The organism is Bradyrhizobium sp. BR 1432, assembly GCF_051547705.1.
GTDB classification, from domain to species: Bacteria; Pseudomonadota; Alphaproteobacteria; order Rhizobiales; family Xanthobacteraceae; genus Bradyrhizobium; species Bradyrhizobium zhanjiangense.
The window spans coordinates 2,247,478-2,362,112 of the sequence record NZ_JBPUGF010000003.1; the positions used below are offsets into that span (position 1 = coordinate 2,247,478).

Here is a 114,635-nt window from a genome sequence, read left to right on the forward strand (position 1 = left end):
CCAATCCGATGGCGCAAAATAGTCCCTCTTGTCGTCTCTGCGGCGCAGGTCGGGTCCAAAGTGAAACACGGCTTCACCGTCGCTCCAGGTCGGCGCGCCGAGCGTATTCCCAGTCGCAAAGTAGATGTCATGCTCGGAGACGCTCAGACCGCCCGGCGCCCAGATCCCGCCCCCTCGCCCACGCGTTGCGAAGCTGACATGCTTGCCGGGCTCGCGCAGGGAAAGTCCGACCACCCAGCCGTGATAGTTCCCGCAATCACCAAAATGGCCACTGAAGGCGACATAGACAGTGTCGTCGAGAAGCGTGAGCGCCGCGCGCTGGTTGTGGACGCTCGGGTCGAAATGTCGTCCTGCCTTTTGCAGAAGGTCGGCCACATCGATCGGCCAGCCGGGGAGAACGCTGCCATCCTTTGTCGAAAGCGCGAACACCTCGTGGCGCGGGCCGTTTCCTCGCTCCACGGCAGCATCGAAATAGATGGCTTGGGTTGCAGGGTCGATCACCGGCGTCCCGGTAATACCAAGCGGATCGATATTTCCGCACGGCAGCGACGAACGGCGCACTGGACGCCCGACCACGCGCCTCCACAATTCCTTACCGGTCGTCGCGTCGAGGGCCTGGACGACGTCGTCCTCGGTGGCCACGAATAGCATCCCGGCGTTCGCGCCAGGAGGACGCCAGTACAGCGGCTGAGCGTACATCGAGCCCGCGACACGGGCGTTGAACGTGCGATCCAGCTGAACCGATCTGGCTTTATCCCAGGATAGCGCGGGAACGACGTACTGGCCGCTTCGGCTGTTGTCGCCATGATAGGTCAGAACGGAGCCGTCTTGAGCAAGGGCGGATAGCGGCGATAGCGCAAGTGCAAATAGTCCCACCCTCCAGGCAGGACGGGCTGTCCTCGAAAAAGCGCGTCGGATGTTCATGTCCGCCTAACAGCCCCGCGCTGCTCCGGTTCCATCATCGTGGGGCAGATGAGCTGAGGCGTTTCGCTCTCGCGCTCATCGAGCGTCGGTTTCACTCGCTCTTCGCGAGGACGTCGACGACCTCGTACAAATGAGGATCGATGTCGTCGGTGAGACTTCCGAATTGACTCCAGGCTTTGCGAAATTCAGGTGATTGGTGCGCGGCCTGTAGGAGATCACGGCTTTCCCATTGAATGTAATTCACGATACGACGCCCATCGAGGCTGCGATGCAGGCTGACGGAAATGAACCCCGGCTGACGCTGCATGAAGCGAGCTCGCTCCCTCATGAGCGATAGGGCTTCGGCCTGCTTCTCCGGTTCGGCTTCGATGATGGTAATTTGCGTGACCGGCTGCTGGCCGATCTGGATCTGTGGCATGGCGATCTCCTTTCACGGTATTATCGATCGATCTCCCCAAACACGATGTCCAGCGACCCGATGATCGCCGAGACGTCGGCGAGCAAGTGGCCGCGGCAGAGTAGGTCCATCGCCTGCAGATGCGCGAACGATGGAGCGCGGATCTTGCACCTGTAGGGTTGGTTGGTCCCATCGGAAACCAGATACACGCCGAACTCGCCCTTGGGGGCTTCCACTGCCGCATAGATCTCCCCGGCAGGCACGTGAAAGCCTTCTGTGTAAAGCTTGAAATGATGGATCAGGGCTTCCATCGAGCGCTTCATCTCGCCGCGGCGCGGAGGAAAGATCTTGTTGTCCTGCACTGCGACCGGACCTTGCCCGTCAGGAGCCCGGAGTTTGGCGATGCACTGTCTCATGATGCGCACCGACTGGCGCATTTCTTCCATGCGGACCAGATAGCGGTCATAGCAGTCACCGTTCTTGCCAATCGGAATGTCGAAATCCATCTCCGGATAGCATTCATAGGGCTGCGCCTTGCGAAGGTCCCAGGCGGCGCCGGAGCCACGCACCATGACGCCCGAGAATCCCCACTCCCAGGCTTGCTTCAACGTCACCCTGCCGATGTCGACGTTGCGCTGCTTGAAGATGCGAAGTCCCGTCAGCAACCGATCCAGATCGTCCACCACGCGCAGGAACGGATCGCAAAAGGCTTCGATGTCATCGATCAGCTTCGGTGGCAGGTCCTGATGCACGCCACCGACACGGAAGTAATTGGCGTGCATGCGCGCACCGGATGCGCGTTCGTAGAATACCATCAGCTTCTCACGCTCTTCGAACCCCCACAGCGGTGGGGTGAGCGCCCCGACGTCCATCGCCTGGGTCGTGATGTTGAGCAGATGCGAGAGCAGCCGTCCGATTTCACAGAACAGCACGCGAATCAGTTGGCCGCGGCGCGGCACTTCCAGGCCAAGTAGCCGCTCCGCTGCGAGGCAGAACGCATGCTCCTGGTTCATCGGCGCGACATAGTCGAGCCGGTCGAAATACCCGATCGATTGCTGATAGGTCTTGTTTTCGATCAGTTTTTCGGTTCCGCGATGGAGCAGGCCGATGTGAGGATCGACGCGACGAACCACCTCGCCATCAAGCTCCAGCACCAGGCGCAGCACGCCGTGGGCCGCAGGATGCTGCGGCCCAAAATTGATGGTGAAATTGCGGAGGCCTTCTTCCTCCATGGCGAACTCACGGCTGCGGCAGCGGGTCCGCGCCCGGCGTAGCAGCAACGCGGCCCAAGCCTTGGTCGTTCCTAAAGCTTCCGCAGCCTCCTCGGGCCCCGTTGCGAGGAACTACACGGCCGCATCGCGTCCCGGCCCGAACCTAGGAACACGTGCGTTTGCATTCCGTTGAGCAGGGTGCAGGGCAGAAGGGTTGAGCACGATAGGCTGCGACATGGTTTCTGTGCGACGGAGGCGCGGCGACCCGGAGGCGGAGGTTTCGGAGGAGATCGTCGAAAAAGGCGACATCTATTTTGCCTACCGACCCCGGATCGAGGAAGATAAGGTCGAAGACCTCGGCGACATCCAGCGCTTCTACATGGTGATGAAGCCGGAACGACAGGCCCGGCTTCGTGTGGCGGTGCTCGGGCGCAAGCGGCTGCCCGAGGCGCGTGATCATGAACGCATCTGGGGGTTCATCGAAGCGATCAAGTCCGGTCCCGCCGTCGAGAACGAATTCCGTGAGCATCATTATGCGACCAGGACGCGCGGTGAACGCACGCTGCCGCCGGTCCGGCCCGCCGGCGAAGGCGTCTATGCGCTAATCAAGCGCGGTCGCAATCTCCATTTGAGCTATGAACTCGAACTGCCACGGCGGCCCGGCGAAGTCCAGGAGGAGCTGAATATCGAGCGCCAGGCGGCGTACATTCTGTCTATCAAGAACCCCGAGGCCGGGTCTCCGCCCGGCGCGGGACTGTCAGAGCGGGAAGAGGCGCATTACCCCAAACCGGTCGAGCGGCAATTCCGCGGCCGGCGCTTCGCATCGGAAGACCCGCATCTGCTCGACTATGAAGGCGCCGAATTCATCCTGATCGGCGCGCGCGTCGATCCCGAGCGCGCCTATGGGGTCGATATCGAGACCGAACACGAGACGGCCCGCAATGCCGACATTTTCCGCCAGCTCAAGATGTCGCCGCGCGAGCATCCCATCGGTCCGCTGATCAAGGGCGAATGGCAATAAAGGCAGTGCGTGAAAGGCAGTGCATGGTCGGCTTTCCAGGCACTTGAACCAAGGAGACCGCATATGAACCGGACGATCGAACTCTTGGCGCAAGGCCAGAGCTGCTGGATGGATGATCTCACCCGGCGAATGATCAATAGCGGCGATCTGGCACGGCGGGTTGGCGAGGAAGGCTTGCGTGGTATCACGTCGAATCCGGCCATCTTCGAGAAGGCGGTCGCGGAAGGCGCGGATTACGACGATGACATCGTTCGCGCAGCCGCGGCGGGCCGATCCCCAGCCGGCATCTACGAAGAACTCATTACCAGCGACGTACGCAACGCCTGTGATATCCTGCGCCCGGTGTATGAGGAGACCGCGGGCGTCGACGGCTTCGTAAGCCTCGAAGTATCGCCCCACCTCGCGCACGATACAGAGGCCTCGATCGAGGAGGCGCGGAGGCTGTGGACACTGGTCGACCGGCCCAACCTGTTCATCAAGATTCCCGGCACTCCGGCAGGGGTTCCGGCCGTCGAACAGCTGCTGTTCGAAGGCATCAACGTCAACATCACGCTGCTGTTCTCGATCGCGCGCTACGAGGCGGTGGCCGAGGCCTACCTGCGAGCGCTTGAACGGCGGCTGGACGCAGGCCAGCCGATCGAACGCATCGCTTCGGTCGCAAGTTTTTTCCTCAGTCGCATCGATGTGCTCGTCGATCGACTGCTGCGGCAGCGCATCGTGCCCGACCGCCTGCCTCCCGATCCTGATCCACGCAGCCTTCTGGGCAAGGTCGCGATCGCGAACGCCAAGCTCGCCTATCAGGCATTTAGCCATATCCGGGCGAGTAACCGCTGGATGGCGCTCGCCGAGAAAGGCGCGCGGGTACAGCGGATGCTATGGGCGAGCACCAGCACCAAGAACCCGGACTATCCGGATCTCATGTATGTCGAGCCGTTGATCGGTCCAATGACCATCAACACGATGACGCGCAAGACCATCGCGGGGTTCCGCGAGCACGGCACTGTGCAGGCCACGGTCACGCACGATGTGCAGCGCGCGCGGCGCGTCATGGAAGATCTGGGCCGGCTTGGGGTGTCGTTCGATCTGGTCACGGCCCAGCTCGAGAACGACGCGGTCCAGAAGTTCATCGATCCGTTCGAACTCGCTGCTCAAGCTGTTCGCCACCAAGGGTGAGCGCGCTGTGGCCTTCCGTGATGCGGACGATCTGCGCGCAGAGGCCCGCCGGCTGCGGCGACTGGTGATCCGCATGACGACGGAAGCGGGCTCGGGTCATCCCACCTCTTGCATGTCGTGCGCCGATATCGTGGCAGCGCTGTTCTTCCGCGAGATGCGCTGGGATCCGCTCGATGCGGCCGCGCGCAATGTCGATACGTTCGTTCTGTCGAAGGGCCATGCGGCGCCAATCCTGTGGGCGGCCTTGCACGAAGCCGGCGCCATCAGCGAGGATCCGCTGTCACTGCGGCGGATCGATAGCACGCTGGAAGGCCATCCGACTCCGCTCAATCCATGGGTCAGGGTCGCGACCGGATCGCTCGGACAGGGGCTTGCGGCGGCCAATGGGCTCGCAGCGGCGAACCGCCTGGACCGCATCGATGCCCGCGTGTTCTGCCTGCTTGGCGACGGCGAATGCTCGGAAGGCTCCGTGTGGGAGGCCGCGCAGTTTGCTTCGCTCAATGGTCTTGCGAACGTGACTGCGATCGTTGACATCAATGGTCTCGGCCAGAGCGAGGCGGCGCCCTATCACCACGATACCGCGGTGTTCGCGCGTCGGTTCGCGAGCTTCGGCTGGCGCACCATCGAGATCGATGGTCACGATATGACAGCGATCCTTGCGGCATTTCGGACCGCGCATGACGGTGGCCCGACCGCCATCCTCGCGCGTACCATCAAGGGCAAAGGGGTCTCGTTCCTGGAAGGAGCGGACGGATGGCACGGCAAACCGCTCGACCGCAAGCAGATGGCGCAGGCACTCGACGAACTGGGCGATGAGACGCAGGCGCCGCCCGTCGTCGAGCCACGTCGCGTCGGCCAGATGGCGCGCCCGCAGCGCGTGGCCGCGACACACGCCCCTCCCGCCTATCGGCTGGGCGATAAGGTCGCCACCCGCGAGGCGTTCGGGCACGCGCTGGAGAAGCTCGCTGGCGAGGAGCCCGCGCTGGTAGCGCTTGACGGCGACGTGAAGAACTCCACCGGAACAGAGCCGTTCGCGGCCCGATACCCGGAACGGTTCTTCGAGAGTTTCATCGCCGAGCAGAACATGGTCGGCGTCGCCCTCGGACTCGCGGCGGCGGGCAAGATCCCATGTGCAGCGACGTTCGCCTGCTTCCTCACGCGTGCTTATGATTTCATCCGCATGGCGCAGTATTCGCGGCCCGCCCATCTCGTCCTGTGCGGCAGCCATTGCGGCGTGTCGATCGGCGAGGACGGCCCGTCACAGATGGGCCTTGAGGATCTCGCCATGTTCCGCGCCCTGATCGAAAGTACGGTCTTGTATCCGGCAGATGCGGTGAGCGCCGAGCAGCTGACCGCGATGGCGGCGCGTACCAATGGCATCGTCTACATCCGGACGACACGGCCCAAGACGCCGGTGATCTACTCCAATGCGGAGGAGTTTCCGATCGGCGGCAGCAAGGTGCTGCGCTCGTCGCTGCAAGATCGGCTCACTGTCGTTGCGGCTGGTATTACGGTGCATGAGGCGTTGGCCGCTTCCGACATGCTCGATGCACGTGGGATTTCGATCCGTGTGATTGATGCCTACTCGGTGAAGCCTATCGATGTCGTCACGCTATCGGCAGCCGCTCGCGATACCGGGGGGCTGATTGTCGTCGAGGACCACGCGATCGATGGCGGGCTGGGCGATGCCGTGTCGACCGCGGTCGGCTCGACGGCGCCGGTGCATCGGCTGGGGGTTGCGCGACTGCCGCGCTCCGGCACGAAAGACGAATTGCTCGACAGGTACGGCATCTCGCGCCGGTCGATTGAAGAGAAGGTCCTGCAGTTGGCTGCCTGAAACAAAAATAGACCCCGCCATCCAATGATTGGAATGACGGGGCTCGAGCTTTCACTTTTTAAAGGATTCCACCTTTCAAAAGTTACTTGCTCTGACTGGATAACTGCCACACGGCGCAGTCGTTCCCGGAAATTTTCGTCCGCGGCCTGTGTTAATGCAGCTCAGTTCCCCGGCATCCAAATAAGAAGTTCCCGGAGCACCGTGCTGAACCTGCCCCTTGAATCACGCCCCGCTCCAGGTCGGTGCTGGAGCGAAAAGAGGGAGTGGGCGACGGCCAAGCGTCCGTTACTTCAACGGCCTATCTGGCCGCCGTTTCCGGCGATGCGCGGATACTCTAAAATCAGGTGCCTACCATCGGTGAGAGGCTCAGGCGGTGGCGGAACTCTGGTTGTGCTGCTGGCTCGGCCGCGCGATTCCATGCAGCGCCTTGGCAGTCCCTGCCGACTGGCGCACCAAATCGCTAAGCGACACGATCCCGACCAGGCGCTTGTTCCGGTCTACCACGGGCAATCGTCGTACCTGGATCTCACTCATGTTCGTACAGACGTGAGATATGTCCTCGTCTTCGAAGCAGTATTTCACCTCTTGGGTCATCGCGTCACGGACCTTGCTGTTCGGCCCTTTGCCGTCCGCGATGCAGCGCACCGCAATGTCGCGGTCTGTGATCATGCCCACGAGGCGGTCACCTTCACCCACGGGCAATACGCCACAATCGCACTCTTTCATCAGCTTTGCTGCATTCTGTATCGTGTCGTTAGGATTTACGACTTTCGCGTCGCGCGTCATCACATCGCTGATCTTCTTCATGATCAACTCCTATGCCAGTCTGCCCCGACAGATTTCGATGATGCGGGGGCTTCTTCGATTGATATGTCAACACAACGGAGGCGACGATCGCGCGTTCCAAAAACGATACTGGTTCTGATCCGTGCAGAGACGAGAGCGTCACGGCCTGTTTCAGCCTGGCCCCACCGCCATGCCCTTCTCGGCGAGTTCCTTCTTCGCATGCTCGTTCTTGCCGAGGTGTGTCAGGCACATCCCGCGCAGCACGTTCGGAGCCTTGGTGAACTGGACGTTGTCATAACCCACGATCTCAACGCGGTTGCCCCACGGATCGCGAAAATCGAGGAAGGGTCCATCGATCACGGCGACACCGGCGGCATCCAGTGCCTTGCGCGCCGCTTCCTTGTCGTCGACCACGAGCCCGAAATGGCGGCCGTCGTCCGCTGCTTGCCGGCGGCCTTTCTGCAGCGCTATGAACTGGTCGCCCAGATCGATGAAGGCCATGGTGTCGGTCTTGCCACGTAGCTCGAAGCTGAACAGACGGCCGTAGAATGCCAGTGCTTCTTCGATCTCTCCGACTTCCAAAGCTATGTGGTTGAAGCCAATGGCGCGCGGCCTTGCGAACTCAGTCATTGGATTCTCCTCTTTTGCCTACCTATCGATCAGGTGGGTAGACTCAGCCCAGGCCGCAATCGGGTACGAGGGCCCAGCCACGAACTCCACAAGGTCCGATGCGGATCTCGAGTGATCACAACGTTCGGCCGAATCCATGCCACAGCGCGTTGCTCCTCATTACGTTGCCTTGGGAACAGCGCTGACACGGCTGCATTTTAGTCAGGGAAGAGATGGATTCCTTGCGATGGCGGCGCCCGGCTGACTGACATTCTGTTAGCCATCGGGCCTCATCCCACCAATCTCCATCTCCCGTCCCCCGCCCTTTTCAGCACGGGATCGTTCACCCGCACGTGCTCGGCGAGGAAATCGATGAACGCGCGGACGCGCGCCGGAAGCGGCGCGGTGTGGCCGACATAGACGGCGTGGATGTCTTCGCGGTCGCCGGGATTGTAGCTTTGCAGCACCGGCGCGAGGCGGCCCGATTCGATGTCGGGGCCGATGTGGAAGAGGGCGAGGCGCGCGAGCCCGACGCCGCCGAGCGCAAGGCGGCGCGCGGCTTCGCCGTCGCTGGCGCGCGCGACGGGCGGCGGCACCGCTTCCTCGGTGTGGTCGCCGCGCTTGAATGGCCAGCCGCGGTACTGCGCGGAAAGGTCCAGCCGATGCCGCGGTGATCGGCGAGATCGGCCGGCGTCTTCGGCGTGCCGCAGCGTGCGAGATAGTCCGGCGCGCCGACCACGACCATGCGGCTGGTGCCGAGTTTCCGTGCGACGAGACGCGACGCACGCAATGGACCGACACGGATCGCGACGTCGGCGCGTTCCTGCATCAGGTCGATCAGCGTGTCCGTGAGCACGAGATCGAGCGTGACGTCGGGATGCGCTTCCAGGAAGCGCGGGATCAGCGGCATCACATGCAGCATGCCGAACGGAATGTTGCTGTTTACCGTGAGGCGACCGCGCGGGGCCGCACCGGAGGCCGCCTCGCGTTCGGCTTCCTCCATCTCTGCGAGGATCCGCACGGCCCGCTGGTAGAACGCCTGGCCTTCTTCGGTCAGGGTCAGCTTGCGCGTGGTGCGGTTGACCAGGCGCGAGCCGAGCCGTGCCTCGAGCCGCGAGATCAACTTGCTCACGCCCGACGGCGTCAGGCGCAGTTTTTGCGCGGCCTGGGTGAAGCCGCCTAAGTCGACGACGCGGACGAAAACCTCCATCTCAGCGGAGCGGTTGGTGTCGAAGCGGGCCATGTTGAATTCACGTCACAAATGATTGGATTGCGGACATTCTAATGGTTTTGCTGCGGTGCGGCTATCTGCGTGGCTCGTCTCATCCATCGGAGCCACGCATGCCTCCCGCCGTCCTTGCGCTCACCGCTGGTGCCTTCGGCATCGGCACCACCGAATTCATCATCATGGGCCTGTTGCTCCAGGTCGCCGCCGAGATGCATGTCTCGGTGCCGGTCGCGGGCCTGCTGATCTCCGGCTATGCGCTCGGCGTGTTCGTCGGCGCGCCGGTGCTGACGCTCGCCACACGGCGCATGCCGCGGAAGTCCGTGCTGCTGGCGCTGATGGCGATCTTCACACTGGGCAATGCCGCTTGCGCACTGGCGCCGAACTACGAGCTGCTGATGGCCGCGCGCGTGCTGACATCGCTCGCCCACGGTACCTTCTTCGGCGTGGGGTCGGTGGTGGCGACGAGCCTCGTCGCCGAGGACAAGCGGGCCTCGGCGATTGCCACCATGTTCATCGGCCTCACGGTCGCGACACTGCTGGGTGTGCCCTTCGGCGCCTGGTTCGGCCTGATGCTCGGCTGGCGCGCGGCATTCTGGGCCGTGACGGTCATCGGCGTGATCGCCTTTGCTGTGGTCGCCGCGCTCGTGCCCGGCCATGTCGGGAACGGCGACAAGCCGGTCTCGCTTGCCGAGGAAATATCGGTGCTCGGCCGCCCGCAGGTGCTGCTCGGCCTTGCCATGACCGTGTTCGGCTTTGCCGGCCTGTTCGTCGTCTTCACCTATATCCAGCCGATCCTGACGCGCTTCACCGGCTTTTCGGAGACCGCGGTCTCGCCGATCCTGCTGGTATTCGGCGTCGGGCTCGCGATCGGCAACGTCGCCGGCGGCAAGCTCGCCGACCGTGGCCTCGCCGGCGCGCTGACCGGAACGCTCGCCGCGTTCGCCATGGTGCTTCTTGGTCTTGCCGCCGTACTGTCGGTCAAGATCCCGGCGGTCGTGCTGATCCTGCTGCTGGGCATCGCCGCCTTTGCGACCGTCGCCCCGCTCCAGCTTCGCGTGCTGGAAGCGGCTGGCCCCAATGGCCGCACGCTCGCCTCCAGCCTCAACATCGCCGCGTTCAATCTTGGCAACGCCCTCGGTGCCTGGGCCGGCGGTGTCACCATCGATCGCGGGCTCGGCCTTTCGGCGCTCCCTCTGGTCGCAGCCGGCATCACCGCCGTCGGTCTCGTGCTGGCGCTGTGGAGCCTCCGGCTGGACCGCGCGCAAGCCGCCGTTGCGGCTTGTCCGGCGGAATAGCGCAGCGGCGCGTTCGTGGACGATTCGCCGCGCCGCGCCATCGCGCCATGCAGAAAACGCACCTGTACACGTCCCTTCGCCATCCGTAACGTCTGCGGCGCAATTTCAGGAGATGCGACGTGGCGAAGACGACGACCAGGAAAAAAGCTGCTTCGAAGAAACCGGCAAAGACCGCCAGCAAGAAAAGCACAAGCCGCAAGGGCGTCGTTGCGAAGAAGGCAAAGAAAGCCACGCGGCTCAAGCCAGCCTCATCGCGCCGTCCCAAGGGGCCGGCCTGGCAATGGTCGGCGGTCGAGACTGCGGCTGCCATCCGCTCCGGTGCAATCTCCGCCGTCGAGACCGTCGAAGCGCATCTCGAACGGATGCACGCCATCAATCCGAGGCTGAACGCCGTCGTCGTCGATCTCTCGGAAGAGGCGTTGAAGGCTGCGCATGCAGCCGACAGGCAGCGCGCGAAGGGCGGCGAGCTCGGCCTCCTGCATGGCGTGCCCATAACCATCAAGGAGAATGTCGACTACGAAGGCCGGCCAAATTTCAACGGCGTTCCCGCCAACGAGGACCTCATCGCGCCGTCGGATTCCCCCGTGGTGCGCAACTTGAAAAAGGCCGGTGCGATCGTCATCGGACTCACCAATACGCCGGAATTCTCCTTCCGCGGCTTCACCGACAATCCTCTGCACGGGCTGACACTGAACCCCTGGGATCCGAACATCACCTGCGGTGGCTCTTCCGGCGGCGCAGGCTCGGCGGTCGCCGTCGGCATCGGCACCATCGCCCATGGCAACGATATCGGCGGCTCGTTGCGTTGGCCCGCGCACTGCAATGGCATTGCCACCATCAAGCCGACGCAGGGACGCATCCCCGCTTTTAACGGAAGCGCCACCGCCGAGCGGCCGATGCTGGCCCATCTGATGTCGGCGCAGGGGCCGCTCGCCCGTCACGTCGCCGACGTTCGCCTCGCACTGGAGGTGATGAGCCAACGCGATCCGCGCGATCCCTGGTGGGTGCCGGCGCCGCTGGCCGGACCGAAGCCGAAGGGGCCGATCAAGGTCGCGCTGGCAAAGATCCCCGATGACATGGACGTCGATCCGCAGGTCACCGCGGCGCTGCGCCAAGCCGCGGATCATCTCGAGCGTTCCGGCTATCGCGTCAGCGAGGTCGAGGTGCCCGACATCAACGGCGTCTGGCAGACCTGGTGCGACATCATCACCAACGAGACCGTGGTGATGCAGGAAGCCAGCATGCTGAAGGTCACCTCCGAGGATTTTCACAAGGCCTGGGGCGGCATGAAGACGAAGGCAAATGTGCTCGATCTCAAAGCCTGGATGCAGGCGACGGCCGCGCGCAACGGCCACATCCGCGCCTGGCAATTGTTCTTCGAGGAGTATCCGGTCGTGCTGGCGCCGACCACGGTGAAGCCGACGCCGGGCCCGCGCGAGGACACGGTCAGTCCCGAGCGCGTGCGCGAGATCTTCTGGGGCGAGATCCGCTTCATTTCCGCGATCAACGTGCTGGGCCTGCCCGGCGCGGTGGTGCCGGTGGCCCTCCATGATGGCAAGCCGATCGGCGTGCAGCTCATTGCCGGGCGATATCGCGAGGATCTTGCGCTCGATGCCGCGGCCGCGATCGAGAAACGCGCCGGCGTGCTCGCCCACAGGCTGTGGGAGCAGATGGCTTAGGTGTAGCCTGGCTATCGCCGCGTTGACTTGCCTTCTCCCCAAAGGGGGAGAAGGCAAAAGTAACGCCGCTGTCGCAGCAAACCTCGTCAATTCGTTAATCCGGTTTAACCCGAATTCTGGCCACCTCGCCAACAAGCGTTAGGGTTACTTCCTCGATCTCTAGGCGAATTATTGTCCGCTTTACCACCCGCCTCTAACAGGAGGACGGCGGACAACGCACATGCCGTGAGGCCGATAAGTGCGGCCCGCCCCACGCGGAGGTGGCACGATGCGCAACGAGACGATCGCTATTCACGCCGGCTACGAACCGGAAGCCTCCACGCACGCCGTCGCCGTGCCGATCTACCAGACCGCGGCCTACGCCTTCGACAGCGCCGATCATGGCGCGGCGCTCTTCAATCTCGAGGCCGAGGGCTTTCGTTACAGCCGCATCGCCAATCCGACCAGCGCGGTGTTGGAGAAGCGCATTGCGCAGCTCGAAGGCGGCGTCGGCGCGCTCGCGGTTGCGACCGGCCAGGCGGCGCTGCATTTCGCCTTTGTCAATGTCGCCGATCACGGCGGCAACATCGTTTCCGTGCCGCAGCTCTACGGCACCACGCACACGCTGCTCTCGCACATCCTGCCGCGGCAGGGCATCACCGGCCGCTTCGCCGAGAGCGACAAGCTGGATGCGATCGAGAAGCTGATCGACGAGAATACCCGCGCCGTGTTCGCCGAGACCATCGGCAATCCCGCCGGCAATGTCTGCGACATCGAGGCGCTGGCGAAAATCGCGCACGCCCATGGCGTGCCGCTGATCGTCGACAACACGGTCGCGACCCCCATTCTGCTCAAGCCGTTCGACTACGGCGCCGACATCGCCGTGCACTCGCTGACCAAGTTCCTGGGCGGCCACGGCACCACGCTCGGCGGCGCCATCGTCGATTCCGGAAACTTCCCGTGGGCGAAATACGCCGACCGCTTTCCGGCTTACAACAAGCCGGACGCGTCCTATCATGGCCTCGTCTATGCCGAGCGCTTCGGCAGGACCGCCTATATCGAGCGCGCGCGCAGCGTCTATCAGCGCACCATGGGCTCGGTGCTCTCGCCGTTCAACGCCTTCCTGCTGCTCCAGGGCATCGAGACCGTGGCGCTGCGCATGGAGCGTCACGTCGAGAACGCCCGCAAGGTCGCCGAATTCCTGCGTAATGATCCGCGCGTGGCCTGGGTCAATTACACGGGCTTCCCGGACAGCCCCTATTATCCGCTGGTGCAGAAATATCTGAACGGGAATGCCTCCTCGCTGTTCACCTTCGGCATCAAGGGCGGCATGGAAGCCGGCAAGACCTTCTACGATGCGCTGAAGCTGATCACGCGCCTCGTCAATATCGGCGATGCCAAGTCGCTCGCCTGCCATCCGGCCTCGACCACGCACCGGCAGATGTCGGCAGAGCAGCAGCGCACCGCCGGCGTGCTGCCGGAAACGATCCGCCTGTCGATCGGCATCGAGCATTCCGCCGATATCATCGAGGACATCGACCAGGCGCTGGAAAAGGCCTGTCCGTCGTCGCGTCTCCAGGCCGCGGAGTAGGCGGGCGGCGTCGATGACGATCTTGATCGACAGGGATCAACTCATGTCGAGCCCGGCACTGGTGCCGGCCGGGGGTGATCTCGCGCTTGATCGGAGCGGCGCCGAGCTGACCATCGGGCTGATCAACAACATGCCGGACCCGGCGCTGAAGGCGACCGAGCGACAGTTCATGAAGCTGCTCCAGGCCGCCGCGGGCCCGCGCCGCATCCGCTTCCACTGCTTTTCGCTGCCTTCCGTGAAGCGCTCGCCGGAAGCCAAATGGCATGTCGAGAGCGAATATTCCGATCTTACGGATCTCAAGCGCCAGAGATTCGAACGGGCTGATCGTGACCGGCGCCGAGCCGGTCGCGCCCGAGCTCGACCAGGAGCCGTACTGGCGCGACCTGACCGACCTCGTCGACTGGGCCAAGGTCAACACGCGCTCGAACGATCTGGTCGTGCCTCGCCGCGCATGCGGCGGTGCTGCATCTCGACCGTATCGAACGCCGGCGGCTGCCGGCCAAATGTCACGGCATCTTCGACTGCGAAACTGTGACGCATGATCCCCTGACGCGCGGTGCGCCTACGCCGCTCAAGGTCTCGCATTCGCGCCTGAACGAAATCGCCGAGGGCGACCTCGTTCAGGCCGGATACCAGGTGCTGACACGTTCGGAGGAGGCTGGCGTCGATGTCTTCGTCCGCCAATATGCCAGCCGCTTCGTGTTCTTCCAGGGCCACCCGGAATATGATGCCCTATCGCTCCAGCGCGAATATCTGCGCGACATCGGCCGCTATCTCGCGCGTGAGCGCGAGACTATCCGAACCTGCCCGTGAGTTATTTTGACGCAGCGACGGAAGAGAAGCTTGCTCGCTTCGAGAAGCAGGCGCGGCACCAGCGCCATCCGGCGCTCACCAACGAATTGCCTGCGCTGAATTTGCGCGCCGATATCGCCGCCGGCCGCGCGGCGGCGGCATTGTTCCGGAACTGGCTGCAATATCTCGGCGCGGATGCCGACGCGCCGGTCTCGGCGCGCTAGCCAAAATATATTGGTTTCGCGTTAGCATTACTTGAGCGTTAGGCTTGCCTCAACCAGCGCACGAATGTTTCAGTAGAGAAATACGAAATCGCAGGGAACGCAGCGTGTGGTCGGAACTCCAGGGACGCGTGAGCAATCGGCTGGCCCGGCATTTCCGCGCCGCGCCGCACCGGTTGCCTGCGCGCGCGCCGATGGTGAGCTTCACCTTCGACGATGCCCCCGATAGCGCCGCAGGCGAAGGTGCCGAGCTCCTGGAGCAGCATGACGGCCGCGGCACGTTCTACCTCTCCGGCAGCCTGATCGATCAGCCGTCGGACCATTGGCATGGGCTGTCGAATGACGCGATCGTGCGGCTTCACCGGACCGGTCACGAGATTGCCTGCCACACGTTCTCACATCAGTGCGCGGTCGATCTCGACGCGGCCGCCATGGCCCGCGAGATCGAGCGAAACCGCAACTATTTCCGCAGCATCAATTCCTCGATCGTGCTGCAGAACTTCGCCTATCCGTATGGCCTCGCCTCGGTCTGGCGCAAGCCGCAGCTTACAAGGGCCTATCGCTCGGCGCGCGGCATCCTTCCCGGCGTTAACAGCGACGTCATCGACCTCCAGTTCCTGCGCGCGTCGCCTTTGATCGATTGCGAGATCGATCTGGCTGGCATCGATCGCTATTTCGATGAGGCGATCGAAAGCGGCGGCTGGCTGATCTTCTACGGCCACGACGTCGCCAACGCGCCGAGCCCCTTTGGCTGCACGCCGCAATTGATGCGCCATGCGCTGAAGGCGGCCCGGAAACGCAACATGCCGATCGTAACGGTCGCGGAAGCTTTGCGACGGATCGGGGTGTAGCTGCCCTCTTCCTTCTCCCCTTGCGGGAGAAGGTGGCGCGAAGCGTCGGATGAGGGGTTGTCTCAGCATAGTAGGCTCTATCGAGTTCGCGGATAGAACCCCTCACCCGCCGAGCCTCGCTCGGCACCCTCTCCCGCAAGGGGAGAGGGAAGACTGCCTTTGCCCCGCAAACGGCCTTGCCACGCCCGCGCGGTCATGCGACTGGCCTTGTAACGAATCTCACGGCCTTGTTCCCGACACGCCCATGTCCTCCCCTTCCACCGCTCCACTGCCAGCGCCGGCCAACGGCCGCGATGCGTTGTCGGTGCTGCATTCGGTGTTCGGACTGCCGGGGTTCCGCGGCGCGCAGGGCGAGATCATCCGGCACGTGACGGATGGCGGCAATTGTCTGGTGCTGATGCCGACGGGCGGCGGCAAGTCGCTCTGCTATCAGCTCCCCTCACTGCTGCGCGAGGGCTGCGGCATCGTGGTCTCGCCGCTGATCGCGCTGATGCGCGACCAGGTCGCCGGCCTGATCGAAGCCGGTGTCAACGCGGCCGCGCTGAACTCGTCGCTGAATCCGCAGGAGGCCTCGGAGGTGGAGCGCCGCCTGATCGCAGGCGATCTCGACCTGCTCTATGTTGCGCCGGAACGGCTGGTGACGCCGCGCTGCCTGTCGATGCTGGCGCAGGCGAAGGTGGCGCTGTTCGCGATCGACGAAGCCCATTGCGTCTCGCAATGGGGCCACGATTTCCGGCCCGAATATGTTGGTCTGTCCATCATCGCCGAGCGCTTTCCCGACGTCCCGCGCATCGCGCTGACCGCGACCGCCGACGATCTGACGCGCAAGGAGATCGTCGAGCGGCTTGAGTTGACGGGCGCCCCGCAATTCGTCTCCAGCTTCGACCGGCCCAACATCCGCTACGAGATCGTCGACAAGCGCAATGCGGTGTCGCAGCTGAAGGAATTCATCCGCGAGCGCCACATGGGCGATGCCGGCGTGGTCTATTGCCTGTCCCGCAACCGCGTCGAGGAGGTCGCCGCCGCGCTTCAAGACGCCGGCATTGCTGCGCTGCCCTATCATGCCGGCCTCGATAGCAGCGTGCGTTCGCGGAACCAGGACCGCTTCCTCAACGAGGACGGCATCGTCATCGTCGCGACCATCGCGTTCGGCATGGGCATCGACAAGCCCGACGTGCGCTTCGTCGCCCATCTCGATCTGCCGAAGAGCATCGAGGCCTATTATCAGGAGACGGGACGCGCCGGCCGCGACGGCAAGCCGTCGGCCGCCTGGATGGCCTATGGCCTCTCGGACATCGTGCAGCAGCGCCGCATGATCGACGAATCCAACGCGTCCGACGATTTCAAGCGGGTCTCGATCGGCAAGCTCAACGCGCTGGTCGGCCTCGCCGAAACGCCGCATTGCCGGCGCGGTCGGCTGCTCGCCTATTTCGGCGAGATCGTGATGGGCGAGAGTTGCGGCAATTGCGACAACTGCCTGACGCCGCCAAAGATGCGCGACGGCAAGGTGCTGGCGCAGAAGCTGCTGTCCTGCGTCTACCGCACCGGCCAGCGCTTCGGCGCGATGCACCTGATCGACGTGCTGGTCGGACGCCTGACCGAGAAGGTGACGCAGTTCGGCCACGACAAACTTTCGGTGTTCGGCATCGGCCGCGAGCTCAACGAAAAGCAGTGGCGCACGGTGCTGCGGCAATTGGTGGCAATGGGGCATTTGCAGAGCGACAGCGAAGCATTCGGCGCGCTGAAGCTGACGGATTCTTCGCGCGGCGTGCTGCGCGGCGAAACGGAGGTGTGGCTGCGCGAGGAAGCGCCCGGCACCCGCATCCGTTCGAGCCGGGCCAAATCGCGCCGCGGCGACCTCGCGCCCGCGGCGAGCGCGCCGCAAGGCGATGTCGATCCCGAATTGCGCGCACGGTTGCGCTCCTGGCGTTCCGACGTCGCCCGCGAGCGCGGCGTGCCCGCCTATGTCGTGCTGCACGATGCCACCATCGACGGCATCGTCCGGGCCTGGCCGACGACGCTGGACGAACTCCGCAACGTGCCCGGCATCGGCGACAAGAAGCTCGAGCATTACGGCGACGAGCTGCTGCAGATCATCAGGACGAGGTAGGGCGCGCGCCCTATCCCCGATCGTCATCCCGGACAAGCGCGTCTAAAGCGCGCGCAGATCCGGGATCCATACCGCGTGATTTGTCGATTGCCTTCGGTAGCAGTACCGAACTTCGAGTGTTCGCCAAACGAGGCGCGGTGGTTATGGGTCCCGGCCTTCGCCGGGACGACAGCTGTGTATGAGGCGGGAGCTGAGTGCCTCACCCATTCCGGAACGCGTACGCATACCCGTTCAGCGCAGGCGCGCCGCCGAGATGGGCGTAGAGGATCTTCGCGCCCTTCTCGAAATAGCCTTTCTTCGCAAGATCGATCAGGCCCTGCATCGACTTGCCCTCGTAGACGGGGTCGGTGATCATGCCTTCGAGGCGCGCGGTGAGGCGGATCGCTTCCTTGGTCTCTTCCGACGGCACGCCATAGGCGGGATAGGCGTAGTCCTCGATCAGCACGACGTCATCAGTGACGAGTTCCTTGCCGAGCTCGACGAGCTTTGCCGTGTTCTGCGCGATCTCGAGCACCTGGGCCTTCGTCTGGCTAGGGGTGAACGATGCATCGATGCCGATCACCTTGCGGGCGCGGCCGTCGGCGGCGAAGCCGACCAGCATGCCGGCATGGGTCGAGCCGGTGACGGTGCAGACGACGATGTAGTCGAACTTGAAGCCGAGCTCTTTCTCCTGCCTGCGGACTTCCTCGGCGAAGCCGACATAGCCGAGGCCGCCGAATTTGTGCACGGAGGCGCCGGCGGGAATCGCGTAAGGCTTGCCGCCCGCCGCCTTCACTTCCTCGATCGCCTGCTCCCAGCTCTTGCGGATGCCGATGTCGAAGCCGTCATCGACCAGGCGCACGTCGGCGCCCATGATGCGCGAGAGCATGATGTTGCCGACGCGGTCATAGACCGCGTCCTCGTGCGGCACCCAGGCTTCCTGCACCAGACGGCACTTCATGCTGAGCTTGGCGGCGACCGCCGCGATCATGCGGGTGTGGTTGGACTGCACGCCGCCGATCGACACCAGCGTGTCGGCGTTGGACGCGATCGCGTCCGGAATGATGTATTCGAGCTTGCGCAGCTTGTTGCCGCCATAGGCAAGGCCGGAATTGCAGTCCTCGCGCTTGGCATAGACCTCGACCTGGCCGCCGAGATGTTTTGACAGCCGCTCCAGCTTCTCGATCGGTGTCGGGCCGAAGGTGAGCGGGTAGCGCGCGAATTTTTCCAGCATCATGGGTCATCCCGATTGGCGTTGAGCTGGCCGCAGCAACTAGCACTTGCGGCAGGAAATGTGCTCTCAAATGCGACGGCAATGTTGCGACATAGCTTGCGTAGTTGACGCTTAGAGCATCTAATCATTCCAGAATTCCGATTGGAAATGAAAGTTTCTTCCATGTCCGCCCGGCTCGACCGTATCGACCTTAAGATCTTGCGATTGCTGCAGAATAACGGCCGGCTCAGCAACGCCGAGCTGGCCGAAACCGTCGCGATCAGCCCCGCCACCTGCCATCGCCGCACCCAGCGCCTGTTCGAGGACGGCTTCATTGCGACTGTGCGCGCCATGGTGGCGCCGAAGAAGGTGGCGAAGGGCACACTGGTAATGGTCGGCGTTGTGCTCGACCGCTCGACCCCGGAGAGTTTTGCCACTTTCGAGCAGGCGATCGCTAAATTGAAGTTCGTGCTCGACTGCCACCTCGTCGCCGGCGATTTCGACTATTTCCTCAAGATCCGCGTCGGTGACATGGAGGATTTCAACCGCATCCACGGCGAGCAGCTCATCGCGCTGCCCGGCGTGCGCCAGACCCGCACCTTCTTCGTGATGAAGGAAGTCGTCGACAACGCGCCGCTCGAATTCTGAGCGGGCCCGTCACGGCAACTTCACTTGCCTTGCTCGTGCCTGCAGGCGAGCCTCGCATCTACTCAACGAGGAGATCCCCGCCGTGCGCCTTCCCATTCTCGATCCCAAGGATCTGACCGACGAACAGAAGCCGCTCTATGACGACATGCGAGCCGGCATCAAGGACCACTTCAAGGGTTTTGTGAACATGCGCGAGGACGGCGCGCTGCTCGGCCCCTGGAATCCCTGGATCCGCGAGCCGCGCTTCGGCAAGCCGGTGTGGGAGCTGGTCAAGGCGATCGCGTCGAACCCGCTGCTGCCGGCGCCGGTGCGCGAGGTCGCCATCCTCGTCACCGGCTCGCATTTCCGCTCCGGCTACGAGCTCTATGCCCATGTGCTGGTCGCCGAGCGGCGCGGACTGTCCGACGAGAAGCTCGCGACCATCGTCGCCGGACAGCGGCCGGTCGATCTCACCAGGCAGGAGGCCGTCGCCTATGACGTGGCGTCAGCGCTGGTCGGCGGCGGCGTTCTGCCGGAATTGACTTGGCGCGCCGCCGTGAAGGAGTTTGGCGAGCACGGCGCGGCCGAACTCTCCTACCTCGTCGGCGTTTACTGCATGGTCTCGGTCACGCTCAACACGTTCGACGTGCCGGTGCCGGACTAGCTTGCCACATTTGCGCTTCTGGACCGGGCGGAAGTGGAGCGCTACCTTGTCGCACGCATTCGCCGCTCACGATCGCAAGCGCAAAAGAAACAGGACAGGGCAACAGGAAATGACAGCCATGAAAACGTCACGCCGCATCTTGCTCACTGGACTGGCGGGGCTCGTCGTCGCCCCGACCGCAGCGGTAGCCACCGCGCCGCAGCTTGCCACGGACGACGCCACCGTTGCCGAAGAGCGCTTTGCGCGCATGATTGCAGCAGCTCATGCGCCTGACCTTGCTTGTGCGCGCCAGGCCGAGCGCTATGCGGACGCGCATTGGCCTGAATACGTGACCGCGGCGCGCGCGGTGATCGGCGCCAGGGTGTGACGCTGCTTTCTTCGTCCACAACGGGATGAGGGGAAAGACCTCACCTCGCGACCGCGCGCCTGACCTGCTCGCCGATCTGCGATAGCACGAGCTGCGCCTGCGGCAGGATCGCGCCCATGGCGTGGAAATTGTGGACCATGCCGTCGTGGCAGACATGCTCGACGACGACGCCCGCGGCGAGCAGCTTGCGGGCATAGGCATTGCCTTCGTCGCGCATCGGATCGAACTCGGCGGTGTGGATGATCGCCGTCGGCAGGCCTGTGAGCCGCGTCGCGCGCAGGGGCGAGACGCGGGGATCGGCGGCATCCAGGCCGCCCGGCAGATAGTCGGCGAGATCGGCTTCGATGGTGGCGCGATCGATCAAATGACCCTCGGCGAATTCCTCGCGCGAAGGCGAGGTCTCTTCGAAATCCAGCACCGGGCAGATCAGGCATTGCGCGACGATGGAGGGGCCTGCGTTCTGAACCGCCTCCTGGCACACGATCGCAGCCAGCGTGGCGCCGGCAAAGTCGCCGCCGACCACCAGCCGTTCGGCATCGATGCCGAGTGTTGGTGCTTCGCGCGCGACCCATTCGGTAGCGGCGATCGCATCGTCGACGGCGGCGGGAAATTTGTGCTCGGGCGCGAGCCGGTAGTCGACCGAGACAAGGCGGCAGCCGGTCGCATGCGCCAGCGCCGCCGCGATGCGGTCATGCGTGGCAATGCTGCCGGCGACGAGGCCGCCGCCGTGAAAGAACACGAAGCCCGGCGCGCGTTCACCGGCGCTTGCGGGCGCATAGAGGCGATAGGGCAGCTCGCCGCCAGGGCCGGGCAGCGTGCCGTCGGACGTCGTCACATCCGGTGCTTCTGCGCGCGCGAACTGCATCAGCTTGGCCAGCGACTGCCGCCGTGCCTCCACGCTCGGCCGGCTTCGTGCCTGCGGCGCGGCGGCAGCCATCATGGTCAACAAGCGCTTTGCGAGTGGATCGAGCGGCATGCGATTTTCCTTCTCCCCTTGTGGGAGAAGGTGGCGCGAAGCGCCGGATGAGGGGTCCGTATCCGCATAGAACCTCTATCGAGTTCGCGGACGAGACCCCTCACCCGGCTTCGCGTGCCGCGAAGCCACCCTCTCCCACAAGGGGACAGGGTAACTTACCCAATCTCCGCAGCAAATCGTTTAGAAATTGGGACAATAGTGCCCGGATATTTCCAAGGGGAGGCCGGTCATGGCCGAGATCAAGAAGCCGATCGAATATTCGCCGAGCTGGACCTTCTTCGAGGGCAAATGGCACGACGGCAACGTGCCGATCATGGGGCCGCGCACCCATGCGGCCTGGCTCGGCTCGATCGTGTTCGACGGCGCGCGCGCGTTCGAGGGTGTGGCGCCCGATCTCGACCGCCACGTCGCCCGCGCCAATCAATCGGCGGTCAATTTTGGCCTCAAGCCGGTGGTCGATACCGACACCTGGCTCACGCTCGCGCGCGAGGGCATTGCGCGCTTTGCGGCCAATGCCGAACTCTACATCCGTCCGATGTATTGGGCGCAGAACGGCTCGGGCGGCGGCGTGCTGTTCGACCCCGAGACCACCAATTGGTGCCTGTGCATCTACGAGGCGCCGATGCCAAAACCCGTCGGCAACGCCATCACGCTGTCGCCGTTCCGCAGGCCCACCGCCGAATGCGCCCCGGTCGAGGCCAAGGCCGCCTGCCTCTATCCGAACAATTCGCGCGCGTTGGCGGAAGCCGCCTCGCGCGGCTTTCAGAACGCGTTGATGCTCGACATGCTCGGCAACGTCGCCGAGTTCGGCAATTCCAACGTGTTCATGGCCAAGGACGGCGTGGTCTACACGCCGGTGCCCAACGGCACGTTCCTCAACGGCATCACGCGCCAGCGCGTCATCAGCCTGCTTCGCGGCGACGGCATCACCGTGGTCGAGAAGACGCTGCGCTATGCCGATTTCCTCGCCGCCGACGAGATCTTTTCATCCGGCAATTTCGCCAAGGTCGCGCCCGTGATCCGAATCGACGAGCGCGAGTTGAAGCCGGGTCCGTTCTACGCCCGGGCGCGAAAACTCTATTGGGATTTTGCGCATGCGGTGAAGCTGGCGGCTTGAGCTGCGAGCTCCGTCATTGCGAGCGCTTTCGCGCCACTCACTCCGCTGTCATCGCCCGGCTTGACCGGGCGATCCAGTATTCCAGAGACGGAAGTGATTGATCGAGAGGCCGCGGCGTACTGGATGCCCCGGTCAAGCCGGGGCATGACAGCGACCTTTAGTTGCGCTTTTGAAACCGGCTGAACTGAAACGCCTGCGTCGAATCCCACGGCGTGTGATGCGTCTCGCGGCGCGCTTCGATTAGCTCGAACTCCGCCCCCAACTCCGCCAAAAGGCTCGCGCTGTCATGGCGCTGCACCGGCAAACCGCTGCATTTCTCCGGGCCGTTGGGCGCGAACGTCGCGATGATGACGTGACCGCCGGGCGCAAGTGCTGACCGCAGGCGCTCGACATAGGCGGCTCTGTCGCGGGGATCGGTCAGGAAGTGAAACGCCGCGCGATCGTGCCATAGACCGTATGTCTTTGCCGGGCGCCAAGTCGTGGCGTCGGCAACGATCCAGTCGACCGTTGACGCGGCTGCGCCGAGTCGCTTCTTCGCTACGTCAAGCGCGTTGGCAGAGAGATCCAGCACGGCGATATCGCGATGTCCGTCCTGCAACAGAGCATCGACGAGCCGCGATGCGCCGCCGCCAATGTCGATGATGGCGGCCTCGGGGTCTAGGTTGGCTGCTCTGATCATCGCGAGCGAGGTCGTCGGGCTGCTCTGAAACCAGCTCACCTCGGCCTCGCCCTTGGTGGCGTAGACGTTGTCCCAATGCGCGCTTCGGTCGGACATGGCGGCATGCCTCTCCAGCGTCGTCCTGGCGAAAGTCCAGGACCCGTTATCACCACTCGATGTTGTGGTCGCAATTTGCGGCCTCAGCCCGCATCAACAACCACCGCCTCGGAGTATGGGTCCTGGCCTTCGCCAGGACGACATTGGGAAGCAGTCGGTCAAGGCGTCCGATCGTCCGCCCGTGGCACGGCGGGTTGGCGCCAATGAGAGGACCTACTCGTCCTTCTTCGACATCCGCTCGAGGCGTTCCTGCATTTCCTTCATCTGCTGGCGCAGATCGTCGATGTTGCTGTCCTTCGGCGCCTCGGCATTTGCATCGGGCTCCGGCTCCGCGCCGGCCGCCGGGCGAGGCGCGGCGAAGGGCTTGAACATCGAGAAGGTCTGCTGGAATAGCTCCATGTTGCGGCGGACCTGCTCCTCGAGCGGAGCAAAGGGTGTGCCGGACAGCGTGTTGGCGATCTGCTTACGGAACTTCTCCTGCTCCTGGGTCAGGGTCGCGATCGACTGTTCCAGATATTTCGGCACCACCATCTGCATGCTGTCGCCGTAGAAGCGGATGAGCTGGCGCAGGAAGGTGGTCGGCAGCAGGTTCTGGCCGGCCTTGTTCTCCTGCTCGAAGATGATCTGGGCGAGCACGGAGCGGGTGATGTCGTCGCCGGTCTTGGCGTCGTAGACCAGGAAATCTTCGCCGTCCTTGACCATGGCGGCGAGGTCCTCGAGCGTCACATAAGTGCTCGTTCCGGTATTATAGAGCCGGCGGTTCGCGTATTTCTTGATGGTGGTGGGTTGGTCTGATTTCGCCATGGGCTCTCACTTGCAAGCGCGGAGAACAGGAACCCGACGGGCAATGCCGCAGGGCGGGAAGAGTACGCAACGCAACAAAATAAGCATTTTCAAAGGGGTCACGCTACCGTTTTGTGCGCCACGGTTAATCGGGCAGCAAAAACGTGCTTGCGAAAGCGCCAAGAACACTATTTTGAATGCGCTGCGGCATGAATTCGGTCTCCGGCCGATTGACATGCCGCAACGACGTTAACAGGATGCCGTCCGAGACTGGCGAGCCGTTTTCCCAGCCCCGCCTGCCCCCAATCAACCTCAGGAGATGCCCATGTCAGACGATGTCGTCATCGTCAGCGCCGCCCGCACCCCGGTCGGAAGCTTCAACGGAGCGTTCGCGACCCTTCCCGCCCATGATCTCGGCGCCATCGCCATCAAGGCGGCGCTGGAGCGCGGTGGCATCGAGCCCGGCCGCGTCTCGGAAGTCATCATGGGTCAGATTCTGACCGCCGCTCAGGGCCAGAACCCAGCCCGCCAAGCCTCGATCGGTGCCGGCATTCCGGTGGAGAGCCCGGCCTGGGGCGTCAACCAGCTCTGCGGCTCCGGCCTGCGCACCGTCGCGCTCGGCTACCAGGCGCTGCTCAACGGCGATTCCGAGATCGTGGTCGCCGGCGGACAGGAGTCCATGAGCATGGCCCCGCATGCCCAGCACCTGCGCGGCGGCGTCAAGATGGGCGGCCTCGAATTGGTCGACACCATGATCAAGGACGGCCTGTGGGATGCCTTCAACGGCTATCACATGGGCAACACCGCCGAGAACGTCGCGCGCCAGTGGCAGATCACCCGCGCCCAGCAGGACGAGTTCGCGGTCGCCTCGCAGCAGAAGGCCGAGGCCGCGCAGAAGGCCGGCAGGTTCAACGACGAGATCGTTCCCGTCACCATCAAGACCCGCAAGGGCGACGTCGTCGTCAGCGCCGACGAATATCCGCGCCATGGCGCGACGCTCGACGGGATGGCCAAGCTCAAGCCGGCCTTCGAGAAGGACGGCACGGTCACCGCGGGTTCGGCTTCCGGCATCAATGACGGCGCTGCCGCCGTAGTGCTCATGACCGCGAAGCAGGCCGCCAAGGAAGGCAAGAAGCCGCTTGCGCGCATCGTGTCCTGGGCGCAGGCCGGCGTCGATCCGAAGATCATGGGCTCGGGCCCGATCCCGGCTTCGCGCGCCGCGCTGAAGAAGGCCGGCTGGAGTGTCGGCGATCTCGACCTGATCGAGGCCAACGAAGCTTTCGCGGCGCAGGCCTGCGCCGTCAACAAGGACCTCGGCTGGGACACCTCCAAGGTCAACGTCAATGGCGGCGCGATTGCGATCGGCCATCCGATCGGTGCATCCGGCGCGCGCGTGCTGGTGACGCTGCTGCATGAAATGCAGAAGCGCGATTCGAAGAAGGGTCTCGCCACGCTGTGCATCGGCGGCGGCATGGGCATCGCGATGTGTCTGGCACGTGACTGAGGAAGCCTGACACGTAACTTACGCGTCATTTGCGCGTGCGCTGCACACATCAGTGAGTGCGTTGCACGCGACTAAAAAGGCGGCGGTTGCAAATCAAATATTCTTCGCAACTGCGCACGCCTCGACTAAAGAGAAACGCCCGGCTCAATGCCGGGCGTTTTGTTCTTGATGTCCGTCAAACGTCCCGCATAATCCGCAGTTAAAAAACGATCGCGTCAGAAACGTCCGAAGAGTCCAAGGGAAGGAATACGATATGGCACGTGTTGCATTGGTCACGGGTGGTACGCGGGGCATCGGTGCTGCGATCAGCAAGGCGCTGAAGGCGGCCGGCTACAAGGTTGCGGCGAGCTATGCCGGCAATGATGCTGCAGCGGAGAAGTTCAAGGCCGAGACCGGCATCGCGGTCTACAAATGGGACGTCAGCAGTTTCGATGCCTGCGCCGAGGGCGTGAAGAAGGTCGAGGCCGAGGTCGGCCCGATCGACGTGCTCGTCAACAACGCCGGCATCACCAAGGACGGCGCCTTCCACAAGATGAGCCTCGAGCAATGGAACGCCGTGATCGGCACCAATCTCGGCTCGCTGTTCAACATGTCGCGCCAGGTGATCGAAGGCATGCGCGGGCGCAAGTTCGGCCGCATCATCAACATCTCCTCGATCAACGGACAGAAGGGCCAGTTCGGCCAGGTGAACTATTCTGCGGCGAAAGCCGGCGAGATCGGCTTCACCAAGGCCTTGGCGCTGGAGAACGCCAAGGGCGGCGTCACCGTGAACGCGATTTGCCCCGGCTACATCAACACCGAGATGGTGCAGGCGGTGCCGAAGGACGTGCTGGAAAAGGCGATCCTGCCGCTGATCCCGATCGGCCGTCTCGGCGAGCCCGAGGAGATCGCACGCGCCGTCGTGTTCCTCGCCGCCGATGAGGCCGGCGCCATCACCGGCTCGACGCTGACCGTCAACGGCGGCCAGTACATGGTGTGATGCGTCGGCATCACGCGGACTGATATTGGCAACATCGCCATGCCCGGGCTTGTCCCGGGCATTTGTCCATGCACTGTCATTTCCGGGGCGCCGCGACAGCGGCGAACCCGGAATCTCGAGATTCCGGGTCCGGCGCGACGCGCCATCCCGGAATGACGAGGCCTTTCACAATGATTCCCCGCACCGCGACGCTGATCGGATTGACCGCGATCCTGATGTGGTCGCTGCTCTCAGTGATGACGGTGGCGACCGGAAAGATCCCGGCATTCCAGCTCGCCGCGATGACATTCGCGATCGGCGGTCTCGTCGGCCTGCTCACCTGGATCGGCCGCCGCGAGGCGGCGAACAGCCTGCGCCAGCCGCTCGTCGTCTGGGTCGTCGGCGTTGGCGGCTTGTTCGGCTATCACGCGCTCTATTTCCTCGCGCTGCGCTTCGCGCCGCCGGCTGAAGCCGGCCTCTTGAACTATCTCTGGCCGCTGCTGATCGTGCTGTTCTCGTCCTTCCTGCCGGGCGAGCGGCTGTTCCTGCATCACATCATCGGCGCCGTGCTCGGTCTCGTCGGCACCGTGCTGCTGTTTGCCGGCAATAGCAGCGGCTTTGCGTCGGGAGCGGTGCCGGGACTGGTCGCGGCTTTCATCGCCGCTTTCGTTTGGGCGAGTTATTCGGTGCTGTCGCGACGATTGAAGACGGTGCCGACCGATGCGGTCGCCGGATTCTGCCTCGCGACCGCGGCGCTCGCCGCGCTGATGCATGCCGCGCTCGAGACCACCGTCTGGCCGGAGACCACGCTGCAATGGCTTTCCGTGGTCGCGCTCGGCATCGGTCCCGTCGGTGCTGCCTTCTACGCCTGGGACATCGGCATGAAGCGCGGTGACATCCGCGTGCTCGGCGCCGCCTCCTACGCGACGCCGCTGCTCTCCACCGGCTTCCTCATCGCTGCGGGCTTTGCAAAGGCCAGCGCCAACATCGCCGTCGCCGCAATCCTGATCGCCGGCGGCGGCCTGATCGCGGCGAAGGACATGGTGCTGCGGAAGCGCTGATTGTCATTCCGGGGCGCGCGAAGCGCGAACCCGGTATCCATTTATCCGCGTCATTGGTGCCGAGATGGATTCTCTGATGCGCAACTGCGCATCATAGTTCGCCGGTTGCGCGGCGCCCCGGAATGACTGTGTGGAGCTACGGCTCCCAGCCCTGTGGCGCGAGCTCGAAGGTCGCGAACTCGAACGCGGGCGCGACGGTGCAGCCGACCAGGGTCCACTCGCCCGTCGTCTCCGCCATCTGCCAGGCATTTGCCGGCACGATCGCCTGCGGCCGCTGGCCGCTGACGAGGTCCGTGCCGAGCTGCACCTCGTGCTGGGAGCAGCCGCCGTCATGCGCGATGCGCAGCGTCAGCGGGCTGCCGGCGTAATAGTGCCAAGTCTCGACCGCATCGATGCGATGCCAATGCGAGCGCTCGCCGCGCGCGAGCAGGAAGTAGATCGAGGTTGAGCGCGAGCGTCCTTGCGCGTCGGTCGCCTGGTCGCGAAACGTCTCGCGGTAGTGCCCGCCTTCAGGATGCGGTCGGAGCTCGAGGCGGGCGATGATCTCGGCTGCGGTCGGCATCGGTCCCCGTCAGGACTTGTTCTTCAAGATTTGTTCTTGCGCTCGCGCAGCTCGCCGAACACCGCGGCGGCATCCGCGCCCTTCATGTGCAGCCTGGCGGCGACCGAGGGCTCGTCGGCGCGCAGGAACACGTTTGCACGCTTCTCGTCGCCGAGCAGTACGGGAATGGTCGGTTTGTTCTCGGCCCGCAGCTTGGCGACCTCCGCCGCGCGGGCCTGGAGCGCCGCATTGTCAGGGTCGACGGTCAGCGCGAATTTGACGTTGGATGCCGTGTATTCGTGGCCGCAATAGAGCTTGAAGTCGTCGGGCAGGGCCCGCAGCTTCAACAGCGAATCCCACATCATCGGATAGGTGCCTTCGAACACGCGGCCGCAGCCGATCGAGAACAGCGTGTCGGCGGCGAATACGGTCTTCTCATTGTCGAACACGTAGGAGACGTGGTCGAGCGTGTGGCCGGGCGTCTCCACGACGCGCGCCAGCAGGTTGCCGATCTTCACCACGTCGGCATTGGCGACGCGCAAATCGACGTTGGCAATCTTCGTGGTCTTGTCATGCGGCGCGACGACGCGGCAATTGAATTTCTGCTTGAGTTCGGCGACCCCGCCGACATGATCGCCGTGATGATGGGTGATCAGGATGTCGGTGAGTTGCCAGCCCTCGCGCTCCAACGCCTTGAGGATGGGACCTGCCTCCGGGGCATCGATCGACGCCGTCGCCTTGGTTTCCACATCGTGGATCAGATAACCGAAATTGTCGTTTAAACAGGTGAAAGTACGAATTTCGGCGGCCATGACATCTCCATCGGGCTCAGCCCCGCCAGACAAATATGGCGTTAACGTTGCGCAGGCAATGCAATATTCCGCGCGCGGCGGCGGCCTTACGCATGTTACATTGCCGTCATGACCATCGACGTCGTCGACCTCCGCGAGTTCTATTCCCGCCGCCTCGGGATCGTGGCGCGGCAAATGATCAATCGCGGCATCAGGCAGCGCTGGCCGGGCGCCGAGGGTCAGCGCGTGCTCGGCATCGGCTACCCCACGCCCTATCTCGGACTGTTCCGCGAGGATGCCGAGCGCTGCATCGCGTTCATGCCGGCGGCCCAGGGCGTCCTGAAATGGCCGACCGGGCGGCCCGCGCTGGCCTCGCTGGTCGACGAGTTCTCGCTGCCGCTTCCTGACGCCGCGGTCGACCGCATTCTGCTGGTCCACGCGCTGGAGATGTCGGACGATCCGGCTGCGCTGCTGCGCGAAGTATGGCGCGTGCTGGCGCCGTCCGGTCGCGTCATCGCGGTGATCCCGAATCGGCGTGGGGTATGGACGCGCACCGACAGCACGCCGTTCGGCCATGGCCGGCCCTATTCGCGCTCGCAGATCACCGAGCTGCTGCGCCAGACCTGGTTCACGCCGACGGCCTGGGCGAGGCGCTGTTCATGCCGCCTTACGCCGGCGGCTGGGTATTGAAATCGGCGCAGATGTGGGAGCGCGCCGGTGCGGCGCTGTCACTGCCCTTTGCGGGCGTGCACATCGTCGAAGCCACCAAGCAGGTCTACCGCGCCATCCCCGCCAAGCGCGAGCGGGCACGGCTGATTTCCCTCGTTGGCGAAGCCCGTGCTGGTGCCGTCCTCGACGACGGTGACACGGAGCTGAGCCATCGGCGTTGCCGCGAAGACGGAGCGCTCCCTCTCCCGCTTGCGGGAGAGGGGTGGGGAGAGGGTGCCTCCGCAGAGAGATTTGCCAAGAGGAGAGAGCCCTCACCCGGCGCTTCGCGCCGACCTCTCCCGCAAGCGGGAGAGGTGCAACTCAGCCAACGCGCATCGCCAAAAACAAATCGTCCCGGCGTGGCCGGGACGATGCAGTTCACGAAATCGGAAGAAGCTTACTCGCCGGTCGCGAGATCGTCGCTGGACGCGACCGGGGCGGCTTCGCGCTCGGGGCGCGGGCCATGCGGCCGGCGGCGCCGCCGCGGATAGCGCTCGCCACCGCCGCCACCACCCTCGAAGCCGCCCTGGCCGCCATTCGCGCCGACATTCACTTGCGGCTGCGCGCCGGTGATGAAGGAGGGCAGGCGATCGACGCTGCCGGCATCGGAGATGACGGGCTGCGGCTGATTCTGCGGCTGCGGCTGATATTGCGGTTGCGGACGATGCTCGCGTTCGCGGTGCTCGCGCGGCTGCTGCTGATCGCGCTGATAGGGCTGCTGGTTGTCGCGCGGCTGATGATCGCGCTGATGGTGATCACGCTGGCCATCGCGGTCGCGCATGAAAGGCTGCTGCGGCGGCTGCGGGACGAAGCCCGGCTCCTGGCCGAAGGCCGAGAAATTCTCGCCATCGTCCTCGCTGTCGTCGCTGCTGGCGATGGGCTCGTCACCGCGCGGCTGCCGCTGGTTCTGGCGGAACTGCTCCTGGGCGGCCGCAATCAGGCGGAAATAATGCTCGGCATGCTGGTAGTAGTTCTCGGCCGCAACGGGATCGCCGGAGGAGCGCGCATCGCGCGCCAGCTGAAGATATTTTTCAGCGATGTGCGAAGCCGTGCCGCGGATCTTGATGTCGGGCCCGTTGGACTCGAAGACCCGGGTCATCGGGTTCTGGCCGCGCCGGTTGTTGTTGTTATTGTTGTTGCGGTTGCGCATCCGCTGCTTGTTCTGACCGTTTCTCATGTCCTGCCTTTAATTCCAGCCCTAAAGGTTGCACGCATTACTGATTGCTCGGAGTGACCTGGTGACAGCGGTTCACGATTCTCGCACGCACCGCGTGCAAGAGCAGCCTGAACCCTGCCGATGTTCGTCGACCGTCGCGTTCAACAAAGACGCGTTCCCCACCCGCCAGCATTCATTGCCAGCGAACCCATTCATATCGCCTGCCGAAACAGGCCCAGCTTTCTTGCGTAAGTCTTCAAGCGCAATAGGCTTTCGTTCACGTTGCGGTCGGAGAGCAGCGCAGCTCCACTGGCCATCGCGCTCAACAGGACCTGCGGCTTGGAACCTATAATAAGTAAAGCTCTCGCCCGAGAGCCCGGCTTTCGCCCGTAGGTCTACGGGGCCGGCACCGATGTGTTGACCGAAACGTAGTCGTTCCCACGCGATATTCCAAGAGGTTTTTACAGGCCAATCCGGCTTTTATGGGGGCATTTTTCGGGCCGAAACGGCCCGCGGAATGCCCGCCAGATCGGCCTTGGGTGGCCTGTCCGGCACTAACGCGGCAGCCGCCATCAAGGTTTCAATATTTCGGGCCTGGCCCTGTCCGGCCTCGACGATCAGCGCGCCCCCGGGGGCGAGGCGTTCGCTCGCCTGCGGGATCAGGGCGCGATAGGCGTCGTATCCGTCATTGCCACCGTCGAGTGCCAGATGCGGATCGTGCTCGCGCACCTCGATGCTCAATTTCGGGATTTCGGCCGAGGGAATATAGGGCGGGTTCGACACGATGAGATCGAACGGGCCCGAGAGCGCCGCCGCATAGGAGCAGGCGACGAAGGCGGCGCGGTCGGCGAGGCCGAGAGCCCTGGCATTGTCCCTGGCCGTGACGAGCGCGGTCAGGCTGAGGTCGGTGCCGACGCCGAAGGCATCAGGAATTTCGTGCAGCAGCGCAAGCAGGATCGCGCCGGATCCGGTGCCGACGTCGGCGATGCGGGGTGGATGAGATGCCTTCTGCTCGCGAAGGATTTCGAGTGCGAGCTCGACCACGGTCTCGGTATCGGGACGCGGGACCAGGGTCGCTTCGGACAGGCGAAATGGCAGCCCCCAGAATTCGCGTGTGCCGAGAATGCGCGCCACCGGCTCGCCGGCGATGCGACGCTGTAGGTGCTGTGCGAGCCGCGACGCCTCGGCTTCCGTGAGGGGGCGGGCGGCCTGCGCGATCAGGCCAGTGAGGTCGAGGCCGAGTGCCGCGCCAAGCAGGATGCGGGCATCGAGCTCGGCTTCGTCGAGCTGGGCCGATCTCAATTGCGTGGCCAGCGTGCGCCGCACGCTCTCGATCGATCGTCCGGTGAAGGGATTGCTCACGCGTCAGGCCGCCGCGCCCTGCGCGGCGAGCTGCGCGGCCTGGTGCTCTGTGGTCAGCGCGTCGATCAGCTCGCCGAGTGCTTCCCCTGCGATCACCTGCGGCAGCTTGTAGAGCGTCAGATTGATGCGATGGTCGGTCACGCGCCCTTGCGGGAAGTTATAGGTGCGGATGCGCTCGCTGCGGTCGCCGGAGCCGACCTTCTCCTTGCGCTCGGCCGAACGCGCGGCATCGACGCGCTGGCGCTCGGCATCGTAGATGCGCGAGCGCAGGATGTTCATGGCGGAGGCGCGGTTCTTGTGCTGCGAGCGGCTGTCCTGCATCATCACCACGATCCCGGTCGGGATGTGGGTGATGCGGATCGCCGATTCGGTCTTGTTGACGTGCTGGCCGCCGGCGCCCTGCGCGCGCATGGTCTCGATGCGCAGATCCTCGTTCTTGATGTCGACGTCGACATCCTCGACCTCCGGCAGCACCGCGACCGTCGCCGCGGAGGTGTGGATGCGCCCTTGCGTCTCCGTATCGGGCACGCGCTGTACCCGGTGCACGCCGGATTCGAACTTCAGCTTGGAGAACGCGCCGCGGCCCTGCACCTCGGCGATGATCTCCTTGTAGCCGCCGACGGTGCCTTCGCTGGCCGAGATCACCTCGACCTTCCAGCCCTGAAGGCCGGCGAAGCGCTCGTACATCCGGAACAGATCGCCGGCAAACAGCGAAGCTTCGTCGCCGCCGGTGCCGGCGCGGATTTCCAGCACCACGTTGCGGTCGTCCATGGCGTCCTTGGGCAGCAGCGCGACGCGGATCTTCTGGACCAGCTCCTCGATCCTGGCCGTTAGCTCGTCGCGCTCGGCTTCCGCCATGCCGCGCATCTCGGCATCGGTCGCGGGATCGGCGATCAGGGCTTCGGTATCGGCGAGCTCCCTGACCGCGGAACGATAGGTCTTCACCGCCTCGATCAGCGGCGTGATCTCGGCGAGCTCGCGCGTGATCTGCACATAACGGTCGGAGGCGAGTTGGCCCAGCGATTCGGCCTCGAGTGAGGCGTGATGCGCGAGCAGGACGTCCAGTTTGGCTTCGGGGAGTGACGACATCGGTACAGTCTCAAATGGGCGGACGGAGGCGAGGAGAGCGGAAGCGGCGCCAGGCTCGCTACAACGCCAGGCCTTCGGCCTCGGCAAATTCCGTCAGCTTCTGCCGGATCGCGACGCTGCCCGCAGGCGCGTCCAGCAACGGGCCAAGCATCGCCTCGGCCTTTTTTGCGTCGAGGTCGAGCACCATCGCCTTGACCGGGCCGAGGGCGGTGGCCGAGAGCGACAGCGAGCGATAGCCCAGTGCGATCAGCGCCAGCGCGCCGATCGGCTTGGAGGCCATTTCGCCGCAGAGCGACAGCGACTTCTTCGCCGCATGGGACTTGCGTGCAATGTCGCGCAGCGCGCGCAGGATCGGCGCCGACATCGTGTCGAAGCGCTCGGAGACTTTTGCGTTGCCGCGGTCGACCGCGAATAGGAACTGGAACAGATCGTTGGAGCCGACCGAGATGAAGTCGACCTTCTTCAGCAGCTCGTCGAGCTGGTAGAGCAGGGCCGGCACCTCGACCATGGTGCCGATGTCGATTCTTTCAGGCAGCGTGTGGCCGTGCTGGCGCAAATATGTGAGCTCGCGCTCGACCAGCGCCTTGGCCGAATCGAATTCGGCGACCTCCGAGATCATCGGGAACATGATGCGCAGTGCGCGGCCGCCGCCGGCACGCAACAGCGCGCGGATCTGGCCGCGCAACAGGCCGGGACGATCGAGCCCGAGCCGGATCGCGCGCCAGCCGAGCGCGGGATTCTCCTCGATCACCGCCTCCATGTAGGGCAGCGCCTTGTCGCCGCCGATGTCGAGGGTGCGGAAGGTGACGGGCTTGCTGCCGGCCGCATCCAGCACGGTGCGATAGAGCGCGAGCTGGTCGCTGGTGCGCGGCAGGCTCTGGCCGACCATGAATTGCAATTCGGTGCGGAACAGGCCGATGCCGGCGCTGCCGGTGTCGTCGATATGCGGCAGGTCGATGGCCAACCCAGCGTTGATCATCAGTTCGACCTTCTGGCCGTCCTTGGTAACGCAAGGCCGATCGCGCAGCGCCAGATACTGCGCCTGGCGGCGGGCGCGGAAGCGCACGCGCTCGGCGAAGGCGGCCTCGATTTCCTGCGAGGGGCGCACATAGATCGAGCCCGACGTGCCGTCGACGATGATGGCGTCACCGGGATCGGCGATGCCAGGCGCGTTCGGGACTTCGCCGACCGCAGGGATTCCGAGCGCGCGCGCCACGATCGAAACGTGGGAATTTGCGGTGCCTTCCTCCAGCACGATGCCGCGCAGGCGCTTGCGGTCGTAGTCGAGCAGCGCCGCCGGGCCCATCGCACGGGCGATGACAATGGCGTTGTCGGGCAATTGCTCGCGTGAAGGCGCGTGGTCCTGGCCGACCAGCTGCCGCATCAGGCGGTAGCCGAGATCTTCCAGGTCGTGCAGGCGGTCGCGTAGATACGGATCGGTCGAGCGCAGCATGCGCGCGCGGGTGTCGGACTGCACGCGCTCGACGGCGGCTTCCGCGGTGAGGCCGGTGGCGACCGCTTCGTGCAGCTTGTGCGACCAGCCCTGGTCGTTGGCGAACATGCGGTAGGCTTCCAGCACGTCGCGGTGCTCGCCGCCGTCGGCGACGTCGCCGCGCTCCAGCATGCGGTCGAGATCGGCGCGCAGCTTGGCGAGCGCGGTGTCGAGCCGCTTGATTTCCTTCGGCAGGTCCTCGGCGATGTAGTCCTTGATGACCACGCGCGGCTCGTGCAGCACGACATGGCCGAGCGCGATGCCTTCCGACAGGATGGCGCCGACCTTCTGCGCGGAATGACGCGCGGCAGGCTCCTGGCCGGGCTGGGCAAGCGCGGACAGCTCGCCGGAGGCAATCAGCTCCGCCAGCACCATGGCGGTGGTCTGGAGCGCCTCGAGCTCCTCCTCGACATAGTTCCGCTTGGCGCGGTTCTGCACCACCAGCACGCCGAGCGTGTTGCCGGCCCGCAGGATCGGCACGCCGAGGAAGGAGTGGTAGATTTCTTCGCCGGTCTCGGGGCGGAACGAGAAGGCCGGGTGGCTCTGCGCATCGCTTAAGTTGAGCGGCGTCGCCTCGCTGGCGACGAGGCCGACCAGGCCCTCATGGGCGCTGAGCACGGTGTGGTGCACCGCCTCGCGGTTGAGACCCTCGGTGGCGTAGAGTTCCAGCGTGTTGTCGATGCGCAGCACATAAACCGAGCACACCTCGGCCACCATGTTGGCGGCAATCAGCACCACGATCTTGTCCAGCCGCTCCTGGGCTGAGACCTGCTCCGCCATGGTTTCGCGGAGCCGTCTCAACAAGACGCGGGGACCTCCCGACGCGCTCCGCATGTACCGTCAATCTCCTCCGTCTGCCGGGCCCCGAAGGGCCGTCGGTGGCTCGCCCGGAAATCCAGAAAAACAACAAGCTTGCTCGTCCGGCGCCGGCCCTGGTGGTTGCCAGAGCCGAATCGGCATCGCCTCAACTGGGGCACAGTATCTGGCAGCCCACCCTGTCCGCCTATAGCGAATTGGGGCTTGTTTTGCCAAGCAAAACGCCTGCCAAACGCGAATGTGTGGACACCTTCGCGTTTGCTGCGACCGCTAACAGAAAATTCGTCTAAGTCTGATCGAGGCCGTAGAGCGTGTGTAGGGTGCGCACTGCAAGCTCGGTATAGGCGGTGTCGATCAAAACCGAGAATTTGATCTCGGAGGTTGTAATGGCCCGGATGTTGATATTCCGTCCGGCGAGGGCCGAGAACGCCTGGGCGGCGACGCCGGCATGGCTGCGCATGCCACTGCCGATCACCGAAATCTTGGCGACGTCGGTGGCGGTATCGAGCCGGGCATAGCCGATCTTGGCCTTGGCGGCGGTAATCGTGTCCTTGGCGCGGGTGTAGTCGGCGGCCGGCACCGTGAAGGTGAGGTCGGTGGTCTTGCCGTCCTCCGAGACGTTCTGCACGATCATGTCGACGTTGATGTTGGCATCCGCCAGCGGGCCGAAGATCGAGGCCGCCACGCCCGGCTTGTCCTCGACCTGGCGCACCGAAATCTGGGCCTCGTCCTTGGAGAAGGCGATACCAGTGACGACGTGGCTTTCCATGATCTCCTCCTCGCTGCAGATCAGCGTGCCGGGCGGCTGGTTGGCATGCGGGTCGATATCCTCGGGCTTGTCGAAGCTCGAGCGGACGAAGATCGGCATGTTGTGGACCATGCCGAGTTCCACCGAGCGGACCTGGAGCACTTTGGCGCCCTGGGAGGCCAGTTCCAGCATGTCTTCGAACGCGATCTTATCAAGCCTCTTGGCCTTCGGCACGATTCGCGGATCGGTGGTGTAGACACCGTCGACATCGGTGTAGATATCGCAGCGGTCCGCCTTGACGGCGGCGGCGATCGCCACGGCCGAGGTGTCGGAGCCGCCACGGCCGAGCGTGGTGATGCGACCGGTCTCGGGGTTGATGCCCTGGAAGCCAGCGATGACCGCGACCTCCTTGCGTTCCCTAAAGCGCTTGATGATCTCGCTGCCGTCGATGTCCTCGATCCGGGCCGAGGCATGGGCGTCGCTGGTCTTGATCGGGATCTGCCAGCCCTGCCATGAGCGGGCCTGGATGCCCATGCCCTGCAGCACGATGGCAAGCAGGCCGGACGTCACCTGTTCGCCGGAGGCAACGACGGCGTCGTACTCGCGCGCATCGTGCAGGGGCGAGGCCTCGGTGCACCACGCCACCAGCTCGTTGGTCTTGCCGGACATCGCCGAGACGACCACGGCCACTTCATGGCCGGCGTCGACCTCACGCTTCACGTGGCGCGCGACGTTGCGGATACGTTCGATGTTGGCGACGGACGTGCCGCCGAATTTCATCACGAGGCGGCTCATGACGACGCGTGCATTCCCTCATAAGGATCAGTATGGTGACCGCACCGGACGGGTGCCTCGCGGATACCGACCGCGCGTATACAGAGCGGCGGGGCCGGGGGCAAGCGGGTTCCTGCGGGGGCAGGGTGCGGGGGTAGTGGGTTAACCGAGGCCATGGCGCGTTATATCGACGAGATCCTGCAACCGGGCGAGCGGGTGCTGTATTCGACCAATGCGCACTGGATCTTCTATTTTCCGGCCATCGTGGCCTGGATCGTAACGTTGGCCCTGCTGATCCTGTCGCGGCAGGCAACCGCCGACGGGCTCGTTTTGCTTTGCCTTACAGCCGCGGGTCTCGTGGCTCTGGCGGCCCTGTATTGGACCATCAAGGGCTGGTTCCATCGCTTCACCACCGAAACCGACGTCACCAACCTCCGGGTCGTGCACAAGACCGGGTTCATCAAGCGCCGCACCTTCGAGATGGCGCTGGACAAGGTCGAGAGCGTCGACGTCGACCAGACCATTCTTGGACGGATTCTCAACTACGGCGACGTGACGATTCGCGGCGTCGGCGAGGGAATCGAGACGATCAAGACCATCGCCTCGCCGCTCGCCTTCCGTAGTTCGATCACCACGCGGTAGGACCGCGCGTAACCATGAGCATGCAGCAAAATACTTCCGCAACCATCCCGCCGGGTTCGACCGTCGACGCCGCCGAGATCGCGAAATTCTCAAAACTCTCGGCGGAGTGGTGGGACCCCAGGGGCAAGATGGCGCCGCTGCACCGGATCAATCCGCTGCGGCTTGGCTACATCCGTGACGCCGCCTGCCGCAAGTTCGAGCGCAATGTGCGCAGCCTCAACTGCCTCGGCGGCCTGCGCGTGCTCGATATCGGCTGCGGCGCCGGCCTGCTGTGCGAGCCGCTGTCGCGCTTGGGGGCGCAGGTCATCGGCATCGATCCTTCGGCGAGCAACATCGCCGCCGCGAAGCTGCACGCCGACAAGAGCCATCTCGCGATCGACTACCGCTGCACCATCGTGGAAGAGATCGATCCGCGTGAGCGCTTCGACATCGTGCTGGCGATGGAAGTGATTGAGCACGTCACCGACGTCGGCGTCTTCCTGAAGCGCTGCGCGGCGATGCTGAAGCCGAACGGTCTGATGGTGGTCTCGACGCTGAACCGGAACTGGAAGAGCTTCGCGCTCGCCATCGTCGGCGCCGAATACGTCCTGCGCTGGTTGCCGCGCGGCACCCACGAGTGGAACAAGTTCGTCACTCCCGATGAGCTCACAAAATACCTGCTCGACAACCGCCTCGTCATCACCGAGCAGACCGGCGTCGTCTACAGCCCCTTCGCCGACAAATGGACCCTCTCCTCCGACATGGACGTGAACTACATGGTCGTGGCGGAAGGGATGGTGTGAGGCCGCGCGTAAGCGGCTCGCTGCATCCACAACTCCAATGTCGTCCCGGCGAAGGCCGGGACCCATAACCCCAGGGAAGAGTTGCGGCGCGAGGCCGGTAACCACGAGTCTTCGCCAAATCCAATCCTGTGGCTATGGGTCCCGGCCTTCGCCCTAGGGCATGCACATATCTGGTGCGGCGGATTGACTCGGATCGGCCTGGGAGGATTCCAGAATCAGAGTTCTGTGTGATTCGTATTGCGGCACTCCATGATTTGGACGGGGTGCCGCGATGTTGTCACGGATTGACTGGACGCTGGGCCGGTTCGGGGATCGTCGTCTCGATAAAGGGGGGCGGCGTTCGTCGAACGCATGGTTGTGGGCAAAACTGTCTGCCTTCGGCAGCTCTCCAGGGGGAACCGCGCGCTGGAAGTGCGGTTCAACCGCTTTCTTGGCCATGACAAGGTGACGGTGGAGCGGATCATCGAAAGCTGGAGCGAAAGCACGGTCGCTGCGGTAGAGGGCCGCCACGTGCTGGCCATCCAGGACACCAGCGAGATCCACTTCAACACCACACCGCAACGCCGGCGCGGGCTCGGAGAAATCGGCAAAGGCAATAACCACGGCGTGCTGGCTGCATCCGCTGCTGGCTGTGGATGCCGATGACGGCAACTGTCTTGGACTTTTGAGCGGGCAGATATGGACGCGCACAGGTCGCCGCACGACCTCGCACGACGATCGGGAGTTATCGGACAAGGAATTGCAGCGCTGGATATCCACTGCCATGGCGGCCAAGCCGCTCCTCACCAAGGCCACAGCGGTGACGGTGCTGGGTGACCGCGAGAGCGATATTTTTGCCCTTTATGCCAGCTCGGCCGAGCAACACTTCCACGTCATCGCGCGCAGCATGCATGATCGCAAGCTTGCCGACCGCAGCGGCTTGTATGAGGTCAGCGATGCCATGGCCGCGGTGGATCGGCGTGCGATCCAATTGCCTGCGCGCGCCGCGCGGCCCGCCCGCCTGGCTCACCTCGAACTTCGCTTTGGCGCAATCGAGCTCGCCCGCCCACAGAGTAAGTTCCTGCGCCATCTGCCGGAAAGCTTGCCATTGGCGGTGGTCGATGTGCGCGAGATCAATGCCGAAACCGGGGTAGAGCCGCTGCACTGGCGGCTTCTCACCTCTCACGAGGTTACCGGCATCGAGGACGCCTGGCGCATCGTCCAATGGTACAAGCAACGCTGGATCATCGAGCAGTTCTTCCGCATCCTGAAGACACAAGGCTTCAAGCTCGAAGACAGCCAGATCGGAACCGCCGATCGCCTTCTCAAGCTGGTCGCGATTGCCGCTAAGGCGGCCGTCATCACAATCCAACTTCTGCAGGCCCGCAATGGCAGTCGCCAACCCATTCTCGCTGCCTTCGACAACGGCCAAATTAACGTGCTCACCGCCCTCAACCGTCAACTCGAAGCCGGGAGCAAGCGATTAAAGAACCCACATCCGCCCGATAGCCTCGCTTGGGCCGCCTGGATCATTGGTCGCCTCGGCGGCTGGGACGGCTACCCATCGTCCAAGCCGCCGGGCCCGATCACCTTCAAGAACGGCCTCGAATACTTCCACGCCGTCGCAGCAGGATGGAGCCTCAGAGATATGTGCATGCCCTAGGGCCTTCGCCGGGACGACAGCGAGTTTGTCGCGAGAGCATCGCTCCTATGACGCGCGCATGATTGACCTGTTGCCGCGTCCCCGGCAGTTTGCACCAACACTCCCGTAGCCCCCCATCCCCCCATGTTCACCATAGCCAGCCTCTGGATTCCCTTCACGATCATTGCCGCGCTCGGGCAAGTCGCGCGCAATGCGATGCAGCGGTCGCTGACGAAGCCGCTGGGGACCTGGGGCGCGACCAACATCCGCTTCCTGTTCGGCTTCCCGTTCTCGCTGCTGTTTCTCGCGGTGGTGCTGGTCGCCACCGGCGATCATGTCGGCATGCCGCCGATCGTGTTCTGGCCGTGGCTCTTGCTCGGCGCACTCAGCCAGATCGTCGCCACCGGGCTGATGCTGCTCGCCATGAATGACCGCTCCTTCGTGGTGACGACGGCCTACCTCAAGACCGAAGCGATCCAGACCGCGATCTTCGGCTTCGTGTTCCTCGGCGATCACCTGACCTGGCTGAAGGTGCTGGCGATCGTGATCGCGACCGTCGGCGTTGTCATCACTGCGCTGCGGCCCGGCGGCGAGAAGAGCTTTGCGGAATTGAAGCCGACCATCACGGGGCTCGTCGCCGCGGCGGCCTTCGCGCTCTCCGCGGTCGGCTTTCGCGGCGCCATCATCACGGTTCCGGGCGTGTCGTTCGTGACAGCCTCGTCGTTCACGCTGGTGCTCGGCCTGTTCGTGCAGACGCTGGTGCTGACGATCTATCTGCTCTGGCGCGCGCCAGACGTGTTGCGGGGAATCCTCGGATTGTGGCGGCCGTCGATGCTCGCGGGCTTCACGGGCGCCTTCGCCTCGCAATTCTGGTTCCTGGCGTTCGCGCTCACGGCCGCCGCCAATGTCCGCACGCTCGCTTTGATCGAGGTGCTGTTCGCGCAAGCCGTGGCTTATTACTCGTTCAAGCAGCCGATCGCGCCGCGCGAGCTTGCAGGCATCGCGTTGATCGTGGTCGGCGTGGCTGTGCTGGTAGGGGTTTAGTTCCGGTCTTCCGGCAGCACCGGCAGCGGTGACACCTCGATGCCTTCGTCGATCAGCGACTTGGCTTCGTCGGGCGAGGCCTCGCCATAGATCGGACGGTGCTCCTTGTCGCCGTAGTGCATGGCGCGGGCTTCGTTGGCGAAGCGCTCGCCGACATTGTCGGCATTCTTGACGATGTGGTCGCGCAGCTCCTTGAGCTTCGTGCGCAGCTCTTTCTCCTGCGCCATCAGCAGCGAGGTCGGTCCTGACGGCGCAGCCTCGGGCGCAGGCGTGGCGCTCGCCGTGGCCTCCGCTGGCGGCGTAGCGCGGCCGCGCCCCTTCTTGCCGACAATGCGCGGGGCCATGATCGCCTTGTCGACCTTGGCCGAGCCGCAGATCGGGCAGGTCACGAGCTTGCGCTTCACCTGTGAATCGTACGCGGACGAACTCTGAAACCAGCTTTCGAAAGCGTGGTTCCGGTCGCAGTGCAGTGCGTAGCGGATCATGCCGATCCCCGTACGAGATGCAGATGGTCCGGCCCGGCTTTGGCATCGGCGACGCCGAAGCGGCGGCCGTGCTGGAGCGAGGGAATCGCCCGGCGCGCCGTCTCGACCTTGGCCGGGTCGATCTTGGCCATGATGACGCCGGGCTCGACGCCGCCCTCGGCGAGGATCTCGCCCCAGGGGTCGATGATCAGGGAGTGGCCGTAGGTCTCGCGCTTGTTCTCGTGCAGGCCGGCCTGCGCCGCGGCGAAGATGAAGCAGCCGGTCTCGATCGCGCGCGAACGCAGCAGCACGTGCCAATGCGCTTCCCCGGTCTTGCGGGTGAAGGCCGAGGGCACGGTGATGAAGGACGCGCCGCTCTCGGCGAGCGCGCGGTAGAGCGCGGGGAAACGGACATCGTAGCAGATCGTCAGACCGACGCGGCCCCAGGGCAGGTCGGAGATCACGGCGGTCTCGCCCGGCTGGTAATTGGCGGATTCGCGATAGCTCTCGCCGTCCGGCAGCTCGATGTCGAACATGTGGATCTTGTCGTAGCTCGCGAGCACGTTGCCCTCGGGCCCGATCAGGAAGGAGCGATTGACCGCCTTCTCAGGCGAGAATCGGAGCGCGAGCGAGCCGACATGAATATGGATTCCGAGTTCCGCTGCGAGGGCCCGATATGCCTTCAGAGAGGTGTCGTCTTCTTCGCTCTGAAGATGCTCGAACAATGCCTTGCGGTTCAGCTGCATCATGTTGCTGACTTCGGGCGTCTGCACGTAGTCCGCGCCGTCCGCAGCCGCCTGCCGGATCAGCTTGGTAGCCTGCTCAAGGCTCGGCCCGGGCATTAGGCCGGTGCGCATCTGCACCATGGCGGCGGTGAAGGTCCGATCCTCGCTCATGAGACGGCCTTGATACTGTCGAGCATGCCGTCGAGCTTGCCTTCGCGGTCGAGCGCGTAGAGCTCGTCGCAGCCTCCGACATGGGTTCCACCGATCCAGATCTGCGGGAATGTCGAGCCTTCGCCGGCGCGGCCGTACATGTCCTGGCGCCAGGACGGGTTCTTGGCAATGTCGAACTCGGTGAAGGTCGCCTTCTTGCGGCTCAACAGCGACTTGGCGGCGGAACAATAGCCGCAGCCCGGCCTCGTGTAGATCTCGATGGCAGCAGTCATCTCGTCTGGCGCTCTCATGTCATGAATTCGTTGAATTATATGGGACTTTACCGGGTCTCCACAACCCGGGCAAAGACCAGCACGTCGACCTGGGCGGCCTTGGCGCGCAGCAGAGCCCGCGCGCAGGCGTCCAACGTGGCGCCCGATGTCAAGACATCGTCGACCAGGACGATGCGGCGGCCCTGAATCTCGGGCTGACGGTCGGGGGATACCTGGAACGCGCCCTGCACATTGGTGGCGCGCTGGGCCCGCGACAGGCCGATCTGTTGCTCGGTGGCGCGCACCCGCCGCAATACCTCGCCCCGGACCTCGACGCCGCTCTGCCGCGCGATGATCCGCGCCAGCGCCCCGGACTGGTTGTAGCGGCGCCGCCAGGCCCGCCGCCAATGCAGGGGAACGGGGATCAGCATGTCTGCGCCAGAGAGCAGCTCGCCGCCGGCGCGCGCCATCCAGCGGCCCATGGCGGGCGCCAAATCGGTGCGGTCCTGGTATTTCAGCGCATGCACCAGCGTGCGCGCGACGTCGTCATAACGCACCGCCGCTCGCGCGCGCTGGTAGGCCGGCGGGCTCGCGATCGCCTCCATCGACAGCATGTCGGGACCGGGGTCATACACAAAGGGAATGCCGAGCCGCGGGCAATAAGGTCGTTCAATGAACGACAGCCGCGCCCAGCAGGAAGCGCAAACGCCCTCGCCGTCGACCGGCTCATGGCAGGACACACACTGCGTCGGCAGTGCGATGTCGAGGGCAAGCCGCGCCGCGCGCGACAGCGCCTGGCGGCCAGCCGTCCAGGCAGCACGCAGAGGGGCGGCGATGGATCGGGCGGGGGCGGGTTCGGCGGCCATGAGGGAAGGCTAGCGTTCCGTGCTTATCCGCTCAAGCAGCACTCTCATGCCCCGGACGCAGCGGAGCGTCACTGCGTGCCGCACCGCGTCCGGGACACCAGAGGGGAGATTGCCAGAACGACTTGGATCGGCGTAACCAGCGGCATGGCTCAAGCTCCGCAATCCCCTCCCGCCCTGTTCGATCGCGCTTTGTTGCACGCGCGGCAGGGTCGCGCGCAGGCGCAAGGTCCGGTGGCCTTCCTGCTCGATCGTGTCGCCGAGGACATGTCCGACCGGCTGGCCGCGGTGATGCGGGAATTCCAGGCACCGGCCGATCTTTGGACGCCCGGTGAAGGGCTCGCAGGACTGCGCACGAGGCTACCGGCCATCGAGCACATCGCGCTCGATGCCGCGGGTTCGGAGAAGCTTCCCTTTGCACCCGAAAGTCTCGACCTCATCGTCTCGGCTTTGGCGCTGCAATTCGTCAACGACTTGCCGGGTGTGCTCGCGCAGGTGCGCCGCGCCTTGAAGCCGGACGGGTTGCTGCTCGCCGCCATGATCGGCGGCGACAGCCTGACCGAGCTGCGTCAGGCGTTTGCGGCCGCCGAAGCCGAATGCGAAGGCGGCGTGTCGCCGCGCGTCGCGCCGTTCGCGGACTTGCGCGATATCGGCGCGCTGTTGCAGCGGGCGGGCTTTGCGCTGCCGGTCACCGACGTCGACCGGGTCGTGGTGCGTTATGCCAATGCGTTTGCGCTGATGCAGGATCTCCGCCGCATGGGTGCGGCCAATGTGCTGATCGAGCGGCGGCGCGTGCCGAGCCGTCGCGCGACGCTGCTGCGGATGGCCGAGATCTATGCCGAGCGCTTCGCCGATGCCGACGGCCGCATCCGTGCGACGTTCGATATCATCTGGCTCTCCGGCTGGGCCCCGCATGCGAGCCAGCAGCAGCCGCTCAAGCCGGGGTCGGCGAAAGCGAGCCTGGCCGAGGCGGTGAAGAAGGCGGGGAAAGAGTGACGTGTGTCCCGGACGCAGCGCAGCGTCCGGGACACTGCTCACATCAACAAATCAATCAAATGCGGGATCAGCGGGATGTCCGCGGGCGGCATCGGGTAGTCGCGCAGTTTGTTGGCGCGGACCCAGGCGAGGTTTTGGCCTTCGCGCGCCGTGACCTGCCCCTCCCAGCGCCGGCAGATGTAGAGCGGCATCAACAGGTGGAAGGTCTCGTAGCCGTAGCTCGCAAAGGTCAGCGGGGCCAGGCACGGCTCGGCGACCGTGATGCCGAGCTCCTCGTGGAGCTCGCGAATCAGGCTCTGCTCGGGCCGCTCGCCCAGCTCGAGCTTGCCGCCCGGGAATTCCCAGAGGCCGGCCAGCGCCTTGCCCTCGGGGCGTTGCGCGATCAGGACGCGCTTGTCGGCGTCGATCAGCGCGCAGGCCACCACCAATGTGAGCTTGAGATCGGCCATGCTGCCTTACGACCTGTAATCCCCGTTGATCGCGACATATTCCTTGGTGAGGTCGCAGGTCATGACGCGGTCGCGGCCCTTGCCGAGGCCGAGCGCGACCTTGATCGCGATCTCCGGCGCCTTCATCGCCTCCGACACCTGGGCTTCGTCATAGGACGGATCGCGCGCGCCGCTCTTGGCGACGCGGATACCGTTGAAGGAGATCGAGAGCTTGTCACGATCGGCCGGCTCGCCGGCCTTGCCGACCGCCATCACCACGCGGCCCCAATTGGCGTCCTCGCCGGCGATCGCGGTCTTGACCAGCGGCGAGTTGGCGATCGACATCGCGATCTTGCGCGCCGAAGCCTTGGTCTTGGCGCCCTCGACGGTGATCTCGACCAGCTTGCGCGCGCCTTCGCCGTCGCGGGCCACCTGCTCGGACAAATTGGCGAGCACCTGGTTGAATGCCTTGACGAAGGCCTTCAGGCGCGGGTCGCTGGCGCGGCTGATCTTTGGCGCACCATGCGCGGCGGCGGCGCCCGTTGCGAAGGCGAGCAGCGTGTCCGAGGTCGAGGTATCGCCATCGATCGTCACGGCGTTGAAGGTGTCCTCGACGCCGCTCTTGAGCAGGGCTTGCAGCGCGGCGGGCGCGATCGGCGCGTCGGTGAAGATGAAGGACAGCATGGTCGCCATATCGGGCGCAATCATGCCGGCGCCCTTGGCCATGCCGTTGATGGTGACCTTGGCCTTGCCGAGCTTCACGGTCGCGGTCGCGACCTTCGGGAAGGTGTCGGTGGTCATGATTGCCTTGGCCGCGGCGAGATAATCGCCGGGCTCAGCGGTCTCAGCGAGACGGCCCAGCACGCCGTCGAACTTGGTCGCGTCCAGCGGCTCGCCGATCACGCCGGTCGAGGCGAGGAAGATCTCACTCTCGCTGCACCCAACAGCCTTGGCCGCGATCTTCGCGGTCAGTGCCGTGGATGCGCGGCCGGTCTTGCCGGTGAAGGCGTTGGCGTTGCCGGAATTGACGACGAGGGCGCGGGCCTTGCCGCCCTTCAATTTGGCGCGGCACCATTCGACCGGCGCGGACGGGCATTTCGACTTGGTGAAGACGCCGGCCACGGCCGTGCCCTTGTCCATCACCGCCAGCAGCACGTCGGTGCGGTTCTTGTAGCGGATGCCGGCCTCGGCGGTCGCAAGACGGACGCCCGCGATCACGGGCATATCGGGAACGTGTTTCGGGGCGAGGGGAGAGACGGAGGAGGACATCGCGGGCTTCCGATAACGGGGCGGGAGGCGCTTCCTATCATCTCACTCGGCGGATTGGGAGAGGCGCGCCGCATACACAGTGTCGTCCTGGCGAAGGCCAGGACCCATACGCCGCAGCAAGTATCGGTTTGCGCGATGGCGATTGCCTTCGTGAACAATTGATGACGGTGGTAATGGGTCCTGGCTTTCGCCAGGACGACCGTTGTATTTGCCGCGCCTGTCCACACCAAAAACGCAAATGGCCGGGACATGCCCGGCCATCGCGACGTCGAAAATGTCTTCGGCTTACTTCTTCGCAGGCGGCGCCATCTTGCTGTCGGACGGCTTGGCCGCATCGGCCGGCTTGGCGTCCTTTGCCGCATCCGCCGGCTGGTCCAGCCGCTCGACCTTGGCTTCGGCGCGGAGCTTGGCGACATACTCGGCCTGGGCCTTGCGGGTGACGTAGTTCTCGATCTGGGCCTTGACCTGCTCGAAGTCCGGCGCCTTGCGGTTACGCTTTTCCTCGACCTTGATGACGTGCCAGCCGAACTGCGACTTCACGGGGTCGGAGATCTTGCCCGGCTCGAGCGCGAAGGCGACGGCTGAGAATTCCGGCACCATCTGCTCCTTGGTGAAGAAGCCGAGGTCGCCGCCATCGGCGGAGCCCGGATCCTTGGACTTCTTCTTGGCGAGATCGGCGAAATCGGCGCCCTTGTCGAGCTCGGCCTTCACCGCCTTGGCCTCGTCCTCGGTCTCGACCAGGATGTGGCGGGCGCGCACCTCCTGCTCGCCGGTGATCTGCTTGGAGGCCTCCTCATAGACCTTCTTCATGGCGTCGGGGGTGGTGGCGGCCTTGCCCTCGCCCGCGAGCAGGCTGTCCATCAGGAGGCGGTTGCGGGCGAACGCCAGGCGCTTCTTGAACTCCTCGCTGTCGGCGACCTTCTTGTCCTCGGCAGCCTTGCTGACGATCTTCATGTCGATCAGGAACGACAGGACGTTCTCGTCCTTGGTCGCCGGGTCCATCTGGGCGAGGCTCGGTCCGAGTTCTTCCTCGGCCATGGCGACGTCGCTCTTCTTGATTTCCGCGCCATTGACCTTCGCCAGCACCGGATCGTCGGCGGCGCGGAGCGGCCCGGCGAACGCCAGGGACAGCGCCAGAGCGAGGCAGCCGGCCAGAGCGGACGCATGGCGGAAACGCTGGCCGGTGGTTACCGGGAACGAGGTGGTCATGGAAAATCCTTATGTTGAAGCAGGGGGCTGCTCGAGCGGGGCGGACACTCGCCCAATCAGGGGGGCTTGGCAACGCGAAAAGTCTGTCAAAATGATGAATTAGCCGCAATGCGGCCGCCGTTGACAAGGCTAGGGGCCGGCCATATCTCTGGCCCGGTCGCGTCCATGGCGATGGCGTTTATTTTGCTGCGTTTTTGGCCGTTGAACCCAGACTTGCTCAATTCCCACCCATATGGCGGACGACCCCCGCAGTCCGGGCTGAAGGCGCCATCGGCGTCACGGTGAGTTGAATAGGCAGGCGGGTGACAACTTCTTGGCTGCAACGCGGTTAAATCGCGAACACAGGAACTAGGCATGATCGGCGCGCTCGCCCGCAAGTTTTTCGGCTCCGCCAACGACCGGCGGGTGAAGGGATATCAGTCCCGCGTCAACGCGATCAACGCGCTGGAGCCCGAAGTCTCGAAACTCTCCGACGAGGCGCTCAAGGCCCGCACCGCCGAGTTCAAGAAGCAGATCGCCGAAGGCAAGACCCTCGACGACCTCCTGGTGCCCGCCTTCGCCACGGTGCGCGAGGCGGCCAAGCGCACGCTCGGCCAACGCCATTTCGACGTCCAGCTGATCGGCGGCATGGTGCTGCACGAGGGCGACATCGCCGAGATGAAGACCGGCGAAGGCAAAACGCTGGTCGCAACGCTCGCGGTCTACCTCAACGCGCTCGCCGGCAAGGGCGTCCACGTCGTCACCGTCAACGACTATCTCGCCCGCCGCGACTCCGGCTGGATGGGTCAGATCTACGGCTTCCTCGGCATGACCACCGGCGTGATCGTGCACGGCCTCGACGATGCCGAGCGCAAGGCGGCCTATGCCTGCGACATCACCTACGGCACCAACAACGAATACGGCTTCGATTATTTGCGTGACAACATGAAGTACCGGCTCGAGGACATGGTCCAGCGGCCGCACTTCTTCGCCATCGTCGACGAAGTCGACTCCATCCTGATCGACGAAGCGCGCACGCCGCTGATCATCTCCGGTCCGCTCGACGACCGCTCCGACTTCTACAACACCATCGACAGCTTCCTGCCCAAGCTCGACAAGACCGATTACGAGGTCGACGAGAAGCAGCGCACGGTGACGCTGACCGAAGCCGGCATGGAGAAGATCGAGACCCTGCTGCGCGATGCCGGCCAGCTCAAGGGCGAGTCGCTCTACGACGTCGAGAACGTCTCCGTCGTGCACCACATCAACCAGGCGCTGCGCGCCCACACGCTGTTCACGCGCGACAAGGACTACATCGTCCGCGACAACGAGGTCGTCATCATCGACGAGTTCACCGGCCGCATGATGCCGGGCCGCCGCTATTCGGAAGGCCTGCACCAGGCCCTGGAGGCCAAGGAGCACGTCCAGGTCCAGCCCGAGAACCAGACGCTGGCCTCGATCACCTTCCAGAACTACTTCCGCATGTACGAGAAGCTTGCGGGCATGACCGGCACGGCCGCGACCGAAGCGGACGAATTGTTCGACATCTACAAGCTCGAGGTCGTGGAGATTCCGACCAACCTGCCGATCGCGCGTCTCGACGAGGACGACGAGGTCTACCGCACCCAGCAGGAAAAATACGGCGCGATCCTCGCCGAGATCGAGCGTGCCAATTCGCGGCTCCAGCCGGTGCTGGTCGGTACGGCGTCGATCGAAAAGTCGGAAGTGCTCGCCGAATTCCTCAAGAAGAACGGCTACAAGCAGATCGACTTCGGCAAGGACAATGCGCTCGACAAGCTCTATGCCGCGGCCCGCGCCGGCAAGCCGGCAAAGCTGTTCGCGGTGCTGAACGCGCGCTTCCACGAGCAGGAAGCCTATATCGTCGCCGAAGCCGGCGTGCCCGGCGCAATCACGATCGCGACCAACATGGCCGGCCGCGGCACCGACATCAAGCTCGGCGGCTCGCTGGAGATGCGCATCCAGCAGGAGACCACCGGCATCGAGGACGAGGCCGAGAAGGCCAAGAAGATCGAGCAGATCAAGGCCGACATCGCGCATTTCCGCGACATCGTGCTGAAGGCCGAGGAGACCGTCGAGATCGAGCCGGCGAAGGGGAGCAAGCCCGCCAAGACCGTGAACAAGCCCGGCGGCCTCTACATCATCGGCTCCGAGCGGCATGAATCCCGCCGCATTGACAATCAGCTGCGCGGCCGTTCCGGCCGTCAGGGCGACCCCGGCCGGTCGAAGTTCTTCCTATCGCTCGAAGACGACCTGATGCGCATCTTCGGCTCGGACCGTCTCGACAGCATGCTCCAGCGTCTCGGCCTGCAAGAGGGCGAGGCAATCATCCATCCCTGGATCAACAAGGCGCTCGAGAAGGCGCAGCAGAAGGTCGAGGCGCGCAACTTCGACATCCGCAAGAACCTCCTCAAGTTCGACAACGTCCAGAACGACCAGCGCAAGGTGATCTTCGATCAGCGCGTCGAGTTGATGAGGGACGAGAGCGTCGCCGAGACCATCGCCGACATGCGCCACGCCTTCATCGACGATCTCGTCGCCAAGCACGTGCCCGAGCACGCCTATGCCGAGCAGTGGGACGTCGCCGGGCTGAAGGATGAATTGAAGCGTGTGCTCGATCTCGACCTGCCGGTCGACGAATGGGCTAAGGAAGAGGGCATCGCCGACGAGGAGCTGCTGACCCGCATCGAGACCAAAGCCGACGAGCACATGGCGGCCAAGGTCGCGCAATGGGGTCCCGACGTGATGCGTTACGTCGAGAAGACCATTCTCTTGCAGACGCTCGATCATCTCTGGCGCGAGCATCTGATCATGCTGGATCATCTGCGCCAGGTCATCGGCCTGCGCGGTTACGGCCAGCGCGATCCGTTGCAGGAGTACAAGACCGAGGCCTTCAACCTCTTCCAGGAGATGAGCGCGCATCTGCGCGAGGCCGTGACGGCGCAGCTGATGCGGGTCGAGATCGTCCCGCCAGAGCAGGAAGCTCCCATCCTGCCGGCGATGGAGGCGCACAAGTTCGACCCGAACACCGGCGAAGACGAGATGGCGCTCGCCAGCGTCACGCTCGGCGCCCAGGCCACCGACGCCGCCCTTCGCGATCCCAAGAACCCGGCCAGCTGGGGCAAGGTCGGCCGCAACGAGGACTGCCCGTGCGGCTCGGGCAAGAAGTTCAAGCACTGCCACGGCAAGTATGCGTAAGGCTTGAATGTATTTGTGAGGCGCGACGTCAGCGCCTCACTCCCCGCCGTCGTCGCCCGGTTTGACCGGGCGACCCAGTACGCCGCAGCCCCTCGGCTCAATCACAGCTTTCTCTGGAATACTGGATCGCCCGATTAAATCGGGCGATGACAGTTGAGTGCGTCGCGCTCAGCTCTCACCCCACCGTCGTCCTGGCGAAAGCCAGGACCCATTACCACAGGGGGAAGTCGCGGCGCGACGCCGGCAACCGCGAGTCTTCGCCAAACCAAATGCGGTGGTAATGGGTCCTGGATCAGCGCTCGGCTCTGCTCGCTTGTCCAGGACGACGTGCTTTGAGAAGCCGAACTTACTCACCCCTCAATTCGAGCTGTCGATCAAGCTCTCCAAGAGCCGCTTTAATTCGCTGGTCGACTTGTCGCCGTAGCTCTCCAGGATGTGCTCCTCCTGGTCCACCGCGAGCGAGTTGAGCTTCTTGCTCAGCACCTTGCCGCGGTCGGAGATGAACATCAGCACCTTGCGGCGGTCGTTGGGGTCCTGCACGCGGTAGACCAACGTGTCCGAGACCATGCGGTCGATCATCTTGGTCAATGTCGGATGGTTGAGCAGCACGGCATCAGCAAGCTCGCCCATCGAATGGCCGTTGCCATCCGACAGCACTTTCAAGATGCGCCATTGCTCGACCGGCACGCCCTCCTTGCTCAACCGCAGTTCGAGCTGCCGGTTGATTTCGCGGTTGGCTTGCGCGAGCAGGTAGGCGAGGTGTTCGGTGATCGGGGAGTTTTCTTTCGACGGTTTTGCCACGGCTAAGACTTCGTCTTGACCCAAATGAGTGAATGTCTTGCAATCAATGCTGCATCTATATGCACTTCAATTGTTGAATATTCAATATTTTCAAAATAGGATCATTGCCCAACAAAAGGGCGGAAGCCGCGGCCGCCTGCTCAATGTGCTTTCAGGTCTGGTCCCAGACAAGAGTTGGCGTGCGCGCGACGGTAAACTTCCCGGCTCACGGCGGCCCGGCGTTGCCGCCGTCCTTGCTGTTCAGGAATCTGTCGTCGTCATCGGCGGCTGATGGTGTCTTGTCGCCCAGGGATCAAGCCTTCTTCCGGCGGCGCGGCGCGAACAAGCTGCGGGTCGGCGGCTTCATCTGCTGCACCGGCTCGCCCGGGGTCTGGGGCCCCTGTGCGACCAACAGTGCCAAGCTCGCCGTCGCCGAGATCAACAAGCGCGGCGGCATCCTCGGGCGCGAAATCGAGCTTTCCATTTACGACGCCGGCGGGCCGCTTGACGAGGTGCTGAACCGCGCCGAGCAGGCGATCGCATTCGACGAGGTCGATCTCATCGTCGGGCTGCACACCAGTGCGATCCGTGTCGGCTTGCGCGACGTCACCACGCGTCATCGCATCCCCTACATCTACACGCCGGTCTACGAGGGTGGCGAGCGCACGCCGGGCGTGATGGCGATCGGCGAGACGCCGCGCTGGCAGAGCCGGCCCTCGATCCACTGGCTCGCTGACGTCAAGAAGGCGTCGCGCTGGTACCTGATCGGCAGCGACTATGTCTGGCCCTGGCAATCGCATCGCGCCGTGAAGAACTACATCAAGGAGACCGGCGGGCAGGTCGTCGGTGAGGAGTTCGTCCCCCTCGGCGAAGATAATCACGAGCCGCATCTGGCGCGCATCCGCGCCACGAAGCCCGATGTCGTGCTGATCTCGCTGATCGGCACCGACAGCATCACCTTTAACCGTGCCTTCGGCGAATGCGGGCTTGCCGCGACGACGCTGCGGCTCGCGGGCGCGATGGACGAGACGGTGCTGCTCGGCATCGGCGCCGACAACAGCGAGAACATGTTCTGCGCCTCTGGCTATTTCCCCGGCATCGGCTCGCGGGCCAACGACGACTTCCAGAGCCGCTATCGCACGATGTTCGGACCGAACGCTCCGCCGATTGGCTCGCTTGGCCAGTCCACTTACGAAGGCCTGCGTTTCCTCGAAGCCGTCGCGAACAAGGCAGGTTCGCTGTCCATGGCTCCCATGCTCGCGGCGGGGCGCAACGTCGTTTATGGCGGCGCGCGTGGCCCGGTCACCGTTCGCAACGGTCACGCCCGCATGCAGATGTATCTCGCCGAGGCTGACGGTCTCGACTTCAAGCTGATCAAGCCGGTCTGAGCGAGATTGTCCATTGGCCGACGCGGATCTTCGAAATAATACTTGAAAAGGAAAATATTTCCGTCTGTAATATCGAGGTGAAGCCGGTCGGCTCCGCGCTGTGCAGGCGCGGTGCCCAAGCGGCTTCCGTCCACGCCAGGGATCAAGAAGCCTTTGAGGAGAGCGCCGTGACAGTTGTCCTTCCCACGCCAGCCCAACTTCGCAGCGTCGCCGAGCAGTGCGGCCTTTCGCTGACCGACGACGACGTCGCCTCGTTCCGCGGCCTGATGCAGGGCTCGATCGAGGCCTACAATCTCGTGGCCACGATGCCAGACGAGGTGCCGGAGGTGAAATATCCCCGCACGCCGGGCTATCGGCCCTCAGCCGAAGAGAACCCCCGCAATGCCTGGTATCGCAAGTCGACCGTGAAGGGCGCCGCCAGCGGCAAGCTCAAGGGCAAGACAGTCGCGCTGAAAGACAACATCATGCTGGCCGGCGTGCCCATGACCAACGGCTCGTCGACGCTGGAAGGCTATGTGCCCGATTTCGACGCCACCATCGTCACGCGCATGCTCGATGCCGGCGCCGAGATCGTCGGTAAAACCCATTGCGAGCATTTCTGCCTGTCCGGCGGCAGCCACACCGGCTCCTACGGGCCGGTGCACAATCCGCACAAGATGGGTTACTCGGCCGGCGGCTCGTCGTCAGGCTCGGGCGTCGTGGTCGCGCTCGGCGAGGTCGACATGGCGATCGGCGGCGATCAGGGCGGCTCGATCCGCATGCCGTCATCGTTCTGCGGCATCTACGGAATGAAGCCGACCTGGGGCCTCGTGCCCTATACCGGGATCATGCCGATCGAGATCTACGTCGATCATACCGGCCCGATGACTGCGACGGTCGCCGACAATGCGCTGCTGCTCGAAGTGCTCGCCGGCGACGACGGCTACGATCCCCGCATCAAGGCGCCGAAGGTCGAGGAATACACCAAAGCGCTCGGCCAGGGCGTCAAGGGCATGAAGATCGGCATCGTCAAGGAAGGCTTTGAGCAGCCGGGTGCAGAGGCCGCGGTAAATGAGAGCGTGCGCGAGGCGGCGAAACGCTTCGGGGATCTCGGAGCCAGCATCGAAACGGTGTCGATCCCGATGCACCTCCTGGGCGGCGCGATCTGGACCCCGATCGGCACCGAAGGCCTGACCCAGACCATGATGTTCGGCGACGGCTACGGCCTCAGCCGCGGCGATCTCTATTCGACCTCGCTGATGGACTTTCATCGCGGCTGGCGCCGGCAGGCCGATTCGCTGTCCGAGACCACGAAATTGTTCATGATGCTCGGCACCTACATCAACAACAATTTCGGCCCACGCTTCTACGGCAAGGCGCTCAACATCTCGCGACGGCTGACCGCGGCCTACGACAAAGCGTTCGGGGATTACGATCTGCTGCTGATGCCGACCACGCCGATGAAGGCGACGCCGCTGCCGGCCCCCAATGCCAGCCGCGAGGATTACGTTGCCCGCGCGCTCGAGATGATCTCCAACACCGCGCCATTCGACATCACCCATCATCCCGCGATGTCGCTGCCCTGCGGCATGGTCGACGGCCTGCCGGTCGGCCTGATGCTGGTCGGCCGCATGTTCGAGGAAGCCACGATCTACCGTGCCGCCCATGCCTTCGAGCAGATCGGCGACTGGAAGAAGATGTGAGCGAGGCTTCGATGCAGGCGAACGGAGCGCCAGAGCGTTTTCGAGCGAAGTGGATACCGGTTCGCGTCAAGAAAACGCGTCAAAACAAGAATCCAGAGCCCCGTTCCGATTCCATCGGAGCGGGAAAGGCTCCGGCGCATGGCTAACGCGTTCGTCGCGGCGTTCGAGATCCTGAGCTTCGGCGCGATCATCGTCCTGATCGTGCTGGGGCTCGGGATCATCGCCAGCATGATGGGTATCTTCAACTTCGCGCAGGGCGAGTTTGTCCTGCTCGGGGCCTACATCACCTATCTCGCCTACGCCAAGGGATTGCCGATCTGGGCCGGCATGGCTGCCGCGCCCTTCGTGGTCGGCGCGCTCGGCTTCGTGCTGGAGGCGCTGATCATCCGCCGCTTCTACGCCGCGCCCATCGTCGCCATGCTCGGCACCTATGCGCTCGGCCTCATCATCCGCGAATCCGTGCGCGGTCTGATCGGCGGCTTCTATCTCACCGTGCCCGAACCTATCGGCGGCTCCATCGACATCGGCGCCATGCACATCTCGGCCTGGCGCTTCACCATCATCGTCATCACGCTCTTGGTGATGGGTGGCTGCTATCTGCTGCTGTCGCGCACGAGTTTTGGCTTGCGCGTGAGGGCGACGCTGGAGAATCCGTCGCTGGCGCGCGCGTCGGGCATCTCCACGCCACTGATCTACGGCGCCACGTTTGCGTTTGGCGCAGCGCTGGCCGGCCTTGCCGGTGCGCTGATCGTGCCGGTGTTCAGCCTGTTTGCCGACCTCGGCCTGCGCTTCCTGATCCAGGGTTTTGTCGCGGTCATGGTCGGCGGCGTCGGCTCCTTCATCGGACCGGTCGCAGGCGCCGGCGTCATCGGCACGCTCAGCGCGGCGCTGCCCTGGGTGATGGCGCCCGTCGTCGCCGACGTGCTCGTCTTCGTGCTCGCCATTGTCTTCATCAAATTCCGCCCGCAGGGCCTCATCGCTGGAAAAGGGGTTTAGTCACATGCTCGATCGTACTCAGCTTTCACGACGCCGCTTCCTCTCCAATTTCGCCTTTGCGTCCGGTGCGGTCGCGACCGGCGTCGGCAGCTGGGTGATCCCGGCGCCCTGGGCCAATGCGGCCGAAGCCCCGATCAAGGTCGGCATCGCCACCGACCTCACCGGCCCGATCGCCTATGCCGGCAATGCCGACGCCAACGTCGCCAAGATGGTGATCAAGGAGATCAACGCCGACGGCGGCCTGCTCGGCCGGCCGCTCGAGCTCTACATCGAGGACACCGCCTCGAACGAATCCGTCGCGGTCGGCAACGTGCGAAAACTGATCCAGCGCGACAAGGTCGACATGGTGCTCGGCGGTATCACCTCCTCGATGCGCAACGCGATCAAGGATCCGATCGTGGCGCGCGGCAAGACGCTCTACATCTATCCGCAGCTTTACGAGGGCAAGGAGTGCACGCCCTACCTGTTCTGCACCGGCCCGACGCCGGCGCAGCAATGCGACGAGTTCATCCCCTGGCTGATCAAGAACGGCGGCAAGAAGTTCGCGCTGCCGAGCGCCAACTATGTCTGGCCGCACACGCTCAACATCTATGCCCGCAAGGTGATCGAGGCCAATGGCGGCGAGGTCGTGTTCGAGGAATATTACCCGCTCGACCAGATCGACTTCTCTGCAACCGTGAACCGCATCATCTCCAACAAGGTCGACGTCGTCTTCAACACCGTCATTCCGCCGGGCGTCGGCCCGTTCTTCAAGCAGCTTTATGAAGCCGGCTTCCTCAAGAACGGCGGGCGCCTCGCCTGCGTCTACTATGACGAGAACACGCTCAACATCAATCAGGCCGCCGAGATCGAGGGCCTCGCCAGCTGTCTCGACTATTTCAAGGTGCTGACCAAGGAGAACCCGTTCGACGCAAAGATCCAGGCGGCCTATGAGAAGGATTTCCCGGGCAACTTCCTGTTCGCCGCCGGCAGCGCCGCCACCGGCACTTATCGCGGCCTCAAGCTGTGGGAAGCCGCGGTCAAGGAGGCCGGCAAGATCGACCGCGAGTCGGTAGCCGCCGCGCTCGACCACGCCAAGATCGCCGAAGGTCCCGGCGGACCTGCCGAGATGGTGCCAGGCAAGCGGCACTGCAAGATGAAGATGTACACCGCGGTCGCCAAGGGCGGGAACTATGAGATCGTCGCCCGCAGCAGCGGGCTCGTCGATCCCAAGGAATGCTGAATCTTCACCTCTCCCGTAGGGAGAGGTCGGATCGCATCGCGAGATGCGATCCGGGTGAGGGGATCTGGTCTCACTGGGCGCCGCGGCCCCTCACCCGGATTGCTCTGGACGATGCTTCGCATCGCCAGGCGCAATCCGACCTCTCCCCGCTGGGGAGAGGTGGATCGGCCACCATGGAGGGCTTTAACTCGGAATGCTGAAATCGATGGGTGTAGCTAAGCGGGCGGTCCACGCCGCGGTCGGGGACGAGATGGACGTTTCGGTGGCCGAAGGCGTGCCAGCCGAGCGATCGTCGGCGCGAAAAGTCCTGCCGATCGTGGAAGGGGTCGTGCTCGTCGCGGCGCTGCTCGCGCCGCTGGTGCTGCAGGATTACCTCACGGTGTTCGCAACGCGCGTGATCATTCTCGCGCTGTTCGCGCTGTCGTTCGACCTCGTCTGGGGCTATGCCGGAATCATGAGCTTCGGCCAGGCCCTGTTCTTTGGCTCGGCCGGCTACGGCGTCGCGCTGCTCGCGCGCGACCTCGACATCACCAACATCCTTCTGGTGCTGCCGGCGGGTACGCTGATCGGCCTCACTTTTGCGCTGCTGCTCGGCGGCTTCCTGCCGCTGGGACGGCATCCCTCCAGCGTGATCTTCGTCTCGCTGGGTACGTCGACCGGCTCCTATGCCGCTGCATCCGCCTGGCGCGCGGCTGGTACTATCTCGGCGGTCAGAACGGCATCCCCTCGATCGCGCCGATGTCGCTTGGTTCATACGAATTCTCGGAAGGGCCGGCGTTCTACTATCTCGTGCTCGGCATCCTCGTCGTGGTCTACCTGCTCTGCCGCTTCCTGGTGCGCTCGCAATTCGGCCTTGCGCTGGCGGGCCTGCGCGAGAACGAGCAGCGCATCGCCTTCTTCGGCTACAAGGCGCAGCATCTGAAAGCGATCATCTTCACCATCGGCGGCGCCATCGCCGGGCTTGCCGGCAGCCTCTATGCCTTCCACGAAGGTTTCGTCTGGCCCAACATGGTCGGCGTCGTGGTCTCGACGCAGGTGGTGCTCTATGTGCTGTTCGGCGGCTCCGGCACGCTGATCGGCGCCGTCATCGGCACCGTCATCGTCGAGGGTGTCAGCTTCTGGCTGTCGGACAATTATCGCGACGTCTGGCCGATCATTCTCGGCCTCTTGCTGTTGCTCGTGATTCTGTTCCGGCCGCTCGGTCTCATCAGCTTCGTGCTGGGTGAGCGCGAGCGGGTCGGCAGCTTCGGTGCGAAGCCTAAGGAGAAGCGCAATGCCGCTCCTTGAAGCCGCCGGCATCAGGAAAGTCTTCGGCAAGCTCACCGCGCTCGACGGCGCGGCGCTCACCGTCGGCGAGAACGAGTTTCACGGGCTGATCGGTCCGAACGGCTCCGGCAAGAGCACGCTGATGAAGTGCATCGCCGGGGCCGAAGTGCCGACGCAGGGCAAGGTGAGCTTCGTCAACACCGACATCACCGCGTTCACGCCGACCGAGCGCGCGCGCGCCGGCATGAGCCTGAAATTCCAGATCACGTCCGTGCTGCCGTCGCTGACGCTGTACGACAACATCCTGCTCGCGCTGCAGGCGCAGTGCTCGCTGTTCGACCTGGTGCTCTCGCGCACGCGCAGGCTGCTGCACGACCAGGTCATGACCATGCTGAGGCAGTTTCGCCTCGCCGACCGCGCCTTCGACGCGGCCGCCGCGCTGTCGCACGGCCAGCAGCAATGGCTGGAGATCGCGATGGCGCTGGCGGGCAAGCCCAAACTTCTCTTGCTCGACGAGCCGACCGGCGGCATGAGCCTGGAGGAGCGCCGCGTCACCGGCGAACTGCTCCAGCCGATCAAGCAGCATTGCTCGCTCGTCATCGTCGAGCACGACCTCGATTTCATCCGCGACATCTGCGATCGCCTCACCGTGCTCGACCAGGGCAAGGTGCTGGCGTCAGGCACGGTGTCCGAGATCCAGGCCAACACATCTGTCCAGGAGATTTATCTGCGCCGTGCCTGAATTTTTGGACATCAAGCATCTCGACGCCGGCTATGGCCGCAGCCAAGTGCTGTTCGACGTCAGCCTCGGCATTCCCTGGCGTGGCGGCGTCGCCGTGCTCGGCCGCAACGGCGCCGGCAAGACCACGCTGATGAAGACCATCGTCGGCGAACTGCCGGCCTGGAAGGGCGAGGTCGCCTTCGACGGCCGCGACATCAGCCTCCGCGCCACCCAGGAGCGCGTGCGCGCCGGCATCGGCTACGTCCCGCAGGAGCATTCGGTGTTCGCGCGCCTGTCGGTACGCGACAATCTCGCGGTCGGCTCGCTCGTGAGCAAGGATGCGTCCGCCGTCGATCGCGTCCTGACCATCTTCCCGAAGCTCGGCCAGCGCCTCGACCAGCCCGCCGGCACGCTGTCCGGCGGTGAGCGCAAGATGCTCGCCATCGGCCGCGCCATGCTGGGCGATCCAAAATTGTTGCTGCTGGACGAGCCGACCGAAGGCGTCTGGATCGGCGTGATCGAGGAGATCACCGAGCGCCTGATCGAGCTCGCGAAGACCATCGCCGTCATCATCGTCGAGCAGCACCTCGACCTCGCGCTCCGCGTCGCCGATTACGCCTACGTGCTCGATCGCGGCAGGGTCGCGTTGCAAGGCGAGGCAGGCGAGGTGCGGAGCAATCCGGAGCTGATGCGGTATCTGGCGCCGTAGGACATGCGCGTGAAGCGCGCCGCTCTCACACCGACCTCAGCTGTCATACTCCGCGAAAGCGGGGCATCCAGTACGCCGCGGCTTCTCGATCGAGAACGGCTGTCTCCGGAATACTGGATTCCCCGCCTTCGCGCAGGGCTGTCCGGGAATTCTATGCATAACAGAAGCTGATCTGGTCGGGGAGCTTCTGTCGCGGGCAGCGGATGGGTTCACCTTGGGAGGTCGGTCGATGTCGGCGATTGGTTTTCGTGCGAACAGCGACGCGGCGACAAGACCTGCGAAGCGGATAGCCGGCATGATTAGACGACTTTCGCGTGCGGCGATCCGCGGCAGCAGATAGGCGATCATGGCGGCGAGGATTTGCAGACGGACCGCGTTCTCGGAGCGGCCGAGAAATTTGCGAAGCTTGAGGTGCTGCTTGATCCAGCGGAACAACAGCTCGATCTGCCAGCGTGTTTTGTAAAGCGCAGCGATTTCGATGGCCGAACGCTTCAGATCGTTGGTGATGAGGGTCAGTTTTGTACCGTCATCGCGTTTGAGGCGTATGCGGCGCATCGGAACAGCAAGTTTGGAGCTGCTGAGGAGCTTTACCTCAGCATCGTCGATGATTTTAAAGCCCTTCCCCTTTTGTTTCCGCAGCTTCCGCCAGCGTGTAGCTCTGAAGCGCAGATTCTTCTTCTGGCGGGTGACGAAGCAGGCGCCCGCGTCGTGAAGCCGTGTCCACCAGGCATAACTGCAATAGGCCTTGTCGAACACATAGGTGGCGCCGGCCTCGATCGGGAATTGCTGGGCTGGTGTGACGTCATTGACCGTCGACGGCGTGATCGCCAGACGGCGCGGATGATCCGAGCCGGGATCGTAAACCACGTGAAGCTTGAGACCACGGGTACGTCCGTTCCAACCGGCCCAGGTGCTGAGTTGATCCAGCGGCACCGGCGTCGCATCGATCAGCCGCAGCATCTCGGCACCCTCCCGCTTCAGCGCTCGGTCGGCATGCCCAGACAATCGCTCAAAGACTTCTGCGAAGATACTGACCGGCCGTCGGGCATTGGCATCCGCAAGCGTCGAGCGCGCCGATTTGCCGACACCAAGATGGTAGTGATGATGCGAATTGGCGTTCCAGATCGCCTCAAGGGCACGCAAGCTGTCGACGCCACTGAGCTGGGAGAATATCAATGCGACAAGATGATCCCAGCTGTCGAACGTCTTGTCGTAGGCATCGCCATCCAAACGATCCACAGTCGTCTGAAACTGCCGCCGATTGATCGGTTCAAGCAGCCTTCCAAAAATGCTATCGCTAAACCGCATGCCCGGCCCCTTTCGAAGTCTCGACAACCAGAAAGTACCTGCTTCAAGCCGGGAAAACCCGGGCATGCTCCGCGACACAGTGAATCATTCCCCGGACAGCCCTGCGCCTTCGCGGGGAATGACGGCGTCAGGCTGGGATGGGACGGCGCACCGCCCCTCTTCACCGCCCCAAACCGGCTGTCGAACGAGTTCGACTGCACCACCGGCGCGGCGCCGGCGAGCTGCCCGCTGTCACCCGCGCCATCCGACACCGACGGCTTCAGCGCCGGGCGCGTTGCGGCGAGGCGCGTGTCTGGCTTCGCCGGCTCGGCGGGCTTGGCGGCGACGGCCGGTTTCGGCGCATCCTTCGTGGCGTCCTTGGACTTGTCATGCCCCGGCGCGAAGCGGGTCACTGCGGCCTTCAGCCTCGACGCCGCCGTGGGCGGGGTCGTGGAGGTCGTGGCCGGCGCGACGGACGCCGTGGCTTGCGGCGGAGGCGTGGTCGTCGCCGTGGTGTCGGCGGTCCCTAAGCCCATCTTGCGGCCGAGGTTGGAGAAGAAGCCGCCGCCTTGAGATTTCTCTTGCGATCTCTCGGCCGGCGCAGCCGCGGCGACGCGGGTGCTGGTTGCCGGCGCGCTGCTGGCTGTGACCGGCTCTTCCTGCGGCGCGCTTGCTGCCGCATCGAGGTTCGGCTTGGGCGGATTGACGTGGCCGGGGATCGTGCCGGGCGCCTTCGCCATCGCCAGCATCTGCAGCGTGGTACCTTCAGCGCCCTCCGACAGGCCGGTCGAGCCTTCCGGAATCTTGGCAGCGAAGATCTTGTTCATGCCGCCGTCGATGCCGGTGTTCATGCGCGCCACCGGCGTGCCCTTGGCGACGAGCTTGGCGTATTCCGTTTCGTCCTTGGCCTGCTTTTCGCGCACCGCGCTGGCGATGTCCTCGGGGATCACATAAGCCGGGCACTTCGCCGAGGCGTCGAACACCGGGTCGCGCTTGGCGTCCGCCGGCTTCGCTGCATCGAACACGTATTTCTTCTCGCAGAAATCGACCTTCGGCTCCTGCCGCGTCACCTCGAAATGATCATAGCCTTCCTTGATCATCTTCCAGAAGGCCATGTTCGGATTGTTCCGGTGCTTGGCCATGTTCACCGGCGTCATCTTGAACGGATAGGCCTGGAGCTGGAACGCCTTCTGGCCGCCGAAGAAGGATTCGCGCCCCAGCGAATAAATCTCCGCGATCTGCTCGTCGGTCATGGCGTAGCAGCCGCGCGACGAACAATCGCCGTGCACCATCAGCTGCGAGCCGCTGCGCCCAAGCGCCTTGTCGAACGCGTTCGGATAGCCGGTGTTGAAGGAGAGGTAATAGGCCGACTGCGATTCATCTGGCTCGGATTGATCGAGTAGAATCCTTCCGGTGCCTGGCGGTCGCCTTCGCGCACCTTGGGGCCGAGATCGCCCGACCAGCGGCAGATCGGATAGGTCTTGAGCAGCGCGAACTGGCCTGAGCGGGTCTGCTTCCAGACCTCGAGCTCGGCCTCCTGCTTGAACAGGCGGACCAGGATCGGCGATTGCAGGTCCATGTTCTTCTCGGCCATTGCGGCGAGAAGCTTTGGCGGCACCGGCTGATTGGCCTTGGCGTTGGTCGCGAGCGAAACCTGGTCGGTGTCGCAGCCGGCCAGCACGATGCTGGCGGCCAGCGCAACCGAAGCCAAAAGCGCGCGAGCAAGCGAACGAGAAATCAAGATGGACCCCACACCGTGCCGGGCAGCGAAGCGCGAACCCCAATTCTTTTGAAGCATGGCCTGACCGCAAATCCGGACCCGTCACGACGGGCTTTTTCAGACCACGCCCCAGCGCTTATGCCCTGAAGCCATTGATTAAAATTCTAACCTCTGGGTCATGTGGTCGCAACCCGAGCGGAGATCACGAGCCCGTTGGCCCAGTGGCATGGTCAACGAAGACTGAATGGACGCGACTTTGGACGTGACTTGGGACGTAACTTGGGCCTTTCGGTCGATTTGGAACAGAGATCGCCGATTTGGGCAAAAAAAGGGTTAATGCGGGGTTACTGGGGAAGATGGGGTTGCCCAGCGTCAAACTCGGTGTCGTCCGGGCGAAAGCCAGGACCCATAACACAGGGAGTGGTTTGGCGAAGACTCGTGGTTCGGTACTCCCAGCGTCCCCAATCGCGAAATTCCGCGGTATGGGTCCTGGCTTTCGCCAGGACGACGAGCTGAGAGAGCCGTATTTGTCGTCGAACCCGGCCGAATCAGCCCAGTTTCCGGCCGATATCGAGGAATTTCTGCCGCCGCTGCTTGCGGATGGCGTCGCCGTCGAGACCCGGAGCTCGTCGAAAGCCTTGGCGATGGCGTCCCCGGTGGTGGCGATCATGGCGGCGGGGTCGCGGTGGGCGCCGCCGACCGGCTCCTTCAAAATGCTGTCGATCACGCCGAAGCGGAGCATGTCCTGGGCGGTGATCTTCATGTTGTTGGCGGCTTCCTGCGCCTTGGTGCCGTCGCGCCAGAGGATAGAGGAGGCGGCCTCCGGCGAGATCACGCTGTAGATCGCGTGCTCCAGCATCAACACTCTGTTGGCGGTGGTGATGGCGATGGCGCCGCCCGACATGCCCTCGCCGGTGATGATGGCGACGTTCGGCACCGTGAGCGCCAGGCAGGCATCCGTCGAGCGCGCGATCGCCTCGGCTTGTCCCGCTCCTCGGCGCCGATGCCGGGATAGGCGCCGGCGGAATCGGCGAGTGACAGCACCGGCAGGCCGAACCGCTCGGCCATCTCCATCAGCCGCACGCATTTGCGATAGCCTTCCGGCCGCGCCATGCCGAAATTGTGCCGGATGCGGCTTTCGGTGGAATCGCCCTTTCCTGGCCCATCACGCAGATCGGCTCGCCGCGGAAGCGGCCGAAGCCCGCGACCAGCGCCTCGTCCTCGCCGAATTTGCGGTCGCCGGCCAGCGGCGTGAATTCGGTGATCAGGCCCTTGATGAAGTCGTTGAAATGCGGCCGCTGCGGGTGCCGCGCTACCAGCATCTTCTGCCACGGCGTCAGGTTCAGATAGAGATCGGCCAGCGCCTGCGCCGCCTTGTCCTCGATCCGTCCGATCTCCTCGGCGATGTCGGTGCCGGAGGCCGCCAACATCCTAGAGCTCGTCGACCTTGGAGTCGAGCTCGGCGACGGGCTTTTCGAAATCGAGATAGCTGCGCATCTGGTCTGGCATCAACTCAATATAAGGGGACGGGGCGAGAGAGCGAAACGAGGTTGGGGTTGTGGAAAGAAGTTTAGCTTCTTCAATGGTTTGGCCTGTGTGCTCGTGAGACGCCAGCCAAATCGATCGTGAGGCCACGGCTCTTTCCGCGGAGATGTGGCCGAAGTCAAGGTGGATCGTCACCTCTCCCGCTTGCGGGAGAGGTCGCGCCAAAGGCGCGGGTGAGGGCTTTCACCTCTAGGGGGTTGTCCCTTTGCGGAGACACCCTCTCCCCAACCCTCTCCCGCAAGCGGGAGAGGGGCGCACCTCCCACGCCTCACTTCTCCACCAGCGGGTGCAGGTCGCGCACCAGGCTCTTCAGCCGCTCCTCGACCACATGGGTGTAGATCTGGGTCGTGGAGATGTCGGTGTGGCCGAGCAGGGTCTGCACGATGCGCAAATCGGCGCCGTTGTGCAGCAGGTGGCTGGCAAAGGCGTGGCGCAGCACGTGCGGCGAGACCAGGCGGGCCTGAAGCCCGGAGGCGACCGCGAGCTCCTTCAGATCGCGGGCGAAATGCTGGCGCGTCAGATGTCCGCTCTCGCCGAAGGAGGGAAACAGCCATTTCGAGGCGGCCACGCGGTTCTTGTCAGCCTTCGCAGCTTCCGTCGCCGCGAGATAATCGGCCATCGCCTGCCGCGCGGCGTCGTTGAGCGGCACCAGGCGTTCCTTGTTGCCCTTGCCGCGCACCACGATCATGCGCGCATCGCGCTTGGCGGCCGAGCGCGGCAGCGCCACCAACTCGGAGACGCGCAGGCCGGTGGCGTAGAGCACCTCGAGCAGGCAATAGAGCCGCAGAGCGCGCAGCCGTTTCGACGGCGATTGATCCGCCGCCTCGCTCAATTCCTTGGCGCGGCGGAGCATGCGGTCGACATCCGCAATCGACAGCACTTTTGGCAGGCCGCGGCCGCGCTTCGGTCCCGACAGGATCGCCGCGGGATCCTCGGCACGGATGCGCTCGTTGAGGAGAAAGCGGAACAGATGCCGCATCGCCGACAGCCGCCGCGCGACGCTGGTGGATTTGAAGCCGCGCGCATCGAGATCGGCGAGATAGTCGCGCAGGACTTGCGTCTCCGCATCCGCAAAACTGTGGCCGGCGCGGCCCAAAAATTCCGAGAAATCGGTGAGGTCGCGGCGGTAGGCATCGAGCGTGTTGGCCCCGGCGCCCTGTTCCGCCGCGAGCATGTCGAGGAACAGGCCGGTGAGCTTGCTATCGGAGGGCTTGGTGCGCATGCCCTGGAGCCTAGCCGCTATTTCTTGAGAAACTTGTCAGGCGGGATCGTCACCGTCATTTCCCGCGGCTTCGGACTGACGAAGTTCGCCAGCGCGAAGACCACGCCATAGACGATGCCGGCGATCACGGCGACGACCGTCAGGAAGCGGAACAGGCTGGGCATCGTGCTGGGGTCCGGAGGGCAAATTAACCAATGAAATCATCCAACATGTTCGCCGTTTCGTGGCAAGAGTCCTCTGGCGAGGCCCCCTGCGGGGTCGTATAGGTGGCAAAAGCATGCCGCCTTTGGCGGCAGATCGAGCGAGATCCATGTCCGACGCCGCGTTGCCGCTATCCGGTTCGCCTGAGGCCGACATCCTGTCGGCGCTCGGGGCGCGCTCGATCGTGCTCGTCGGCATGATGGGGGTGGGCAAATCCACCATCGGCCGCCGCATGGCGGCGCGGCTCAAGCTGCCTTTCGTCGACGCCGACACCGAGATCGAGGCGGCGGCCGGCATGACCATACCGGAAATTTTCGAGCGCCATGGCGAGCCGCATTTCCGCGACGGCGAGGCCCGCGTGATCGCGCGGCTGCTGGACGGTGGACCGATCGTGCTCGCGACCGGCGGCGGCGCCTTCATGCGCGAGGAGACGCGCGCGCGCATCGCCGCGAAGGCCGTCTCAATCTGGCTCAAGGCCGACCACGACGTCATCATGCGCCGGGTGCGGCGCCGTGCCGATCGCCCGCTGCTCCAGACCGCCGATCCCGAAGGAACCGTGACGCGCCTGCTCACCGAGCGCGAGCCGGTCTATCGCCATGCCGACCTCACCATCGCCTCGCGCGACGTGCCGCACGACAAGATCGTCGAGGAATGCATCGAGACGCTGCACGCCCATCTCTGCGGCGTGCCGCCTGCTGACGTTGCGAGTGCCGTACGATGACTGCGCCCTTGAAACATTCCGATCCTGTCAATGTCGATGTCGCGCTGGGCGAGCGCGCCTATGACATCGTCATCGGCCGCGGCGTGCTAGCCTCGCTCGGCGAGCGCGTCGCGCGCTTGCGCCCCGGCGTGCGCACCGCTGTTGTGACCGACCGCACCGTTGCGAAATATTGGCTCGAGCCGACCGAGGCTTCGCTTGCTGCCGCCGGCATTCCGACCGCGCGCATCGTGGTCGAGGAAGGCGAGATCTCCAAAACCTATGCCGGCCTGGAAAAGGTCAGCGAGGCCCTGATCGCCGCAAAAATCGAGCGCAACGATCTCGTCATCGCGCTCGGCGGCGGCGTGGTCGGCGATCTCGCCGGCTTTGCTGCGGCGATCCTGCGCCGCGGCGTCGATTTCGTGCAGGTGCCGACCTCGCTGCTGGCGCAGGTCGATTCCAGCGTCGGCGGCAAGACCGGCATCAACTCGCCGCAGGGCAAGAACCTGCTCGGCGCCTTTCACCAGCCGGTGCTGGTCATCGCCGACACCGCCGTGCTCGATACGCTGTCGCCGCGGCAATTCCGCGCCGGCTATGCCGAGGTCGCCAAATATGGCGTGCTCGGCGACGAAGCCTTCTTCAGCTGGCTGGAGAAGAACCATGCCGACATCTTCAGGGGTGGCTCGGCGCGCGAGCATGCCATCGCGACGTCGTGCCGCGCCAAGGCCGGCGTCGTCTCGCGTGATGAGCGCGAAACCGGCGAGCGTGCGCTGCTCAATCTCGGCCATACCTTTGGTCACGCACTGGAAGCGGCGACCGGCTTCTCCGACCGCCTGTTCCACGGCGAGGGCGTGGCGATCGGCATGACGCTGGCGGCGCAGTTCTCGGCCAAGCTCGGCATGATCGGCGAGCAGGACGCGGCGCGCGTCGAGCGGCATCTGGTCGAGGCTGGCCTGCCGACGCGTTTGCAGGACATCGCGGGTTTTGCCCAGGAAGGCCTTGCCGATGCCAACGCGCTGATGGCGCTGATGGCGCAGGACAAGAAGGTCAAGCGCGGCAAGCTCACCTTCATCCTGCTGGAGGCCGTCGGGCGCGCGGTGATCGCCAAGGATGTCGAGCCCGCCCCGGTGCGCGATTTCCTGCAAGAGAAGCTTGCGCAGAAGGCGTGATGCGCGGCTGAACGGCGCCAAAGCGTTTTTCGCGCGAAGTGGATACCGGTTCGCGTCAAGACAACGCGTCCAAACAAGAAGCTAGAGTGCTGCATGGACTGGCTCGGATTCACCATCGTCGTCCTCTGCCTCCTGGTCTCGGCGTTCTTCGCCGCGAGCGAGACCGCGCTGACCGGCGCCTCGCGCTCCAGCATGCTCAGGCTCTCCAAGCAGGGCAATCATGACGCCGACGTCGTCTCGCAGCTGCTCGACATGCGCGAACGCCTGATCGGCGCGCTGCTGCTCGGCAACAACATCGCCAATATCGGCTCCTCCGCGATCGCCACCGCGATATTCACGGCCTGGTTCGGTGATGTCGGCGTGCTCGATGCGACCGGGGTGATGACGGCGCTGGTCGTGATCTTCGCGGAGGTTCTGCCGAAGACCATCGCCATCAACGCGCCGGACCGCGTGGCGCTCGCGGTCGCACGCCCGATGCGGCTGACCATGTACGTGCTGGGGCCGCTGCTGCGGATCGTGGAAGTCATTGTGCGCCTGTTGCTGCGGCTGTTTGGCCTCGCCGGCGAGCACCAGGCGATCCTGTCGCCGACCGAGCGCCTGCGCGGTGCGGTCGACCTGTTGCACCACGAAGGCAAGTTCGAGAAGCATGATCGCGACATGCTCGGCGGCCTGCTCGATCTGCGCGAGCTCCAGGTCTCCGACGTCATGATCCATCGCACCGAGATGATGATGATCAATGCCGATTTGCCGCCGGAAGAGCTGGTGCGCGAGGTGCTGGCGACCGAATACACCCAAATCCCGCTGTGGCGCGAGAAGCCCGAGAACATCATCGGCGTGCTCCACGCCAAGGATCTCCTGCGCGCGATCCGCGCCTCCGACGGCGACACCTCGCGGATCGATGTCTCCACCATCGCGCTGCCGCCCTGGTTCGTGCCGGAGATGCGCCCGGTCTCCGAGCAGCTCAAGGCGTTCCGCCGCCGCAAGACCCATTTCGCGCTCGTCGTCGACGAGTACGGTGAGGTTGAAGGGCTCGTGACGCTGGAAGACATTTTGGAGGAGATCGTCGGCGACATCTCCGACGAGCACGACGTCGTGGTCGCGGGCGTGCGCGCCCAGCCGGACGGCTCGGTCGTGGTCGACGGCTCGGTGCCGATCCGCGATCTCAACCGCGCCATGGACTGGCACCTGCCCGACGAGGAGGCGACCACGGTGGCCGGCCTCGTCATTCACGAGGCGCGCTCGATCCCCGACCGCGGCCAGAGCTTTACCTTCCACGGCTTCCGTTTCCGCGTCCTCCGCCGCGAACGCAACCGCATCACCGCGCTCCGTATCTCACCGGTGCCGCGCGAGGCGGAGCTGGAGGAGGCAAAGCCGAGACGGGCCGGGACGTCGTTTTGATTCTTACCCTCCCCTGGAGGGGGATGGTCGATCGCGCGCAGCGCGAGCGGGGTGGGGTGATCTCTCCACTCGGGCAGTGCTCAGCGCGGAGAGACGGTCACCCCACCCTGCTTCGCATCTCGCTGCGCTCGGTGTGAAGCGACCCTCCCCCTCCAGGGAAGGGTAAGAGGAGATCACCCTTCCCCGGCGCCTTCGCGTGGATCGCGAGCGCGTGGACGCCGCCGGCGAGTTCCGCCGCCAGCGCCGAATTTATCATGCGGTGGCGATCGACCCGGCTCTTCCCTTTGAAGGCCTCAGACACGATATACACACGGAAGTGTGTCTCGCCGCTCGGCCGATGGCCGGCGTGGCCCTCATGCAAGTGCGACTCGTCGACGACCTGCAGACTTTCCGGCCTGAAAGCTTCTTGCAACCTGTTGCTGATAGTGTCTCTGATAGCCATGTGTGTGCCATTAAGGTGCGCGATCGCACCCGGTCAATACCCGGGAGTCCCAGGTAATTGGGACCGGGTTTCCAGCTAATTGCAATGTCAAGACTTGAAGGTTTTTGCATTGCGTAGTCAAAGTCAGCCATGCCGATCGATTCATCAAAGTTCTTCGACTCCATCCGCGTCAAGCCGCGCGGCAAGCAGCCGGAAGCGATGCCGCGCGAGACCGTGGTCGCCTGCGAATGGACCGGCTGCCAGAACAAGGGCAGCCACCGCGCGCCGAAGGGGCGCGAGAATTCGCGCGAGTACTGGCACTTCTGCCTGGAGCACGTCCGCGAGTACAACCAGAACTACAATTTTTTCTCCGGCATGAATGCCGATGCGGTCGCACGCTACCAGAAGGATGCGCTGACCGGTCACCGCCCGACCTGGAAAATGGGCGCCAACGGCGGCAAGAAAGCTTCGGAAGCCGAGATCGATGGCGCCTTCGATCCGTTCAGCATGTTCAGTGAGATCAACGGCCGCGCCAGCTGGCGCCGCGGTCCCGAGGCTCAGCCCAAGGCCGAGACGCGCAAGGTGATGAACGCCGAGCGCAAGGCGCTCCAGGTCATGGGCCTCGGCCCCGACGCCACGCTCGCCGACGTCAAGACCAAGTACAAGGCCCTGGTGAAGCAGCACCACCCCGATGCCAATGGCGGCGACCGCTCGACCGAAGACCGCCTGATCGAGATCATCAAGGCGTATAACTATCTGAAGACGGTGGTGCGGGAGGCATAAGGCTACGCCTCCGGGAAGGACAGTTCGCAAACCAGTCCTTCCGGCTTCCACCACCGGGTCACCCGTCCGCGCAAGGTCCGGATGATGCCATCGACCGCGCCGATGCCAAAGCCCTTGCGCGTCGGCGGCTCATCGACCCTGGGACCGCCGCGCTCCGACCAGTGCAGCACCAGAGGTTCTGCACTATTGGTCTCCCAGCGGATCTCCAGCCGGCCCGAAGGCGTCGATAGCGACCCGTATTTGGCGGCGTTGGTCGCAAGCTCGTGCACGGCGACCGCGATCGATTGGGCGAGCGTCGCCGGCAGCCGGATGTCGTCTCCGGTGATGCTGATACGTTCGCCGTCTCCGCCTACGTAGGGCCGGAGTTCGTCTTCGACGATGGTCTTCAAACTCGCACCGGTCCAGCGCGACGCCGAGAACAGCCTCTGCACGTTGGCAAGCGCACTAAGTCGACCTTGAAACGCGGCCTGGAATTCTGCAGCGGTCTCGGCCTTCGTCAGCCGCAGTATCGCCTGCGTCACCGCGAGCAGATTGTTCGAACGATGATCGACCTCGTAGGCGAGGAGCATCATCCGCTGCTCGGCCTGCTTGCGAGCCGTGATGTCGACCAGCATGTTCACTGCGCCGACCAGTCGGTCGCGTTCGTCGCGCAGCGGCGTCGGATATGGCATGAAGCAAATCCGTGAGCCGTCCGGCCGTTCGGCCACAGCCTCGACGTCGCGCACCGGCCGGTTCTGCTTGAGCGCGATTGCCATGGGGCACTCATCGTGGGGGAGCGGCGTGCCGTCGGGCAGATAGAGCTTCCATGTCACGCACCACATCGCGCCGACCTCTGGCGTCCGTCCGGCAAAATCGATGCAGGCTTGATTGAAGAAGGTGATGCGGCCTTCTGCGTCGGTCGTATAGATCGCGGCGGGCAGCGCCTGGAGCAAGTCCCGGAATCGCCTCTCGGAATCCGCGCCGTCAGCGCTCCTGCTCGCTGCTTGCCTCGCGATCTCGCCGATCCTGGCCTCGTCCGAATGTCCAAGCAAGTCCAGCATCGCGTTCCTCTGCGGGGCCAGATCAGGCAATTCGCCGGCCGCGCATTCGTTCCACAGTGCTCGTCGGAGACGTATAGACCCTTCTCAACCTGTCGTAGATCAGGACTTTGCCTGCACGACAGCGGAGTGGGAGCTCCGCTGTCGCCTTTCCCTTAGTCCTTAGCCGCGTAGCCTGGATGGAGCGTCAGCGTAATCCGGGTCTTTCTCACACAAGCGATTTTCCCGGATTTCGCTTCGCTCCATCCAGGCTACTTCATCATTCCTTCGGCATGGCCCCCACATAGGACGAACTCGGCCGGATCAGCCGTCCCGTGCGCTGCTGCTCGCGCGCATGCGCGGTCCATCCTGCCGCACGCGCCACCGCGAAGATCGGCGTAAAGGCCTGCCTCGGAATTGCGAGTGCATCGAGCAGGATGGCGGTGAAGAACTCGACATTGGTCTCCAGCGGCCGGTCTGGGTTCTTCTTGCGCAGCGCGCTACGGATATACGCCTCGACCTCGCCGGCAAATGGCAAGTCGGCGCCATTGGAAGCCAGTGCCTCGATCGCGGTCTTCAGCACGTCGGCACGCGGGTCGCGCACGCGATAGACGCGGTGACCAAAGCCCATCATCCGCTCGCCGCGTGCCAGCGCCGCATCGACCCAGCTCTGGATGCGTTCGCGCGAGCCGATCGCATCGAGCATCTCAAGCACCGGCTCCGGCGCGCCGCCATGCAAGGGGCCGGTGAGCGCGCAATAGCCCGCGGTCACGGCGGCGAACAGATCGGCTTGCGTCGAGGCCACCACGCGCGTCGTGAAGGTCGAGGCATTCATGCCGTGGTCGCAGACGGTGACGAGATAGGCATCGAGCGCGGTGACCTCGCGCGTTGCAGGCGCCCGCCCGTGCAGCATGCGCAGCGTGTCGGCGGCGTGGCTCACGCTGGGATCGGGCGCGACCGGCTCGAGCCCTTTTGCGCGGCGGACCAGCGCGCCGGCGATCACCGGAAACGCGCCGACGATGGTGGCCTCGTGCTCCAGACCGTGTTCGGCGCGAAGTCCCGCGACCGCCGCGCGAAACCCGTCGATGATGCCCATGCCCTGTGTCGCCGGCAACAGGTCCGGCAATCGCGCGAAGGCGCGCTCGCGCGCGGCACCCAGGCTCGCCCGGACATTGGCTTCGCTTAAGCTGGTCTTGCTGGCGCCGTTCCAGAGCCGGGCGGTGACGCCCTCGAAGCTCGATTTGGCGGCGAGGCTGCCGACATGCTCGCCGGCGATGATCAGCTCGCCGCGCTCGCCATCGACATGGCTCAGCACGGTCTCGGCCGCGGGAACGCCGTCCAGCCCGATCTGGCTTTTGGTGAGGTGGATGTTCATGGCCCAAGCTCCTGTTTGACGCACGGGAAAGGTCGGACCTCTCGACAGATTGATCAATCTTGATTACATAAATCAATATGAAAAATTCCAGCGAGCTCTACCTCTCCGCCCGGGAAGCCGCCGCCGAGCTCGCGATCTCGCCGGCCACGCTCTACGCCTATGTCAGCCGCGGCCTGATCCGCTCCGAGCCGACACCGGATTCCCGCAAGAACCGCTACCGCGCCGAGGACGTCCGCGCCCTGAAGGAGCGCCGGGTGCCGTCGCCGGAGCCGAGGGGCCTGCGCAGCTTCGACGCCGACCTGCCGGTGATGGACACGGAGATCTCGACCATCACCGAGGAGGGCGCGATCTACCGCGGGGTCAACTGCGTCGATCTCGCCGAGAGCGACACGCTGGAGCACACGGCGACGCTGCTGTGGGACGTCTCCGGCGTCGATCCGTTTGATCCGGACAATCAGCCCCTTCTTTCAGAGGAGATGCGGACGATCGGGCAGGCCGCGCGGCGGGCGGCGCCGATCGACCGCGCCATCGCCGTGCTTGCGCTGGCCGCGAGCGCCGATCCGCGCGCTTTCACCCGCGCGCCCGATGGCCGCGCCATGGTCGGCGCGCGCATCGTCCGCCTGCTGGTCGCGACCATGCTCAATGCCGAGCCATCGGCCGAACCGCTGCATCAGCAGGTTGCGAAAGCGTGGGCGGCCGACAACAAGCATGCTCCCGATCTGATCCGCCGCGCGCTCGTGCTGCTCGCCGACCATGAATTGAACGCCTCGACCTTCACCGCGCGCTGTGCCGCCTCGACCGGTCTCAATCTCTATGACGCAGTGATCGCCGGCCTCGCCGCGCTGAAAGGGCCCAAGCATGGCGGCGCCGGCGTGCTGGCCTCGCAGCTCGTGAAGACGCTGATCGATCGCGACGTCGAGCCGATGGTGCGCGAGCGCGTCGCGCTCGGCGAGCGCTTTGCCGGCTTCGGCCATGGCGTCTACAAGCGCGGCGATCCCCGCGCGCAATCGCTGCTGAATGCCTTGTCGCGCGCCGGCGCACCGCGAAAGTTCACCCGCGAGGTGCCGGAGCGGATCGCGGAGGCGACCGGCGAGTTCGTCAACATCGACTATGCACTCGCCGTGCTCGTGCACGCCCTGCGCCTGCCCGCCGGCAGCGAGCTCGCTCTGTTCGCCATGGCCCGCAGCGTCGGCTGGATCGCCCACGCCAGCGAGCAATTGCAGTTCGGCAAGCTGATCAGGCCGCGGGCGCGGTATGTGGGACCGGCACCGGGACGGAGGGCGGGGGGTGTTGGTTAGGGACGTTGCGAGAGCGGCCCTCTCCGCCGTCGTCCTGGCGAAAGCCAGGACCCATACCGCGGAATCTACCGATGCGGACGCTAGGAGTACCGAGCGCCTAATCTTCGCCAAACAACGCCTTGGGGTAATGGGTCCTGGCTTTCGCCAGGACGACTCGAGGGAAAGTCCTCAACCCCGCGGCTTCGCTTCCGCGACACCGCTGCCGTGCCTTCGGCGGATGAACCAGAGCCCAACGCTCACCACGATCGCCACGGCCACCACGGTCAAAATCCAGATGTGCTTGCCGACATGCCCATGATGATGCAGCCCGGCATATTCATGCAGCGCTGAGACCGCCAGCACGCCCGGCAGCACATGCGCGGGGGCCCAGGCCAGGATCGCCGGGATGTTCACTGCGTAAAACTTCGCTGGCGCCATGCCGAGCGCACCGGCGGTAACGGGCACGAAGGCGCGGATCGGGGGCACGAAGCGGGCGAAGAACACCGCCCAGGTGCCGAAGCGATGGAAGAAGCTCTCGCTCTGCGCGACCAGCCGCGGATAGTTCATCAGCGGCCAGGTATCGAGGATCTCGCGTTGCTGCCGGTGCCCGATCCAATAGGCCGATCCGTCCCCGAGCACCGCGCCGAGTGCGGCCGCCAGCAGCACCCAGGGCAGCTTCAGCTCGCCGCCCGGAACCAGCGCGCTCAGCGCCAGGATGATGGTCGAGCCGGGGATCACCGACCCCACGACCGGCACCGCTTCGAGCAGCGCCGCCAGGAACAGGGTCAGATAGGCCAGCCACGCATGGGCCGAGACGAAGGCGATGAAGGGATCGAGGAAGGATGTCACGTCGTCTCTGTAGCGGGCTGGAGTACCGGAATTCAGACCCTACATAGGTAAGCACATGCGGCAACAGTGCCATCCGCGCAGGCAGAGGCGTCGGCCGCCCGGAAATCGAGCGTGATTCGCAAGGCAGCCCTCCAAAAACTGCGTTCCTTGCCTATCTAAATGAAAAGACAATGGAACTTTGATTGGTGGGCGGGCTTCTGCCGGCCACCTGTCTCTGATAGGTTGAGTTTCAGCACCCAGCCGCAGCCAACGTGCGAATAACCGGTTTCGGGACCGCCCGGGACCTCGGAGGATTGATGACGACCGCCGCCCTGTCCAAAGTTGAGGAAGTTTCCGGTCAGCCCGACATGAAAGTGTCGGTGCGCCAGGTGTTCGGGATCGACAGCGATCTCGAAGTCCCGGCCTATTCCGAAGTCGATCCTCATGTGCCCGAAGTCGATTCCGATTACCGCTTCGACCGCGCCACCACGCTCGCCATTCTCGCCGGCTTTGCCAAGAACCGCCGCGTGATGGTGACCGGCTATCATGGCACCGGCAAATCCACCCATATCGAGCAGGTCGCCGCGCGCCTGAACTGGCCCTGCGTGCGCGTCAACCTCGACAGCCACATCAGCCGTATCGACCTCGTTGGCAAGGACTCGATCGTGGTCAAGGACGGCAAGCAGGTCACCGAATTCCGCGACGGCATTTTGCCCTGGGCGCTGCAGAACAACGTCGCGCTGGTGTTCGACGAATACGACGCCGGCCGCCCCGACGTGATGTTCGTGATCCAGCGCGTGCTTGAGGTCTCCGGCCGCCTGACGCTCTTGGACCAGAACAAGGTGATCAAGCCGCATCCGGCGTTCCGCCTGTTCGCCACGGCGAACACCGTCGGGACTCGGCGATACCTCGGGCCTCTATCACGGCACCCAGCAGATCAACCAAGGCCAGATGGACCGCTGGTCGATCGTCACCACGCTGAACTATCTCAGCCATGACGAGGAAGTGGAGATCGTGCTGGCCAAGGCCAAGCACTATCGCACTCAGGAGGGCCGCGACATCGTCAACAAGATGGTGCGCCTCGCTGACCTCACCCGCAACGCCTTCGCCAACGGCGATCTGTCGACGGTGATGAGCCCGCGCACGGTGATCACCTGGGCGGAGAACTCCGACATCTTCGGCGATATCGGCTTCGCCTTCCGCGTCACCTTCCTCAACAAATGCGACGAGCTCGAGCGTCCGCTGGTCGCCGAGTTCTACCAGCGCTGCTTCAACGCGGAGCTGCCGGAATCGGCGGTGAACGTGGCGCTGAGCTGAGGTTTGATGTCGTCCCGGCCTAGTGCGCAATTGCGCACGGAGAGCCGGGACCCATACCGGCGTGATGTCTCGATTGAAGCGACGCTGATAGTTTCCTGACCCAACGACGGCCGGTGGTTATGGGTCCCGGCTTTCGCCGGGACGACGGATTAAGGTGATATGACCACCTCCAACTCCAAATTCCGCAGCAACAAGGAAGCGCCGACCGAGCCGTTCAAGCGCTCGGTCGCCTCCTGCCTGAAGGCGATCGCGAAATCGCCCGAGCTCGACATCTCATTCGCGGCCGAGCGTCCCGGCCTTGCGCCCGGCAAGGCGCGGCTGCCGGAGCCCGCGCGCAAGATGACGAGGCGTGACGCCGCGATCGTGCGCGGCCATGCCGATTCCATCGCGCTCAAGCTCGCCTGTCACGATCCGAAAGTTCATCGCAAGCTGATGCCGGGCAATCCGCAGGCGCGCGGCGTGTTCGAGGCGGTGGAGCAGGCGCGGGTCGAGGCGATCGGCGCGCGCCGCATGGCGGGCGTTGCCAAAAATCTCACCGCGATGCTCGACGATCATTTCCATCGCGGCAAGTTCGACGAGATCACCGACCGCGCCGATGCGCCGCTCGCCGATGCGCTGGCGATGCTGGTGCGCGAGCGCCTGACCGGCATGGCGCCGCCGGCGGCTGCGAAGAAGATGGTCGATCTCTGGCGGCCCATTCTCGAGGACAAGATCGGCAGGCGGCTCGACCGGCTCGACGGCGTCCTCGAGGACCAGACCCGGTTCGGCGATGCCGTGCATGATCTGCTCTCGGCGCTCGAGCTCGGCGACGAGCGCAACGCCGATACCGAGGACAATGACGAGAACGACGAGAACCAGGATGGCGACAACGACCAGTCCGGCGCCGAGGGCTCGCCCGATTCCGATGCCGCGCAGGAGATGAGCGCCGACCAGGCCCAGGCGACATCGGAGGAGATGAGCGAGAGCGCGATGGAAAGCGCGCAGGCCTCGACCTCGGATACCTTCGACGACGGCGAACTCGGCGATGACGAGACCCCGGGCGAGGCGACGCGTCCGAACGCGCACGGCAGGAACGAGCCGCGTGGGCCGGAATATCATGCCTTCGCGCCGAAATTCGACGAGGTCATCGCGGCCGAGGATCTCTGCGACCATGACGAGCTGGAGCGTCTGCGCGCCTATCTCGACAAGCAGCTCGCGCATCTGCAAGGCGTCGTCGCCCGCCTCGCCAACCGGCTGCAGCGCCGGCTGATGGCGCAGCAGAGACCGCGCCTGGGAGTTCGATCTCGAAGAGGGCATCCTCGATCCCGCGCGGCTGTCGCGCGTCGTCACCGATCCCTATCACCCGCTGTCCTTCATGCATGAGAAGGAGGCGACGTTCCGCGACACCGTGGTGACGCTGCTGCTCGACAATTCCGGCTCGATGCGTGGACGCCCGATCACGGTCGCCGCGACCTGCGCCGACATTCTCGCGCGCACGCTGGAGCGTTGCGGCGTCAAGGTCGAGATTCTCGGCTTCACCACGCGCGCCTGGAAGGGCGGGCAATCGCGTGAAGCCTGGCTTGCCGCCGGCAAGCCGGCCAATCCCGGCCGTCTCAACGATCTCCGCCACATCATCTACAAATCGGCCGATGCCCCCTGGCGTCGTGCGCGAAAGAATCTCGGGCTGATGATGCGCGAGGGCCTCCTGAAGGAGAACATCGACGGCGAGGCTCTGGACTGGGCGCACAAGCGCCTGCTGGCGAGGGCCGAGCAGCGCAAGATCCTGATGATGATCTCGGACGGCGCGCCGGTCGACGATTCCACGCTGTCGGTCAATCCCGGCAACTATCTCGAGCGGCACCTGCGCCACATCATCGAGGAGATCGAGACCCGCTCGCCGGTCGAGCTGATCGCGATCGGCATCGGCCACGACGTGACGCGCTATTATCGCCGCGCGGTGACGATCGTGGACGCCGAGGAGCTCGGCGGCGCCATCACCGAGAAGCTCGCCGAGCTCTTCAGCGAGACCAACACCGTGCCGACGCAAGCGCCCGGCCGGCCGCGCCGCAAATTGCATTCGTGAGCAACCATCAATCCCGCCGCAGCTTTCTCGGCCACGCGGCGGCGGGATTTTCCATTCTGACGATGCCGCGATTGGCGCGGGCGCAAGCGCAGTTGCAGCCCGCGACCGAGCCGCCGCCGCGCGCGCTCCAGCTCGAGCACGCCGTCGCTGCGCCCGTCAGCGTCGAGGTCAACGCGCGCAGCATTCCCAATTTCGAGTCGCGCGACCGCGCGCGCACGCGCTTCGGCTCGCTGGATTTTCGCAGCGGCCTGGTGCTGACCTCGCCCTATCGCGGTTTCGGCGGCCTGTCCGGCATCCGCTTTCTCGACAACAAAGGTGAACGCTTCCTCGCGATCTCCGATCAGGGCGGCTGGTTCACCGGCACCATCCGCTATTCCGGCCGCGAGATGGTTGGGCTCGCGGACGTCGAGGCCGCGCCGCTGCTCGGTGCTGACGGGCGGCCGATCACGGATAAGCGGCTCTGGTACGACAGCGAGTCGCTCGCGCGCGACGGCAACCTCGTCTATGTCGGGCTCGAGCGCGTCAACCAGATCCTGCGCTATGATTTCGCCAAGGGCGGCACCCGCGCCCGCGGCGAGGTGATCGCGGTGCCGCCTGCGGTCCGCAAGCTGCCCTACAACAAGGGGCTGGAGGCGCTCGTCGTCGTTCCCAAGAACCAGAACCAGGCGCTCGCAGGCACGCTGATCGCCTTCTCCGAGCGCGGGCTCGACGCCGACGGCAATCTCGTCGCGTTCCTGATCGGCGGCCCGACGCCGGGCCAGTTCAGCGTGCGGCGCTCCGAGAACTTCGACATCAGCGACGCGGTGCTGCTGGCCTCGGGCGATCTCCTCATCCTCGAACGCAAATTCTCCTGGTTCACCGGCGTCAACATCCGCATCCGCGCGATCCCCTTGAAGTCGATCGCGCCGGGCGCGCTGGTCGACGGCCTCATGCTGTTTTCCGCCGATCTCGGCCACGAGATCGACAACATGGAAGGCATCGACGCCCATGTCACGGCCGAGGGCGACACCGTGCTGACCCTGATCTCCGACGACAATTTCTCGATGCTGCAGCGGACATTGTTGCTGCAATTCACGCTGGTGGAGTAGCTCTCAGCTGTCGTCCCGGCGAAGGCCCTAGGGCATGCACATATCTCTGAGGCTCCATCCTGCTGCGACGGCGTGGAAGTATTCGAGGCCGTTCTTGAAGGTGATCGGGCCCGGCGGCTTGGACGATGGGTAGCCGTCCCAGCCGCCGAGGCGACCAATGATCCAGGCGGCCCAAGCGAGGCTATCGGGCGGATGTGGGTTCTTTAATCGCTTGCTCCCGGCTTCGAGTTGACGGTTGAGGGCGGTGAGCACGTTAATTTGGCCGTTGTCGAAGGCAGCGAGAATGGGTTGGCGACTGCCATTGCGGGCCTGCAGAAGTTGGATTGTGATGACGGCCGCCTTAGCGGCAATCGCGACCAGCTTGAGAAGGCGATCGGCGGTTCCGATCTGGCTGTCTTCGAGCTTGAAGCCTTGTGTCTTCAGGATGCGGAAGAACTGCTCGATGATCCAGCGTTGCTTGTACCATTGGACGATGCGCCAGGCGTCCTCGATGCCGGTAACCTCGTGAGAGGTGAGAAGCCGCCAGTGCAGCGGCTCTACCCCGGTTTCGGCATTGATCTCGCGCACATCGACCACCGCCAATGGCAAGCTTTCCGGCAGATGGCGCAGGAACTTACTCTGTGGGCGGGCGAGCTCGATTGCGCCAAAGCGAAGTTCGAGGTGAGCCAGGCGGGCGGGCCGCGCGGCGCGCGCAGGCAATTGGATCGCACGCCGATCCACCGCGGCCATGGCATCGCTGACCTCATACAAGCCGCTGCGGTCGGCAAGCTTGCGATCATGCATGCTGCGCGCGATGACGTGGAAGTGTTGCTCGGCCGAGCTGGCATAAAGGGCAAAAATATCGCTCTCGCGGTCACCCAGCACCGTCACCGCTGTGGCCTTGGTGAGGAGCGGCTTGGCCGCCATGGCAGTGGATATCCAGCGCTGCGATTCCTTGTCCGATAACTCCCGATCGTCGTGCGAGGTCGTGCGGCGACCTGTGCGCGTCCATATCTGCCCGCTCAAAAGTCCAAGACAGTTGCCGTCATCGGCATCCACAGCCAGCAGCGGATGCAGCAGCACGCCGTGGTTATTGCCTTTGCCGATTTCTCCGAGCCCGCGCCGGCGTTGCGGTGTGGTGTTGAAGTGGATCTCGCTGGTGTCCTGGATGGCCAGCACGTGGCGGCCCTCTACCGCAGCGACCGTGCTTTCGCTCCAGCTTTCGATGATCCGCTCCACCGTCACCTTGTCATGGCCAAGAAAGCGGTTGAACCGCACTTCCAGCGCGCGGTTCCCCCTGGAGAGCTGCCGAAGGCAGACAGTTTTGCCCACAACCATGCGTTCGACGAACGCCGCCCCCCTTTATCGAGACGACGATCCCCGAACCGGCCCAGCGTCCAGTCAATCCGTGACAACATCGCGGCACCCCGTCCAAATCATGGAGTGCCGCAATACAAATCACACAGAACTCTGATTCTGGAATCCTCCCAGGCCGATCCGAGTCAATCCGCCGCACCAGATATGTGCATGCCCTAGGGCGAAGGCCGGGACCCATACCGCGAGGTCCATCGATCGCGGATGTTGCTAATCCCGAACGAGCAGCCTTCGTCAAACTCCTCCCTGTGGTTATGGGTCCCGGCCTCCGCCGGGACGACGGCGGAGATTGTGGTGCGACCTTCGGCCAAGCCAGCACCGCAATGCATGGCCCCACGGGCCCCCATTCCCGCCGCGCGCCTAGCAATCCGCGTTTGCCTCACTACACTCCCTGCAGCATCCTCCATCCCCGGAACTCCCGCATGAGCGCCCTGTTTTCCCCGATCAAGCTGCGCGGACTGACGTTGAAGAACCGCGTCGTGGTGTCGCCGATGTGCCAATATTCGGCCGATGACGGCGTCGCCACGGATTGGCACTTCACCCACATCAACAATCTTCAGCCTGTCGGGCGCGGCGATGTTCTGCATCGAGGCGACGCATGTCGAGGCGATCGGCCGCATCACGGCGGGCTGCCTCGGGCTCTACAGCGATGCCTGCGAAGCCGCCTTGAAGCCGATCCTCCATTCGGTGCGCAAGCATTCCTCCACGGCGATCGGGATGCAGCTTGCCCATGCCGGCCGCAAAGCCTCCAGCGCGCGGCCCTGGGAGGGCGGCCAGCTGATTCCGATCGAGCACGGCGGCTGGCAGGCGGTTGCGCCATCAGCCGTGCCGCACAAGGAGGGCGAGGCCGCCCCGCTCGCGCTCGATGCCGCCGGCCTCAAGCGCATCCGCGAGGCCTTCGTCGATTGCACAAAGCGCGCCGCGCGGCTCGGCATCGATGCCATCGAGGTCCATGGCGCGCACGGTTATCTTCTGCACCAGTTCCTCTCGCCGATCTCGAACAGGCGCACCGACGTCTATGGCGGCTCGCTCGAGAACCGCATGCGCTTTCCGCTCGAGGTGTTCGACGCGGTGCGCGCCGTATTCCCCGCCGACAAACCGGTGGGCATGCGGGTGTCGTCGACCGACTGGGTCGAGGGCGGCTGGGATCTGACGCAGACCATCGCCTTTGCCAAGGCGCTGAAGGCACGCGGCATCGACTGGATCGATGCCTCCTCGGGCGGCGTCTCGCCGCTGCAGAAGATTCCGCTCGGCCCCGGCTATCAGGTGCAGTTCGCAGAGGCCATCAAGCGCGAGACCGGATTGCCCACCATCGCCGTCGGCCTGATCAGCGAAGCCAAGCAGGCGGAAGAGATCGTCGCCAGCGGCAAGGCCGACATGGTCGCGCTCGCCCGCGGCATGCTCTACGACCCCCGGTGGGCGTGGCACGCCGCCGCGGACGTCGGCGGCGAGGTTGAAGCCCCGCCGCAATACTGGCGCTCGCAGCCCTCGACGCAAAAGGCGCTGTTCGGCAGGACCACGTTCGGGGCGCGGTGAGTTCTTCACCTCTCCCCGCTTGCGGGAGAGGTCGGATCGCATCGCAGATGCGATCCGGGTGAGGGGGTACAGGTGCGGCGCTACGCTCGTGTGGGGAGAGAGGCCCCTCACCCCAACCCTCTCCCCGTAAGAACGGGGAGAGGGAGTAACCTCACGCATCCGTAAAACTCCTCGCCTTCCACGCACCCCAAAACTGGCCTAACCTGTCTCCTCAACGCCTCACGGAGGCCGGCCATGCGTTTTGGTGTTCGCAAAACTGCCCATGTGTTCGAGCGCGTGGGTCTTGCGATGGCGGGGGCGGCGTGCGGATTGTTCGTCGGCGCCTATGTGGGATCGGCGATCTCCTCGCTCACCACGCAGGGCTTCCTGCTGGTGATGATGGTGCTCGGCTTCATCGGCTTCTATCTCGGCATCGATACGCCGCAAATGCCCTTCGACGACGCGCACAACGCCATCGACGCTGCGGAATTTCTGAGCTCGGCCGGCACGCTCTGCGCCACGCTCACCGCGCTCGCCTCCGTCGCCGTCATCGTGCTGAGGCTCGATCCGCACATCAACTTCGCCTGGCTTGCTCTCTTCGGCTGGTCCGCCGGCGTCGCCATGCAGATCGTCGCGGGCGCGAAGGCCAGGATGCGGAAGTAGGCTTTCTGACCCTCCCCTGGAGGGGAGGGTCGATCGCGCAAAGCGCGAGCGGGGTGGGGTGATCTCTCCCCACGGGCAGCGTGCGAAGTGGAGAGACCTTCACCCCACCCCGTCTCATGTCTCGCTTCGCTCAACATGAGCCGACCCTCCCCCTCCAGGGGAGGGTAAGCACGCAGCCCCTAAAACACCACGCCCACCCGCGTCCCGCGCTTCCAGGCGATGCGGCAGCGCTTCTTGGTGTTGACGTGCAACAGCTCGAACCGATCGGGGATGCTCACCTGTCCGCCGAGATCGACGCAGGCCCCGCCGGGCGAATAGTCGATCAGCGTGCAGGGAATCACGGGCGCGCGCGGGTCGGTGATGATCTTGGCCTGGCGCGACACCAGCCCCGAAGGCTTCACGCGGGCATATTTGCGCGGATAGTGCGGCACGTCTCCTCCAGCTCCGCTGTCTCGCGGTGATCGGAGGCGATGATGGAAGAGAGATGATGCGATCCCGCTAAGGCAGGGCGGAGAATTTTAATGAAAAGCTGCAGCGACTGCAGAAAGCGGCGGTAGCGGGGTGCCACCCTCCCCTGGAGGGGGAGGGTCGATCGCGCGAAGCGCGAGCGGGGTGGGGTGATCTCTCCACTCGGGCAGTGTTCGATGCGGAGAGGCCGTCACCCCACCCCGTCTCACATTTCGCTCCGCTCCATGTGATCCGACCCTCCCCCTCCAGGGGAGGGTAGCAGTGTGCCCGCATCGTCTCCCCCATGCGGCCCCACCGGCATCGGCACCGTCACAAAATCCTTCGGCAGATTCACCGGCCGATAGTCCGGCTCCACCGCCATCCGCTTCACCACGCTCTCATGCACATGCGCGCCTTCGGGGATGACGCGCGGCTCGCTGTCGGGAATGTAGAAGCCGAGCGCCACCTTCCGCTCCGGCCATTCCTTGTACTTCGCGCTCTTCGGCAAATACTCCAGCAGCCGCCAGCCCGCCGTCATGGAGTTGTGCAGCACGCCGGTCTTGCCGGTGAAGGCGGGCGCGACATAGCTGAACGGTGAGTTCTTGCGCTGGATGCCGAAGGCGAGCTGGTTCACGGTGCGCGGGTTGAAGTTCAGCCCCGCCTTCGCGGCCTCCTCGATCATCCAGATCAGCGGATATTTCGACTCCCCGCTCTCCGCCTCCGGATAGCCGCCGCCGACGTCGCTGTGCACGCCGGCGAACCACACCTGCAGAATGTCCTGCGGCACCTTCTTCTCGTCCGGCACATAGCGGTTGCTCCAGAACTCCTGCGGCTCCCTGTATTGCTTCAGGCGGAACATGCAGCGCCGCTCGTCGATCGCGACCGCCTGGCGGAAGATCTTGACGCTCGGATTGCGCAGCGTGAAGGCGAGCTCCTCGAAGCTCGGCCAATACAGCCGGTCGGCGCGCGGCACGATCACGCTCGCCACCGTATCCCAGACGCCGATGAAGTGGATGGTCGGCCAGCGCGTTCGAGGTGATGCGCGCGAACTGCGCGGCGAGATCGAATTGGTCCTTCGGCAGCGGCCCGCTCTCGTCGGTCGCGATATCCGTGAGGTCCTCGATGTCGTTGCCGCGCCCGGTGCCGGAATATTGCTTGTAGGCGATGAGGCCGCTGCCTGCGAGGTTCACCTGCTCCGGCGAGATCAGCCCGACCTTGTGGATCAGCCCCGCCAGCACCCGCACGGTATAGGCCCCGCGCGAGAAGCCGAACAAATAAATCTTGTCGCCCGGCGCATAATGCTGAACCAGGAAGCAATAGGCTGACAGCACGTTGTCATCGAGCCCGTAGCCGGTGGCGAGCCCCAGCACCAGGTTGATATTGGCCTTCCAGCGATTCCACGTCGTCGGCTCCGTCACCGTGCCGACCCCGGGATCGTAAAACACCATCTGCCGCGGCTGCGTCTTGTCGGTCTTGCGCAGGCAGCGATAGAGCTTCAGGACGTTGGAGATGTTCTCCGAGATCTCGTTGCCGGTGCCGTCACAGCAGATGACGATGTTCTTCGGCTCTGGCTTGGTGGTGTGGGCGGGTTCCATGGGATGCGCCTCGAGGTGATGCTACCGGGGCGAGTATAGCGGAAATGGACGGCGGCGAGCAGCCGAAGGCGGCGTCGCCGGCATTTTGCCCCATCTCTCACCTGTTGACATTAACAACTTGTTAACCATGCCGTCGCCTAATGTGGACGAGTGGGGGATCACCATGTCGGCCCATGTGACGCGACCGAAATTGATGCCTGTTTCGGCCGATCCAGCCTTTCGTTCGCTTGCCAGGCTGGCGGTTCGCGCCAAGGCCGTCCTACAGACCAAAACGGCTGTCGTACGGAGCAAAGCCATGTTTGGAAAGGACGACTTAGTGGACAATCTCAGCCGCGATCTCGATCGCGCGCGCGGAAGACGCGATGCACTCGCATCCGAAGCCACGACCCTGACGGCCCAGATCGCCGAAATCGAAGCCCGCCTTTCGGAAGAGAAGAAAAGGCGGGAGCGTGAGCGCGTCTTGTGCGAGATCGAAGCGATCAAAACGCGAGTCAAGCAAGCCGCCGGCGCGTTTGCACCCGTCGTCGATGGTCTCTCCAAGGCGATCGAGTTGGCTGCGGCAGTCGTGCCCGAGGCGCGCGAGCTCAACAGTTTCCTGGTGTCGGTGGCGACCGAAATCGACAGCGTGCTCGATCCCCTGTTGCGCGAACTGGATCAGCGCGCGGATGCGGTGCGAACAGGCCACGTCGCGCTGGACCTGCCGAGTTCGGCCAATGAAGCGCCGCCCATCGAGCTGCCGAAAGACAGCAACGAACGCCTGCTTCGTTTTCCAGCATGGCTGTCTCGCGACAAGGAGACGGACAAGAAGGAAACAGCGGAGAGCCCGCGCAGCACGGCCGCGTGAAGTTGGCAGGTGGCTGCTTTCCCTTCTCCCCTTGTGGGAGAAGGTGGCGCGCAGCGCCGGATGAGGGGTATCTCTCCTCGAACTCACTGCAATAGCTTCGCGCGCGGAGAGAACCCCTCACCCGGCTTCGCTATCGCGAAGCCACCCTCTCCCACAAGGGGAGAGGGTGATACGCATCGAAAGATGCGATCCGGGTGAGGGGATGCGGGCTCACTGAGCGCCGCGGCCCCTCACCCGGATTGCTCAGGCGCGCAATTGCGCGCCATAGCAATCCGACCTCTCCCCGCTGGGGAGAGGTGGACCTCCGGCCGAACCTGATTTCATCGCGCTTTGGAGCCGCGTAGCAGCGGTCCATATCCGGCATTGCAACGAGTAACTCCCCTCTCGCCACCGCTCAGTTGGCGGCGCGGCGCAGGAAGGCGGGGATATCGAGAACGGCCTCGTCGGGCGCGTTGCGCGCAGCGGTGCGGCCGTAAGGATCGAGCGGCCGGTCGGCGGCGTGGCGTGCATGTTCCAGGCTCGGCCTTGCCGGTGGCCCCACGGGGTGGTGCGGGCGCAGCGGCGGGCTTTCCACTTGCGCAAGGGGTGCACTGCGCTCGATGCGATCGGCGATGCGCCGGCCGTCGTTGCGCAGCCGGCCGGCGAGCTGGGTGAGGGCGGTTTCCACTGGTTGCGCCTGAATTGCGGGGTCGAGATTATCGATGCCGGTCGCCACCACCGAGACGCGGACGATGCCTTCGAGGCTGTCGTCAAACGACGCGCCGACGATGATGTTGGCGTCCGGGTCGGCCTCGTCGCGAATGCGGGTCGCGGCTTCGTCGACCTCGTACAGCATGAGATCCTTGCCGCCGGTGATGGAGATGATGAGGCCACTGGCGCGCTTGATCGAGGGATTCTCGATCAATGGATTGGAGATCGCGGCCACGGCGGCGGCGAGCACGCGCTTCTCGCCGGACGCCTCGCCCCGTCCCATCATGGCCTTGCCCTTCTCCTTCATGACGGAGAGGACGTCGGCGAAATCGAGATTGATCAGGCCTTCCTTGACGATGAGGTCGCTGATGCAGGCCACGCCCGAATAGAGCACCTGGTCGGCAAGGGCGAAGGCGTCGGCGAATGTGGTCTTGTCGCTGGCCACCCGGAACAGGTTCTGGTTCGGGATGATCAAGAGGGTGTCGACCGTCTTCAGCAACTCCTCGATGCCGGCTTCGGCAAAGCGCATGCGGCGCTGGCCCTCGAAGTAGAACGGCTTGGTGACCACGCCGATCGTGAGAATGCCGAGCTCGCGCGCGGCCCTGGCGACGATGGGGGCAGCCCCGGTGCCGGTGCCGCCGCCCATGCCGGCCGTCACGAACACCATGTGTGCGCCGGTCAATTGATCGCGGATCGTATCGATCGCCTCTTCGGCTGCGGCGCGTCCCAATTCCGGCTGCGAGCCGGCGCCGAGGCCTGCGGTTACCTTTGTGCCGAGCTGGATCAGGTGCCTCGCCTTCGACATGGCCAGCGCCTGCGCGTCGGTATTGGCGACCACGAACTCGACGCCTTGCAGCCCGGCCGTGATCATGTTGTTGACCGCATTGCCGCCGGCGCCGCCGACCCCGAACACGACGATGCGGGCCTTCATTTCGTGGATATCGGTGATGCCAGTCATGCTTCCCTCGTGATTGCTCCGGCATGCCGGGGATGGAGATGAGTATCGCGTGCTACCTGCAGGCCGCGCGGTCTGCTTGCACGATCGCAGCGGCCAGATGTCCCAATCGACGCGCGGCGTGCCCCGCGATCGCGCCGCCAGCCCGGCGACCGGTCCGCAAGTCCGCCACTTCGTCTTCCAGTCGTGCCGCCCACGCATTGGCAGCCATCGTCTCGGCGGCCGCCTGCATCAGCTCGATCGTGAGGCGATCGGCGCGCTCGCGCTCGCGCTCGAAATCGGCCCTTGTGTTGGCTGCCACCATTTCGAGCCATGCGACCTCCGCCTTGAAGGCCGCGATCTTGAAGGCCTCGATCTTGGCCAGGGAGGCATCGATCGGGTCTGCCCGGCGGCCGCGTCGCGGGCGGGGTGTGTAGCGGAGCTCGGAGAAATCAACGCTCACCAGCGCCTTGCCGTCCTCCGACCGCGAGCGCGGCCACCGGCGGCGTCTCGCCAGCGAACGCGCGGCCTCTCGCGAGATAGCGAGGCGGGCACTGAGATCGGCATACGTCAACAACTCAACGCACATCGGCGCTTCTCCTGGAGCGAACCGGGAAGGCATTTCGAGCTAATGATGGCTGGACGATTGCCGCAGGCTAGGCTGCGTTGGTTAATGGACGGTTAACGCGCGAGAGGCGCCGTTTACGAGTGTCGTCAGCGTGCCGATCCCGGGATCGTAGGGCAGCATCTGCCGCGGCTGCGTCTTGCCGGGCTTGCGCAGGCAGCGATCGAGCTTCAGGAGGTTGGAGATGCTCTCCGAGATCTCGTCGCGGTGCCGTCCCAGCAGATGACGAAGCTTTTTGGGTCGGGTTTGGCTGCGTGCTCCATGGGATGCGCTTCCGGGTGATGCTACCGGGGCGAGAATAGCGGATTTGCGGAGGTTGGTTGATGTCTTCGTGACGATCTTGTTGGCCTGCACGGGAATTCAGAGCCATCAGCCGCCAGCCTCTCATCAACTCTGCGAGGTCGTCGACCTGTAATTCGAAGGCAGGCATCGGTGCATTGAACCCTCCGCCGTCACGAGCTATGCCAACTTGCCTTTCCTCTGCCCAAGCGCTTAATAGTGACCGTGTTCGCGTTGGCTTCAAAGTTAACTTGCATAAGTGCAGGGATTGGATTGGAGAGCTTTTGTTTAACGCCAACTATCTCGCGATAGTCGGGCGAGGTGATCGAGACTCTTCCGGTCAATTCGTCCACATATACGCGAGCAGGAAGTTTAGCGTTGAACCATGTTGGAGGAGCAAGTTCCAAAGTCCAGCGTTGCTCGTTCCACCGCTGTATCGGTGAAGACAGCGCTTCGGTTCGGAATTGCTTCCAAATTGCTGAGGTCTCTGGCGTCGGAAAGTTTGGCTGATCTGTCAGAGCGATAACTTCGTTTGACTCAAGCCAGGAATTCATCTCAGAAAGATTCGAGAAGATGGGCTGCGTCTGCTCTATGGCCTCGCGCGCTGCGATGCGTGAAGGTAGCCCGGCTCTAACTAGCATCGCCATAGAGCTTCGCGGTAAGCGAAGTAAGCCCATCGGCGACCAATTCGATTGCCAAGCCAGAATCCAGACCGATTCCCATTGCAAATTGGCTACGCCTCTGCTGAGCAGTCGATTTGTTCCAGATGAGCCGCGAGCGCGCTTCCATGATCCAAAGCTGATGCCCCTTGGTTTCGGCTGCAAGTCGGGCGATTTGCCGAGACCAGAGAGAGCTAGTCAGAGCAGCATCGAGGAGTTTGGGAAGTTCATCGCTATTGCTATCCAGCGCTTCGACCAGGCCGAGTACAGTCGCATCGAGGCGTTCGATCAAACTGACCATGCTCTCGGTATCGTTTGGTTGATCCGGAGGGAACCATGCACTCTGAGAATTCGCCAGAAACTCCATCGCGTCATGTCGGCCGAATACGCCTGTTCTGGCCAACCTAGCCATGACTTCGTTTACGACGCTAACAATTCCGCTCGCGAGAGATCGAGCTTTCGACGAGTTGATCAGGCGAGCCCAAACATCCAAGCGCCAACTCTCGGGCTCGAACATTACGTGGAGTACGAGACCATCAAGATCAACAAATGCTCGTCCCGCTCGTCCTGCAACATTTGCGAATTCTTCGCCCGTGAGTGGCACTCCCGATCTATATAGCGTTGGTATCAGAAGGACTGCTGCATTGAGGTTTAGGCCTTGTGCCAGAGTTGGTGATGCTATCACCACCTCGAGAACGCCTGCCCCAAGCAGCGCCTCGACCTCTCTAAGAAATGGGCTCGGCAGGCGCGCGTGGTGGATCTAGCTGTAGTTGATCTGCATGACGCTGGCTACAGACGCGTTAGGTGTCAAGCATGCGCGGAAAAGTTGCGTCAGGTTTTCAACTATCTCAATGCGAGGAGCATTTAATTACCGCTCAGGACCTCATCACCCCCACAAACAAAAGCGGCCGGATCTTCCGATCCGGCCGTAACGCAAAACGCAACTGGCTAAGCCTACGCCACGCGACGCAACTTAGCCCCCGCCCAATTCTGAAAAACTTAGCTGGCCTTCTTGACCGGCGCGGTGTCGCCGACCTTTTTCTGGATGGCGCGCTTCAGCTCGAGGGCGCGCGGGGAGAGGGCGTCGGTCTTGGCCTTGAGCAGGAAGGCATCGAGGCCGCCATTGTGGTCGACGCTCTTCACCGCGGTGGTGGAGACGCGCAGGCGCACGTTGCGGCCGAGGGCTTCCGAGATGAACGTCACGTTGACGAGGTTCGGCAGGAAGCGGCGCTTGGTCTTGATGTTGGAGTGGCTGACCTTGTGGCCGACGAGGGGGCCCTTGGCCGTCAGTTCGCAGCGGCGAGACATGGCAAAAATCCTTATCCTAAACCCCCAACGAGTTGCGGCCGCCATTCTGGGCGCCACGGGGGCGAATTCTCTGTCCTTGCAGGGAGCGGGCGGACGTATAGGGGGGAAGGGGCGGGTAGTCAAGGATTTGGGGTGGGTTTCGTGCCCGGCGCAATGCCCACCCGCGGTATCATCGCCCGCGCAGGCGGGCGATCCAGTACTCCGAGACGGCTGTGGTTGACCAGAGGGGCCGCGGCGTACTGGATGCCCCGGCAAGCCGGGGCATGACAGCGGAGGGGGTGGGGAGAGGTGTTCGAGCCCGCGGCGCCCCAATCACCAAAACGGCAATGATCGGAACGCCTTACCATCACATAAAGGGCGTAATCGCGCCGGAAGAATCCGGTGGAGTTCCGCGCCTGCGCGCCCGGACGCATTGCCTACCGCCGATTTCGGCTTAAGTAACGCATCGATTGGCGCCCCGATTGGAAAGCTTCGTGCCCACCTCGTCCCCCGTTTCGCCCCGGCGGCGCTCTGCCGGCCAGCTGGCCCTGGCGGCCCTGTGCGGCCTCGCCTTGGCGTGGGCGGCCGAGCCCGTGGCGGCGCAGGGCAAGCTCGAGGCGCAATATGAGGCGTCGCTGGCGGGCATTCCCGTCGGCAGGGGCGCCTGGAACATCGACATCCAGGACGACGTGTTCGCGGCCGCGGCCTCCGGCGGCACCACCGGGATCTTGAAGTCGTTCACCGGCGGGTCCGGCACCGGCGCCTCGCAGGGCCGCGTCGTCAACGGCGCGCTGGTTGCGACCGGCTACCAGGCCTCCACCACCACCTCGAAGAAGACCGAAGAGATCCGCATCACGCTCGACAAGGGCAATGTGAAGGAGTTCGCGATCCTGCCGGAGCCGCCGGTCGATCCGGACCGCATCGTCGTCACCGAGGCGCATCGCCGCGGCGTCTGGGACCCGATGACGGCCTCGCTGCTGCGCGTGCCCGGCACCGGCGATCCGGTCTCGCCAGAGGCTTGCCACAACGCAGCGCCCGTGTTCGACGGCCGCATGCGCTACGATCTCAAGCTCGATTTCAAGCGCATGGAGAGCGTCAAGGCCGAGAAGGGCTATAGGGGCCCGGTCGTGGTCTGCGCGCTCTATTTCGTGCCTGTGGCCGGCTACATCCCCGATCGCCCCGTGATCAAATATCTCGCCGCCCAGCGCAACATCGAGATCGCGTTTGCGCCGGTGGCGGGCACGCGCATCCTGGTCCCGTTCTGGCTGAAAGTGCCGACGCCGCTGGGGCCGGCCATGCTGGAAGCGACCAGCTTCATCACCTCTCCCCAGCCGCCACGCGTGGCGAAGACGCAGTAAGCCTTCACCCTCCCCTGGAGGGGGAGGGTCGATCGCGCGTAGCGCGAGCGGGGTGGGGTGATCTCTCCGCACGAACAGTGCCCGTGGGGAGAGATCACCCCACCCCGTCGCGCATTTCGCTGCGCTCCATGTGCGCCTACCCTCCCCCTCCAGGGGAGGGTAAGAAAGTGTGTAAATTCAATGGCATGCTACTGTGCATGGGGTTGTTTTCGCACTTTTTGTTTTGGCAGGCCGGCGAGACGGGAATCCATTTGACTCCCGCCCGAATTCTGATTCAACTCCGCGCCATCCCCAATTTTAAGAAACCCGCCACCGAAACGTCGCTTGTGCGATCGGGCAAAACTCCATCTAGTGCGCAACCAATACGAGTCCCGCGACATGTTGCGTGAACGGAACAGGACTCATCAGGGAGTCAGCGATTCGGCCGCGATTCGTTCTAGAGTCGTTCCGAAGCTTAAGGCTAACGGGAAAAGCGTCGCAAAGTGAGACAGTTGCGCGAGGTTTGGGGAGCTCTCTCTTCTCCCTCTCCCCGTTCTTACGGGGAGAGGGTTGGGGTGAGGGGCTGCATCCGCGAAAACGGAGACAGTTCGACTCGCGGAGAGCCCCCTCACCCGGCGCTTCGCGCCGACCTCTCCCCGCAAGCGGGGCGAGGTGACTTTCAAGCGCTTCGCGCTCCCGCCCCAAAACGGCACTGACATTCGCCCAAATCGCCACTACCTAATCCCTGGATATGGCTTTCTCTCCCTCCCCCTTCGCTTCCGAGCGCGCGCCCGGCGCCGGCGTCACTGCAGTGCTCGGGCCGACCAACACCGGCAAGACCCATCTCGCCATCGAGCGGATGCTGGCGCATCCCTCCGGCATGATCGGCCTGCCGCTGCGTCTGCTTGCGCGCGAGGTCTACAACAAGATCGCCGATCGCGCGGGGCCGGAGAGCGTCGCGCTCGTCACCGGCGAGGAGAAGATCAAGCCGAAGAAGCCGCGCTATTGGGTCTCGACCGTCGAGGCGATGCCGCGCGACCTTGATGTCTCGTTCCTCGCCATCGACGAGGTCCAGATCGCTTCGGACCTCGAACGCGGCCACGTCTTCACCGACCGCATCCTCAACCGCCGCGGCCGCGACGAGACGCTGCTGCTCGGCGCTGCCACGATGCGCCCGATCATCGAGCGGCTGTTGCCGGGCGTGTCCATGATCACGCGGCCGCGCCTCTCCAGCCTCGAATTCGCCGGCGACCGCAAGATCACGCGCCAGCCGCGCCGTACCGCCATCGTCGCCTTCTCCGCCGACGAGGTCTACGCCATCGCCGAGCTGATCCGCCGCCAGCATGGCGGCGCCGCCGTGGTGCTGGGCTCGCTGTCGCCGCGCACCCGAAACGCGCAAGTGGCGATGTTCCAGAACGGCGACGTCGATTATCTCGTCGCCACCGACGCGGTCGGCATGGGCCTCAATCTCGACGTCGACCACGTCGCCTTCGCCTCCGACCGGAAGTTCGACGGCTACCAGTTCCGCCGCCTCACCCCGGCCGAGTTCGCGCAGGTCGCCGGCCGCGCCGGCCGCGCCACGCGCAACGGCACCTTCGGCACCACCGGCCGCTGCGCGCCGTTCGAGCCCGAGCTCGTCAACGCGCTGCAGAACCATACCTTCGACGCCGTGAAGATGCTGCAATGGCGCAACTCGAAGCTGGATTTCTCCTCGCTCGGCGCGCTCCAGGTGTCGTTGAACCTAGCCCCGGGCCATGAGGCGCTGACGCGCGCGCCTGTTGCCGAGGACATGCGCGTGCTCGACCACGCCGCCCGCGACGGCGAGGTGCGCGATATCGCGCATGGCAAAGACGCCGTGGAACGCCTCTGGGAGGCCTGCCAGGTCCCCGATTACCGAAAGCTGTCGCCCGCCGCCCATGCCGAGCTGGTGACGACGCTCTACGGCTTCCTGATGCAGAAGGGATGCGTCCCCGATGCCTGGTTTGCCGCCCAGGTCGACCAGGCCGACCGCACCGACGGCGACATCGACACGCTGTCGGCCCGGATCGCGCAGATTCGCACCTGGACCTTCGTCGCCAACCGCCCGGACTGGCTGAAAGACCCCGAACGCTGGCAGGGGATCGCGCGGGAGGTCGAAAATAAATTATCGGATGCGCTCCATGAACGCTTGACTGAGCGTTTCGTTGATCGTCGGACCAGTGTATTGATGCGCCGCCTGCGGGAGAACACGAGCTTGAATACTGAAATCGGCAAGACCGGCGAAGTCATCGTCGAAGGCCATGTCATCGGCCGCCTCGACGGCTTCACCTTTGCACCGGACGTGGCGGAAGCCGGCTCCGATGCGAAAGCCTTGCAGGCTGCAGCGCAAGCGGTGCTCGCCGGCGAGATCAACACGCGCGCCGAGAAGCTGGGCAACGCGCCGGACGAGCAGTTCGTGCTGACCTCGGAAGGCATGATCCGTTGGACCGGCGATGCCGTGGCGCGGCTGTCCGCCGCAGACGACGCGCTGCATCCGCGCATCCGGATCATCTCCGACGAGAGATTGACTGGGGCGCCGCGTGAAAAAGTGCAGGCGCGGCTCGAGCTCTGGCTCAAGACGCATATCGAAAAGCTGCTCGGGCCGATGTTCGAGCTGTCGAAGGCCGAGGATGTCACCGGCATCGCCCGCGGCATCGCCTATCAGCTGGTCGAGGCGCTCGGCGTGCTCGAGCGTCCCAGAATCGCGAACGAGCTGAAGGATCTCGATCAGCCTTCGCGCGCGGTCCTGCGCAAATATGGCGTCCGCTTCGGCGCCTATCACATCTATTTCCCCGGCCTGCTCAAGCCCGCCGCGCGCGCGCTCGCCGCGCTCTTGTGGGCGCTGAAGCAGGACAATGTCGATCTCTCCGCGCTCTCGGGCGCGCAGCATCTGGCATCGTCGGGCCGCACCTCGTTCCCGGTCGACAAGCAGCTGCCGCGCGATGCCTATCGCGTGCTCGGCTACAAGCAGGCCGGCGAGCGCGCCGTGCGCGTCGACATTTTGGAGCGGCTTGCCGATCTGATCCGCCCGGCGCTGGCCTGGCGCGAGAACTCGCCCGGCGAAAAGCCCGCCGGCGCGTTCGACGGCCGCAGCTTCGTGGTGACGCAGGCGATGACCTCGCTCACGGGATCGGCCGGCGAGGATTTTGCGTCCGTGCTGCGCGCGCTCGGCTATCGCATGGAGAAGCGTCCGCCGCTGCCGCAAAAGCCTGTGGTGACCGAGACCGTCGCGGCAGAGACGCCGCCCGTCGAGGGCAGCGCGGAGACCTCGACCGAAACCGAGATCGAGACCGCGGCGGAGGCCGTTGCGGGTCTGCCTGCAGAGGCATCCACGGATGCCGCCGCTGAACCCGTCACCGTCGAAGACGCGCCCGGCGTGGAGCCGCAGGACGAGGCGGCGCCCGCGGAGCCGGCGCTGGAAGCTTCGCCCGAGGCTCCCGTCACGCCTGAAGATGCCCCGGCATCGCGCCGCCGGTGGAAGAGACCGCTGCGCCGGCGGAGGCTGCCGGCCTCGAAGCCGCCGCCGCCGAGACCGCGGCAACGGAAGCTGCCGCATCGCCTGACGCTGCCGCGCCTGAGGCTGCGGCATCTGAGGCTGCGGCGACGCCGGCCGAGCCCGAGCTCGTCGAGGTCTGGCGTCCCGGCGGCCGTCATGAGGACCGCAAGCCGCGCCACGAGCGCCATCGCCATCAGCGTCATCATCACCGCCCGCAGGCGGCTGCAGAGGGCGCCACGGCCGCGCCGGGCGAAGCAGCGCAGTCAGCCGACGGCGAGAAACGCGGCGAGCGCCATCGTCATGGTGGTCATCGCCGCGATGGGGCTAAGGATTTTCGCAAGCCGCGTGAAGGTGGCGAGGGCGGTGATCGCCGCGAGGATAGGAATCGCAGCTTCCAGGGCAAGGACCGCGATCGCAACAAGGGTAAGCCCGGCGATCGCGACGGTGGTCGCGAGCATCGTGGCCGCGACCGCGACAAGGGCCGCGACCGTCGCGACCGTGAGTCCGGTCCGTCGCTGCGTCCCTATGCCTCCAGCGCGAACCCGCGCGAACGCGATCGTCCGGTCGATCCGAACTCGCCCTTCGCAAAACTCGCCGCGCTGAAAGAACAGCTGTCCGGCCGGAAGGAGTAATCTTACGACCGAGCGGCAGCGCATCGACAAATGGCTGTGGCACGCCCGCGTGGTGAAGGCGCGCACCTCCGCCGCTGAACTGGTCGTCACCGGCCACGTTCGCGTCAACGGCGCACGCGAGACATCGCCGGGGCATGCGATCAAGCTCGGCGATGTCCTCACCATCGCGCTCGATCGCACCGTGCGCGTCTTGAAGGTCACCGCCTTCAACGAACGCCGCGGCGATGCCGCCTCGGCCCGCGCGCTCTACGAAGAGCTCGGCGAGCGCAATTAATTGCGCTTGGTATTCATTTCTTGGCCGATCAAACGCACACAAGTGTCATGATCGGCTGTTGCCGACCTTGCAGCGCCGGGCCATCCGCGCTACGCAAGCCGCGACTTTTAAAAGAGCTTTTCGGAGCGTTGGATGACTTACGTCGTCACTGAAAACTGCATCAAGTGCAAGTACACCGACTGCGTCGAGGTCTGCCCGGTCGACTGTTTCTACGAGGGTGACAACATGCTCGTCATCCATCCCGACGAGTGCATCGACTGCGGCGTGTGCGAGCCGGAATGCCCCGCCGACGCCATCAAGCCGGACACGGAACCGGGTCTGGAAAAGTGGCTCCAGGTCAACGCCGACTACGCCAAGAGCTGGCCGAACATCACCCAGAAGAAAGAATCACCCGCCGATGCCAAGGAATTCGACGGCATGGAAGGCAAGTTCGAGAAATATTTTTCTCCGAACCCGGGCTCGGGAGACTAATTAGGGCCCAAACTTAACCCTATTAGCGGCGTTGCCGCCGAAAACCAGCCCTCAAGACCCCTAAATCATTGATTTTTGCGGGAAATGTGCTATATTGGGCACATTAAGCCGAACCCCGTCAGCCCCGTTGGCCCCTCTGGGTTCCCGTGAAACCAAATGTCGAACAGGGGCGTGGCAGTTTTCCGCGCGCAGGCTGTGTCACAGAAAACGCGTAAAAAGAGTACTTCAGCGAGGGCTTCCCATAAGGAGGCCAAAAAAGTCGCCGCGGCCAGCCGTAGCGCATCCAAGGGTCGGACCGCGACGAAGGCGCCGGCTGCAAAGTCCTCGAAGAACAAAAGAAGCGCAATGCCTAACAAGACTGCCAAACCGGCCGCGAAAGCGACCGTTGCCAAGCCTGCTGCTGCCAAGGCTCATCCTGCGAAGGCTCACGCTGCCAAGCCCGCCGCGCCGAAGGCTCCCGTTGCTGCTGCTCATGCCAAGGCTCCTGCCGCTGCCAAGCCGGCCGCCAAGCCCGCTGCTGCGCCGAAGGTCGAGGAAAAGAAGGTCGTGACGCAGCGTCAGGGCTTCAAGGCCAACGAATTCGTCGTCTATCCCGCTCACGGCGTCGGCCAGATCCTGGCCATCGAGGAGCAGGAGATCGCCGGTGCCAAGCTCGAGCTGTTCGTCATCAACTTCATCAAGGACAAGATGACGCTGCGCGTTCCGACCGCCAAGGTCGCCAATGTCGGCATGCGCAAGCTGTCCGATCCGGCGCTGGTCAAGAAGGCGCTGGAGACACTTAAGGGCCGCGCCCGCGTCAAGCGCACCATGTGGTCGCGCCGCGCCCAGGAATACGAAGCAAAGATCAATTCGGGCGACATCGTCGCGATCGCGGAAGTCGTGCGCGACCTCTACCGCTCGGAGTCGCAGCCGGAGCAGTCCTACAGCGAACGCCAGCTCTATGAAGCGGCGCTCGATCGTCTGTCCCGCGAGATCGCGGTGGTGCAGCACTCGACCGAGACCGAAGCGGTCAAGGAGATCGAGGCCCAGCTCGCCAAGAGCCCGCGCCGCGCCAACGCCAAGGCGGAAGCCGCCGACGGCGAAGCCGATTCGGATGCCGAGGGCGATACCGACGATACCGATGGCGACGACACCACCGTCGCCGACGAGGCCGCGTAAGCGCCTCAGTCGATTGCAAGAGATCAAAAGCCCGGCCGTTTGGCCGGGCTTTTTGTTTGGGTCTGCACTCGCGCGGAGATACTGGATCGGTGCTCGCTGGTCCAGAACAACGAGGAGAGAATGGGAGCGAAGCCGGTTCAAGAAATGCGGTGTCGTCCCGGCGAAGGCCGGCACCCATAACCACCGAATTGCATTTGGCAAAGACTACCAATGATCATCTCGCGCCAAACTACTCACTGTGGTTATGGGTCCCGGCCTTCGCCTCACTTCACCGGCCGTTTCTCCAGCTTCCGCGCCAGCGTGCGCCGATGCATGCCGAGCCGCCGTGCCGCCTCCGAGATGTTGAAATCCGTCTCGATCAGGGTCTGGTGGATGCGCTCCCATTCCAGCGTCTTGATCGATGTCGGCCGGGTGTCGAGCGCGACCTCGGCGTTGCCTTCGGCCTTGTTGAAGGCGGCCTCGATGTCGTCGGTGTTCGACGGCTTCGCCAGATAGTGGCAGGCCCCCAGCTTGATGGCCTCGACGGCGGTGGAGATGCTGGCAAAGCCGGTCAGCACCACGATCAGCATGTCGGGATCATGCGTGTGCAGGAGCTCGACGCAGGCAAGCCCGGAGGCGCCGCCGAGCTTGAGGTCGACCACGGCATGGCCGAAGGATCGCTCCTCCAGCACTTGGCGCACCTCCTCGATCGAGGCGGCCAGCACGACCTCGTAGCCGCGGCGCTCGAACGAGCGTTTCAGCGTGCGGGCGAAGCCGGCATCGTCCTCGACGACGATGAGCGAGCGGTCAGGCGTCAAAATTCCCTCCGATCGCAAGCGTTGCGAGCGGCAGCGTGAGGCGAACGGTGGCGCCGCGCTTCCTGTGGTTCTCGGCGGTCACGCTGCCCCCCAACTTGCGCACCACGTTCACCACCAGGAACAGGCCGAGCCCGCCGCCGGCACGACCCTTGCTCGACTGATAGGGCTTTCCGAGCTGCGCCAGCATCTCCGGCGCAAAGCCCGGGCCACGGTCGCTGATCGCCAGCACGAGATTGTCGCCCTCGCGCTCGGCGACGAGCTCGACCCATTCCCGCGAGACCTCGTAGGCATTGTCGAGCACGTTGAAGATCACCTGCTTCAGCGCGACGTCGGAGACGATCGCGACGTCCTCGCCGAACGTATTGACGAAGTAGAGCGTGCGCGCCGAGCGCGCATCGCGCCATTCCTCCACCAGTGCAGTGACAAAGGCCGTCACCGTCGTCGGCGAGGAGCCTTCGCCGCGCGCTTCGCCCGCCGACACCAGGATGCCCGTGACGATCGATTTGCAGCGTTGCAGCGAGGTTTCCATCTCCGCGAGATCTTCGGCGAGTTCCTGATCGGCGGCGAGATCGGGCATGCGGCGCCAGTCGCTGAGGATCACCGAGAGCGAGGCCAGCGGGGTGCCGAGCTCATGGGCCGCGCCGGAGGCGAGCAGGCCCATGCGCACGATGTGATCCTGCTCGGCCGCATGCTGGCGCAGCGCCGCCAGATGCGCGTCGCGCTCGCGCAAATTCCTGTTGATGCGGGTGACGAACACCACCAGCAGCACGGCGTTGAGAACGAAGCCCAGCAGCATGCCTGTCACGGTGAGGCTGTAGGTCTCGCTGATGGGATTTGGCGGCAGGTCGAGCGGCCGGTAAGCGAGCGTCAGCCACACAAAACTCGCGCAAGTCAGTGCCACCAGCGACCAGGTCGAGCGGGCGTCGAGCAGCACCGCGCCCAGCGTCACCTGGAGCAGGAACAACGAGGTGAAGGGGTTGGTGGCGCCGCCAGAGAGGAAGAGCTGCGCGGTCAGCGCGGCGACGTCGAGCATCAGCGCGACCAAAAGCTCATTGTTGGTGATCGCCGCGCGATGGCGCACCCAGACCAGGCTGGAGACGTTGAGCAGCACCAGCGCGCCGATCACCGCGCCCATCCGTTCCAACGGCAAGACAATACCCAGGCCAAAATGCACGACGCCGATGGTCACGATCTGGCCGACCACCGCGGTCCAGCGCAGCTGGATCAGCAGCGCCATGTTCTTGCGGTTGGTCTCGTCGTCGGTGGGAGCAGTGCCGATCAACTCGCCGCGCGCGTCCGCCTGCGACTGCAGCGTCACGGCCAGCTCGCCGCCATGGGCAAGCGTCCGGGAACTCGACTTTGCGTCGTCAGGTCGGCTCGACGATCGTTCCAGCATCTGATCCCGTCCTGCGGGCAGCGGCATCGGAGCCGCCGGCCGGTTCATGGACGAAGCGTTTGCGGCGGAACAGCCCGCCGCCGAATGTGACGAAAAGCCTGCCGACCAGCATGAAGGCCAGGGCAAACCACGTCAGCGCGTAGATCAGGTGGTTATTGGGAAAGCGGATCACGGTCAATCCGCCGATCGGACCGCCGGCAATTTGTGATCCGGCGTCGGCATCCACGAAAAAGGGCGCGACCTCGTGGAGGCCGCGTGCCGCTGCGATCGCGGCGACATCCCGCGAGTACCAGCGGTTGTGCTGGGGCACGTTGTTCCGCAGGAATCCGCCCTTCGGCTCTGTCATGCGCAACAGGCCGGTGATCTCGACCGGGCCGTCGGGATTGCCGTTCCGGCGCGTCGATGCGTCGCGCCGCTCGGACGGCACGAAGCCGCGGTTGATCAGGACCTCCGTGCCGTCGTCACGCTTGAGCGGCGTCAGCACCCAATAACCGGGGCCTTCCTCGGTGACGGCTTGAACCAGCGTCTCGCGGTCATGCAGGAAATGGCCGGTGACGCTGACATGCCTGTATTCGTCGTTCGCGGCGCTGATCGTGGGCCACGCAGCGGCCGAGGGGATCGGCACCGCCGGGGCATGAACGCGCTGCTCGACGCGGTCGATCAGCGCCAATTTCCAGGCGCGGCGCTCGATCTGCCAGACGCCAAGCGCAATCAGAAGGGTAATCGCCGTCAGCGAGAGGACCGTGAGCCACAGGGACGGGGATCGCGCAGCCTTGCCGCGCGTCCCGCTTGCCTTGCCCGTCACGGTCCGGGGTTCGCTCACTTCATGCCCGTCATCTGATGGATCGGCATCATGTTGCTGTTGAGGTGGTTCATCACCCACAGCGAACCGGACAGCGCGATCACCACCATGACGATGGTGAAGATCAGCGCCATCATGCTCCAGCCGTTCTCGGACGTCGTGTTCATGTGCAGGAAGTAGATCATATGCACGACGATCTGCACGACCGCGAAGGCCATAATGACGAGCGCGGTGATCTGCTTGCTCGGCAGCGCACCGCTCATCACCAGCCAGAACGGGATCGCGGTCAGCACGACCGAGAGCACGAAGCCGAGCATGTAGGTCGAGAACGTGCCGTGGGCGTGGCTGTCGCCGTGGTGATGATCGTCGGCGTGGGCGGCGTGAGTATCGGTGTTCATCGCAGAACTCCCAGGAGATAGACGAAGGTGAAGACGCCGATCCAGACCACGTCGAGGAAGTGCCAGAACATCGACAGGCACATCAGGCGGCGGCGGTTGGCCTCGATCAGGCCGAACTTCCAAACCTGCACCATCAGCGTCACCAGCCAGATCAGGCCGCAAGAGACGTGCAGACCGTGGGTGCCGACCAAAGTGAAGAAGGCGGACAGGAAGGCGCTGCGCTGCGGCGTTGCGCCTTCATGGATCATGTGGGCGAACTCGGTGAGCTCGATGCCGATGAAGGCGAGGCCGAACAGGCCGGTGATCGCCAGCCACATCTGGGTCTGGGCAACCTTGTTCTGCTGCATCGTCAGCATGGCAAAGCCATAGGTGATCGACGACAGCAGCAGCATCGAGGTGTTCACCGCGACCAGGTCGAGGTCGAACAGATCCTTTGGCGCGGGACCGGCGGCATAGTTGCCGCCGAGCACGCCGAAGGTGGCGAACAGGATCGCGAAGATGAGGCAGTCGCTCATCAGATAGATCCAGAAGCCGAGCGAGGTGCTCCAGCCTTCCGGATGCGGGTGCTCGTCGGCGAGGTAGAAGACCGGCTCGCCGGTCTGCGAGGGATTGATCGCGACAGTCATTTACTTGGCTCCGGCGAGCAGTTTGGTGCGCGCGTCCTCGGTCCGGATGACGTCTTCAGCCGGAATGTCGAAGTCGCGGTGATAGTTGAAGGTGTGACCGATGCCGACGGCGAGCATCGCGATGAAGCTCGCGGCGGCCAGCCACCAGATGTACCAGATCAGGCCAAATCCCATCGCGGTGGCAAGACCGGCGAGGATGATGCCGGTGCCGGTGCTGCTCGGCATGTGGATCGGCCTGAAGCCGGTGAGCGGACGCTGGTAGCCGCGCTTCTTCATGTCCCACCACGCGTCGTTGTCGTGCACGACGGGCGTGAAGGCGAAGTTGTAGTCCGGCGGGGGCGAGGAGGTCGCCCATTCCAGCGTGCGCGCATCCCAGGGATCGCCGGTGACGTCCTCGAGCTGCTCGCGCTTGAGGAGGCTGACCGCGAACTGCATCAGCATCGAGAAATCCCGATGAAGATGAAGACGGCACCGATCGCGGCGATGATGAACCAGATCTGCAAGGACGGATCATCGAACACGCGCAGGCGCCGGGTCACGCCCATCAGGCCGAGCACGTAGAGCGGCATGAAGGCGAGGTAGAAGCCGGTGACCCAGAACCAGAACGACATCTTGCCCCAGAACGGATCGAGCTTGAAGCCGAACGCCTTCGGGAACCAGTAGTTGATGCCGGCGAAGGCGCCGAACACCACGCCGCCGATGATCACGTTGTGGAAGTGCGCGATCAGGAACAGGCTGTTGTGCAGGACGAAGTCGGCCGGCGGCACCGCGAGCAGCACGCCGGTCATGCCGCCGATCACGAAGGTCAGCATGAAGGCGATCGTCCACATCATCGGCAGCTCGTAACGGATGCGACCGCGATACATCGTGAACAGCCAGTTGAACATCTTCGCGCCCGTCGGAATCGAGATGATCATCGTGGTGATGCCGAAGAACGAGTTGACGCTGGCGCCCGAGCCCATCGTGAAGAAGTGGTGCAGCCAGACCAGGTACGACAGGATGGTGATGACGACCGTGGCGTAGACCATCGAGGTGTAGCCGAACAGCCGCTTGCCGGAGAAGGTCGAGGTGACCTCCGAGAAGATGCCGAAGGCGGGGAGAACCAGGATGTAGACCTCGGGATGGCCCCAGATCCAGATCAGGTTCACGTACATCATCGGGCTGCCGCCGAAATCGTTCGTGAAGAAGTTGGTGCCGACATAGCGGTCGAGCGAGAGCAGCGCGAGCACGACGGTCAGGACCGGGAAGGAGGCGACGATCAAGACGTTGGTGCAGAGCGAGGTCCAGGTGAACACCGGCATCTTCATCATGGTCATGCCGGGGCAGCGCAGCTTGACGATGGTGCAGATCAGGTTGATGCCGGATAACGTCGTGCCGACGCCGGCGACCTGCAGCGCCCAGATGTAATAGTCGACGCCGACGTCGGGACTGTAGCCGATGTTCGACAGCGGCGGATAAGCCAGCCAGCCGGTGCGGGCGAATTCGCCGATGAACAGCGAGGCCATCACCAGCACCGCGCCGCCGACCGTCATCCAGAAGCTGAAATTGTTCAGGAAAGGAAACGACACGTCGCGCGCGCCGATCTGGAGCGGCACGACGTAGTTCATCAGGCCCGTGACCAGCGGCATCGCCACGAAGAAGATCATGATCACGCCGTGGGCAGTGAAGACCTGATCGTAGTGATGGGCGTTGAGATAGCCTTCGGAGCCGCCAAAGGCGAGCATCTGCTGGCCGCGCATCATCAGTGCGTCGGCAAAGCCGCGCAGCAGCATCACGATGCCGAGGATCATGTACATGATGCCGATGCGCTTGTGGTCCACCGTGGTGAACCACTCGCGCCAGAGATAGCCCCAGAGGCGGAAATAGGTGAGGCCGCCGAGCAGTGCGGCGCCGCCGAGCGCGACCACCGCGAAGGTGCCGACGACGATCGGCTCGTGCAGCGGCAGCGATTCGAAGCCGAGCCGGCCGAAGATGAGCTTGAGAAGATCAGGAGACATGCGGGATCTCTTTAGGAGTCTGACTTCGGACGCTGTCCGAGGAAGAAGGACGAGGACTTCAGCGGCGCGAAGCTCGGCCGCTTCAGGCCGGCACCGAGCAGCGGCGCGGTGTCGGTGGGAGCCTTGATCGACGCGGTGGTCGCGGCGCCTTGCGGCGCATCCGGCGTGCAGGTGCCGGCGACGAAGCTCGGCTCCGGCCCAAGCACCGTGCCGCGGCGGGCGTATTTGTCGTAAGTGAGCGGCAGGGTGTTGTTCAGGCCCTCATGGCCGTTGCCGCCCTTGGCGTCGATCGCCATCATCTCGCTCTGGCACATCTTGCCGGTCTCGACGCACATGTTGAGGATCAGCCGGTAGAGATCGGAATCGACGGTGCCGTAGCGGCGCACCGGTTCGTTCTGGCTGGGCTTTTCGAGCTGGAGATATTCAGCGCGGCCGAGCGAGCCGCCGGCCGACTTGGCGCTGGCAACCCAGGCGTCAAAACCCTTGTCGTCGAGGCCCTGGAAGTTGAAGTGCATGCCGGAAAAGCCGGCGCCGCTATAGTTCGCCGAAAAGCCCTTGTAGGTGCCGGTGTGATTGACGACGGCGTGGAGCTTGGTCTCCATGCCCGGCATCGCGTAGATCTGGCCGGCGAGCGCGGGGATGTAGAACGAGTTCATCACCGAGGACGCGGTGATGCGGAAGGTGATCGGACGATCGACCGGAGCTGCCAGCTCATTGACGGTGGCGATGCCGTAGTCCGGATAGATGAAGAGCCACTTCCAGTCGAGCGCGACGACGTCGACCTCGAGCGGAGCCTTGGACTGATCCACGGCGCGCTCCGCATGGATGCGGCCGAGCGTGCGATAGGGGTCGAGCAGATGCGTGCCCATCCAGGTCAGTGCGCCCAGGCAGACGATGATCAAGAGCGGCGCCGACCAGATCACCAGCTCGAGCTTGGTCGAGTGGTCCCATTCCGGCTCGTAGCGAGCCGAGCTGTTGGACTGGCGGTAGCGCCAGGCGAACAGCACCGTCAGCGCCATCACGGGGACGACGATCAGGAGCATCAGGACGGTGGAGATGATGACGAGGTCGCGCTGCTGGGCAGCGATATCGCCGGCGGGCGCCAGCACGATGTAGTTGCAGCCGCTGAGCGCAACTGCCAGTGGTAGCAGCGCCAGGATCTTGAGACGGGACACGGGCCGAGCCTTATGAGAATGAGTTTCCTTTGCGGGGCCAAGGGGTAGCTGCGGCGCAACAATCCGGACATTGGACAATTTGTCCAATGTTGCAGTGCGGAATGTTGGGTCAGAGAGGACCAGAATGCCCGGCATCGCGCCGGGCGGTCGGCTTTGGTTTTCAGGACGTTAAGGGCGCACGAATGGCGACGGCACAGACCCCCGCAATGGCAGACCTCCACTCGGGCGAGCACGGCCACGACCAGGCCAGTCCCGGCGAGATCGCCATCGGCGTCATCATCGGCCGCACCTCGGAATTCTTCGACTTCTTCGTCTTCGCGATCGCCTCGGTGATCGTGTTCCCGCGCCTGGTGTTCCCGTTCGCGAGCGAGCTGACCGGCACCCTCTATTCCTTCATGATCTTCGCGCTGGCCTTCATGGCCCGGCCGATCGGCACCGTCATTTTCATGACGGTCGACCGCGCCTACGGCAAGACCGCCAAGCTGATCTCGGCGCTGTTCCTGCTCGGCACCGCCACCGTCGCTCTCGCGTTCCTGCCCGGCTATCACGAGATCGGCGTCGCCGCGATCTGGCTGCTGGCGCTGGCGCGTCTCGCCCAGGGTCTGGCCTGGGGCGGCGCCTGGGACGGTCTCGCTTCGCTGCTGGCGCTGAATGCGCCGTCTTCGAAGCGCGGCTGGTACGCGATGGTGCCGCAGCTCGGGGCCCCGCTCGGCCTGATCGTGGCGAGCGCGCTGTTCGCCTATTTCGCCGGCAACCTCTCGGCCGATGACTTCTTCGATTGGGGCTGGCGCTATCCGTTCTTCGTCGCCTTCGCCATCAACGTCGTGGCGCTGTTCGCTCGCCTGCGCATGGTGACGACGGAAGAATATTCCTCGCTGTTCGAGACCCGCGAATTGCAGCCGGCGCGCATCTCCGACACCGTCGCGCGCGAAGGCCAGAACATCATGCTCGGCGCCTTCGCGCCTCTGGCGAGCTTTGCGCTGTTCCACATGGTCACGGTGTTTCCGCTGTCCTGGGTGTTCCTGTTCACCCGCGAAAGCCCGGTGCGCTTCCTGATCATCGAGATCGTCGCCGCCGTGTTCGGGGTCGTCGCGATCGTGCTCTCCGGCATCATCGCCGACCGTGTCGGCCGCAAGTCGCTGCTGATGGGATCGGCGATTGCGATCGCGATCTATAGCGGCTTTGCCCCGCAGCTGCTCGACGCCGGCGCGTTCGGCGAGACCATCTACATGGTGATCGGCTTCATCCTGCTCGGCCTGTCCTTCGGCCAGTCCTCGGGCGCGATCGCCTCGAACTTCAAGCAGACGTACCGTTACACGGCTTCGGCGCTGACTTCGGACATGGCCTGGCTGTTCGGCGCCGGCTTCGCTCCGCTGGTGGCACTGCTGCTCGCGACCAATCTCGGCGTCATCGCCTCGGGTGCGTACCTGCTGTCGGGCGCGTTCTGGACCCTGCTCGCGCTCTGGCTCAGCGGCCAGCGCGAGGCCGGCGATATGGATGCGGGGCGGTAGGGCTCGCGCCGTCCCCACATCACAGGCTCTACGGCAGCGAAGCTCGTAGCTCTAGATCTCGCGTTCGCCGCTCAAGCGCCTCCGGGATGACGCGCGCTTAGCGCACGTCAATCCGCCACGATCTTCACGCGGTCGCGCACCTTCACCTGGGCGTTGCGATCGAGTCCGTTCAGCACGCGGAAACGTTCGGCGGGGTGATCGACGCCGGCCATGCGGTGGGACAGCAATTCCACGGTGTCGCCGGGCTGCACTGTAATCACCTTGATGCGCAGCGGGCGCGCGGCCTGGATCTCGTCGAGCGTCAGGCGGCGGAATGAGTTGACGGTCTCGCGCGCGTTGCGGTCGCTCTCGGTCGACTTCTGCCGTGTCGCGAAGATGAAGCGATAGACGTCGCTGCCGAAGCGCAGGGCATAGACCTTGAACTGCCACTGATCGCCCTTGGCGGTGGCGGACGCCGCCGGAAAGCCGTTGATGGTGAGATCTTCGGTGGACGCCTTCTCAACGCCCTCCATCCAGCCGGAATTCAGGTAATCGCCGAGCGATTGCTCGGCCGGCACCCGCACCACGTCGAAGCGCATCGCCTGCGAGCCGCCGTCGCGCACGCCGATCACGGCCTGCGCGGTGTTGTCGAGCGTGAAATTGTCCGGCGCCTGGAAGGTGAAGCCGAGCTTCGGATGCAGGAACCTGCGGCCGCGGACAAAACCTTCGCTGGGGTCTTCGCCATAGACGAGGTTGTCGATCGCGGCGAGATAGGTTTCGCGGTCGCGTTCGGCGCCCTCGGGCGCTGAATATTGCCGCGCGATGGTCTGTGCATTCTGCACGCGCTCCGGGGTAGCCGGATGCGACGAGGTGAAATCCTGCGCGCGCGGATCGAGCGAGCTCTTGCCGGCCTTCAGCTCGGCATTGCGCTCCATCGCCGAAAGGAAGCGGGCGGCACCGTAGGGGTCGAAATGCGCGCGGGCGGAAATGCCGACGCCGATGCCGTCGGCCTCGATCTCCTGCTTGCGCGAGAAGCTCGCCATGGTGAGCTTGGTCTTGGCGAGCGCGAGCGCGGTGAGATCGGGATCGTTGCTCATGTCGGTGACGACGCGGGTGACGATCGCGGCCTGGCGCGCCTGATCCTCGCGCATCGCGGCGTGCTTGGACAGCACATGCGCCATCTCGTGGCTGAGCACGGACGACAATTCCGAAGTGTCGCTGGCGAGCGCGAGCAGGCCGCGCGTGACGTAGAGCTGGCCGTTCGGCAGCGCAAACGCATTCACCGCGCCGGAATTCAGGATGGTGACCTTGTATCCCTGATCGGGACGGTCGGAGGCTGCGACCAGCCGGTCGACGGTCTTGCTGACGAGCGATTCCAGCCTGGGATCGTCATAAGTCCCGCCATAGCTCGCCAGGATGCGCTCATGCTCTTTCTCGGTGGCGGGGGTCTGCGCCACAGCAGGCTTCGGCTTGGGCATCGCCACAACCGGCGGGGTCGCAGCGGTCTGGAACCGGCCCATGTCGCCGCAACCCGCCAAGGCCGTGCCCAGGACAAGGCATAGCGCAGCCGGCGCTGCCCGCAGGCGGCGGCCATCACCTCGTTCGTGCCGTTCTAGCACCCCATTCACGTCGCTTAACCCGTGCCCGGCCCTTTTAGGGCCTTACCCCTGTCGGCTCGTTTGCGCCTAGCAACTCGACCTGTCCCACGAGGCGTATATCGATACGCGGCCCCGTGTTTCCCTCGACCCAGCCCCGAACTCGAATACGTCTATTTTCCAGGGACTTAAGGGTAATTCCGGCGCTTTCGAACGCCGGTAACGTGCGCTTTGAGATAGTCGCCGCAAAGCCGCGTGTCCAGTTTCGTCCGAAGTTGAGGTAGGTCATTGCCCCAGCTTGCCGGACCGACCGGACTTTGCCCTCGACCACCATAAAGCGCCCGATCCCCGCCAAAATATCGTCCGGACTTTCCGCGTTTTTTATGGCCGACGAGTCAGCCCAGCTGCCCTTTTTTTGGCGCCGCGCCTCGGCCTCCGACGCCATCAGGGCGGCCGCGCAGTCCCTGTCCGCGATCTCGGCGGAGACGATGGCATCGCCCTGGGCGAGCAACGTCGCCTGCACGGAGGTGTCGCTTTCGCCGACGAAGACCAGCGCATTCTGGCGGCCGTAACGATCGGGCGTGTCGTCAGGGCTCCGTAGTGTCACGTCGCGGCCGGCGAGCAGCGAGGTCAGCACCTGCTTCGTCGTCGCCGTCGGCTCGATGCCGGTGAGGCGGATCTCGCGGCCGTCGTCGAGGCGGATGCTGCGCGCATCGACGATCGCGGCGACACGGCCCTCGCCTTGGGACTCGAATTGGCATGGGCTCGCGAATGCGCTGTGACCCGCGACGAGAAGGATTGCGACGATGAGGTGAAGGGGGCGCGTCACGTGATCCGGAGAGGTTGCGTGCGCACCAGTTCTAACCCAAATGTAGCAAACGACGAAGGGCTGTCGTAGGGGTCGGCAAAGCGAAGCGTGCCCACGTCTTTGGCCACCGCGGGCGGTGGGCACGGCGCGAAGAGTGCGCCTTTGCCCACCCTACGGCAGATCATGTGATCCTTCGCCATTGCCTCACACGCCGTCATTGCGAGGAGCGGAGCAATCCAGAGTCTCTCCGCTGAAAGATTCTGGATTGCTTCGCTGCGCTCGCAATGACGTGGAAACATTTCGCCACTCCACCATTCCGCTTTGCGGAAAACATGCACGGCAATCATGCGCTTGTAACGGCACCTCGCGCTTGCTGCCCTCTCGCGCATGCGGCATGATTGCCGCCAATAGCGATAGCCAAGACCAATGGCCAAGAGCAATAACCAAGCCGCCATCAGAGCACGGCGCGATAAGGGAGGTCTTTTTCGATGAAGCATATTCTGTCGGGCATTTTTGCTGCCGCATTTGCGCTGAGTGCGAGTGCCGTGCAGGCGGAGGACAAGCCGCCGCTCAAGATCGGCGGCATCCTCGACATGTCGAGCCTCTATGCGGACATCACCGGCCCCGGCAGCGAGACCGCGGCCAAGATGGCTGTCGAGGACTTTGGCGGCGAGGTGCTGGGCCGCAAGATTCAGGTGCTGGCGGCCGACCATCTCAACAAGGCCGATCTCTCCGCCAACATCGCCCGCGACATGCTCGACAACCAGGGCGTCGAGATGATCTACGACGTCGCGGCGTCCGCGACCGCGCTCGCCGCCGGCGAGATCGCGAAGGCGCGCAACAAGATCATCATCTTCAACGGTCCCGGCTCGATCCGCCTCAGTAACGAAGCCTGCGGTCCCTATACCGTGCATTACGTGTTCGACACGTTCGCCCAGGCCAACGTGACCGGGCTTGCCGCCGTGAAGTCGGGCCTCGACACCTGGTTCTTCCTCACCGCCGATTATGCCTTCGGCCAGGACCTGGAGAAGGACACCAGCAACGTCGTCACCAAGACCGGTGGCAAGGTGCTCGGCAACGTCCGTCATCCGCTCAACACCTCGGATTTCTCGTCGTTCCTGCTCCAGGCGCAGGCCTCGAAGGCCAAGGTGATTGGTCTTGCCAATGCCGGCGGCGACACCGTCAACGCCATCAAGCAGTCGGCGGAGTTCGGTATCATGAAGGGCGGCCAGAAGGTCTCGCCGCTGCTCGCCTTCGTCACCGATATCGACTCGATCGGCTTGGAGACCGCGCAGGGCCTGCTGCTGGCCGAAGCGTTCTACTGGGACATGAACGACGAGACGCGCGCCTTCTCCAAGCGCTTCCAGGAGCGCGTGAAGCGGCCGCCGACCTCGGCACAGGCCGGCGTCTACTCCTCCGTCACGCATTATCTGAAGGCGGTGAAGGCGGCCGGCACGACCGACGCTGCTGCGGTGATGAAGATGATGAAGGAGACGCCGATCAACGACTTCTTTGCTCATAACGGCAAGATCCGCGAGGACGGCCGCATGATCCACGACATGTACCTGTTCGAGGTGAAGAAGCCGTCGGAGTCCAAGGGCCGCTGGGACGATTACAAGCTGCTCGCCACCGTGCCAGGCAACGAGGCGTTCCAGTCGCTGGAGCAGTCGCGCTGCCCGCTGGTGAAGAAGTGACGGCGTGACGTAGTCACGACGTCATTGCGAGGAGCTCTTGCGACGAAGCAATCCAGACTGTCTCCGCGGAAACATTCCTGGATTGCTTCGCTTCGCTCGCAATGACGGTGTGGTGATAGCTCGGCTAGACAACAACAACGGAGACCACCCCATGAGCAACGACATGGTCCTGCAAAAGCTCGAAGGCGGGCTGCTCACCATCACCATGAACCGGCCGGAGCGGAAGAACGCGCTCAACCCCGACATGGTGCGCGGGCTGGTCGAGGCGGCGCGGCGCGCGGCTGACGATCCGGAGGTGCGCGCGGTGCTGTTCAAGGGCGCGGGCGGCAGCTTCTGTGTCGGCGGCGACGTCAAGTCGATGGCGGAGGGCCGGGCGCCGCTGCCGTTCGAGCAGAAACTCGCAAACCTGCGCCGCGGCATGGAGGTCTCGCGCATCCTGCACCAGATGCCAAAGCCTGTCGTGGCGCAGCTCGACGGCGCGGCGGCCGGCGCCGGTCTGTCGATGGCGCTGTCCTGCGACCTGCGCATCGCCAGCGAGTCCTGCAAGATCACCACGGCCTTCGCCAAGGTCGGCTTCTCCGGTGATTACGGCGGGACCTATTTTCTGACGCAGCTGCTCGGCAGCGCGCGGGCGCGCGAGCTCTATCTGATGTCGCCGGTCCTCACCGCGAAGGAGGCGCATGCCATCGGCATGGTGACCAAGGTCGTGCCCGACGCCGAGATCGACGCCGCCGCGCACGAGCTCGCGCTGTCGCTGGCGCAGGGCCCCTCGATCGCGCTCGGCTTTATCAAGCGCAACATCAACAATGCCGAGCATCTGGCGCTGGAGGATTGCTTCGATGGCGAAGCGATCCATCACACCCGATGCGGCGACACCGAGGACCACAAGGAGGCCGCCAAGGCCTTCGTCGAGAAGCGCAAGCCGACCTTCAAGGGCGCATGACGATGGCGCCCTATATCCGGCTGCGTCAGATCTGCCTGGTTGCGCCGCAGCTTGAGCCTGTCATCACGGATATCGCCAGGATTATGGGTCTCACCGTGTGCTATCGCGACGGCAATGTCGCGAAATACGGTCTGGAGAACGCGCTGCTCCCGGTCGACACGATCCTGCTGGAAGTCGTTGCGCCGTTCAAGGACGGCACCACGGCCGGCCGCTTCATCGAGAAGACCGGCGGCCGCGGCGGCTACATGGCGATCTTCTGCTGCGACGATCCGGACGAGCGCGGTCGCAACGCCAACGCGCTTGGCGTGCGCACGGCCAATGTCATCGACCACGCACCCTATCACGGCGTGCAGCTCCACCCCCGCGACTGCCGCGCCGCCTTCATCGAGTTCAACCACACCGAAGGCAGCGACAACATTCTGGGCGCCTATCCACCGGCGGGACCCGATTGGCAAAAATTCATCCGCAAGGATGTGACGCAGGCGCTGACGGCCGTCGAGATGCAGAGCCCGGATCCACAGGGGCTGGCGGAGCACTGGGGCAGAATCATCGGTGTTGCGCCAAGCGCCGACGCCGAACTGAAGCTGCCCAACGCAACCTTCCGCTTCGTCAAGGGCACCAGCGAAATCATGAGCGCACTGGAATTTCGGGTGACGGATGCTGCACGTGTGCTGCATGCCGCGCGGGAGAAGGGGCATGCGGTTGCCGGCAACGAGTTCTTGTTAGGTGGGGTAACGTTCCGGCTCGTTGCTTGACCACTTGCGACATTTCTCGTTGTGTCGTCATGCCCGGGCTTGTCCCGGGCATCCACGTTCTTGACGATCGTTGAGAAGCAAGACGTGGATGGCCGGGACAAGCCCGGGCATGACGGGGATAGCACCAGATCAACAACTGGAATCTGCACATGCCGCATCCGCTCGACAGCTTCTTCGCGCCCGCCAGCATCGCGCTGATCGGGGCCTCGCGCGATCACGAGAAGATTCCGGGGCGGCTGCTGTCGATGCTGCGCAAGAACGATTATCCCGGCAAGATCTATCCGGTGAACCCGAACTATGCCGACATCGACGGGCTCGCCTGTTACAAATCGATCGCCGAGATCGGCGCGCCGATCGATCTCGCCGTCATCGTCATCCCGGCGCGCGCGGTACTGCCCGCGCTCGAGCAATGCGCCGTCGCCGGTGTCAAGAACGCCGTCATCATCTCTTCCGGCTTTGCCGAGGAGGGCGGCGCCAGCGCCGCGATGCAGGATGCGATCGCGGCGCTGGCGGGGCGCACCGGCATGCGGATCTCCGGCCCGAACGCCGAGGGCTTCTTCAGCCAGGTGCAGCGCGTGGCGGCCACCTTCAGTCCCGCGGTGGACGTCAAGCCGGGTGTGGTGCCGCTGGTCGCGACGCACAAGCGGATCGGCATCGTCGCGCAGAGCGGCGGCATCGGCTTTGCCTATTATCATCGCGCGCGGGCGATCGGCATCGCCGTGAGCTACGTCGTCAGCGCCGGCAACGAATCCGATCTCGGCGCCGGCGAGTTCCTGGATTATCTGGTGCAGGACACCTCGACCGACGTGATCCTGCTGTTCATCGAAGGCATCCGCGACGTCGACAAGTTTCTGGCCGCCGCGCGGCGCGCCGCCGAGGCGAGGAAGCCCGTCATCGTGACAAAAGTCGGCCGCTCCGGCGCCGGCCAGCGCGCGGCGGCCTCGCACACGGCGAGCATGGCCGGCTGGTCGGCGGCCTATGACGCGGTGTTCGCGAAATACGGTTTCATCGTCTCCAACGATCTCGACGAGGCGCTGACGATCGCGGCGCTGCTCGCCAGCAATCCGCTGCCCAAGGGCGATCGCGTCGCCGTCGTCACCGTCTCCGGCGGCGCCGGCATCTGGGGCGCGGATGCCGTGGCACTGCAGGGCTTGCAGGTGCCGGAGCTCTCCGAAACGATCCAGGCGGGGATCCGAATGCTGATGCCGTCCTACGGCACCGCGGGCAACCCGATCGACGTCACCGCGCAAGGCGTGACCTCCGGCGGATTGCAAAAGAGCGTCGATCTGCTCAGCGCCTCAGACGAGGTCGATGCGGTGCTGATCGTGCTGTCACTGTCGAGTGAGGTGCGCAAGCCGTTCGACGAGGCCGAGCTGACGCCGGTGCTGGCGGCGCAGAAGAAGCCGGTCGCATTCTATTCCTACACGGTCCCCTCCGACTTCGCGCGGCGGGAACTCGCGAAATCCGGTGTCGTGGTCCTCTCGGGTCTGACTCATGTCGGCGTTGCGCTGCGGCGGCTCGTCGACTACGCGAAATTCAATCTGCCGAAACCCGCGGACGAGACGCGGTTGCCGGTGCGCGATCTCTCTGCGCATTTGAAGCCGCAAGCATGGTCCGAGGCCGACAGCAAGACATTGCTCCGCGCCGCCGGCATCGCGCTGCCGGACGAAGTGCTGGTGACGGACAAGGCCGGGCTGGATGAAGCCGTCGCCCGCGTGGGCTTTCCGCTGGTGATGAAGATCCAGTCGCCCGACATCGCGCACAAGAGCGAGGTCGGCGGCGTGCGCGTCAACATCACCACCAAGGGCGAAGTGTTTTTGGCGTTCGAAGCGCTGCTGGACAATGCGCGCACGCAGCGGCCGGACGCGGCGATCCAGGGTGTGCTGGTTGGTCCGATGGCGAAGAAGGGCGTCGAGATCATCGTGGGAACGATGATGGACCAGACGTTTGGGCCGATGGTGATGGTCGGGCTCGGCGGCGTCACCACAGAACTGTTCCGCGATGTCGTCTATCGTCCGGCGCCGGTCGGTGCGGAGGAGGCCGGCGCAATGCTGGCGGGATTGAAGGCGGCGCCGCTGCTGAACGGTTTTCGCGGAGCGGCGAAAGCGGATGTCACAGCGATGGCGCAATTGATCGCGGATGTCTCAGTGCTCGCCGCACGGCATGCGCAGGAGATCGCGGAGATCGAGCTCAACCCGGTGCTGGTACACCCGGAGGGGCAGGGCGTGACGATCGTCGACGCGCTCGTGGTGGGAAGGAAGTAGGCGGCCACACACCTTGCTGTCGTCCTGGACAAGCGAGCTAAGCGAGCGCTGATCCAGGACCCATTACCCCATGGGGTAATTTGGCGAAGACTCGTTGTTACCAGCTTCGCGCCGCAACTTCTCCCTGGGGTAATGGGTCCTGGCTTTCGCCAGGACGACAGCGAAGGGTGTCGCAGCGCCGCGGCCGCAATCACCTTCCCTTAAAATTCGCCACGCGCCGCTCCTCCGTCGCCTTCACACCCTCCTTGAAGTCTTCCGTCGCACGCAGCCGGGTCTGCTCGGCGAGCTCGTGATTGGTCGCGGCCATCACGCGGTCGGCGAGGTCGGCGCGCATCGTGGCGCGGGTGGAGAGCAGGCCGAGCGGGGAGCATTCGGCGATCTCGCCGGCGAGCTTCATCGCGGCTGATTTCACCTGGTCCTGCGGCACCAGCTCGTTGGCGAGGCCCCACTTCAGCGCTTCTTCGCCGGTGACGCGGCGGCTGGTGTAGAACATCAGCTCGGCGTTGTTCTTGCCGATCAGCTCGGGCAGCGTCACGGTCAGGCCGAAGCCGGGATGGAAGCCGAGCTTTGTGAAGTTCGCGGA

95 protein-coding genes and 13 pseudogenes (2 of these 108 only partly in view) are annotated in these 114,635 nt (G+C 64.5%); 54 read left to right on the top strand and 54 right to left on the bottom strand.

The window, feature by feature from the left end:
- The 3 genes from ACSKB8_RS10705 to ACSKB8_RS10715 all read right to left on the bottom strand — a co-directional run.
- A protein-coding gene (locus tag ACSKB8_RS10705; RefSeq protein WP_438103977.1) for an outer membrane protein assembly factor BamB family protein crosses the window boundary here: on the bottom strand, positions 1–924 show its 5' portion. It extends 585 nt beyond the left edge of the window; only the first 924 of its 1,509 coding nucleotides appear in the window; the start codon lies at positions 922–924; its stop codon lies off the left edge, out of view.
- A 91-nt stretch (positions 925–1,015) separates the two neighbouring features.
- Positions 1,016–1,342 (bottom strand): antibiotic biosynthesis monooxygenase family protein, encoded by a 327-nt coding sequence (locus ACSKB8_RS10710; protein ID WP_438103979.1) that lies wholly within the window; start codon positions 1,340–1,342, stop codon positions 1,016–1,018.
- Positions 1,343–1,362: 20 nt separating this feature from the next.
- Positions 1,363–2,553, bottom strand: coding sequence for an NADH-quinone oxidoreductase subunit D (locus ACSKB8_RS10715; RefSeq protein WP_091893905.1), 1,191 nt, complete (start codon positions 2,551–2,553; stop codon positions 1,363–1,365).
- A gap of 214 nt (positions 2,554–2,767) precedes the next feature.
- Here ACSKB8_RS10715 and ACSKB8_RS10720 point away from each other — a divergent pair, with 214 nt between their 5' ends.
- The 3 genes from ACSKB8_RS10720 to ACSKB8_RS10730 all read left to right on the top strand — a co-directional run bounded on the left by ACSKB8_RS10720 (position 2,768) and on the right by ACSKB8_RS10730 (position 6,563).
- Positions 2,768–3,553 carry a hypothetical protein gene (locus tag ACSKB8_RS10720; RefSeq protein WP_438103981.1) on the top strand — a complete coding sequence of 262 codons (786 nt, stop codon included), beginning with the start codon at positions 2,768–2,770 and terminating at the stop codon, positions 3,551–3,553.
- Between the two features lie 63 nt (positions 3,554–3,616).
- On the top strand, positions 3,617–4,726 hold the full coding sequence (gene tal, locus ACSKB8_RS10725) for a transaldolase (RefSeq protein WP_438103983.1): 1,110 nt from the start codon (positions 3,617–3,619) through the stop codon (positions 4,724–4,726).
- A 7-nt stretch (positions 4,727–4,733) separates the two neighbouring features.
- Positions 4,734–6,563, top strand: a complete 1,830-nt coding sequence (locus tag ACSKB8_RS10730) for a transketolase (protein WP_438103985.1) — start codon at positions 4,734–4,736, stop codon at positions 6,561–6,563.
- A gap of 366 nt (positions 6,564–6,929) precedes the next feature.
- Here the strand turns inward: ACSKB8_RS10730 and ACSKB8_RS10735 are convergent, their stop codons facing one another.
- The 3 genes and pseudogenes from ACSKB8_RS10735 to ACSKB8_RS10745 all read right to left on the bottom strand — a co-directional run bounded on the left by ACSKB8_RS10735 (position 6,930) and on the right by ACSKB8_RS10745 (position 9,111).
- Complete coding sequence (locus ACSKB8_RS10735; RefSeq protein WP_091893903.1) at positions 6,930–7,370, bottom strand: CBS domain-containing protein; 441 nt, start codon at positions 7,368–7,370, stop codon at positions 6,930–6,932.
- 150 nt (positions 7,371–7,520) lie between these two features.
- Entirely contained in the window at positions 7,521–7,979 is a 459-nt protein-coding gene (locus ACSKB8_RS10740; protein ID WP_438103987.1) for a VOC family protein, read from the bottom strand.
- Positions 7,980–8,248: 269 nt separating this feature from the next.
- Positions 8,249–9,111 (bottom strand): annotated as a pseudogene (locus ACSKB8_RS10745) (LysR family transcriptional regulator).
- 188 nt (positions 9,112–9,299) lie between these two features.
- On the opposite strand from ACSKB8_RS10745, the gene ACSKB8_RS10750 reads away from it, so the two are divergent.
- The 6 genes and pseudogenes from ACSKB8_RS10750 to recQ all read left to right on the top strand — a co-directional run bounded on the left by ACSKB8_RS10750 (position 9,300) and on the right by recQ (position 17,704).
- Positions 9,300–10,481 carry an MFS transporter gene (locus tag ACSKB8_RS10750; protein ID WP_438103989.1) on the top strand — a complete coding sequence of 394 codons (1,182 nt, stop codon included), beginning with the start codon at positions 9,300–9,302 and terminating at the stop codon, positions 10,479–10,481.
- Positions 10,482–10,600: 119 nt separating this feature from the next.
- Positions 10,601–12,160, top strand: coding sequence for an amidase family protein (locus ACSKB8_RS10755; protein WP_370990118.1), 1,560 nt, complete (start codon positions 10,601–10,603; stop codon positions 12,158–12,160).
- 268 nt (positions 12,161–12,428) lie between these two features.
- Positions 12,429–13,730 carry an O-acetylhomoserine aminocarboxypropyltransferase/cysteine synthase family protein gene (locus ACSKB8_RS10760; protein ID WP_438103991.1) on the top strand — a complete coding sequence of 434 codons (1,302 nt, stop codon included), beginning with the start codon at positions 12,429–12,431 and terminating at the stop codon, positions 13,728–13,730.
- A gap of 13 nt (positions 13,731–13,743) precedes the next feature.
- A pseudogene (gene metA, locus ACSKB8_RS10765) lies at positions 13,744–14,746 on the top strand (homoserine O-succinyltransferase MetA).
- A 104-nt stretch (positions 14,747–14,850) separates the two neighbouring features.
- Complete coding sequence (locus ACSKB8_RS10770; protein WP_438103993.1) at positions 14,851–15,594, top strand: polysaccharide deacetylase family protein; 744 nt, start codon at positions 14,851–14,853, stop codon at positions 15,592–15,594.
- A 244-nt stretch (positions 15,595–15,838) separates the two neighbouring features.
- Entirely contained in the window at positions 15,839–17,704 is a 1,866-nt protein-coding gene (gene recQ, locus ACSKB8_RS10775) for a DNA helicase RecQ (protein ID WP_438103995.1), read from the top strand.
- A 199-nt stretch (positions 17,705–17,903) separates the two neighbouring features.
- On the opposite strand, the gene ACSKB8_RS10780 is transcribed toward recQ, so the two are convergent.
- Complete coding sequence (locus ACSKB8_RS10780) at positions 17,904–18,917, bottom strand: 1-aminocyclopropane-1-carboxylate deaminase (protein ID WP_438110489.1); 1,014 nt, start codon at positions 18,915–18,917, stop codon at positions 17,904–17,906.
- 162 nt (positions 18,918–19,079) lie between these two features.
- On the opposite strand from ACSKB8_RS10780, the gene ACSKB8_RS10785 reads away from it, so the two are divergent.
- The 3 genes from ACSKB8_RS10785 to ACSKB8_RS10795 all read left to right on the top strand — a co-directional run bounded on the left by ACSKB8_RS10785 (position 19,080) and on the right by ACSKB8_RS10795 (position 20,554).
- Positions 19,080–19,544 carry an Lrp/AsnC family transcriptional regulator gene (locus ACSKB8_RS10785; RefSeq protein WP_091893785.1) on the top strand — a complete coding sequence of 155 codons (465 nt, stop codon included), beginning with the start codon at positions 19,080–19,082 and terminating at the stop codon, positions 19,542–19,544.
- A gap of 82 nt (positions 19,545–19,626) precedes the next feature.
- Complete coding sequence (locus ACSKB8_RS10790) at positions 19,627–20,187, top strand: carboxymuconolactone decarboxylase family protein (protein ID WP_438103996.1); 561 nt, start codon at positions 19,627–19,629, stop codon at positions 20,185–20,187.
- Positions 20,188–20,305: 118 nt separating this feature from the next.
- On the top strand, positions 20,306–20,554 hold the full coding sequence (locus ACSKB8_RS10795; protein ID WP_438110491.1) for a hypothetical protein: 249 nt from the start codon (positions 20,306–20,308) through the stop codon (positions 20,552–20,554).
- 40 nt (positions 20,555–20,594) lie between these two features.
- Here the strand turns inward: ACSKB8_RS10795 and ACSKB8_RS10800 are convergent, their stop codons facing one another.
- Positions 20,595–21,530: an alpha/beta hydrolase gene (locus ACSKB8_RS10800; protein ID WP_438103998.1), complete on the bottom strand. Its 936-nt coding sequence runs from the start codon at positions 21,528–21,530 to the stop codon at positions 20,595–20,597.
- A 229-nt stretch (positions 21,531–21,759) separates the two neighbouring features.
- Here ACSKB8_RS10800 and ACSKB8_RS10805 point away from each other — a divergent pair, with 229 nt between their 5' ends.
- Entirely contained in the window at positions 21,760–22,647 is an 888-nt protein-coding gene (locus ACSKB8_RS10805; protein ID WP_438104000.1) for a branched-chain amino acid aminotransferase, read from the top strand.
- Positions 22,648–22,804: 157 nt separating this feature from the next.
- Here ACSKB8_RS10805 and ACSKB8_RS10810 read toward each other — a convergent pair whose 3' ends face one another.
- Positions 22,805–23,422 carry a class I SAM-dependent methyltransferase gene (locus tag ACSKB8_RS10810; protein WP_438104001.1) on the bottom strand — a complete coding sequence of 206 codons (618 nt, stop codon included), beginning with the start codon at positions 23,420–23,422 and terminating at the stop codon, positions 22,805–22,807.
- A 213-nt stretch (positions 23,423–23,635) separates the two neighbouring features.
- On the bottom strand, positions 23,636–24,226 hold the full coding sequence (gene phaR / locus ACSKB8_RS10815) for a polyhydroxyalkanoate synthesis repressor PhaR (protein ID WP_091893773.1): 591 nt from the start codon (positions 24,224–24,226) through the stop codon (positions 23,636–23,638).
- A 304-nt stretch (positions 24,227–24,530) separates the two neighbouring features.
- Between phaR and ACSKB8_RS10820 the strand changes: the two genes are divergently transcribed.
- From ACSKB8_RS10820 to yddG, 3 genes are all read left to right on the top strand, one after another.
- Positions 24,531–25,709, top strand: a complete 1,179-nt coding sequence (locus ACSKB8_RS10820) for an acetyl-CoA C-acetyltransferase (RefSeq protein ID WP_091893771.1) — start codon at positions 24,531–24,533, stop codon at positions 25,707–25,709.
- Positions 25,710–25,962: 253 nt separating this feature from the next.
- Positions 25,963–26,688: an acetoacetyl-CoA reductase gene (phbB, locus tag ACSKB8_RS10825; RefSeq protein ID WP_091893769.1), complete on the top strand. Its 726-nt coding sequence runs from the start codon at positions 25,963–25,965 to the stop codon at positions 26,686–26,688.
- Positions 26,689–26,858: 170 nt separating this feature from the next.
- The gene (yddG, locus tag ACSKB8_RS10830) at positions 26,859–27,728 is read left to right on the top strand and encodes an aromatic amino acid exporter YddG (protein WP_438104004.1); all 870 of its coding nucleotides are present in this window, start codon (positions 26,859–26,861) and stop codon (positions 27,726–27,728) included.
- 136 nt (positions 27,729–27,864) lie between these two features.
- On the opposite strand, the gene ACSKB8_RS10835 is transcribed toward yddG, so the two are convergent.
- Entirely contained in the window at positions 27,865–28,290 is a 426-nt protein-coding gene (locus ACSKB8_RS10835) for a cupin domain-containing protein (protein WP_438104006.1), read from the bottom strand.
- A gap of 23 nt (positions 28,291–28,313) precedes the next feature.
- Complete coding sequence (gene gloB, locus ACSKB8_RS10840) at positions 28,314–29,081, bottom strand: hydroxyacylglutathione hydrolase (protein ID WP_370990106.1); 768 nt, start codon at positions 29,079–29,081, stop codon at positions 28,314–28,316.
- Between the two features lie 108 nt (positions 29,082–29,189).
- On the opposite strand from gloB, the pseudogene ACSKB8_RS10845 reads away from it, so the two are divergent.
- Positions 29,190–29,936 (top strand): annotated as a pseudogene (locus ACSKB8_RS10845) (class I SAM-dependent methyltransferase).
- A 229-nt stretch (positions 29,937–30,165) separates the two neighbouring features.
- On the opposite strand, the gene ACSKB8_RS10850 reads toward ACSKB8_RS10845, so the two are convergent.
- From ACSKB8_RS10850 to ptsP, 4 genes are all read right to left on the bottom strand, one after another.
- Positions 30,166–30,945, bottom strand: a complete 780-nt coding sequence (locus tag ACSKB8_RS10850; RefSeq protein ID WP_438104008.1) for a DUF4167 domain-containing protein — start codon at positions 30,943–30,945, stop codon at positions 30,166–30,168.
- 459 nt (positions 30,946–31,404) lie between these two features.
- Positions 31,405–32,286, bottom strand: a complete 882-nt coding sequence (gene prmC / locus ACSKB8_RS10855; protein ID WP_438104010.1) for a peptide chain release factor N(5)-glutamine methyltransferase — start codon at positions 32,284–32,286, stop codon at positions 31,405–31,407.
- 3 nt (positions 32,287–32,289) lie between these two features.
- Complete coding sequence (gene prfA, locus ACSKB8_RS10860) at positions 32,290–33,375, bottom strand: peptide chain release factor 1 (RefSeq protein ID WP_438104012.1); 1,086 nt, start codon at positions 33,373–33,375, stop codon at positions 32,290–32,292.
- 58 nt (positions 33,376–33,433) lie between these two features.
- On the bottom strand, positions 33,434–35,701 hold the full coding sequence (gene ptsP, locus ACSKB8_RS10865) for a phosphoenolpyruvate--protein phosphotransferase (protein ID WP_438104013.1): 2,268 nt from the start codon (positions 35,699–35,701) through the stop codon (positions 33,434–33,436).
- Between the two features lie 44 nt (positions 35,702–35,745).
- Between ptsP and ACSKB8_RS10870 the strand changes: the two genes are divergently transcribed.
- Positions 35,746–35,973 (top strand): hypothetical protein, encoded by a 228-nt coding sequence (locus ACSKB8_RS10870; protein WP_438104015.1) that lies wholly within the window; start codon positions 35,746–35,748, stop codon positions 35,971–35,973.
- On the opposite strand, the gene ACSKB8_RS10875 is transcribed toward ACSKB8_RS10870, so the two are convergent.
- A complete protein-coding gene (locus ACSKB8_RS10875) occupies positions 35,970–37,226 on the bottom strand; it encodes an aspartate kinase (RefSeq protein ID WP_438104016.1) in 1,257 nt (418 codons plus the stop codon). The two genes, ACSKB8_RS10870 and ACSKB8_RS10875, sit on opposite strands and share 4 nt — an antisense overlap.
- 153 nt (positions 37,227–37,379) lie before the next feature.
- Here ACSKB8_RS10875 and ACSKB8_RS10880 point away from each other — a divergent pair, with 153 nt between their 5' ends.
- From ACSKB8_RS10880 to ACSKB8_RS10900, 5 genes are all read left to right on the top strand, one after another.
- Positions 37,380–37,847: a PH domain-containing protein gene (locus ACSKB8_RS10880; protein WP_370990102.1), complete on the top strand. Its 468-nt coding sequence runs from the start codon at positions 37,380–37,382 to the stop codon at positions 37,845–37,847.
- 14 nt (positions 37,848–37,861) lie between these two features.
- Complete coding sequence (gene ubiG, locus ACSKB8_RS10885) at positions 37,862–38,629, top strand: bifunctional 2-polyprenyl-6-hydroxyphenol methylase/3-demethylubiquinol 3-O-methyltransferase UbiG (protein WP_438104018.1); 768 nt, start codon at positions 37,862–37,864, stop codon at positions 38,627–38,629.
- A gap of 351 nt (positions 38,630–38,980) precedes the next feature.
- Positions 38,981–39,274 carry a hypothetical protein gene (locus ACSKB8_RS10890; RefSeq protein ID WP_438104019.1) on the top strand — a complete coding sequence of 98 codons (294 nt, stop codon included), beginning with the start codon at positions 38,981–38,983 and terminating at the stop codon, positions 39,272–39,274.
- Positions 39,255–40,271: an IS4 family transposase gene (locus tag ACSKB8_RS10895; protein ID WP_438110493.1), complete on the top strand. Its 1,017-nt coding sequence runs from the start codon at positions 39,255–39,257 to the stop codon at positions 40,269–40,271. Before ACSKB8_RS10890 ends, ACSKB8_RS10895 begins: the two co-directional genes overlap by 20 nt.
- Before the next feature lie 123 nt (positions 40,272–40,394).
- Positions 40,395–41,294, top strand: a complete 900-nt coding sequence (locus tag ACSKB8_RS10900) for an EamA family transporter (protein ID WP_370990100.1) — start codon at positions 40,395–40,397, stop codon at positions 41,292–41,294.
- On the opposite strand, the gene ACSKB8_RS10905 is transcribed toward ACSKB8_RS10900, so the two are convergent.
- The 4 genes from ACSKB8_RS10905 to ACSKB8_RS10920 are packed head-to-tail and all read right to left on the bottom strand — an operon-like array spanning position 41,291 to position 43,771.
- Positions 41,291–41,779 (bottom strand): DUF1178 family protein, encoded by a 489-nt coding sequence (locus ACSKB8_RS10905; protein ID WP_128930256.1) that lies wholly within the window; start codon positions 41,777–41,779, stop codon positions 41,291–41,293. The two genes, ACSKB8_RS10900 and ACSKB8_RS10905, sit on opposite strands and share 4 nt — an antisense overlap.
- On the bottom strand, positions 41,776–42,654 hold the full coding sequence (locus ACSKB8_RS10910; protein ID WP_091898954.1) for a carbon-nitrogen hydrolase family protein: 879 nt from the start codon (positions 42,652–42,654) through the stop codon (positions 41,776–41,778). Before ACSKB8_RS10910 ends, ACSKB8_RS10905 begins: the two co-directional genes overlap by 4 nt.
- A complete protein-coding gene (gene grxC / locus ACSKB8_RS10915) occupies positions 42,651–42,926 on the bottom strand; it encodes a glutaredoxin 3 (RefSeq protein WP_091898955.1) in 276 nt (91 codons plus the stop codon). The genes ACSKB8_RS10910 and grxC overlap by 4 nt, the downstream gene beginning before the upstream one ends.
- Positions 42,927–42,973: 47 nt before the next feature.
- Positions 42,974–43,771 (bottom strand): ComF family protein, encoded by a 798-nt coding sequence (locus ACSKB8_RS10920; protein ID WP_438104022.1) that lies wholly within the window; start codon positions 43,769–43,771, stop codon positions 42,974–42,976.
- A 144-nt stretch (positions 43,772–43,915) separates the two neighbouring features.
- Here ACSKB8_RS10920 and ACSKB8_RS10925 point away from each other — a divergent pair, with 144 nt between their 5' ends.
- Positions 43,916–44,764, top strand: a complete 849-nt coding sequence (locus ACSKB8_RS10925; RefSeq protein ID WP_438104024.1) for a methyltransferase domain-containing protein — start codon at positions 43,916–43,918, stop codon at positions 44,762–44,764.
- A 38-nt stretch (positions 44,765–44,802) separates the two neighbouring features.
- On the opposite strand, the gene mutT is transcribed toward ACSKB8_RS10925, so the two are convergent.
- From mutT to ACSKB8_RS10940, 3 genes are all read right to left on the bottom strand, one after another.
- Positions 44,803–45,213, bottom strand: coding sequence for an 8-oxo-dGTP diphosphatase MutT (mutT, locus tag ACSKB8_RS10930; RefSeq protein WP_438104026.1), 411 nt, complete (start codon positions 45,211–45,213; stop codon positions 44,803–44,805).
- Positions 45,214–45,219: 6 nt separating this feature from the next.
- A complete protein-coding gene (gene argJ, locus ACSKB8_RS10935; RefSeq protein ID WP_438104027.1) occupies positions 45,220–46,461 on the bottom strand; it encodes a bifunctional glutamate N-acetyltransferase/amino-acid acetyltransferase ArgJ in 1,242 nt (413 codons plus the stop codon).
- A 285-nt stretch (positions 46,462–46,746) separates the two neighbouring features.
- Positions 46,747–47,670 carry a peptidylprolyl isomerase gene (locus ACSKB8_RS10940; protein WP_130215850.1) on the bottom strand — a complete coding sequence of 308 codons (924 nt, stop codon included), beginning with the start codon at positions 47,668–47,670 and terminating at the stop codon, positions 46,747–46,749.
- Positions 47,671–48,024: 354 nt separating this feature from the next.
- On the opposite strand from ACSKB8_RS10940, the gene secA reads away from it, so the two are divergent.
- Positions 48,025–50,865, top strand: coding sequence for a preprotein translocase subunit SecA (gene secA, locus ACSKB8_RS10945; protein WP_438104029.1), 2,841 nt, complete (start codon positions 48,025–48,027; stop codon positions 50,863–50,865).
- 357 nt (positions 50,866–51,222) lie between these two features.
- On the opposite strand, the gene ACSKB8_RS10950 is transcribed toward secA, so the two are convergent.
- The gene (locus tag ACSKB8_RS10950) at positions 51,223–51,666 is read right to left on the bottom strand and encodes a MarR family winged helix-turn-helix transcriptional regulator (RefSeq protein ID WP_128930249.1); all 444 of its coding nucleotides are present in this window, start codon (positions 51,664–51,666) and stop codon (positions 51,223–51,225) included.
- A 37-nt stretch (positions 51,667–51,703) separates the two neighbouring features.
- On the opposite strand from ACSKB8_RS10950, the gene ACSKB8_RS10955 reads away from it, so the two are divergent.
- From ACSKB8_RS10955 to ACSKB8_RS10990, 8 genes and pseudogenes are all read left to right on the top strand, one after another.
- Entirely contained in the window at positions 51,704–51,937 is a 234-nt protein-coding gene (locus ACSKB8_RS10955) for a hypothetical protein (RefSeq protein WP_438110882.1), read from the top strand.
- Complete coding sequence (locus ACSKB8_RS10960; RefSeq protein ID WP_438104030.1) at positions 51,846–53,033, top strand: substrate-binding domain-containing protein; 1,188 nt, start codon at positions 51,846–51,848, stop codon at positions 53,031–53,033. Before ACSKB8_RS10955 ends, ACSKB8_RS10960 begins: the two co-directional genes overlap by 92 nt.
- A gap of 167 nt (positions 53,034–53,200) precedes the next feature.
- The gene (locus ACSKB8_RS10965) at positions 53,201–54,715 is read left to right on the top strand and encodes an amidase (protein ID WP_438104032.1); all 1,515 of its coding nucleotides are present in this window, start codon (positions 53,201–53,203) and stop codon (positions 54,713–54,715) included.
- A 138-nt stretch (positions 54,716–54,853) separates the two neighbouring features.
- On the top strand, positions 54,854–55,711 hold the full coding sequence (locus ACSKB8_RS10970) for a branched-chain amino acid ABC transporter permease (protein ID WP_128940348.1): 858 nt from the start codon (positions 54,854–54,856) through the stop codon (positions 55,709–55,711).
- 4 nt (positions 55,712–55,715) lie between these two features.
- The gene (locus tag ACSKB8_RS10975; protein WP_438104034.1) at positions 55,716–56,933 is read left to right on the top strand and encodes a substrate-binding protein; all 1,218 of its coding nucleotides are present in this window, start codon (positions 55,716–55,718) and stop codon (positions 56,931–56,933) included.
- A gap of 193 nt (positions 56,934–57,126) precedes the next feature.
- Positions 57,127–58,220, top strand: a pseudogene (locus tag ACSKB8_RS10980) (branched-chain amino acid ABC transporter permease).
- Complete coding sequence (locus tag ACSKB8_RS10985) at positions 58,207–58,941, top strand: ABC transporter ATP-binding protein (RefSeq protein ID WP_438104035.1); 735 nt, start codon at positions 58,207–58,209, stop codon at positions 58,939–58,941. Before ACSKB8_RS10980 ends, ACSKB8_RS10985 begins: the two are co-directional and overlap by 14 nt.
- A complete protein-coding gene (locus tag ACSKB8_RS10990; RefSeq protein WP_370990089.1) occupies positions 58,934–59,629 on the top strand; it encodes a branched-chain amino acid ABC transporter ATP-binding protein in 696 nt (231 codons plus the stop codon). Before ACSKB8_RS10985 ends, ACSKB8_RS10990 begins: the two co-directional genes overlap by 8 nt.
- 151 nt (positions 59,630–59,780) lie before the next feature.
- On the opposite strand, the pseudogene ACSKB8_RS10995 reads toward ACSKB8_RS10990, so the two are convergent.
- The 5 genes and pseudogenes from ACSKB8_RS10995 to ACSKB8_RS11015 all read right to left on the bottom strand — a co-directional run bounded on the left by ACSKB8_RS10995 (position 59,781) and on the right by ACSKB8_RS11015 (position 65,567).
- A pseudogene (locus tag ACSKB8_RS10995) lies at positions 59,781–60,937 on the bottom strand (IS4 family transposase).
- Between the two features lie 158 nt (positions 60,938–61,095).
- Positions 61,096–62,657, bottom strand: a pseudogene (locus ACSKB8_RS11000) (L,D-transpeptidase family protein); the annotation flags it as partial.
- Positions 62,658–63,184: 527 nt separating this feature from the next.
- Positions 63,185–64,145 (bottom strand): annotated as a pseudogene (locus ACSKB8_RS11005) (acetyl-CoA carboxylase carboxyltransferase subunit alpha).
- A 304-nt stretch (positions 64,146–64,449) separates the two neighbouring features.
- Positions 64,450–65,403: a site-specific tyrosine recombinase XerD gene (gene xerD, locus ACSKB8_RS11010; RefSeq protein ID WP_438104037.1), complete on the bottom strand. Its 954-nt coding sequence runs from the start codon at positions 65,401–65,403 to the stop codon at positions 64,450–64,452.
- 17 nt (positions 65,404–65,420) lie between these two features.
- Complete coding sequence (locus ACSKB8_RS11015) at positions 65,421–65,567, bottom strand: histidine kinase (protein WP_074116966.1); 147 nt, start codon at positions 65,565–65,567, stop codon at positions 65,421–65,423.
- 146 nt (positions 65,568–65,713) lie between these two features.
- Here ACSKB8_RS11015 and ACSKB8_RS11020 point away from each other — a divergent pair, with 146 nt between their 5' ends.
- From ACSKB8_RS11020 to ACSKB8_RS11030, 3 genes are all read left to right on the top strand, one after another.
- A complete protein-coding gene (locus tag ACSKB8_RS11020; protein ID WP_164939658.1) occupies positions 65,714–66,325 on the top strand; it encodes a shikimate kinase in 612 nt (203 codons plus the stop codon).
- Positions 66,322–67,470 carry a 3-dehydroquinate synthase gene (gene aroB, locus ACSKB8_RS11025; protein WP_438104039.1) on the top strand — a complete coding sequence of 383 codons (1,149 nt, stop codon included), beginning with the start codon at positions 66,322–66,324 and terminating at the stop codon, positions 67,468–67,470. Before ACSKB8_RS11020 ends, aroB begins: the two co-directional genes overlap by 4 nt.
- A gap of 93 nt (positions 67,471–67,563) precedes the next feature.
- A complete protein-coding gene (locus ACSKB8_RS11030) occupies positions 67,564–68,868 on the top strand; it encodes an HlyC/CorC family transporter (RefSeq protein WP_438104041.1) in 1,305 nt (434 codons plus the stop codon).
- A 97-nt stretch (positions 68,869–68,965) separates the two neighbouring features.
- Here the strand turns inward: ACSKB8_RS11030 and ACSKB8_RS11035 are convergent, their stop codons facing one another.
- Positions 68,966–69,310 (bottom strand): BolA family protein, encoded by a 345-nt coding sequence (locus tag ACSKB8_RS11035; RefSeq protein ID WP_438104043.1) that lies wholly within the window; start codon positions 69,308–69,310, stop codon positions 68,966–68,968.
- Between the two features lie 129 nt (positions 69,311–69,439).
- Between ACSKB8_RS11035 and ACSKB8_RS11040 the strand changes: the two genes are divergently transcribed.
- Entirely contained in the window at positions 69,440–70,072 is a 633-nt protein-coding gene (locus ACSKB8_RS11040) for a J domain-containing protein (RefSeq protein WP_438104045.1), read from the top strand.
- A gap of 2 nt (positions 70,073–70,074) precedes the next feature.
- On the opposite strand, the gene ACSKB8_RS11045 is transcribed toward ACSKB8_RS11040, so the two are convergent.
- Together ACSKB8_RS11045 and ACSKB8_RS11050 are read right to left on the bottom strand one after the other, a co-directional pair.
- Positions 70,075–71,112, bottom strand: coding sequence for a sensor histidine kinase (locus ACSKB8_RS11045; protein WP_438104046.1), 1,038 nt, complete (start codon positions 71,110–71,112; stop codon positions 70,075–70,077).
- Positions 71,113–71,368: 256 nt separating this feature from the next.
- Positions 71,369–72,463, bottom strand: coding sequence for a citrate synthase/methylcitrate synthase (locus ACSKB8_RS11050; protein ID WP_438104048.1), 1,095 nt, complete (start codon positions 72,461–72,463; stop codon positions 71,369–71,371).
- A 77-nt stretch (positions 72,464–72,540) separates the two neighbouring features.
- Between ACSKB8_RS11050 and ACSKB8_RS11055 the strand changes: the two genes are divergently transcribed.
- Entirely contained in the window at positions 72,541–73,761 is a 1,221-nt protein-coding gene (locus ACSKB8_RS11055; RefSeq protein ID WP_438104049.1) for a citrate/2-methylcitrate synthase, read from the top strand.
- 168 nt (positions 73,762–73,929) lie between these two features.
- Here ACSKB8_RS11055 and ACSKB8_RS11060 read toward each other — a convergent pair whose 3' ends face one another.
- On the bottom strand, positions 73,930–74,589 hold the full coding sequence (locus ACSKB8_RS11060; protein ID WP_438104051.1) for a DedA family protein: 660 nt from the start codon (positions 74,587–74,589) through the stop codon (positions 73,930–73,932).
- Between the two features lie 296 nt (positions 74,590–74,885).
- On the opposite strand from ACSKB8_RS11060, the pseudogene cobS reads away from it, so the two are divergent.
- The 3 genes and pseudogenes from cobS to ACSKB8_RS11075 all read left to right on the top strand — a co-directional run bounded on the left by cobS (position 74,886) and on the right by ACSKB8_RS11075 (position 79,035).
- Positions 74,886–75,885 (top strand): annotated as a pseudogene (gene cobS / locus ACSKB8_RS11065) (cobaltochelatase subunit CobS).
- A gap of 159 nt (positions 75,886–76,044) precedes the next feature.
- Positions 76,045–77,947 (top strand): annotated as a pseudogene (cobT, locus tag ACSKB8_RS11070) (cobaltochelatase subunit CobT).
- On the top strand, positions 77,944–79,035 hold the full coding sequence (locus ACSKB8_RS11075; protein ID WP_438104052.1) for an esterase-like activity of phytase family protein: 1,092 nt from the start codon (positions 77,944–77,946) through the stop codon (positions 79,033–79,035). Before cobT ends, ACSKB8_RS11075 begins: the two are co-directional and overlap by 4 nt.
- Positions 79,036–79,062: 27 nt before the next feature.
- On the opposite strand, the gene ACSKB8_RS11080 is transcribed toward ACSKB8_RS11075, so the two are convergent.
- Positions 79,063–80,352: an IS4 family transposase gene (locus tag ACSKB8_RS11080; protein ID WP_438103448.1), complete on the bottom strand. Its 1,290-nt coding sequence runs from the start codon at positions 80,350–80,352 to the stop codon at positions 79,063–79,065.
- Between the two features lie 458 nt (positions 80,353–80,810).
- On the opposite strand from ACSKB8_RS11080, the pseudogene ACSKB8_RS11085 reads away from it, so the two are divergent.
- Both ACSKB8_RS11085 and ACSKB8_RS11090 read left to right on the top strand, forming a co-directional pair.
- Positions 80,811–81,924: pseudogene (locus tag ACSKB8_RS11085) on the top strand (NADH:flavin oxidoreductase/NADH oxidase).
- A 234-nt stretch (positions 81,925–82,158) separates the two neighbouring features.
- Positions 82,159–82,566, top strand: a complete 408-nt coding sequence (locus ACSKB8_RS11090) for a hypothetical protein (RefSeq protein WP_370989505.1) — start codon at positions 82,159–82,161, stop codon at positions 82,564–82,566.
- A 179-nt stretch (positions 82,567–82,745) separates the two neighbouring features.
- On the opposite strand, the gene ACSKB8_RS11095 is transcribed toward ACSKB8_RS11090, so the two are convergent.
- Together ACSKB8_RS11095 and ACSKB8_RS11100 are read right to left on the bottom strand one after the other, a co-directional pair.
- Positions 82,746–82,997 (bottom strand): PilZ domain-containing protein, encoded by a 252-nt coding sequence (locus ACSKB8_RS11095; RefSeq protein ID WP_091893446.1) that lies wholly within the window; start codon positions 82,995–82,997, stop codon positions 82,746–82,748.
- A gap of 242 nt (positions 82,998–83,239) precedes the next feature.
- Positions 83,240–84,608: pseudogene (locus tag ACSKB8_RS11100) on the bottom strand (DUF2235 domain-containing protein).
- 85 nt (positions 84,609–84,693) lie between these two features.
- Here ACSKB8_RS11100 and ACSKB8_RS11105 point away from each other — a divergent pair.
- Positions 84,694–85,452 carry a hypothetical protein gene (locus ACSKB8_RS11105; RefSeq protein ID WP_438104055.1) on the top strand — a complete coding sequence of 253 codons (759 nt, stop codon included), beginning with the start codon at positions 84,694–84,696 and terminating at the stop codon, positions 85,450–85,452.
- 394 nt (positions 85,453–85,846) lie between these two features.
- Here the strand turns inward: ACSKB8_RS11105 and ftsZ are convergent, their stop codons facing one another.
- The 6 genes from ftsZ to rpmB all read right to left on the bottom strand — a co-directional run bounded on the left by ftsZ (position 85,847) and on the right by rpmB (position 89,947).
- Positions 85,847–87,100 carry a cell division protein FtsZ gene (gene ftsZ, locus ACSKB8_RS11110; protein WP_438104056.1) on the bottom strand — a complete coding sequence of 418 codons (1,254 nt, stop codon included), beginning with the start codon at positions 87,098–87,100 and terminating at the stop codon, positions 85,847–85,849.
- A gap of 52 nt (positions 87,101–87,152) precedes the next feature.
- Positions 87,153–87,539 carry a hypothetical protein gene (locus ACSKB8_RS11115; RefSeq protein ID WP_438104058.1) on the bottom strand — a complete coding sequence of 129 codons (387 nt, stop codon included), beginning with the start codon at positions 87,537–87,539 and terminating at the stop codon, positions 87,153–87,155.
- Between the two features lie 207 nt (positions 87,540–87,746).
- Positions 87,747–88,055, bottom strand: coding sequence for a hypothetical protein (locus ACSKB8_RS11120; RefSeq protein ID WP_438104059.1), 309 nt, complete (start codon positions 88,053–88,055; stop codon positions 87,747–87,749).
- 98 nt (positions 88,056–88,153) lie between these two features.
- A complete protein-coding gene (locus ACSKB8_RS11125; protein ID WP_438104061.1) occupies positions 88,154–88,627 on the bottom strand; it encodes a hypothetical protein in 474 nt (157 codons plus the stop codon).
- Positions 88,611–88,940, bottom strand: a complete 330-nt coding sequence (locus tag ACSKB8_RS11130; RefSeq protein ID WP_438104062.1) for a hypothetical protein — start codon at positions 88,938–88,940, stop codon at positions 88,611–88,613. Before ACSKB8_RS11130 ends, ACSKB8_RS11125 begins: the two co-directional genes overlap by 17 nt.
- 698 nt (positions 88,941–89,638) lie before the next feature.
- On the bottom strand, positions 89,639–89,947 hold the full coding sequence (gene rpmB / locus ACSKB8_RS11135) for a 50S ribosomal protein L28 (RefSeq protein ID WP_091893463.1): 309 nt from the start codon (positions 89,945–89,947) through the stop codon (positions 89,639–89,641).
- Between the two features lie 527 nt (positions 89,948–90,474).
- On the opposite strand from rpmB, the gene ACSKB8_RS11140 reads away from it, so the two are divergent.
- The 5 genes and pseudogenes from ACSKB8_RS11140 (at position 90,475) to ACSKB8_RS11160 (ending at position 97,312) form a co-directional block, all read left to right on the top strand.
- Complete coding sequence (locus tag ACSKB8_RS11140) at positions 90,475–91,284, top strand: DUF3108 domain-containing protein (RefSeq protein ID WP_438110495.1); 810 nt, start codon at positions 90,475–90,477, stop codon at positions 91,282–91,284.
- Positions 91,285–92,014: 730 nt separating this feature from the next.
- Positions 92,015–95,409 (top strand): annotated as a pseudogene (locus ACSKB8_RS11145) (helicase-related protein).
- Positions 95,410–95,431: 22 nt separating this feature from the next.
- Positions 95,432–95,683: an RNA-binding S4 domain-containing protein gene (locus ACSKB8_RS11150; protein WP_438110497.1), complete on the top strand. Its 252-nt coding sequence runs from the start codon at positions 95,432–95,434 to the stop codon at positions 95,681–95,683.
- A 132-nt stretch (positions 95,684–95,815) separates the two neighbouring features.
- Positions 95,816–96,154 carry a ferredoxin FdxA gene (gene fdxA, locus ACSKB8_RS11155; RefSeq protein ID WP_018643465.1) on the top strand — a complete coding sequence of 113 codons (339 nt, stop codon included), beginning with the start codon at positions 95,816–95,818 and terminating at the stop codon, positions 96,152–96,154.
- A 345-nt stretch (positions 96,155–96,499) separates the two neighbouring features.
- A complete protein-coding gene (locus tag ACSKB8_RS11160; protein ID WP_091893477.1) occupies positions 96,500–97,312 on the top strand; it encodes a CarD family transcriptional regulator in 813 nt (270 codons plus the stop codon).
- Positions 97,313–97,575: 263 nt separating this feature from the next.
- Here the strand turns inward: ACSKB8_RS11160 and ACSKB8_RS11165 are convergent, their stop codons facing one another.
- The 7 genes and pseudogenes from ACSKB8_RS11165 to cyoA form a co-directional block, all read right to left on the bottom strand.
- On the bottom strand, positions 97,576–98,109 hold the full coding sequence (locus ACSKB8_RS11165) for a response regulator transcription factor (RefSeq protein WP_091893483.1): 534 nt from the start codon (positions 98,107–98,109) through the stop codon (positions 97,576–97,578).
- Positions 98,099–99,505, bottom strand: coding sequence for an ATP-binding protein (locus tag ACSKB8_RS11170; protein WP_438104066.1), 1,407 nt, complete (start codon positions 99,503–99,505; stop codon positions 98,099–98,101). Before ACSKB8_RS11170 ends, ACSKB8_RS11165 begins: the two co-directional genes overlap by 11 nt.
- On the bottom strand, positions 99,477–100,328 hold the full coding sequence (locus tag ACSKB8_RS11175) for an SURF1 family protein (RefSeq protein ID WP_438104068.1): 852 nt from the start codon (positions 100,326–100,328) through the stop codon (positions 99,477–99,479). Before ACSKB8_RS11175 ends, ACSKB8_RS11170 begins: the two co-directional genes overlap by 29 nt.
- Positions 100,325–100,705, bottom strand: a complete 381-nt coding sequence (gene cyoD, locus ACSKB8_RS11180) for a cytochrome o ubiquinol oxidase subunit IV (protein WP_091893488.1) — start codon at positions 100,703–100,705, stop codon at positions 100,325–100,327. The genes ACSKB8_RS11175 and cyoD overlap by 4 nt, the downstream gene beginning before the upstream one ends.
- Positions 100,702–101,331, bottom strand: coding sequence for a cytochrome o ubiquinol oxidase subunit III (gene cyoC / locus ACSKB8_RS11185; RefSeq protein ID WP_091893490.1), 630 nt, complete (start codon positions 101,329–101,331; stop codon positions 100,702–100,704). The genes cyoD and cyoC overlap by 4 nt, the downstream gene beginning before the upstream one ends.
- A pseudogene (cyoB, locus tag ACSKB8_RS11190) lies at positions 101,332–103,328 on the bottom strand (cytochrome o ubiquinol oxidase subunit I). It abuts the gene before it with no gap.
- An 11-nt stretch (positions 103,329–103,339) separates the two neighbouring features.
- Complete coding sequence (cyoA, locus tag ACSKB8_RS11195; protein ID WP_438104070.1) at positions 103,340–104,503, bottom strand: ubiquinol oxidase subunit II; 1,164 nt, start codon at positions 104,501–104,503, stop codon at positions 103,340–103,342.
- Positions 104,504–104,685: 182 nt separating this feature from the next.
- Here cyoA and ACSKB8_RS11200 point away from each other — a divergent pair, with 182 nt between their 5' ends.
- Positions 104,686–106,014, top strand: coding sequence for an MFS transporter (locus tag ACSKB8_RS11200; protein ID WP_091893495.1), 1,329 nt, complete (start codon positions 104,686–104,688; stop codon positions 106,012–106,014).
- A 107-nt stretch (positions 106,015–106,121) separates the two neighbouring features.
- Here ACSKB8_RS11200 and ACSKB8_RS11205 read toward each other — a convergent pair whose 3' ends face one another.
- From ACSKB8_RS11205 to ACSKB8_RS11215, 3 genes are all read right to left on the bottom strand, one after another.
- Positions 106,122–107,513, bottom strand: coding sequence for a M48 family metalloprotease (locus ACSKB8_RS11205; RefSeq protein WP_438104071.1), 1,392 nt, complete (start codon positions 107,511–107,513; stop codon positions 106,122–106,124).
- Between the two features lie 133 nt (positions 107,514–107,646).
- Positions 107,647–108,417, bottom strand: coding sequence for a thermonuclease family protein (locus ACSKB8_RS11210; RefSeq protein WP_438104072.1), 771 nt, complete (start codon positions 108,415–108,417; stop codon positions 107,647–107,649).
- On the bottom strand, positions 108,414–108,743 hold the full coding sequence (locus ACSKB8_RS11215; protein WP_438104074.1) for a hypothetical protein: 330 nt from the start codon (positions 108,741–108,743) through the stop codon (positions 108,414–108,416). The genes ACSKB8_RS11210 and ACSKB8_RS11215 overlap by 4 nt, the downstream gene beginning before the upstream one ends.
- Positions 108,744–108,884: 141 nt before the next feature.
- Between ACSKB8_RS11215 and ACSKB8_RS11220 the strand changes: the two genes are divergently transcribed.
- From ACSKB8_RS11220 to ACSKB8_RS11235, 4 genes are all read left to right on the top strand, one after another.
- Positions 108,885–110,090, top strand: a complete 1,206-nt coding sequence (locus tag ACSKB8_RS11220; protein ID WP_438104076.1) for an ABC transporter substrate-binding protein — start codon at positions 108,885–108,887, stop codon at positions 110,088–110,090.
- Between the two features lie 151 nt (positions 110,091–110,241).
- Positions 110,242–111,033, top strand: a complete 792-nt coding sequence (locus ACSKB8_RS11225) for an enoyl-CoA hydratase (protein ID WP_091893499.1) — start codon at positions 110,242–110,244, stop codon at positions 111,031–111,033.
- A gap of 2 nt (positions 111,034–111,035) precedes the next feature.
- The gene (locus ACSKB8_RS11230) at positions 111,036–111,788 is read left to right on the top strand and encodes a hypothetical protein (protein WP_438104078.1); all 753 of its coding nucleotides are present in this window, start codon (positions 111,036–111,038) and stop codon (positions 111,786–111,788) included.
- Positions 111,789–111,937: 149 nt separating this feature from the next.
- The gene (locus ACSKB8_RS11235; protein WP_438104079.1) at positions 111,938–114,052 is read left to right on the top strand and encodes an acetate--CoA ligase family protein; all 2,115 of its coding nucleotides are present in this window, start codon (positions 111,938–111,940) and stop codon (positions 114,050–114,052) included.
- 190 nt (positions 114,053–114,242) lie between these two features.
- Here ACSKB8_RS11235 and ACSKB8_RS11240 read toward each other — a convergent pair whose 3' ends face one another.
- Positions 114,243–114,635 carry the 3' portion of an enoyl-CoA hydratase/isomerase family protein gene (locus ACSKB8_RS11240; RefSeq protein ID WP_438104081.1) on the bottom strand. Its footprint extends 426 nt past the window's final position, so the window shows 393 of its 819 coding nt (coding positions 427–819); its start codon lies beyond the right edge, outside the window; its stop codon occupies positions 114,243–114,245.

Coding starts and splice junctions, on each gene's coding strand:
- aroB (WP_438104039.1), top strand. CDS start 66,322: ATGACTGCGCCCTTGAAACATTCCGATCCTGTCAATGTCGATGTCGCG.
- argJ (WP_438104027.1), bottom strand. CDS start 46,461: ATGTCCTCCTCCGTCTCTCCCCTCGCCCCGAAACACGTTCCCGATATG.
- grxC (WP_091898955.1), bottom strand. CDS start 42,926: ATGACTGCTGCCATCGAGATCTACACGAGGCCGGGCTGCGGCTATTGT.
- ACSKB8_RS11235 (WP_438104079.1), top strand. CDS start 111,938: ATGCCGCATCCGCTCGACAGCTTCTTCGCGCCCGCCAGCATCGCGCTG.
- ACSKB8_RS10905 (WP_128930256.1), bottom strand. CDS start 41,779: ATGATCCGCTACGCACTGCACTGCGACCGGAACCACGCTTTCGAAAGC.
- ACSKB8_RS10810 (WP_438104001.1), bottom strand. CDS start 23,422: ATGTCCGACCGAAGCGCGCATTGGGACAACGTCTACGCCACCAAGGGC.
- ACSKB8_RS11220 (WP_438104076.1), top strand. CDS start 108,885: ATGAAGCATATTCTGTCGGGCATTTTTGCTGCCGCATTTGCGCTGAGT.
- ACSKB8_RS10910 (WP_091898954.1), bottom strand. CDS start 42,654: ATGAGCGAGGATCGGACCTTCACCGCCGCCATGGTGCAGATGCGCACC.
- ubiG (WP_438104018.1), top strand. CDS start 37,862: ATGAGCATGCAGCAAAATACTTCCGCAACCATCCCGCCGGGTTCGACC.
- ACSKB8_RS10925 (WP_438104024.1), top strand. CDS start 43,916: ATGGCTCAAGCTCCGCAATCCCCTCCCGCCCTGTTCGATCGCGCTTTG.
- yddG (WP_438104004.1), top strand. CDS start 26,859: ATGATTCCCCGCACCGCGACGCTGATCGGATTGACCGCGATCCTGATG.
- ACSKB8_RS11125 (WP_438104061.1), bottom strand. CDS start 88,627: ATGGCGATGCTAGTTAGAGCCGGGCTACCTTCACGCATCGCAGCGCGC.
- ACSKB8_RS11225 (WP_091893499.1), top strand. CDS start 110,242: ATGAGCAACGACATGGTCCTGCAAAAGCTCGAAGGCGGGCTGCTCACC.
- ftsZ (WP_438104056.1), bottom strand. CDS start 87,100: ATGACTGGCATCACCGATATCCACGAAATGAAGGCCCGCATCGTCGTG.
- ACSKB8_RS10940 (WP_130215850.1), bottom strand. CDS start 47,670: ATGACCACCTCGTTCCCGGTAACCACCGGCCAGCGTTTCCGCCATGCG.
- ACSKB8_RS10890 (WP_438104019.1), top strand. CDS start 38,981: ATGGTTGTGGGCAAAACTGTCTGCCTTCGGCAGCTCTCCAGGGGGAAC.
- ACSKB8_RS11215 (WP_438104074.1), bottom strand. CDS start 108,743: ATGATTGCCGTGCATGTTTTCCGCAAAGCGGAATGGTGGAGTGGCGAA.
- ACSKB8_RS10970 (WP_128940348.1), top strand. CDS start 54,854: ATGGCTAACGCGTTCGTCGCGGCGTTCGAGATCCTGAGCTTCGGCGCG.
- ACSKB8_RS10710 (WP_438103979.1), bottom strand. CDS start 1,342: ATGCCACAGATCCAGATCGGCCAGCAGCCGGTCACGCAAATTACCATC.
- ACSKB8_RS11080 (WP_438103448.1), bottom strand. CDS start 80,352: ATGGTTGTGGGCAAAACTGTCTGCCTTCGGCAGCTCTCCAGGGGGAAC.
- ACSKB8_RS10900 (WP_370990100.1), top strand. CDS start 40,395: ATGTTCACCATAGCCAGCCTCTGGATTCCCTTCACGATCATTGCCGCG.
- ACSKB8_RS11030 (WP_438104041.1), top strand. CDS start 67,564: ATGGACTGGCTCGGATTCACCATCGTCGTCCTCTGCCTCCTGGTCTCG.
- ACSKB8_RS10920 (WP_438104022.1), bottom strand. CDS start 43,771: ATGGCCGCCGAACCCGCCCCCGCCCGATCCATCGCCGCCCCTCTGCGT.
- ACSKB8_RS11205 (WP_438104071.1), bottom strand. CDS start 107,513: ATGGGCCGGTTCCAGACCGCTGCGACCCCGCCGGTTGTGGCGATGCCC.
- tal (WP_438103983.1), top strand. CDS start 3,617: ATGAACCGGACGATCGAACTCTTGGCGCAAGGCCAGAGCTGCTGGATG.
- ACSKB8_RS10975 (WP_438104034.1), top strand. CDS start 55,716: ATGCTCGATCGTACTCAGCTTTCACGACGCCGCTTCCTCTCCAATTTC.
- ACSKB8_RS10750 (WP_438103989.1), top strand. CDS start 9,300: ATGCCTCCCGCCGTCCTTGCGCTCACCGCTGGTGCCTTCGGCATCGGC.
- gloB (WP_370990106.1), bottom strand. CDS start 29,081: ATGGCCGCCGAAATTCGTACTTTCACCTGTTTAAACGACAATTTCGGT.
- ACSKB8_RS11130 (WP_438104062.1), bottom strand. CDS start 88,940: ATGGTCAGTTTGATCGAACGCCTCGATGCGACTGTACTCGGCCTGGTC.
- cyoD (WP_091893488.1), bottom strand. CDS start 100,705: ATGAACACCGATACTCACGCCGCCCACGCCGACGATCATCACCACGGC.
- ACSKB8_RS10785 (WP_091893785.1), top strand. CDS start 19,080: ATGTCCGCCCGGCTCGACCGTATCGACCTTAAGATCTTGCGATTGCTG.
- ACSKB8_RS10805 (WP_438104000.1), top strand. CDS start 21,760: ATGGCCGAGATCAAGAAGCCGATCGAATATTCGCCGAGCTGGACCTTC.
- ACSKB8_RS10875 (WP_438104016.1), bottom strand. CDS start 37,226: ATGAGCCGCCTCGTGATGAAATTCGGCGGCACGTCCGTCGCCAACATC.
- ACSKB8_RS10795 (WP_438110491.1), top strand. CDS start 20,306: ATGAAAACGTCACGCCGCATCTTGCTCACTGGACTGGCGGGGCTCGTC.
- ACSKB8_RS10715 (WP_091893905.1), bottom strand. CDS start 2,553: ATGGAGGAAGAAGGCCTCCGCAATTTCACCATCAATTTTGGGCCGCAG.
- ACSKB8_RS10850 (WP_438104008.1), bottom strand. CDS start 30,945: ATGAGAAACGGTCAGAACAAGCAGCGGATGCGCAACCGCAACAACAAT.
- ACSKB8_RS11160 (WP_091893477.1), top strand. CDS start 96,500: ATGCCTAACAAGACTGCCAAACCGGCCGCGAAAGCGACCGTTGCCAAG.
- ACSKB8_RS11020 (WP_164939658.1), top strand. CDS start 65,714: ATGTCCGACGCCGCGTTGCCGCTATCCGGTTCGCCTGAGGCCGACATC.
- phaR (WP_091893773.1), bottom strand. CDS start 24,226: ATGGCGAAATCAGACCAACCCACCACCATCAAGAAATACGCGAACCGC.
- ACSKB8_RS10735 (WP_091893903.1), bottom strand. CDS start 7,370: ATGAAGAAGATCAGCGATGTGATGACGCGCGACGCGAAAGTCGTAAAT.
- phbB (WP_091893769.1), top strand. CDS start 25,963: ATGGCACGTGTTGCATTGGTCACGGGTGGTACGCGGGGCATCGGTGCT.
- ACSKB8_RS10820 (WP_091893771.1), top strand. CDS start 24,531: ATGTCAGACGATGTCGTCATCGTCAGCGCCGCCCGCACCCCGGTCGGA.
- ACSKB8_RS10760 (WP_438103991.1), top strand. CDS start 12,429: ATGCGCAACGAGACGATCGCTATTCACGCCGGCTACGAACCGGAAGCC.
- ACSKB8_RS10985 (WP_438104035.1), top strand. CDS start 58,207: ATGCCGCTCCTTGAAGCCGCCGGCATCAGGAAAGTCTTCGGCAAGCTC.
- ACSKB8_RS10835 (WP_438104006.1), bottom strand. CDS start 28,290: ATGCCGACCGCAGCCGAGATCATCGCCCGCCTCGAGCTCCGACCGCAT.
- ACSKB8_RS11045 (WP_438104046.1), bottom strand. CDS start 71,112: ATGCTGGACTTGCTTGGACATTCGGACGAGGCCAGGATCGGCGAGATC.
- ACSKB8_RS10880 (WP_370990102.1), top strand. CDS start 37,380: ATGGCGCGTTATATCGACGAGATCCTGCAACCGGGCGAGCGGGTGCTG.
- cyoC (WP_091893490.1), bottom strand. CDS start 101,331: ATGACTGTCGCGATCAATCCCTCGCAGACCGGCGAGCCGGTCTTCTAC.
- ACSKB8_RS10740 (WP_438103987.1), bottom strand. CDS start 7,979: ATGACTGAGTTCGCAAGGCCGCGCGCCATTGGCTTCAACCACATAGCT.
- secA (WP_438104029.1), top strand. CDS start 48,025: ATGATCGGCGCGCTCGCCCGCAAGTTTTTCGGCTCCGCCAACGACCGG.
- mutT (WP_438104026.1), bottom strand. CDS start 45,213: ATGGCCGATCTCAAGCTCACATTGGTGGTGGCCTGCGCGCTGATCGAC.
- ACSKB8_RS11055 (WP_438104049.1), top strand. CDS start 72,541: ATGAAAAATTCCAGCGAGCTCTACCTCTCCGCCCGGGAAGCCGCCGCC.
- rpmB (WP_091893463.1), bottom strand. CDS start 89,947: ATGTCTCGCCGCTGCGAACTGACGGCCAAGGGCCCCCTCGTCGGCCAC.
- ACSKB8_RS10780 (WP_438110489.1), bottom strand. CDS start 18,917: ATGCTGGAAAAATTCGCGCGCTACCCGCTCACCTTCGGCCCGACACCG.
- ptsP (WP_438104013.1), bottom strand. CDS start 35,701: ATGCGGAGCGCGTCGGGAGGTCCCCGCGTCTTGTTGAGACGGCTCCGC.
- ACSKB8_RS11170 (WP_438104066.1), bottom strand. CDS start 99,505: ATGCTGGAACGATCGTCGAGCCGACCTGACGACGCAAAGTCGAGTTCC.
- ACSKB8_RS11040 (WP_438104045.1), top strand. CDS start 69,440: ATGCCGATCGATTCATCAAAGTTCTTCGACTCCATCCGCGTCAAGCCG.
- recQ (WP_438103995.1), top strand. CDS start 15,839: ATGTCCTCCCCTTCCACCGCTCCACTGCCAGCGCCGGCCAACGGCCGC.
- prfA (WP_438104012.1), bottom strand. CDS start 33,375: ATGTCGTCACTCCCCGAAGCCAAACTGGACGTCCTGCTCGCGCATCAC.
- xerD (WP_438104037.1), bottom strand. CDS start 65,403: ATGCGCACCAAGCCCTCCGATAGCAAGCTCACCGGCCTGTTCCTCGAC.
- ACSKB8_RS11050 (WP_438104048.1), bottom strand. CDS start 72,463: ATGAACATCCACCTCACCAAAAGCCAGATCGGGCTGGACGGCGTTCCC.
- ACSKB8_RS11230 (WP_438104078.1), top strand. CDS start 111,036: ATGGCGCCCTATATCCGGCTGCGTCAGATCTGCCTGGTTGCGCCGCAG.
- ACSKB8_RS11090 (WP_370989505.1), top strand. CDS start 82,159: ATGCGTTTTGGTGTTCGCAAAACTGCCCATGTGTTCGAGCGCGTGGGT.
- fdxA (WP_018643465.1), top strand. CDS start 95,816: ATGACTTACGTCGTCACTGAAAACTGCATCAAGTGCAAGTACACCGAC.
- ACSKB8_RS11035 (WP_438104043.1), bottom strand. CDS start 69,310: ATGGCTATCAGAGACACTATCAGCAACAGGTTGCAAGAAGCTTTCAGG.
- ACSKB8_RS10720 (WP_438103981.1), top strand. CDS start 2,768: ATGGTTTCTGTGCGACGGAGGCGCGGCGACCCGGAGGCGGAGGTTTCG.
- ACSKB8_RS11015 (WP_074116966.1), bottom strand. CDS start 65,567: ATGCCCAGCCTGTTCCGCTTCCTGACGGTCGTCGCCGTGATCGCCGGC.
- ACSKB8_RS11200 (WP_091893495.1), top strand. CDS start 104,686: ATGGCGACGGCACAGACCCCCGCAATGGCAGACCTCCACTCGGGCGAG.
- ACSKB8_RS10800 (WP_438103998.1), bottom strand. CDS start 21,530: ATGCCGCTCGATCCACTCGCAAAGCGCTTGTTGACCATGATGGCTGCC.